Annotated in this window: 107 protein-coding genes and 1 riboswitch (1 of these 108 running past the window's edge); of the genes, 50 read left to right on the top strand and 57 right to left on the bottom strand. The window is 51.9% G+C overall.

Features of this window, described 5'->3' with window-relative positions; genetic code table 11:
- Positions 1-346, top strand: partial view of a cell wall hydrolase gene (locus tag PsWM33_RS00630; RefSeq protein WP_063298850.1) — the end only. Its footprint begins 812 nt before the window's first position; 346 of the gene's 1,158 nt are visible here — the last part of the coding sequence; its start codon lies beyond the left edge, outside the window; the stop codon is at positions 344-346.
- Between the two features lie 218 nt (positions 347-564).
- Here the strand turns inward: PsWM33_RS00630 and acuI are convergent, their stop codons facing one another.
- Complete coding sequence (acuI, locus tag PsWM33_RS00625; RefSeq protein WP_063298849.1) at positions 565-1,584, bottom strand: acrylyl-CoA reductase (NADPH); 1,020 nt, start codon at positions 1,582-1,584, stop codon at positions 565-567.
- A gap of 107 nt (positions 1,585-1,691) precedes the next feature.
- Entirely contained in the window at positions 1,692-2,954 is a 1,263-nt protein-coding gene (locus PsWM33_RS00620) for an MFS transporter (RefSeq protein WP_063298848.1), read from the bottom strand.
- Between the two features lie 318 nt (positions 2,955-3,272).
- On the opposite strand from PsWM33_RS00620, the gene PsWM33_RS00615 reads away from it, so the two are divergent.
- From PsWM33_RS00615 to nadC, 4 genes are all read left to right on the top strand, one after another.
- Complete coding sequence (locus PsWM33_RS00615; RefSeq protein WP_063298847.1) at positions 3,273-3,965, top strand: hypothetical protein; 693 nt, start codon at positions 3,273-3,275, stop codon at positions 3,963-3,965.
- Positions 3,966-4,278: 313 nt separating this feature from the next.
- Positions 4,279-5,400, top strand: a complete 1,122-nt coding sequence (gene nadA, locus PsWM33_RS00610) for a quinolinate synthase NadA (RefSeq protein WP_063287254.1) — start codon at positions 4,279-4,281, stop codon at positions 5,398-5,400.
- Between the two features lie 107 nt (positions 5,401-5,507).
- Positions 5,508-7,142, top strand: coding sequence for an L-aspartate oxidase (locus PsWM33_RS00605; protein ID WP_063298846.1), 1,635 nt, complete (start codon positions 5,508-5,510; stop codon positions 7,140-7,142).
- The gene (gene nadC / locus PsWM33_RS00600) at positions 7,139-8,005 is read left to right on the top strand and encodes a carboxylating nicotinate-nucleotide diphosphorylase (RefSeq protein ID WP_063298845.1); all 867 of its coding nucleotides are present in this window, start codon (positions 7,139-7,141) and stop codon (positions 8,003-8,005) included. The genes PsWM33_RS00605 and nadC overlap by 4 nt, the downstream gene beginning before the upstream one ends.
- Positions 8,006-8,509: 504 nt before the next feature.
- Here nadC and PsWM33_RS00590 read toward each other — a convergent pair.
- Positions 8,510-10,189 (bottom strand): electron transfer flavoprotein-ubiquinone oxidoreductase, encoded by a 1,680-nt coding sequence (locus tag PsWM33_RS00590; RefSeq protein ID WP_063298843.1) that lies wholly within the window; start codon positions 10,187-10,189, stop codon positions 8,510-8,512.
- 390 nt (positions 10,190-10,579) lie between these two features.
- On the opposite strand from PsWM33_RS00590, the gene PsWM33_RS00585 reads away from it, so the two are divergent.
- The 3 genes from PsWM33_RS00585 (at position 10,580) to PsWM33_RS00575 (ending at position 12,910) form a co-directional block, all read left to right on the top strand.
- On the top strand, positions 10,580-11,581 hold the full coding sequence (locus PsWM33_RS00585; RefSeq protein ID WP_208994324.1) for a uracil-DNA glycosylase: 1,002 nt from the start codon (positions 10,580-10,582) through the stop codon (positions 11,579-11,581).
- 195 nt (positions 11,582-11,776) lie between these two features.
- The gene (locus PsWM33_RS00580) at positions 11,777-12,637 is read left to right on the top strand and encodes a S49 family peptidase (RefSeq protein WP_063298867.1); all 861 of its coding nucleotides are present in this window, start codon (positions 11,777-11,779) and stop codon (positions 12,635-12,637) included.
- A 72-nt stretch (positions 12,638-12,709) separates the two neighbouring features.
- A complete protein-coding gene (locus tag PsWM33_RS00575; RefSeq protein WP_208860103.1) occupies positions 12,710-12,910 on the top strand; it encodes a hypothetical protein in 201 nt (66 codons plus the stop codon).
- Between the two features lie 86 nt (positions 12,911-12,996).
- Here the strand turns inward: PsWM33_RS00575 and PsWM33_RS00570 are convergent, their stop codons facing one another.
- Positions 12,997-14,622, bottom strand: coding sequence for an FAD-binding protein (locus PsWM33_RS00570; protein WP_063298841.1), 1,626 nt, complete (start codon positions 14,620-14,622; stop codon positions 12,997-12,999).
- Between the two features lie 291 nt (positions 14,623-14,913).
- Here PsWM33_RS00570 and PsWM33_RS00565 point away from each other — a divergent pair, with 291 nt between their 5' ends.
- The 3 genes from PsWM33_RS00565 (at position 14,914) to glyS (ending at position 20,840) form a co-directional block, all read left to right on the top strand.
- Entirely contained in the window at positions 14,914-15,870 is a 957-nt protein-coding gene (locus PsWM33_RS00565; protein WP_063298840.1) for a glycine--tRNA ligase subunit alpha, read from the top strand.
- Positions 15,871-16,120: 250 nt separating this feature from the next.
- The gene (locus PsWM33_RS00560) at positions 16,121-18,397 is read left to right on the top strand and encodes a beta-glucosidase (RefSeq protein ID WP_063298839.1); all 2,277 of its coding nucleotides are present in this window, start codon (positions 16,121-16,123) and stop codon (positions 18,395-18,397) included.
- Between the two features lie 205 nt (positions 18,398-18,602).
- Positions 18,603-20,840, top strand: coding sequence for a glycine--tRNA ligase subunit beta (gene glyS, locus PsWM33_RS00555; RefSeq protein ID WP_063298838.1), 2,238 nt, complete (start codon positions 18,603-18,605; stop codon positions 20,838-20,840).
- Between the two features lie 62 nt (positions 20,841-20,902).
- Here the strand turns inward: glyS and PsWM33_RS00550 are convergent, their stop codons facing one another.
- Entirely contained in the window at positions 20,903-21,814 is a 912-nt protein-coding gene (locus PsWM33_RS00550) for a LysR substrate-binding domain-containing protein (protein ID WP_057464858.1), read from the bottom strand.
- A 108-nt stretch (positions 21,815-21,922) separates the two neighbouring features.
- Here PsWM33_RS00550 and PsWM33_RS27265 point away from each other — a divergent pair, with 108 nt between their 5' ends.
- Positions 21,923-22,093, top strand: coding sequence for a hypothetical protein (locus tag PsWM33_RS27265; RefSeq protein ID WP_162531840.1), 171 nt, complete (start codon positions 21,923-21,925; stop codon positions 22,091-22,093).
- A 25-nt stretch (positions 22,094-22,118) separates the two neighbouring features.
- Here the strand turns inward: PsWM33_RS27265 and PsWM33_RS00545 are convergent, their stop codons facing one another.
- From PsWM33_RS00545 to PsWM33_RS00530, 4 genes are all read right to left on the bottom strand, one after another.
- Positions 22,119-22,613, bottom strand: coding sequence for an Mpo1 family 2-hydroxy fatty acid dioxygenase (locus PsWM33_RS00545; RefSeq protein ID WP_057464857.1), 495 nt, complete (start codon positions 22,611-22,613; stop codon positions 22,119-22,121).
- Positions 22,614-22,733: 120 nt separating this feature from the next.
- Positions 22,734-25,058 carry an NADP-dependent malic enzyme gene (locus PsWM33_RS00540; protein ID WP_063298837.1) on the bottom strand — a complete coding sequence of 775 codons (2,325 nt, stop codon included), beginning with the start codon at positions 25,056-25,058 and terminating at the stop codon, positions 22,734-22,736.
- 118 nt (positions 25,059-25,176) lie between these two features.
- Complete coding sequence (locus PsWM33_RS00535; RefSeq protein WP_063298836.1) at positions 25,177-25,857, bottom strand: ceramidase domain-containing protein; 681 nt, start codon at positions 25,855-25,857, stop codon at positions 25,177-25,179.
- 23 nt (positions 25,858-25,880) lie between these two features.
- Positions 25,881-26,474: a glycosyltransferase family 2 protein gene (locus PsWM33_RS00530; protein WP_063298835.1), complete on the bottom strand. Its 594-nt coding sequence runs from the start codon at positions 26,472-26,474 to the stop codon at positions 25,881-25,883.
- Between the two features lie 113 nt (positions 26,475-26,587).
- Between PsWM33_RS00530 and PsWM33_RS00525 the strand changes: the two genes are divergently transcribed.
- The 3 genes from PsWM33_RS00525 (at position 26,588) to PsWM33_RS27815 (ending at position 29,151) form a co-directional block, all read left to right on the top strand.
- Complete coding sequence (locus PsWM33_RS00525) at positions 26,588-27,715, top strand: PA0069 family radical SAM protein (protein ID WP_063293760.1); 1,128 nt, start codon at positions 26,588-26,590, stop codon at positions 27,713-27,715.
- Between the two features lie 53 nt (positions 27,716-27,768).
- Entirely contained in the window at positions 27,769-28,422 is a 654-nt protein-coding gene (locus PsWM33_RS00520) for a ribonuclease HII (protein ID WP_063298834.1), read from the top strand.
- A gap of 426 nt (positions 28,423-28,848) precedes the next feature.
- Entirely contained in the window at positions 28,849-29,151 is a 303-nt protein-coding gene (locus PsWM33_RS27815; protein WP_208994323.1) for a hypothetical protein, read from the top strand.
- A gap of 42 nt (positions 29,152-29,193) precedes the next feature.
- Here PsWM33_RS27815 and PsWM33_RS00510 read toward each other — a convergent pair whose 3' ends face one another.
- Complete coding sequence (locus tag PsWM33_RS00510) at positions 29,194-29,448, bottom strand: hypothetical protein (RefSeq protein WP_208994322.1); 255 nt, start codon at positions 29,446-29,448, stop codon at positions 29,194-29,196.
- 437 nt (positions 29,449-29,885) lie between these two features.
- Here PsWM33_RS00510 and PsWM33_RS27810 point away from each other — a divergent pair, with 437 nt between their 5' ends.
- Complete coding sequence (locus PsWM33_RS27810) at positions 29,886-30,236, top strand: hypothetical protein (RefSeq protein ID WP_208994321.1); 351 nt, start codon at positions 29,886-29,888, stop codon at positions 30,234-30,236.
- A 10-nt stretch (positions 30,237-30,246) separates the two neighbouring features.
- Entirely contained in the window at positions 30,247-30,861 is a 615-nt protein-coding gene (locus PsWM33_RS00505; RefSeq protein ID WP_208994320.1) for a hypothetical protein, read from the top strand.
- A gap of 100 nt (positions 30,862-30,961) precedes the next feature.
- Here the strand turns inward: PsWM33_RS00505 and PsWM33_RS00500 are convergent, their stop codons facing one another.
- The 7 genes from PsWM33_RS00500 to PsWM33_RS00470 form a co-directional block, all read right to left on the bottom strand.
- On the bottom strand, positions 30,962-31,447 hold the full coding sequence (locus PsWM33_RS00500; protein ID WP_063298833.1) for a F0F1 ATP synthase subunit B family protein: 486 nt from the start codon (positions 31,445-31,447) through the stop codon (positions 30,962-30,964).
- An 11-nt stretch (positions 31,448-31,458) separates the two neighbouring features.
- Positions 31,459-32,010 carry a F0F1 ATP synthase subunit B gene (locus tag PsWM33_RS00495; RefSeq protein ID WP_063298832.1) on the bottom strand — a complete coding sequence of 184 codons (552 nt, stop codon included), beginning with the start codon at positions 32,008-32,010 and terminating at the stop codon, positions 31,459-31,461.
- 100 nt (positions 32,011-32,110) lie between these two features.
- On the bottom strand, positions 32,111-32,338 hold the full coding sequence (locus PsWM33_RS00490) for a F0F1 ATP synthase subunit C (RefSeq protein WP_063295525.1): 228 nt from the start codon (positions 32,336-32,338) through the stop codon (positions 32,111-32,113).
- A 73-nt stretch (positions 32,339-32,411) separates the two neighbouring features.
- Entirely contained in the window at positions 32,412-33,179 is a 768-nt protein-coding gene (locus PsWM33_RS00485) for a F0F1 ATP synthase subunit A (protein WP_057462888.1), read from the bottom strand.
- Positions 33,180-33,231: 52 nt separating this feature from the next.
- On the bottom strand, positions 33,232-33,606 hold the full coding sequence (locus tag PsWM33_RS00480; protein WP_108817844.1) for an AtpZ/AtpI family protein: 375 nt from the start codon (positions 33,604-33,606) through the stop codon (positions 33,232-33,234).
- A 196-nt stretch (positions 33,607-33,802) separates the two neighbouring features.
- Positions 33,803-37,261 (bottom strand): chromosome segregation protein SMC, encoded by a 3,459-nt coding sequence (gene smc, locus PsWM33_RS00475; RefSeq protein WP_063298831.1) that lies wholly within the window; start codon positions 37,259-37,261, stop codon positions 33,803-33,805.
- A 93-nt stretch (positions 37,262-37,354) separates the two neighbouring features.
- Complete coding sequence (locus PsWM33_RS00470) at positions 37,355-37,996, bottom strand: DsbA family protein (RefSeq protein ID WP_063298830.1); 642 nt, start codon at positions 37,994-37,996, stop codon at positions 37,355-37,357.
- 509 nt (positions 37,997-38,505) lie between these two features.
- On the opposite strand from PsWM33_RS00470, the gene PsWM33_RS00465 reads away from it, so the two are divergent.
- Entirely contained in the window at positions 38,506-38,997 is a 492-nt protein-coding gene (locus PsWM33_RS00465) for a hypothetical protein (RefSeq protein WP_153039879.1), read from the top strand.
- 35 nt (positions 38,998-39,032) lie between these two features.
- On the opposite strand, the gene PsWM33_RS00460 is transcribed toward PsWM33_RS00465, so the two are convergent.
- Positions 39,033-39,560, bottom strand: a complete 528-nt coding sequence (locus PsWM33_RS00460) for a DUF721 domain-containing protein (protein ID WP_208985563.1) — start codon at positions 39,558-39,560, stop codon at positions 39,033-39,035.
- Positions 39,561-39,706: 146 nt separating this feature from the next.
- On the opposite strand from PsWM33_RS00460, the gene mutY reads away from it, so the two are divergent.
- On the top strand, positions 39,707-40,759 hold the full coding sequence (gene mutY, locus PsWM33_RS00455; RefSeq protein ID WP_063298828.1) for an A/G-specific adenine glycosylase: 1,053 nt from the start codon (positions 39,707-39,709) through the stop codon (positions 40,757-40,759).
- A 63-nt stretch (positions 40,760-40,822) separates the two neighbouring features.
- Here mutY and PsWM33_RS00450 read toward each other — a convergent pair whose 3' ends face one another.
- Positions 40,823-42,301: an AMP nucleosidase gene (locus PsWM33_RS00450; protein WP_063293848.1), complete on the bottom strand. Its 1,479-nt coding sequence runs from the start codon at positions 42,299-42,301 to the stop codon at positions 40,823-40,825.
- Positions 42,302-42,605: 304 nt separating this feature from the next.
- Between PsWM33_RS00450 and PsWM33_RS00445 the strand changes: the two genes are divergently transcribed.
- The 4 genes from PsWM33_RS00445 (at position 42,606) to PsWM33_RS00430 (ending at position 46,970) form a co-directional block, all read left to right on the top strand.
- Complete coding sequence (locus PsWM33_RS00445) at positions 42,606-43,826, top strand: glycerophosphodiester phosphodiesterase family protein (RefSeq protein WP_063298827.1); 1,221 nt, start codon at positions 42,606-42,608, stop codon at positions 43,824-43,826.
- 424 nt (positions 43,827-44,250) lie between these two features.
- Complete coding sequence (locus tag PsWM33_RS00440; RefSeq protein ID WP_063298826.1) at positions 44,251-45,348, top strand: site-specific DNA-methyltransferase; 1,098 nt, start codon at positions 44,251-44,253, stop codon at positions 45,346-45,348.
- Positions 45,349-45,553: 205 nt separating this feature from the next.
- Positions 45,554-46,324 carry a hypothetical protein gene (locus PsWM33_RS00435; protein WP_153039878.1) on the top strand — a complete coding sequence of 257 codons (771 nt, stop codon included), beginning with the start codon at positions 45,554-45,556 and terminating at the stop codon, positions 46,322-46,324.
- A 238-nt stretch (positions 46,325-46,562) separates the two neighbouring features.
- Positions 46,563-46,970 (top strand): cytidine deaminase, encoded by a 408-nt coding sequence (locus tag PsWM33_RS00430; protein WP_063298824.1) that lies wholly within the window; start codon positions 46,563-46,565, stop codon positions 46,968-46,970.
- Between the two features lie 48 nt (positions 46,971-47,018).
- On the opposite strand, the gene tyrS is transcribed toward PsWM33_RS00430, so the two are convergent.
- Both tyrS and PsWM33_RS00420 read right to left on the bottom strand, forming a co-directional pair.
- Positions 47,019-48,290 (bottom strand): tyrosine--tRNA ligase, encoded by a 1,272-nt coding sequence (gene tyrS / locus PsWM33_RS00425; RefSeq protein ID WP_063298823.1) that lies wholly within the window; start codon positions 48,288-48,290, stop codon positions 47,019-47,021.
- Between the two features lie 233 nt (positions 48,291-48,523).
- On the bottom strand, positions 48,524-49,222 hold the full coding sequence (locus PsWM33_RS00420; RefSeq protein ID WP_063298822.1) for an HAD family hydrolase: 699 nt from the start codon (positions 49,220-49,222) through the stop codon (positions 48,524-48,526).
- Between the two features lie 211 nt (positions 49,223-49,433).
- Here PsWM33_RS00420 and PsWM33_RS00415 point away from each other — a divergent pair, with 211 nt between their 5' ends.
- Complete coding sequence (locus PsWM33_RS00415) at positions 49,434-50,363, top strand: alpha-1,2-fucosyltransferase (RefSeq protein ID WP_063298821.1); 930 nt, start codon at positions 49,434-49,436, stop codon at positions 50,361-50,363.
- A gap of 22 nt (positions 50,364-50,385) precedes the next feature.
- Here PsWM33_RS00415 and PsWM33_RS00410 read toward each other — a convergent pair whose 3' ends face one another.
- The 6 genes from PsWM33_RS00410 to PsWM33_RS00385 all read right to left on the bottom strand — a co-directional run bounded on the left by PsWM33_RS00410 (position 50,386) and on the right by PsWM33_RS00385 (position 57,447).
- Entirely contained in the window at positions 50,386-51,570 is a 1,185-nt protein-coding gene (locus tag PsWM33_RS00410) for a glycosyltransferase family 61 protein (protein ID WP_063298820.1), read from the bottom strand.
- Positions 51,571-51,758: 188 nt separating this feature from the next.
- Complete coding sequence (gene gcvPB, locus PsWM33_RS00405; protein WP_063295515.1) at positions 51,759-53,348, bottom strand: aminomethyl-transferring glycine dehydrogenase subunit GcvPB; 1,590 nt, start codon at positions 53,346-53,348, stop codon at positions 51,759-51,761.
- A complete protein-coding gene (gene gcvPA, locus PsWM33_RS00400) occupies positions 53,345-54,694 on the bottom strand; it encodes an aminomethyl-transferring glycine dehydrogenase subunit GcvPA (RefSeq protein WP_063293744.1) in 1,350 nt (449 codons plus the stop codon). The genes gcvPB and gcvPA overlap by 4 nt, the downstream gene beginning before the upstream one ends.
- Before the next feature lie 167 nt (positions 54,695-54,861).
- Positions 54,862-55,233, bottom strand: coding sequence for a glycine cleavage system protein GcvH (gene gcvH, locus PsWM33_RS00395; protein WP_057462902.1), 372 nt, complete (start codon positions 55,231-55,233; stop codon positions 54,862-54,864).
- Positions 55,234-55,302: 69 nt separating this feature from the next.
- A complete protein-coding gene (gcvT, locus tag PsWM33_RS00390) occupies positions 55,303-56,445 on the bottom strand; it encodes a glycine cleavage system aminomethyltransferase GcvT (protein ID WP_063298819.1) in 1,143 nt (380 codons plus the stop codon).
- A 199-nt stretch (positions 56,446-56,644) separates the two neighbouring features.
- A riboswitch (glycine riboswitch) is annotated at positions 56,645-56,739 on the bottom strand.
- 120 nt (positions 56,740-56,859) lie between these two features.
- On the bottom strand, positions 56,860-57,447 hold the full coding sequence (locus PsWM33_RS00385) for a hypothetical protein (RefSeq protein WP_063298865.1): 588 nt from the start codon (positions 57,445-57,447) through the stop codon (positions 56,860-56,862).
- A 210-nt stretch (positions 57,448-57,657) separates the two neighbouring features.
- Between PsWM33_RS00385 and ispH the strand changes: the two genes are divergently transcribed.
- The 5 genes from ispH to PsWM33_RS26610 all read left to right on the top strand — a co-directional run bounded on the left by ispH (position 57,658) and on the right by PsWM33_RS26610 (position 61,572).
- A complete protein-coding gene (gene ispH, locus PsWM33_RS00380; RefSeq protein ID WP_193757735.1) occupies positions 57,658-58,653 on the top strand; it encodes a 4-hydroxy-3-methylbut-2-enyl diphosphate reductase in 996 nt (331 codons plus the stop codon).
- Between the two features lie 2 nt (positions 58,654-58,655).
- Positions 58,656-59,621 carry a homoserine kinase gene (locus PsWM33_RS00375; protein WP_063298818.1) on the top strand — a complete coding sequence of 322 codons (966 nt, stop codon included), beginning with the start codon at positions 58,656-58,658 and terminating at the stop codon, positions 59,619-59,621.
- On the top strand, positions 59,618-60,070 hold the full coding sequence (gene rnhA / locus PsWM33_RS00370; RefSeq protein ID WP_057462906.1) for a ribonuclease HI: 453 nt from the start codon (positions 59,618-59,620) through the stop codon (positions 60,068-60,070). Before PsWM33_RS00375 ends, rnhA begins: the two co-directional genes overlap by 4 nt.
- Positions 60,071-60,093: 23 nt before the next feature.
- Positions 60,094-61,023 (top strand): diacylglycerol/lipid kinase family protein, encoded by a 930-nt coding sequence (locus tag PsWM33_RS00365; RefSeq protein ID WP_063298817.1) that lies wholly within the window; start codon positions 60,094-60,096, stop codon positions 61,021-61,023.
- Between the two features lie 264 nt (positions 61,024-61,287).
- On the top strand, positions 61,288-61,572 hold the full coding sequence (locus tag PsWM33_RS26610; RefSeq protein WP_082826818.1) for a PilZ domain-containing protein: 285 nt from the start codon (positions 61,288-61,290) through the stop codon (positions 61,570-61,572).
- Positions 61,573-61,595: 23 nt separating this feature from the next.
- Here the strand turns inward: PsWM33_RS26610 and PsWM33_RS00355 are convergent, their stop codons facing one another.
- The 6 genes from PsWM33_RS00355 to PsWM33_RS00330 all read right to left on the bottom strand — a co-directional run bounded on the left by PsWM33_RS00355 (position 61,596) and on the right by PsWM33_RS00330 (position 70,017).
- Complete coding sequence (locus tag PsWM33_RS00355) at positions 61,596-62,612, bottom strand: D-alanyl-D-alanine carboxypeptidase family protein (protein WP_208994319.1); 1,017 nt, start codon at positions 62,610-62,612, stop codon at positions 61,596-61,598.
- A 240-nt stretch (positions 62,613-62,852) separates the two neighbouring features.
- Positions 62,853-65,741, bottom strand: coding sequence for an EAL domain-containing protein (locus tag PsWM33_RS00350; RefSeq protein ID WP_063298814.1), 2,889 nt, complete (start codon positions 65,739-65,741; stop codon positions 62,853-62,855).
- A gap of 102 nt (positions 65,742-65,843) precedes the next feature.
- Complete coding sequence (locus PsWM33_RS00345; RefSeq protein WP_063298813.1) at positions 65,844-66,491, bottom strand: GNAT family N-acetyltransferase; 648 nt, start codon at positions 66,489-66,491, stop codon at positions 65,844-65,846.
- A 64-nt stretch (positions 66,492-66,555) separates the two neighbouring features.
- Positions 66,556-67,827: a M16 family metallopeptidase gene (locus tag PsWM33_RS00340; protein WP_063293739.1), complete on the bottom strand. Its 1,272-nt coding sequence runs from the start codon at positions 67,825-67,827 to the stop codon at positions 66,556-66,558.
- Positions 67,827-69,233 (bottom strand): threonine synthase, encoded by a 1,407-nt coding sequence (gene thrC, locus PsWM33_RS00335; protein WP_063298812.1) that lies wholly within the window; start codon positions 69,231-69,233, stop codon positions 67,827-67,829. Before thrC ends, PsWM33_RS00340 begins: the two co-directional genes overlap by 1 nt.
- A 190-nt stretch (positions 69,234-69,423) precedes the next feature.
- Positions 69,424-70,017 carry a YqgE/AlgH family protein gene (locus PsWM33_RS00330; protein ID WP_063298811.1) on the bottom strand — a complete coding sequence of 198 codons (594 nt, stop codon included), beginning with the start codon at positions 70,015-70,017 and terminating at the stop codon, positions 69,424-69,426.
- A gap of 192 nt (positions 70,018-70,209) precedes the next feature.
- On the opposite strand from PsWM33_RS00330, the gene PsWM33_RS00325 reads away from it, so the two are divergent.
- Together PsWM33_RS00325 and PsWM33_RS00320 are read left to right on the top strand one after the other, a co-directional pair.
- Entirely contained in the window at positions 70,210-71,067 is an 858-nt protein-coding gene (locus PsWM33_RS00325; RefSeq protein WP_063298810.1) for a protein-disulfide reductase DsbD domain-containing protein, read from the top strand.
- Positions 71,068-71,207: 140 nt separating this feature from the next.
- Positions 71,208-71,693 (top strand): peroxiredoxin, encoded by a 486-nt coding sequence (locus PsWM33_RS00320; protein ID WP_063298809.1) that lies wholly within the window; start codon positions 71,208-71,210, stop codon positions 71,691-71,693.
- Positions 71,694-71,745: 52 nt separating this feature from the next.
- On the opposite strand, the gene PsWM33_RS00315 is transcribed toward PsWM33_RS00320, so the two are convergent.
- From PsWM33_RS00315 to coxB, 8 genes are all read right to left on the bottom strand, one after another.
- Complete coding sequence (locus PsWM33_RS00315; RefSeq protein WP_063298808.1) at positions 71,746-72,831, bottom strand: SURF1 family protein; 1,086 nt, start codon at positions 72,829-72,831, stop codon at positions 71,746-71,748.
- Positions 72,821-73,216, bottom strand: a complete 396-nt coding sequence (locus PsWM33_RS00310; protein ID WP_208980499.1) for a DUF983 domain-containing protein — start codon at positions 73,214-73,216, stop codon at positions 72,821-72,823. Before PsWM33_RS00310 ends, PsWM33_RS00315 begins: the two co-directional genes overlap by 11 nt.
- 143 nt (positions 73,217-73,359) lie before the next feature.
- Positions 73,360-74,238: a cytochrome c oxidase subunit 3 gene (locus tag PsWM33_RS00305; RefSeq protein WP_063293734.1), complete on the bottom strand. Its 879-nt coding sequence runs from the start codon at positions 74,236-74,238 to the stop codon at positions 73,360-73,362.
- A 58-nt stretch (positions 74,239-74,296) separates the two neighbouring features.
- Complete coding sequence (locus PsWM33_RS00300) at positions 74,297-74,920, bottom strand: cytochrome c oxidase assembly protein (RefSeq protein ID WP_063298807.1); 624 nt, start codon at positions 74,918-74,920, stop codon at positions 74,297-74,299.
- Positions 74,921-74,929: 9 nt separating this feature from the next.
- Positions 74,930-75,085 (bottom strand): hypothetical protein, encoded by a 156-nt coding sequence (locus tag PsWM33_RS27260; protein ID WP_167550270.1) that lies wholly within the window; start codon positions 75,083-75,085, stop codon positions 74,930-74,932.
- Positions 75,086-75,108: 23 nt separating this feature from the next.
- Positions 75,109-76,041 carry a heme o synthase gene (locus PsWM33_RS00295; protein ID WP_063295501.1) on the bottom strand — a complete coding sequence of 311 codons (933 nt, stop codon included), beginning with the start codon at positions 76,039-76,041 and terminating at the stop codon, positions 75,109-75,111.
- A gap of 141 nt (positions 76,042-76,182) precedes the next feature.
- A complete protein-coding gene (gene ctaD, locus PsWM33_RS00290; RefSeq protein WP_063295500.1) occupies positions 76,183-77,775 on the bottom strand; it encodes a cytochrome c oxidase subunit I in 1,593 nt (530 codons plus the stop codon).
- A gap of 82 nt (positions 77,776-77,857) precedes the next feature.
- Complete coding sequence (coxB, locus tag PsWM33_RS00285; RefSeq protein ID WP_063295499.1) at positions 77,858-78,790, bottom strand: cytochrome c oxidase subunit II; 933 nt, start codon at positions 78,788-78,790, stop codon at positions 77,858-77,860.
- Positions 78,791-79,338: 548 nt separating this feature from the next.
- Here coxB and PsWM33_RS00280 point away from each other — a divergent pair.
- Positions 79,339-79,866 carry an invasion associated locus B family protein gene (locus PsWM33_RS00280; protein ID WP_082826817.1) on the top strand — a complete coding sequence of 176 codons (528 nt, stop codon included), beginning with the start codon at positions 79,339-79,341 and terminating at the stop codon, positions 79,864-79,866.
- A 104-nt stretch (positions 79,867-79,970) separates the two neighbouring features.
- Here the strand turns inward: PsWM33_RS00280 and PsWM33_RS00275 are convergent, their stop codons facing one another.
- On the bottom strand, positions 79,971-80,537 hold the full coding sequence (locus tag PsWM33_RS00275; protein WP_063298806.1) for a DinB family protein: 567 nt from the start codon (positions 80,535-80,537) through the stop codon (positions 79,971-79,973).
- Positions 80,538-80,733: 196 nt separating this feature from the next.
- Between PsWM33_RS00275 and PsWM33_RS00270 the strand changes: the two genes are divergently transcribed.
- From PsWM33_RS00270 to tldD, 4 genes are all read left to right on the top strand, one after another.
- Positions 80,734-81,351, top strand: a complete 618-nt coding sequence (locus PsWM33_RS00270) for a LysE family translocator (protein ID WP_208991740.1) — start codon at positions 80,734-80,736, stop codon at positions 81,349-81,351.
- Positions 81,352-81,490: 139 nt separating this feature from the next.
- Positions 81,491-81,928: a LysE family translocator gene (locus PsWM33_RS00265; protein ID WP_208994318.1), complete on the top strand. Its 438-nt coding sequence runs from the start codon at positions 81,491-81,493 to the stop codon at positions 81,926-81,928.
- Between the two features lie 5 nt (positions 81,929-81,933).
- Positions 81,934-82,095, top strand: coding sequence for a hypothetical protein (locus PsWM33_RS27805; RefSeq protein ID WP_208994317.1), 162 nt, complete (start codon positions 81,934-81,936; stop codon positions 82,093-82,095).
- A gap of 115 nt (positions 82,096-82,210) precedes the next feature.
- Positions 82,211-83,635: a metalloprotease TldD gene (tldD, locus tag PsWM33_RS00260; RefSeq protein ID WP_063298805.1), complete on the top strand. Its 1,425-nt coding sequence runs from the start codon at positions 82,211-82,213 to the stop codon at positions 83,633-83,635.
- A 67-nt stretch (positions 83,636-83,702) separates the two neighbouring features.
- On the opposite strand, the gene PsWM33_RS00255 is transcribed toward tldD, so the two are convergent.
- Positions 83,703-84,452, bottom strand: a complete 750-nt coding sequence (locus PsWM33_RS00255) for a transglutaminase-like domain-containing protein (RefSeq protein ID WP_063295496.1) — start codon at positions 84,450-84,452, stop codon at positions 83,703-83,705.
- 217 nt (positions 84,453-84,669) lie between these two features.
- On the opposite strand from PsWM33_RS00255, the gene PsWM33_RS00250 reads away from it, so the two are divergent.
- The 5 genes from PsWM33_RS00250 to PsWM33_RS00230 all read left to right on the top strand — a co-directional run bounded on the left by PsWM33_RS00250 (position 84,670) and on the right by PsWM33_RS00230 (position 90,733).
- Positions 84,670-86,574 carry a monovalent cation:proton antiporter-2 (CPA2) family protein gene (locus PsWM33_RS00250; RefSeq protein ID WP_063298863.1) on the top strand — a complete coding sequence of 635 codons (1,905 nt, stop codon included), beginning with the start codon at positions 84,670-84,672 and terminating at the stop codon, positions 86,572-86,574.
- A gap of 114 nt (positions 86,575-86,688) precedes the next feature.
- The gene (locus tag PsWM33_RS00245) at positions 86,689-88,467 is read left to right on the top strand and encodes a monovalent cation:proton antiporter-2 (CPA2) family protein (protein ID WP_063298862.1); all 1,779 of its coding nucleotides are present in this window, start codon (positions 86,689-86,691) and stop codon (positions 88,465-88,467) included.
- 146 nt (positions 88,468-88,613) lie between these two features.
- Positions 88,614-89,036: a MerR family transcriptional regulator gene (locus PsWM33_RS00240; protein ID WP_063298804.1), complete on the top strand. Its 423-nt coding sequence runs from the start codon at positions 88,614-88,616 to the stop codon at positions 89,034-89,036.
- 6 nt (positions 89,037-89,042) lie between these two features.
- Positions 89,043-90,407 (top strand): MATE family efflux transporter, encoded by a 1,365-nt coding sequence (locus PsWM33_RS00235; RefSeq protein WP_063298803.1) that lies wholly within the window; start codon positions 89,043-89,045, stop codon positions 90,405-90,407.
- A 104-nt stretch (positions 90,408-90,511) separates the two neighbouring features.
- Positions 90,512-90,733, top strand: coding sequence for a DUF2093 domain-containing protein (locus PsWM33_RS00230; protein ID WP_093517470.1), 222 nt, complete (start codon positions 90,512-90,514; stop codon positions 90,731-90,733).
- Here PsWM33_RS00230 and lpxK read toward each other — a convergent pair.
- Genes lpxK through PsWM33_RS00200 form a run of 6 tightly spaced genes read right to left on the bottom strand, consistent with a single transcriptional unit; the run spans position 90,730 to position 96,222 of the window.
- Positions 90,730-91,743, bottom strand: a complete 1,014-nt coding sequence (gene lpxK / locus PsWM33_RS00225; protein ID WP_063298802.1) for a tetraacyldisaccharide 4'-kinase — start codon at positions 91,741-91,743, stop codon at positions 90,730-90,732. The genes PsWM33_RS00230 and lpxK overlap by 4 nt on opposite strands.
- A 3-nt stretch (positions 91,744-91,746) precedes the next feature.
- Complete coding sequence (locus PsWM33_RS00220; protein WP_063298801.1) at positions 91,747-93,036, bottom strand: 3-deoxy-D-manno-octulosonic acid transferase; 1,290 nt, start codon at positions 93,034-93,036, stop codon at positions 91,747-91,749.
- A gap of 24 nt (positions 93,037-93,060) precedes the next feature.
- On the bottom strand, positions 93,061-93,756 hold the full coding sequence (locus PsWM33_RS00215) for a lysophospholipid acyltransferase family protein (protein ID WP_063287193.1): 696 nt from the start codon (positions 93,754-93,756) through the stop codon (positions 93,061-93,063).
- A gap of 48 nt (positions 93,757-93,804) precedes the next feature.
- Complete coding sequence (locus PsWM33_RS00210) at positions 93,805-94,047, bottom strand: DUF4170 domain-containing protein (RefSeq protein WP_057462263.1); 243 nt, start codon at positions 94,045-94,047, stop codon at positions 93,805-93,807.
- A 50-nt stretch (positions 94,048-94,097) separates the two neighbouring features.
- Entirely contained in the window at positions 94,098-94,892 is a 795-nt protein-coding gene (locus PsWM33_RS00205; RefSeq protein ID WP_063298800.1) for a 3'(2'),5'-bisphosphate nucleotidase CysQ, read from the bottom strand.
- Positions 94,879-96,222 carry a TldD/PmbA family protein gene (locus PsWM33_RS00200; RefSeq protein WP_063298799.1) on the bottom strand — a complete coding sequence of 448 codons (1,344 nt, stop codon included), beginning with the start codon at positions 96,220-96,222 and terminating at the stop codon, positions 94,879-94,881. The genes PsWM33_RS00205 and PsWM33_RS00200 overlap by 14 nt, the downstream gene beginning before the upstream one ends.
- A gap of 317 nt (positions 96,223-96,539) precedes the next feature.
- Between PsWM33_RS00200 and PsWM33_RS00195 the strand changes: the two genes are divergently transcribed.
- Positions 96,540-97,139, top strand: a complete 600-nt coding sequence (locus tag PsWM33_RS00195) for a DUF6101 family protein (RefSeq protein ID WP_063298798.1) — start codon at positions 96,540-96,542, stop codon at positions 97,137-97,139.
- A 108-nt stretch (positions 97,140-97,247) separates the two neighbouring features.
- On the opposite strand, the gene ubiA is transcribed toward PsWM33_RS00195, so the two are convergent.
- A complete protein-coding gene (gene ubiA, locus PsWM33_RS00190; RefSeq protein WP_063298797.1) occupies positions 97,248-98,192 on the bottom strand; it encodes a 4-hydroxybenzoate octaprenyltransferase in 945 nt (314 codons plus the stop codon).
- 70 nt (positions 98,193-98,262) lie between these two features.
- The gene (locus PsWM33_RS00185; RefSeq protein WP_063295488.1) at positions 98,263-98,751 is read right to left on the bottom strand and encodes a hypothetical protein; all 489 of its coding nucleotides are present in this window, start codon (positions 98,749-98,751) and stop codon (positions 98,263-98,265) included.
- Between the two features lie 120 nt (positions 98,752-98,871).
- On the opposite strand from PsWM33_RS00185, the gene purD reads away from it, so the two are divergent.
- Complete coding sequence (purD, locus tag PsWM33_RS00180) at positions 98,872-100,152, top strand: phosphoribosylamine--glycine ligase (protein ID WP_063298796.1); 1,281 nt, start codon at positions 98,872-98,874, stop codon at positions 100,150-100,152.
- A gap of 329 nt (positions 100,153-100,481) precedes the next feature.
- Here the strand turns inward: purD and PsWM33_RS00175 are convergent, their stop codons facing one another.
- A complete protein-coding gene (locus PsWM33_RS00175; protein ID WP_208994316.1) occupies positions 100,482-101,249 on the bottom strand; it encodes a helix-turn-helix transcriptional regulator in 768 nt (255 codons plus the stop codon).
- Between the two features lie 215 nt (positions 101,250-101,464).
- On the opposite strand from PsWM33_RS00175, the gene PsWM33_RS00170 reads away from it, so the two are divergent.
- Genes PsWM33_RS00170 through PsWM33_RS00160 form a run of 3 tightly spaced genes read left to right on the top strand, consistent with a single transcriptional unit; the run spans position 101,465 to position 105,434 of the window.
- Complete coding sequence (locus PsWM33_RS00170; RefSeq protein WP_063298795.1) at positions 101,465-102,310, top strand: patatin-like phospholipase family protein; 846 nt, start codon at positions 101,465-101,467, stop codon at positions 102,308-102,310.
- A 30-nt stretch (positions 102,311-102,340) separates the two neighbouring features.
- On the top strand, positions 102,341-103,093 hold the full coding sequence (gene fdhD, locus PsWM33_RS00165; RefSeq protein WP_063298860.1) for a formate dehydrogenase accessory sulfurtransferase FdhD: 753 nt from the start codon (positions 102,341-102,343) through the stop codon (positions 103,091-103,093).
- A gap of 46 nt (positions 103,094-103,139) precedes the next feature.
- On the top strand, positions 103,140-105,434 hold the full coding sequence (locus PsWM33_RS00160) for an FdhF/YdeP family oxidoreductase (protein ID WP_063295485.1): 2,295 nt from the start codon (positions 103,140-103,142) through the stop codon (positions 105,432-105,434).
- A gap of 94 nt (positions 105,435-105,528) precedes the next feature.
- On the opposite strand, the gene PsWM33_RS00155 is transcribed toward PsWM33_RS00160, so the two are convergent.
- Complete coding sequence (locus PsWM33_RS00155) at positions 105,529-105,957, bottom strand: Fur family transcriptional regulator (RefSeq protein WP_063298794.1); 429 nt, start codon at positions 105,955-105,957, stop codon at positions 105,529-105,531.
- Between the two features lie 511 nt (positions 105,958-106,468).
- Here PsWM33_RS00155 and PsWM33_RS00150 point away from each other — a divergent pair.
- Both PsWM33_RS00150 and PsWM33_RS00145 read left to right on the top strand, forming a co-directional pair.
- On the top strand, positions 106,469-106,861 hold the full coding sequence (locus tag PsWM33_RS00150; protein ID WP_063295483.1) for a DUF302 domain-containing protein: 393 nt from the start codon (positions 106,469-106,471) through the stop codon (positions 106,859-106,861).
- A 673-nt stretch (positions 106,862-107,534) separates the two neighbouring features.
- Complete coding sequence (locus tag PsWM33_RS00145) at positions 107,535-107,855, top strand: VOC family protein (RefSeq protein WP_208991738.1); 321 nt, start codon at positions 107,535-107,537, stop codon at positions 107,853-107,855.
- Between the two features lie 88 nt (positions 107,856-107,943).
- On the opposite strand, the gene PsWM33_RS00140 is transcribed toward PsWM33_RS00145, so the two are convergent.
- Positions 107,944-109,053, bottom strand: a complete 1,110-nt coding sequence (locus tag PsWM33_RS00140) for a PLP-dependent cysteine synthase family protein (RefSeq protein WP_206598962.1) — start codon at positions 109,051-109,053, stop codon at positions 107,944-107,946.
- 172 nt (positions 109,054-109,225) lie between these two features.
- Entirely contained in the window at positions 109,226-109,975 is a 750-nt protein-coding gene (locus tag PsWM33_RS00135; protein WP_153039876.1) for a helix-turn-helix domain-containing protein, read from the bottom strand.
- Positions 109,976-110,183: 208 nt separating this feature from the next.
- Between PsWM33_RS00135 and yddG the strand changes: the two genes are divergently transcribed.
- On the top strand, positions 110,184-111,074 hold the full coding sequence (gene yddG / locus PsWM33_RS00130) for an aromatic amino acid exporter YddG (protein WP_063298792.1): 891 nt from the start codon (positions 110,184-110,186) through the stop codon (positions 111,072-111,074).
- 22 nt (positions 111,075-111,096) lie between these two features.
- On the opposite strand, the gene PsWM33_RS00125 is transcribed toward yddG, so the two are convergent.
- Both PsWM33_RS00125 and PsWM33_RS00120 read right to left on the bottom strand, forming a co-directional pair.
- Positions 111,097-112,410, bottom strand: a complete 1,314-nt coding sequence (locus PsWM33_RS00125; RefSeq protein WP_063298791.1) for a tetratricopeptide repeat protein — start codon at positions 112,408-112,410, stop codon at positions 111,097-111,099.
- A 65-nt stretch (positions 112,411-112,475) separates the two neighbouring features.
- Positions 112,476-112,907: a nucleoside deaminase gene (locus PsWM33_RS00120; RefSeq protein WP_063298790.1), complete on the bottom strand. Its 432-nt coding sequence runs from the start codon at positions 112,905-112,907 to the stop codon at positions 112,476-112,478.
- Between the two features lie 611 nt (positions 112,908-113,518).
- Here PsWM33_RS00120 and PsWM33_RS00115 point away from each other — a divergent pair.
- A partial coding sequence (locus tag PsWM33_RS00115; RefSeq protein WP_063298789.1) for a pseudouridine synthase occupies positions 113,519-115,343 on the top strand: 1,825 nt, incomplete at its 3' end.

Raw genomic sequence — 115,343 nt, 5'->3', positions numbered from 1 at the left:
CGGGCAGATTGCCGTTGCGCAGGTTGTTCTCAACCGTCTGAAGAACCCAGCTTATCCGAACACAGTGTGTGGTGTGGTTTATCAGAACAAAGGCATGAAGAACGCCTGCCAGTTCTCGTTCGCGTGTGATGGCATTCCTGAGCGTGTGACTGAAGCTGGTCCCTGGGCCAAAGCGAAGAAGATCGCGCAGCAGATTGTAAAGGGTGAAGTGAGCATTCCGGCTGTTGATGCCTCTACTCATTACCATGCAACTTACGTTCGCCCGAACTGGGCACCGACCATGCAGCGTAAAAAGCGCATTGGTAAGCACATCTTCTACAAGACCTACCGAGGTGGCTGGAGCTAATCCACGACCTCATATGTGAGAAGAATTTGGTGGCCTGACCGCTCCAATTTTAACCCCGCACCGGCGACTGGCTGATGCGGGGTTTCTTTTTGCCTTAAGAGCACGACGTGTTCATTTACATTTACAGAGAACGCGCGCTCACATCCTTGCTGGAGCGAATTCGTGCCGCTGGATTAGATCCAATCAAACGGAATGCGCTCTAGAAGAGTGTGCCTGCTTTACTCGACTTCCACGATTGTGCGTCCGCGCACCTGCCCTTTTAGAAGCTTGGCGGCACGTTCTTCGACATCTGCCAGTTTGATGGTCTCTGACAGGGTGTCCAGCTTGGCGAGGTCAAGATCTTGCACAAGACGGCGATAAGCCTGTTCGCGAAGAGCCATTGGCGCCATTACGGAATCCACGCCGAGCAGAGCAACACCGCGTAGGATGAACGGCATGACGGATGCTGGAAGATCCATGCCCTGAGCAAGACCACACGCAGCAACAGCGCCGCCGTAGTTGGCCTGTGCCAGCAGGTTCGCGAGTGTATGACTGCCCGCAACATCAACCGCGCCAGCCCAGCGTTCTTTGCCAAGTGGTTTGCCTTTTTCAACCAGCTCAGCTCGATCGAGCACTTCTGTTGCGCCGAGGCCTTTGAGGAAGTCAGCTTCCTCGGTGCGCCCTGTGAAGGCGATGGTTTCGAAGCCGAGTTTAGAGAGCAGGCTGATTGCAACTGATCCAACACCACCGGATGCACCAGAGACCGCGATCGGACCGTGATCCGGTGTCAGGCCGTATTTCTCCAGCGCCATCACACAGAGCATGGCTGTGTAACCTGCGGTGCCAATGGCGGCTGCACGGGCGGCTGAGATTTCTTCCGGGCGATGCAGAAGGCATTCAGACTTCAAGCGGGCGACTTGCGCGTAGGCGCCGGTGTGAACTTCACCGACACCGTAGCCGTTGAGGAGAACCTGATCGCCCGGTTTGAAGCCGTCGCTTTGACTGGTGAGCACTTCGCCAACCACATCAATACCCGGCACCATGGGGAACTTGCGGGTGATGCCCGGTGCGCCTGCGAGGGCCATCCCATCTTTGTAGTTGATGGTGGTGTGCGTGACTTTGACCGTCACGTCTCCTGCAGAGAGCTGATCAACGGTCACCTTGTTCCATTTGGCAGGCAGTGGCTTACGGCCGCTTTCATCTGCTTCAATCCAAAGGGCATCAAACTCGCTCATGGCCAATCCTTCTCGCCAATTCATGTTGCATGAAAGCTGGCAGAAGGAAGGCCATAAGGCAAGAAAATAACGCTAGGCAATATTCCGGTGTAACACACTGACAAACCTAGCTAGTTCACCCAATAGGCGTCTTACGCAGGCTTAGCTACCAGACGCCCTGCTGTGGCAGACTGTTCACGGATTGGCCAGTGCACGATGGCCGCGAAAATACCGAGTGCGATTCCGAGCCACCAGATGGCATCGTAGTTGCCGCTGCGCTCATAAAGCACACCGCCCAGATACACTCCCAGGAAGGAGCCAATCTGGTGAGAGAAGAACACGATGCCGAACAGCGTTCCCATATAACGCGGGCCAAACATGACAGCGACGAGCCCTGAAGTTGGCGGAACGGTGGAGAGCCACAGAATGCCCATGGTGGCTGCGAAGATCAGTGTCGACATCTCTGAGATTGGTAGTGTGATGTAAAGCGTGATTGCGATGGCGCGGGCCAGATAGATGAAGGAGAGCAGATACTGCTTCGGCACACGAGACCCCAACACACCGGAGGACATGGACCCAACAATGTTGAACAGGCCGATCAAAGCCAGCGCCCAGGCACCGACGGAGACATCAAAGCCCTGATCCACAATGAAGGTCGGCATGTGCACGGTGATGAAAGCCACGTGGAAGCCGCAGACGAAAAAGCCGAAGACCAGCAGGATGTAGTCTCTGGTTTTGAAGGCCAGACCCAATGTCTGAGACAGGGTCATGTTGTCCTGCGGGTTGGCAGAGCTGCCAGCAGCTGGAGCTGCGGAACGGCCACGCAGGATATAAGCGAACAGGGGCACGATGGCGACGACAGCTGCCATATAGATCAGTGCGCTGGACCAGCCATAGTTTTCGATCAGGCCCAGGCCCAGCGGTGCAAAGAGAAACTGGCCGAAGGAGCTGGCAGCTGTGCCCATGCCGAAGGCGATGCCGTGGTATTGGGGCTGAACAGACCGCGCGAAGGCAGCCAAAACAAGCGAGAAGGATGTGAAGGCGACACCCAGACCGATCAAAACACCTGCGGAGACCTGCAGTAAGAGTGGCGTGTCTGACAGGCTCATAAGATAGAGGCCGATGGCGTAGATGATCGCGCCGAGCACCAGAGTTCTTCCTGTGCCGAATTTATCTGCCATCATCCCAGCGAAAGGCTGTGCAGCACCCCAAACAAGGTTTTGAAGTGCCAGCGCAAAAGCAAACACATCCCTGCCCCAGCCAAACTCTGAGGACATGGGCGTCAGGAACAATCCAAGGGTTGCCCGTGGTCCAAACGAGAGAATGCCGATGATACATCCGCTGATGATTATGAGCGGGACGTTGGGGCCGCGCCGGACAGAGGATTGGTTCTCGACCTGGGTCGCTTGAGACATGCAATTTCCTTTCCTGCATCCGGCAGAGAGTTTCGGCCAGACGCTGGACCAATGGTGTCCGTTTTTCGCTGAGCAGCGGGGAATAATCAGGTTTAATCTAATTTTCCGTTCTGCAATAATTGAAATTACTTAGGTCATCCATCAGCAATTGGAATGAGTCTTTATCCCTAAGGCATTTTGCTAGAAAGCTATCTCTGATCAAATGCAGGCATATGTGAGAATACTAATATATTTCAAATTGCTAGCGAAACTAGCGGGGTCGCTTGACTTTGATTTGGGTCCTGACCTAATTCCCCCGTCAACATTTAGGGGCCGACCATGACCTACTCATTTTCTTTCGGAAAAACACTCGCTGCAGGCCTGCTTGCCTTTGCTGTAAGCGCACCTTTGGCAGCTTCTGCACAAGACGATGTGCAGAGCCAGGCTGAGCTGACTGCACGCGTTGAAAAGCATGCACCTGCCAAAGAGCTTTACATCAAGGACCGTCCAATCCTCGGCTGGAAGATTACTGGCGACACACTGGCAGACCTGCCAGAAGCGATCCGTGGCCCACTAGGTTCTGTAGATTCCACCAGCTACGATGATGCTTACATCGCCAAGAACGTTGGCTCTGTGGTTGCGTTACAAATGAGCAAGACCGGCCCTGATTTTTACGTGATTGGCAAAGAGACGTTCACCTCCAAGTACGAGATGGTTGGTCTGGAAGAAGTCGCAGCCAAAAACACCCGCCTTGTAAAGCGTCTGGATATGGCTCCGGAAGTTCTTGCGCTGTTTAATGCAAAAGACGCAGGCCTGACGGGAGCACTGAAGACCGTTCCCGTTGAGATGGTTCGCATGTCTGCCATCGGTTATGCCCCAGCTGCTGAAGTGATCATTCAATCTCCATGGGGCACACAGACCAAGCCTGCTGATCAGGATGGTTTCCTCGTGTTCGACAGCGGTGAGAACCAGTACTACATGGTCAATCAGGGCGCTGATGGTAACCCATCCAGCTACGTCCCAGCCAAGTAAAAGCCCTTTTCTGCTCTCAAGTGATGTGAGCCCGGCATTTCCTCTGATTAAGCGGAAATGTCGGGCTTTTCTCATTTGTACCCTGCAAATTTAGGAAATTAAGTGATTACTCAGTAAGGCTAAATCGAGCTTAAACGCAGCAATCATATGCATCCGGCAAAAGAATAGGTTGTCGACGCGAGGGAAGAGGTCTATAAAAACTCAAAATGAGCATAAGGGTTGGCATCGGCATTGTGGCCGTGTTTTTTTATATACCCCTTATACTCACATTGAGTATAATCCGGTTCCAGGCCGGCAGAATAAGGGATAGCGCATGTCCGCCACGACTACATTCGCTGAAGCAGACAGCCTTGCTGTCAATGACATTACTGCCGGCATTGAGGGTGCTGCTGTTCAAGCTGGCGCACCAGCGCCCAAACAGTATACCCCTTTGGAGCGTCCAGACCTTGCCTACACGCCTGAGGTCGCAGAAGCGACAGCAGAGGCCTATGAGAAGGTAAAGGACTTCATTCCTGCGATTGAATGGGCTGCTCTTGCCCCGTTGATTTTTGCGATCAACAAAGTGAAGAAAGAGCGCGACGCCGTTATTCTGGCGCACAATTATATGACCCCGGATATCTTCCACGGTGTGGCTGATATTGTTGGCGACAGCCTGCAGCTGGCGAAAGAAGCTGCGAAGACTGAATCTCAGGTTATCGTTCAGTGCGGTGTGCACTTCATGGCTGAGACTTCCAAGATCCTGTCTCCGGAAAAGACCGTTTTGATCCCGGATATGGATGCAGGTTGCTCCCTTGCAGAATCCATCACAGGTGCAGATGTACGAAAGCTGCGCGAAGCCAATCCGGGCGTTCCGATCATCACTTATGTCAACACCTCCGCCGATGTGAAGGCTGAGTGCGATATTTGCTGCACCTCTTCCAACGCGGTTCAGGTTGTTGAAGCCATGGGCACTGACAAGGTGCTGCTGATCCCTGATCAGTACCTTGCAGCCAACGTGAACAACCAGACTGATGTTGATGTGTTGACCTATGCCGGCTCATGCGAAGTGCATGAGCGCTTTACGGCGGAAGAGCTGCGCGACTACCGAGCCATTGACCCTGATGTGAAGATCATTGCGCACCCAGAGTGCCCGCCGGAAGTTGTTGCAGAAGCTGACTTTGCTGGCTCAACCTCTCATATGATTGACTGGGTGAAGGACAACAGCCCTGAGAAGGTGATGATGATCACCGAGTGCTCCATGGCGGACAATGTTGCCTCCTCCACACCTGGCGTGAACTACATTCGCCCTTGCAACCTGTGCCCACACATGAAGCGCATCACCCTCACCAAAATTTTGGACTGTTTGCTCGATATGTCTGGTGAAGTGATTGTTGATGAAAGTGTGGCGGATCGCGCTCGTGCCTCCGTAGAACGCATGATCAACTTGAAGAACTAGAGGCTTTCGTGTAGCTGGCATATTGAAAAGTCTTCAGTGCACCCTGCTGCCTTTAACGGCAGCGGGCCTTTTAGATCAGGTCCCCATAGTCTGGAATAATCTCTGAAATGTCTCAGTTCGGTTCTTCTCTCGCCCCTGCTGTTGCTCTGAACGGCGTGGATGATGTTGTTATCTTAGGTGGTGGCCTTGCTGGCCTGTTTTGCGCGCTCAAGCTTGCTCCGCGGCCAGTGACCATTGTGACCAACGCGCCCATTGGCGGTGGCACCTCTTCTGCATGGGCACAAGGTGGCATTGCTGCTGCTGTGGCCGAGGGTGATCACCACTCCGCCCATACGCAGGATACGCTGACGGCAGGCGACGGCATTTGCGAAGAAGCCATTGTTGAAGGTATGACCCGTGAAGCGTCTGACCGCATTCACGATCTGCTGGGTTATGGCGTGCCCTTTGACAAAGACCTTGCTGGCAAGCTGGCTCTTTCCCGCGAAGCTGCCCATTCCAGCCACCGTGTTGTGCGTGTGCGTGGTGACATGGCTGGTGAAGCCATTATGCAGGCGCTTGTTGATGCGGCCTACAAGACACCGTCTATCCGCATCATCGAAGGATACATTGGCTGTCAGCTGATCGCAGAAGGCCGGTATGTCACCGGCATTACTGCGCGTCGCCGCGGCGGGACACAGCGCATTACCATTCCTGCAAAAGCTGTTGTGCTGGCCTCCGGTGGTGTTGGCCATCTTTATTCAACAACCACCAATCCGGGTGAAGCAAACGGACATGGCCTTGCGATGGCTGCCCGTGCAGGTGCGCTGGTTTCTGATGCCGAGTTTGTTCAGTTCCATCCAACAGCTCTCAATGTTGAGCAGGACCCTGCCCCGCTTGCAAGTGAAGCAATCCGCGGTGATGGTGCGATCCTCGTTAACAATGACGGTCATCGCTTTATGGATGGCATCCATCCTGATCTTGAGCTGGCCCCTCGTGATATTGTTGCGCGCGCGATCCATACAGAACTTGCGGCTGGCCGTGGTGCTTTCCTTGATTGCCGAGAGGCCATTGGGGCAAGCTTCCCTGAGCACTTTACCCGCGTTTATGCAGCCTGCGAGAAGGCTGGTATTGACCCGATCAATGGCCTGATCCCAGTTGCTCCGGCGGCGCATTATCACATGGGCGGTGTTCTGACTGATGCTTCTGGCCGGACCTCTGTCGACAACCTTTGGGCGGCAGGTGAAGTTGCGGCGACAGGGGCACATGGTGCCAACCGTCTGGCATCCAACTCCTTGCTTGAAGCTGTTGTGTTTGCAGGTCGCATTGCAGAAGACATTCAGGCCCTCATGCCGCATCACCGGGTGCATCATTGGGCTGAAATCGATGATGTTGATGATCAGGCCTCCACACGCAATCCGCAGGAACGTGCCGTTGTTTCCATGGTTCGTTCTGCTATGTCCCGCCATGTTGGTGTGGTTCGTGATGCAGAAGGGCTGACAAGGACGCTTGCACGATTGCAGAACGCTGAGACGCTGTGCCGCCGCGACTCCATTCTCAACATGGTGATTGCAGCCAAGCTGATTACAGGGTCTGCTCTGCTTCGCGAAGAAAGCCGTGGCGGTCATTTCCGTTCTGACTTCCCGCAGAAGGCGGAGGCTGCCAAGCGCTCCTTTGTGAAGCTTGCACAAATTGAGAAGCTGGCAAACGAGGCTGCTGCCAGCGATGTTGGCCAGCAGGCTGTTGAAGAGGAAGATATGCTATGAGCCGCCCGTCTTCATTGCCTGAGCTTTCGTTGATCATGGTCGACGATGCTGTCAAAGCTGCCCTGCTTGAGGACTTTGGCCGCGCAGGTGACATCACCTCGCAAGCGACCATTCCGGCTGATGCTGTTGCAACGGGTGTGATTGCGGCTCGTAAGGATGGCGTGCTGGCTGGCATTGATCTGGCTCTATCCGCATTTCGTCAGGTTGATCCTACTCTCGATGTTATCGTGCTGGCGCAGGACGGGGATAAGTTGGAGCCGGGTACCATTATCGCCCGCATTCACGGTCCCGCTCGTGCACTGCTGGAGGCGGAGCGTGTGGCCCTGAACTTTTTAAGCCACCTTTCAGGCATTGCGAGCGCTACGAACGCATTTCAACGCAAAATTTCACATACCAACGCAAAAGTGGTTTGCACCCGAAAAACCACTCCGGGACTGCGTAGTTTCGAGAAGTATGCGGTGCGCTGTGGCGGCGGTATGAACCACCGGTTTGGTCTGGATGATGCAATCCTGATTAAGGACAACCACATCGCCGTTGCCGGTGGAGTTGTCCCCGCGATTGAGAGTGCCCGCGCTTTTGCCGGACACCTTGTGCGCATTGAGGTTGAGGTGGATACACTCGATCAGCTGAAGGAAGCCCTCACGGCCAAACCTGATGTGGTGATGCTGGACAATATGGGGCCTGATCTTTTGAGGCAGGCGGTTGAGATCAACAAGGGGCAAGCTGTGCTGGAAGCCTCTGGCACGATTACGCTTTCGACCATTCAGGCGATTGCGGAAGCTGGCGTTGATATCATCTCCTCCGGCTGGATCACGCACTCCGCACCTATTCTGGATCTGGGGCTTGATATTGAGATCGGCTAGACGTTAGAGCGTTTGGCCTCTACAAAGTCAACTGCTCACTAGAGGCCCAACGTTTGCGATAAAAAACCGACCAAACAAAATTATTGCTGCGCATATTGCGAGATTAACTGCAGCTTTATTGGTGGCAGTATTCTTAATATTCAAATGATAGCAAATCTTATCCGTAAAAAACTGAAGAAAATTATATAACTTGTTATCTTCTTCTTTCTTTTTAGAAATATTCTGAATATTCGCACCAAATGAGCACATAAAATAAAAGAATATAGCCATTAAAATGCTCACTACATAGAGAACAATGTAATTCATAATTTCTCTGCTTTGCTCTAGGCATTCTCACATCAGCGACAAAAGAAAAGGTACTTCTTATCAAGAAGTATCCATCTTAGTCTCTCTTACGAGCTTAATGCTAATCATCAAGATAGGATTTTCTTCTACCTATTCACCATTAAAAATGGCCCGATCTGATGACCGGGCCTATTTCTTATTCTGATCTTATCCAACACCTTACATATTTGGATAGTTCGGTCCGCCTGTGCCTTCCGGAACGGTCCAGGTGATGTTGCCGTTCGGGTCTTTGATGTCACAGGTCTTACAGTGAACGCAGTTTTGAGCGTTGATCTGGAAGCGTGGTGGTTCGCCGTTTTCTTCTACCCACTCATACACACCAGCGGGACAATAACGGTTCGACGGACCAGCGTAGACATCGTGCTCGGAAAGCTTCTGCAAAGTCTCGTCGCGCAGCTTCAGATGGATCGGCTGGTCTTCCTCGTGGTTGGTGTTGGAGAGGAAGACAGAGGACAGCTTGTCGAAGGAGATCTTCCCGTCTGGTTTCGGGTAATTGATCTTCTTGCAATCCTTCGCCGGCTTGAGGCTCGCAGCATCGGTTTTGCCGTGCTTCATGGTGCCGAAGAAAGAGAAGCCCATCAGCTCATTGGTCCACATGTCGAGGCCACCGAAGACCATGCCCAGCAAGCTGCCGAACTTTGTCTGCAATGGTTTTACATTGCGTACCTTCCAGAGATCCTTGCCGATTTCGGAATTGCGCCATGCGCCGTCGAACTGGTCCAGCTCTTCGTGTGCTTCACCACGGCCCAGCGATTCAACGACCATATCCGCAGCCAGAATGCCGGAGAGAACAGCGTTGTGAGAGCCTTTGATGCGCGGCACATTAACGAAGCCAGCGGAACACCCGATGAGAAGACCACCTGGGAAAGACAGCTTCGGTACGGACTGATATCCTCCTTCGGAGATGGCACGAGCACCGTACGAAATGCGCTTACCGCCTTCAAAGACGTCCTTCACACCCGCATGAGTTTTGAAACGCTGGAACTCATCAAACGGAGAGATATACGGGTTCTGGTAGTTGAGGTTCACAACAAACCCAACAGCAACCTGATTGTCTTCCAGATGGTAGAGGAAAGAACCGCCCTGAGTTTTACCGTCCAGCGGCCAACCCATGGAGTGCTGAACCAGACCCGGTTTATGCTTGGATGGGTCTACTTCCCACAGCTCTTTGATACCAATACCGAATTTCGGATGATCACTGTCGCGATCAAGGTCAAATTTGTCTACCAGCGTCTTTGCAAGCGAGCCACGGACACCTTCGGCGATCAACGTGTACTTGCCGAGCAGCGCCATGCCGCGCATGTAGCCATCTTTATGAGACCCATCACGCGCAACGCCCATATCACCCGTTGCAACGCCGATCACCTTGCCGGAATCGTCGTAAAGCACTTCAGCTGCTGCGAAGCCTGGATAGATTTCCACGCCGAGCGCTTCTGCTCTTTCTGCGAGCCAGCGACAGACATTGCCCAGAGACACAATGTAATTGCCGTGGTTGTTCATGAGCTTCGGCATCAGGAAGTTTGGCAGACGAAGGGAACCTGCAGGGCCAAGCAGATTGAAATGGTCTGCTGTGACAGGTGTCTTGATCGGAGCACTCTCGTCTTCACGCCAGTCAGGGATCAGGCGATCAATGCCAATTGGATCAATCACGGCACCAGACAGAATATGAGCGCCAACTTCAGAGCCCTTTTCGAGCACGACGACGGAAATTTCCTCTCCCTTCTTCGCAGCCTGCTGCTTAATCCGGATTGCCGCTGATAGACCTGCAGGACCACCACCTACAATCACAACGTCGAATTCCATGGATTCGCGCTCTGCCAGAGTTTCCCCTTCAGACATATTATTCTCCCTCTACACTTTATCCACTTCATTTCGCGTCAAATGATGTGGCAGCGCATTATTTTCCAGCACCTCAAGTGTCAAAACTTTATTTAGTCTCTGTGTAATTGAGCGGATACTATAGCGCAATGCGTTTTAAGGTGCATTCCGTCAGGTACCCCATCAAAAAATCTATCTACACCTTAAGGAATTATTGTAATTTCCCCAAGTTAACGTGAACCACTTTACACTGTTCCCCATTGAGTTAGCCCATTCTCGTTTTTCTATTGGACAGTTGCGCTTTCATAATGAATATAGGGCGGACCGGGCTGCTGCCCATCCATGGTGCATTGCAAAAGAGTTATTCCCTTTCGCCTGTGCCGACCTGTGTGCCACAACTAGTAAATGGCTATGTCTGAAGTTCCTGTCGCAAATGCCGCCGAGCTGGAGGCTTATCTGGAGTTTTTAAGCGCCGTCGGCGTCGACTGTGCGTTGGAAGATGCTCCAGTGGACCGCTTTGCGCAAACTCAGAGCCAGATGGAAAAGCAGGTGCAGAGCCGCCCTGCTCCGCAGCAGAACATCGCTCCAGTCAGCTCGTTCAGCGCACCAGAGCCAGCGCCATCACAGTCCAAAAATCTCAGTGTTTCACCTGCTGAAATGGCACGTAACCTGCGCGAGAATGGCGTCTCCGCAGATGCCAAGCAGGAAGCGAAGAAGATTCTGGAACGGCAGCGCGCTGCCAAGGAAGCGGCTATTACGACGTCTACACCAACTGCGGTGACAGACGCGAATGCTGTTATTCCGAATGCGGAAACAGTTGATTCGGCCAGAACTGCCGCAGGTTCGGCGCAGTCACTTGATGAGCTTCGGAAAATCCTTGCAGGGTTTGAGGGCTGTAATCTGCGACTGACAGCAAAGAACCTTGTGTTTGGGGATGGAAGTTCCAAAGCACGCATCATGCTTGTTGGGGAAGCTCCGGGACGCGAAGAGGACATTCAGGGCGTGCCGTTCGTGGGGCGTTCGGGTCATCTGCTGGACCGGATTTTGAAAGCTGCCGGACTTGACCGGTCAATGGTCTACATAGCCAATGTGGTTCCATGGCGCCCACCGGGAAACCGCACCCCTACCCCGCATGAAACTGAGATTTGCCGTCCGTTTATTCAGCGGCAGATTGAGCTGGTTGATCCGGAGATTGTTGTTTTCCTCGGGGCGGCCTCTGCCAAGACACTCAGCGGTGCCCGTGACGGTATTCGCAAGCTGCGTGGGAAATGGCTGAGCTATGGCGGCGAGGGTACTCAGCGTAAGGCGATCGCGACTTATCACCCTGCTTATCTTCTGCGCAGTCCTGCTGAGAAAAGATATGCCTGGCGAGACATGCTCCAGATTCGTGCCGAGCTTGAAACAACTGAGTAATCCCCGCTGTTTTGATGAGGCTCTCTGAGTTCTCAAGGTGTAGATTTGTTATGAGGATCACACTGTTGCGTTTTATTGCGTAAATTGCCATTTCTTTTGGCAAAAGCTCTTCTCTCCTGATGATTGCTGCCTATATTGGATGAAGTTGGTTACCCCAACGACATACAAGTTATCGACGCAAAGGAGAATTTTGAGTTGTTGAACAAGCTGCGCAGCTACCTTCCGGGCAAATTGGGCAAAGTAAGACCTATCGTACCCGTCGTCCGTTTGCATGGTGCTATTGGTGCTGCATCTCCATTGAAATCAGGTTTGAACCTGAGCAGTGTTGAAGACGCGCTAGAAATAGCTTTCAGCTTTAAAGAAGCTCCGGCTGTTGCCTTGTCCATCAACTCACCTGGCGGTTCGCCGGTTCAATCTCATCTCATCTTCAAACGCATTCGTCAGCTGGCTGATGAAAACAACAAGCAAATTCTTGTTTTTGTAGAAGACGTTGCTGCATCTGGCGGCTACATGATTGCACTGGCTGGTGATGACATCATTGTTGATCCGTCCTCTATTGTTGGATCCATTGGTGTCGTATCTGCCGGGTTTGGCTTTACAGAGCTTCTGGAGAAAACCGGCGTTCAGCGCCGTGTTTATGCCAGCGGAGACAAGAAGGTCACGCTGGACCCGTTCTCACCGGAAGTTAAAGAGGACATTGAGCACCTCAAAACATTGCAGCACGAAATCCATGAGATGTTCATCGACATGGTGAAGAGCCGCCGCGGTGACGTGCTGAGCGATGACGAAAACCTATTTTCCGGCTTGTTTTGGACTGGAGCCAAAGCGCGTGATCTGGGCCTCGTAGATGGTCTGGGCGATCTTCACTCCACGATCCATGAACGGTACGGCAAAGAAACCAAAGTGAAATTTGTTGGCACCAAAAAGCGCTTTCTTAGCCGCTTTATTCCCGGTGCGAACCTTCAGGGAGGTCTGAATGAGGCTGCTGGTACATTGCCTGCTGCTGCACTTACAACCCTGGAAGAAAAAAGCCTTTGGGCAAAGTTTGGTCTTTAAGTAATCTCCATAGGATTGCCTAAATTGCCAGAAATAACAATGCTTCACATAAGTGATGGAAGGAAAATGCAGATGACTGAGGTATTAGGAACTGTTGCTTTGATTGCAGGTGGATATGCTCTTTACAAAGCCGTAAAGAAAGAAATTTCCAATATGGCATTCAAGAAACAGCCTGCCTATGCAACTGCTCGCAAGCGTCCGGTTGACCCAGCATATACGCGTCTGGTTGAAGATCCGGCCACTGGCAAATACCGCCCTGTAAGCAACTACTAAGAGCCCTGCTCTAGTCTTTGACTGACAGGTGCCCGCATGACGTTTGGTCTGCGGGCCTGGTGACGTGGTAATGTTGCACGTATTCCTTATTTAACAGGAATAGACTGCGCGCTAGCAAACCAGTTTTGCGGATTCCAGTTTGATTTTATTGCTCGCAGGTTTCGATCTGCCGGACTTGTATCGTAATTTTCCAGAAAATAGAGATACATGGCATGATCTATGCCGGGTGAGTTCTCCCCATTTACTCCCAAACATGAATCTGGATAGTTGAAGTAACAACCGTCAACAATGTCGTCTGGATCGTTTCGTGGATCAGGAAATCCGCCATACTTGGCGTAAACGTCAGCATACATTTCGTTGATCCAGCCAACATGGGCTTCCTCAAGCTGCTTGTTATCCTGTCCGATTGCCGCATCATTGTCCCAATAGGTTTGGTATTGCAGTTTCATGATTGAGCTGCGTTGTGCGATTGGCGTTGCTGTGCTGGAGACCTGATTTATTGCACAGCCGTAACTGTCAATCTGGCACAGGCTCTGGCTCATATCGCTCAATGACACTCCATCCGGGACCTTCTGCAGATGTTCATGAAGCGCGGCGACCATGTCGTCAGTGAAGCCTTTTTTCATGTAAGCTGATTTGTATTTTCCAAACTGATTTGGACCGGAACCATTTGTGTTTTGAACGCCTTCCAGAAACGTGAAGCAGCGAAGCTGGGCCGTTGCACTCACCGGACTGATAGCCTTTGCAGTGCCGTGCCATGGATGCCCGTTTATGGGCCCCGGCTCGGTTGATAGTCTTGTTATCTCACCCAGTGTTTTCTTCTGGTCCTTGATCCTGTCATTCAGATAGGCCTCATACTCCTGTCCTTGAACCCCGAGTGATGGGGCATCAAAATAATAGGATGCGAAAACCATTTTCCCAGCAGCAAGATGGTTCGCATGGAATATGCCAAAGCTGGGCCACTTGGATTTGTCTCCGTCCTGTCCTTCCTGTGAGAACTGGGTGAAGATGTCCAGTAGTTGCCTGAGGACAGGTTCTGTGATGAGCAGGTTGCCATTTTCATCCTGCCAATCAAATGAAAACGCGGTGGTGTACAGATATTGTGGTGCTTTCGGAGTGTCCCGGAAATAGTAGCGGGTGATAATGCCGAAGTTTCCTCCGCCACCGCCACAGACTGCCCAGAACAGATCCGGGTGGTTCACAGGAGAGACTTTCTCATAGAGTTCAGGCGTTGGAGCCCCTTGAGGCATGATCACCACGTCCACTGCAGACAGGTAATCAACGGTCAATCCAAATGCGCGGGAAAAGAGACCATACCCTCCGCCAGTGATGTGCCCGCCTAGTCCGACTGAATAGCAGCTGCCCGCTGGCAATGTGGTATCAAACATGTTGTTGAACATGCGATACATATCCCAGTTTCCAAAGCCGACATCGATGTAATACCCGTAGTTTGGATCACTGCCCACACCGCGTAGCCCGGTCAGATCGATGATGTATTTTGTGCCCGCATTGTAGACGAAGTTCTCATAGCAGTGGCGACCACAGGTGATTTGCAGTTCGCCTGCCTTTGCTCCTGACGCAATCACCTCTCTCCAAGCGGCTGTTACTTCTGCAGCTGAGGCAGGGGCGTAGACGCGTTTCAGACTTGGCGCATACCAGCGGCGGTCAAATCCTTGACGATCACTCAGAACAGGCAGGCGGGACATCACCATCGGTACGCTCTCCAGCTTTTATGCAGACTACAATGACCCCGCCACTAAATAAGCTTTTTCCCGGGCTCAATATCCTTGATATTGTGGGGTACGAGGCTGAGCCGAAGCGCGACTGCGATTACAGCGCTGACCACGAGAAGAGTATTCCGCCTTACTCCCCGTCTTTTTCACAAAATATCTTTGATTTTTCAGGAATGCTTGACCTTCCCTGTTTGACGTGGCACCTGTGCCCCAACTAGGATTTTGCGCCGTTTCGGTGCAGTACATTTTGGATTTTCAGGAAACACTCCCATGTCTAGTGAAGCCGTTCCGGCACATATGCAGCCGACCAAGTCCTTTCAGGGTCTTCTGATGACCCTCCAGAGATTCTGGGCCGATCAGGGCTGCGTTATCGTGCAGCCTTATGACATGGAAGTCGGCGCGGGTACGTCCCATCCCTCAACAACACTGCGTTCGCTTGGGCCTCGTCCATGGAAAGTGGCGTATGTGCAGCCATCTCGTCGTCCTACCGATGGTCGCTATGGCGAAAACCCAATGCGCTTGCAGCACTACTATCAGTTTCAGGTTATGCTGAAGCCGTCTCCTGAGAACCTTCAGGAACTGTATCTGGCTTCCCTGCGCGCAATTGGCATCGACACAGACATCCACGACATCCGCTTTGTTGAGGATGATTGGGAAAACCCGACACTGGGCGCATGGGGCCTTGGTTGGGAATGCTGGTGTGACGGCATGGAAGTTTCTCAGTTCACCTATTTCCAGCAAGTCGCCGGTTTTGAATGTAAGCCTGTTGCTGGTGAGTTGACTTATGGCCTTGAGCGCATTGCCATGTATGTTCAGGGTGTCGACAATGTTTACGACCTGAACTTCAATGGCCTTGAAGGCGACGAGAAGGTTACTTACGGCGATGTGTTTTTGCAGGCCGAGCAGGAATATTCCCGTCATAACTTCGAACATTCCGATACTGAAATGCTGTTCCGCCACTTTGCGGACCATGAGCGCGAGTGTAAGCGTCTGCTGGCAGTAAGCGCAGAAGCAATGGAGAAAGCTGGCGATGGCCTCCAGAAGGTTGTTATGCCTGCTTATGACCAAGCGCTAAAATGCTCCCACGTGTTCAACCTGCTTGATGCACGCGGTGTCATTTCCGTAACTGAGCGGCAGAGCTATATTCTGCGTGTGCGTGAACTTTCCAAAGCTTGTGGTGCAGCCTTCCTGCAGACCGAAGCTGGTGGTGTGGGCTACAAAGGCTAGTCCCAACCAATATGATGAATTTTAAGTGCCGGGACAGAAATGCCTCGGCATTTTTTGTTGTCACTTCTCTCTGCACTTCGACTCCGTGAAAGATGCCTGCTGATAATCAGTAGGTTTTCAGGACTGCAATCAAACGGATATTTTTAAAGCGATATCCTGTTTGATTTGCCAATCACTCCCCCTGTTGCCAGCTGCCTGCGTATCTATGCGCTGATCCAAATTGGGGTGCATTCGCGGAGTTCTCTGTTCCATGACTGTCGAAAGTACCGAAGCGCATGAAAATGGCACTGCAGCAGCCTCTTCCGTTCCTCAACCTGAGATGACTGCTCAACCTTCCTCCACGCAAAACCTGAGTGATGAGCAGATCGCCAATGCGATTGTTTCGCGGTTGAGCCGTGATGATAAGCTGATCATGCGAGACGGTGATCAAGCCTTCTGGCCAGGCGTTCGGGAGATGATGAAGAGTGGCTCTCAATCCGGTCCGTGGGCAGCGGGGGCGTTGCCAGAGCATCATTTGCCGGGTGTTCATTACACAGAAGGCTCACGCGGGATCGTGCTGAAGGGCGCCACAACGTTTCCTGCAGTGATTGCAAGAGCGGCAACATTTGACCCTGAGCTGGAAGAACGGATTGGCGCAATCATTGGATATGAGATGCGCGCCTTTGGTGGCACGTTGTTTGGGGGGGTGCCACTTAACCTGATGCGCCATCCGGCATGGGGACGAGCACAGGAATCTTATGGTGAAGACAGCTTCCTGATCGGCGCAATGGGATCAGCTCTCGTTCGCGGTGTTCAACAACATGGCATGGCATGCATCAAAAACTTTGCTCTGGCATCCATGGAACACTCCAAGCTTTCCCTCAATGTTACAGTGAGCCAGCGGGCACTTTATGAGATGTATCTTCCTCACTTCAGGAAGGCCGTTGAGGCAGGTGCAGCGGCTGTCATGACGTCCTACAGTTCCATCAATGGCGAGCTTTGCGGACACAACAAAGAGCTTCTCACCCAACTGCTGAAAACAGATTGGGGGTTTAAGGGTTTTGTACTGAGTGACTTCCTGTTCGGCATTCGCAATGCGAGAGAGGCTGCCCTTGCCGGCATGGATCTGGAGATGCCGTTCCAACTGCACTTTCACCAGCACCTGTCAGAGCTGATCGATGATGGAGAGATCTCCGAGGCAGCATTGGATGACGCCTGTTACAGGCTTATTCTGCAACAGCTCAGAGTGCTGCGGAAAGGCCGTTACGAGAAGACCCGCGTTGGCTGCGCGGAGTTTCGATCTGTTGCGCAGGAAGCCGCTGAGAAGTCGACCGTGCTCCTGAAGAACGAAGGTGGGTTTCTGCCTCTTAAGGACATTCAAAGCATTGGTGTTATTGGTCGTTTGGCGAGTGTCGCCAATACAGGCGACAAAGGAACGAGTGATACACAGCCGACACATATAACCACGCCGCTCGCAGGCCTTCGTTCCTACTACAAACACAAGATCGACATCTGGCAGGACAGAGGCCAGAACATCAATCGCGCCCTCCAGATCGCAAAACGAGCAGATGCCGTTGTGCTGGTGGTCGGGAATGACCACAGCCGTGAAGGTGAATGGGTCTCCGCTGATCTGGCAGCACGCTTTCATGAGGTTCTTCCTCAACCTCGGAACCGTGAAGAAGCGAAGATTGCCTCTCAGTTTTTACGCGCATTTGGTGGTGGAGGTTCTGCAGGAAAACCTCAGGAGTCCGAAGGGGCTGCAGACGGTTATGGCTCCGGCGACAGGCAGAGCCTTCGTCTGCCTCCGCACGATGTTGAATTGATTAAGCAGGTCTGTGCCGCAAATTCCAACTGTGTCGTGGTTGTTATGGGTGGCGGCACTATTTTGATGAACGAATGGCAAGATAAACCTGCTGCCATCTTGCTGCATTGGTATCCAGGGATGGAGGGAGGAACTGCACTTGCCCGAATTCTATCCGGCGAAGTCTCCCCCAGTGGCAAGCTGCCGTTTGTCATCCCACGACGAGAAAGTGACCTGCCTGACTTTGATCGCAATGCGCGTAAAGTGATCTATGACCTTTGGCATGGATACAGAAAACTGGACAAAGATGATGTCACACCGGCGTATCCTTTTGGGTTTGGTCTGAGCTACTCTCAATTCCATTATTCGGAACTTGTTGTTACTCCGCCTGATGAGCTCCTTACTAGTAGCATTGACGTTCAGTTCTCCATCGCCAATATCGGGCAAGTTGAAGGGGAAGAAGTTTCGCAAGTTTATATTGCTCCTAAGGGGTCCGCAGTAGATCGCGCTAAACAGGAGCTGAAGGGCTTCCAGCGTCTTCGTATTCCAGCAGGTGAAAGCAGGCAGGTTACTGTCTCCATCCCGATTGAGGAGCTTGCGATATTTGATAGTGAGCGCAACCAGATGGTGGTTGAGCGCATCGTCTACGAAGTGGTTGTGGGCAGCTCCAGTCAGGATCCCAACAGCCTGCAATTGGAACTCAACCTGTTTGGTGAACTCAATGAAACTACTGAGGAACCTGCGTAAACGGTCTTAGATTATCTCAGCACTACAAAGTCTGATGCAAGGCAGCTGTTCACACCCCTGTTGATTGGTTGTGCCCGGCTGATGTTTTTTGCTCAATTACGGTTCCGCGCTGCCTATTGGGGGTGACAATCCCCTTGAGTATTGCTAGGCACTATCCACCTTAGAAATTCGCGATTGATTGACCAGTTAAAGGCGTCGTTCACCAATGCCAGATCTTCTCCTCGAACTCTTTAGCGAGGAAATTCCTGCCCGCATGCAGCGTCGTGCGGCTGAGGATTTGAAATCCCTCCTGACCAATGCTCTTGTCGATGCAGGTATAACCTATGAAGGCGCGAAGGCTTATGCCACTCCACGCCGCCTGACACTGCACATTGCTGGCTTGCTTGCAGGCTCCAAAGCAACCCGTGAAGAGCGGAAGGGCCCGCGCGTTGGCTCGCCTGAGAAAGCATTGGCCGGATTCCTGCGTGGCGCAGGCCTTTCTTCTATTGACGATGCTGAAGTTCAAAATGACCCGAAAAAGGGTGATTTTTACGTCGCTGTTATCGAAAAGCCAGGTCGGAAGACCGAGGATATTGTTGCTGACATGATGCCAGACATCATTCGCAACTTCCCTTGGCCGAAATCTCAGCGCTGGGGTTCTGGCAGCTTGCGCTGGGTTCGCCCACTGCACTCAATCGTTTGTACCTTCGGTCCTGAGACCGAAGAGCCAGAAGTTATTCCGTTTGAAGTTGATGGCATCAAATCCGGCCAGACCACCTATGGTCACCGCTTTATGGCGCCTGAAGCAATCGAAGTGCGCCGCCTGGAAGACTATATGTCCAAGCTGGAAGCTGCCAAGGTTGTGCTTGATGCGGACCGCCGCAAAGACATCATCGATGTAGATGCGAAAAACGCAGCTATGGCGCTTGGTCTTGAACTGGTTGAAGATGCTGGCCTTCTTGACGAAGTGTCTGGCCTCAACGAGTGGCCGACCGTGCTTATCGGTTCCTACGACGAGAGCTTCCTTCAGCTGCCTGACGAAGTCATTCAGCTCACCATTAAGGTGAACCAGAAGAACTTCGTACTGAGTGATCCTGCAACATCCCGTCTGTCCAACAAATTTGCATTGACTACAAATATCGTTGCAAAAGATGGTGGTACCAAGATCATTGCTGGTAACGAAAAGGTTGTTTCTGCACGCCTTTCCGACGCCAAGTTCTTTTGGGAAACGGACCTTAAGACGAAGCTGGAGAGCAACGTCTCCAAGCTGCAGGACATCGTGTTCCACGAGAAGCTGGGCACTGTAGCTGCCCGTGTTGATCGCCTTGAGCGTCTTGCTGCGGAAATCGCTCCATTTGTTGGTGCTGATATCGAGCAGACCAAGCGTGCTGCACGTCTTGCGAAAGCTGACCTTGTTTCTGCAATGGTATTCGAGTTCCCTGAGCTGCAGGGCCTGATGGGTCGCTACTATGCAGAAGCACAGGGCGAAGATGCTGCTGTTTCTCAGGCGATTGAAGATCACTACAAGCCAGCTGGCGCGTCTGATGATGTACCAGTATCACCTGTTTCCATCGCTGTTGCTTTGGCAGACAAACTGGACATTCTTGCTGGCTTCTGGGCAATCGACGAGAAGCCAACCGGGTCCAAAGATCCATTTGCGCTGCGCCGTGCTGCTTTGGGTGTTATCCGCCTTGTGCTGGAAAACGACCTGCGCCTGCCACTGCGTGATGTTCTGGTTCAGAGCCTGCGCCGCAACCTTGCAGACATTGCTGCTGCACGCGGCGAAAGTGCACTGTCCGATCTTCCATTCATCGGCAAAGGCAAAACCGGCGAAGGCGTTGTTAAAGACATCTTCTCCATGGTTTCCAAAGCTGCTGACGTGGTGCTGGCAAACGTTTCCGACAAGATCCCTGAGACCTCTCTGGAATCTGGCCTGATTGATGACCTGCTCAGCTTCTTCGCAGACCGCATGAAGGTGGTTCTGAAAGACAAAGGCGTGCGTCATGATCTGGTTGACGCTGTTCTGGCTCGTGGTGGTCAGGATGATATCAATCTGATCGTGAAACAGGCCGAAGCTCTTGCTGGATTGCTGGGCAGCGAAGACGGTGTCAACCTGCTAGCAGGTTACAAGCGTGCTGCAAACATTCTGCGTGCGGAAGAGAAGAAGGACGGCAAGGCCTTTACAGGCAAGCCTGATACTGCTCTGCTGGAAGAACAGGCAGAAAAAGACCTGGTTGCTGCGCTGGATAGCGTTCTGGTTGAAATCAAGCCACTACTTGATGCTGCTGACTTCTCCGCTGCAATGGCTGCTCTTGCCAAACTGCGCGGTCCTGTTGACGGCTTCTTTGACGACATTCACGTGAATGCTGAAAAGCCAGAGGTTCGTGAGAACCGTCTGAAGATCCTGTCAGAAATTCGTGCAGCCGTTCATCAGGTCGCTGATTTCTCAAAAATCGCTGGCTAAGCTGACATCATAAGATATTTTAAAGCCCGGGACTCGCTTGAGTTACCGGGCTTTTTATTTGATTAGACTTTGACAGCTTTTTCGTACTCAACCGCTGTTTGTGCGATTTCTTCTTTCAGCCAATCCCGCAGCTTGCGAACACTGGGACTGCGCAAGGCCCCTTCCCTGCAGATGAACCAGTAGGACCGCCCTGTTGAACAGCGGTGACCGAACGGGATCTTCAACTGACCTTGCTTCACAGCATTGGCGACCAGCGTATCCCAGCCCAAGAACACGCCGTGGCCTGCAATTGCAGCGTCCATGCAGAGAGATGCGTTGGAGAAGCCGTGACCTCTTGGAAGCTGGCTTTCTTTGAGACCAAACGGGGCCAACCAGTCGCTCCAACGGTAATAGGAGTTATAGTCGCGGATGATCACTTCATTCAGAAGATCCCGCGGCTCTTTGAGGCGCTCCGCGATTTCAGGAGAGCAGACCGGATAGATGAAGTGCTCACACAAGCGCTCTGAGTAAACGTCATCAGGCGCTCGTTTATGGACGCGGACACAGGCGTCTACGTCGGAGTGATTGAGGTTTACCAACTGGTCGTTGGCATCCAGCCTGAGATTGATGTCCGGATTGGCTTTCATGAAGCTGCTCAGGCGCCAGACCAGCCATTTCTCAGCCAGCAGCGGAGCTACAGATAGAAAGAGGCTTTCTTCTCTGTCCCGGTCTGCCAATGCGACAGCCTCTGAGATTTGCTTCAGGCCCGATGTGAGCTCGTGACAAATCTCGGCACCAAGGCTTGTCAGCTTCAATCCGCCTGTCTCTCGAGTGAACAGCGGGCGGCCCAACTGATGCTCGGTTTTGTGCAGTTGCTGGCTAACGGCGCCGGACGTAATGCCCAACTCTTCAGCCGCATTTTTCAGGGAGCCCAGGCGCCCGACAGCTTCAACAACGCGAAGGCCAGCGAGGCTGACTTGATTGAGATTTTTCATCGAGGACAGTTCCGAGCAGTAAATCTAAACCGGGGTTTAGTTATTCCAGATAGCACTTGCAATGCAATTGACGCATTGTCGCTCCATCAAGTCACAAAGGAAATGACAATGAAAAATCTTTTTAAAGATCTGTTGCGCGGCAAATCCCCCCGAAAGACCAAAGCAGCTGCAGGCTCAAAGCCTTATTGTGCTGACCCACTTTCACACCCTGCTCTTCAGCGAATGGATACCCGCGAAATTGGTGATGTTTACATCAACCCAGAAAAAACGCTGCCTTAAGAGCAGCGTTTTTTAATTTTGTCCCTCAATACGGGATGCCAATCTTTTTAAAAATGAAATGCATAAGCCAGGCAGGTCCAACCAACAGGAACTGCAGATCTTTAAAGAAAGACGGCTTTTTCCCCTCAATATGATGGCCGATAAACTGGCCGACCCAAGCAATCACAAACACTGCCAATGCTGTCTGCCAGAGTGGGATGCCAAGCCCAAACTGCTGATAAGTCATGTTAATCCAGATCATCAATGCTGAGAAAACAGCCATGCCGATCGCCAGCGTGATGGACAATGACAGGTAGTAGATGATCGATAGCCCCAGCCCGATCGTGCACCAGTTCAGCCACGGTGAGATGTTCGACAACCCGATCGGTGTTGGAACAGACCACAGCAGTGCGGTTACCGTCCAGAAAATGACCGGCACACAGATCCAGTGAATGGCTTTGTTTTTGTGATTTTGGTGGCTTTCGCCGTACTCGCCCAGCAGGCGATCAATGCGACGCCCGGTTGCTTCTGAAAAGCTCATACTACCCTCCCCGTAATATCAAGCGGTATCAATGCAATCAGCATGCCGTAAGGGGAAGGTATTTTCAAGCTGACAAAACTTCGGCGGGCATATTAACCAGTGCCCGCCGAAGGAGTTGTTTTAGCTATGTGGTGCCAGGCAAACGCCTGCATTCTGCTTACGACATTGTGCATCAACAGCTGAAAGTGCTGTCATATTTACGATGCCGCGTGAGGTCACGGATGGCGTGATGATGTGAGCGGTTTTCTTCGCGCCCAGCAAAATTGGACCAACATGAAGCGCGTCTGTCATTGCCTTGATGAGGTTCAACGCGATGTTGGAGGCATCCAGAGTTGGGAACACCAGCAGGTTCGCAGGACCGGAGATATGCGCATCTGGCATGTAGCGTTTCAGGATTTCCGGCTTCAACGCAGCATCACCATGCATTTCACCTTCAGCTTCAAGCTCTGGCAGCTGTTTCCAAACCATCTGCAGGGCTTCCCGCATCTTGTTGGAGGTCGCAGATGGGCGGGAGCCAAAGTTGGAGTGAGACAGCAACGCAACGCGGGGTGTAATGCCGAAGCGTTTGATCTGCTCTGATGCAAGATGAGTGATCTCGGCAATCTCTTCAGCAGATGGACACTCAGTGACATATGTATCTGCAAGGAAATACGCGCCGCTGGAGTTGATCAGCAGTGAGAGCGTTGAGAAATCCGTTACACCTTCAGAGCATCCGATGATGTTGTTGATGTCACGCAGGTGCTTATCAAAGCGGCCTTCGAGGCCTGTGATCAGCGCGTCAGCTTCTTCTCTATGCAACGCCAGTGCACCAATGACAGTGGAGTTTGTACGCACCATCGTTCTGGCAGCTTCCGGCGTTACGCCTTTACGGCCAACCAGTTGCACCAGTGTGTCAACATAGGAACGGTAGCGTGGATCGTCTTCCGGGTTCACGAACTCAAAATCTGTACCCGGGCGAATGCGCAGGCCGAAGCGCTCACAACGGTTTTCCAGAACCTGTGGACGACCAATGAGGATTGGTGTCGCGAGGCCCTCTTCCAGCACCACCTGAGCGGCGCGCAGCACGCGTTCGTCTTCACCGTCAGCATAGATAACGCGCTGCTTATCTGCCTTTGCCTGCGCGATGATTGGCTTCATCACCATACCGGAGCGGAACACGAAACGGTTCAGCTTATCCATGTAGGCGTCGAAGTCTTCGATCGGGCGAGTTGCGACGCCAGTTTCCATGGCAGCTTTTGCAACAGCAGGAGCAATGCGCAGGATCAAGCGGTTATCGAACGGGGATGGAATGAGGTAGTTCGGGCCGAATGTGTGGGTGACACCGCCATAGGCTTTGGCTACAACATCGGTTGGTTCTTCCCGTGCCAGAGCGGCAATTGCCTCAACGGCGGCCAGCTTCATTTCTTCGTTGATGGCAGTTGCTCCAACATCTAGAGCACCGCGGAAGATGTATGGGAAGCAGAGGACGTTATTCACCTGGTTCGGGTAATCCGAACGACCTGTACACATGACCACATCGTCACGAACAGCCAGTGCATCTTCAGGCATAATTTCCGGGTTCGGGTTGGCAAGGCCCATCACCAGAGGACGTTTTGCCATCTTGGCGACCATCTCTGGCTTCAGCACACCAGCTGCTGACAAGCCGATGAAGACGTCAGCGCCTTCGATGATATCATCCAGCGTGCGCTTGTCGGTTTTCTGCGCGAATACGGATTTCCATTCATCCATAAGGGCTTCGCGGCCCTCATAAACAACGCCCTCAATGTCAGAAACCCAGATGTTCTCGCGCTTTACACCGGAGGACACCAACAGGTTAAGACAGGCCAGCGCTGCAGCGCCCGCACCGGAAGCAACGACTTTAATCTCATCCAGCTTTTTACCGGAGAGCTCCATGCCATTGCGCACCGCAGCTGACACGATGATCGCGGTACCGTGCTGATCATCATGGAAAACCGGGATATTCATTCTTTCGCGCAGGCGTTTCTCGATCTGGAAACACTCTGGCGCTTTAATGTCTTCCAGGTTGATTCCGCCGAAGGTTGGCTCCAAAACACCAACTGCATCAACGAACTTATCAACGTTGGTCTCGTCAACTTCGATGTCGAATACATCAATGCCAGCGAACTTTTTGAAGAGGACAGCCTTACCTTCCATCACCGGCTTGGATGCCAGAGGACCAATCGCGCCTAAACCCAGAACCGCGGTACCATTGGAGATGACACCAACAAGGTTTTGACGTGCGGTATAGTCAGCCGCTTTTGACTCATCCTTATGGATTGCCAAACACGGAGCAGCCACACCCGGAGAATAGGCAAGCGCCAAATCTCGCTGGTTTCCCAATGGCTTAGTTGCCTGAATTTCCAATTTACCCGCGCGCGGATACTCATGGTAAAAGAGCGCTTGTTCATCGAGTTCGCCGGAGGTAGGGCGTTTTTTGTCCGTCATCGTCTATTCTTGCCTGACCGAGTGAATGAGCGGCTCGCCACCGGGAATCACTATGACTTCCGGTTCAGATGTCGCAGTTTTGCAAAACCTAGACCATCGCCTAGGATTTTGCAGTATCTCAATACGTCTTAAAGCGTATAAATGCGCGAATTAGAATAAGCAAAACAATTGCATTCAAAATATGCCACAAGGAATGTGTTCCAACTGGCAAAATCGAGCAAATTGGTTCGTCTAAAATCCGGAAACTCATCGAAAGTGCGAAGACTACGCCTGCGGCTAACAGAGCGTTGGATGTTTGCCTGTTTTTGCTGCGGGTCAGGCCTGCAAAAAGCAGGATTGCGAGGAGTGCCGGGAAGTAGCCAGCGGTGGATCCAAGTATCCCCTCAAACAACCTTGGGCCAAATGCCATTGCCCCAAAGAACAGCAGCGTTGCGCCCAGTGATATCAAGAGGTTGGCACCCATGTATCGACGCGTGGCAAGGTAGAAGTAAACCAGCATGAAGATCGCGATCGGGATGACATCAGCCAGCATTGACCAGAGGGTTGCGAAGGTGTGGAACAGGAATGAGCCAATCCCGATTGTGGCCAGCAGAGCGATCAGGACCAGCGCTGCGTTATCTTGTGCGTTGGTTTGCGTTGAATGCGCTTTTTTTGCGTTGCTACGTGCGTTCAGCCAGAATTGAAGAGCAATCAGCGCGGCAATGATAAAAGCAGCGTTGCTCACTGCATTGAGTGGCTCAGACCAGAATGCAGCGGAGGTGCGCTCGCAGTATTGGTTCAGGTGTTGATTCCAATCCATGAGCCCTCCAAGCTGGTACCGCGTTATCTCGTCGTATTTTGAAAGATCACTGTACCGTTCAACCAATGGACCCGGCTAGCCCTCAAAACCTTCTGGAGCTGAGCCTGCCGGTTCATTCCTGACGCGTTCGCCAGAGCTTGTTGCAGGTGGTCTTTGTGGATCAGCATGGGGAGCTGGTGGCATGATGCTTTCAGCAAGCGATGCGTGAGGGTGATAAGTTTCTGCTTGAGTTGTGCCACAGCGCCGAATTCTTCTGTACGGCTGGGAAACACAGCAACCAGATTCCGTTCGGTTCCGACCCGCTCCGCGCGCTCTATGAAGGATGCTGCTTCTGCTTGCCAGCCTACTTGCAATATAGCGCCGGGTTGGATGAGCAAAACCCAGTTGGAACGGGTGCACCGTTTGAGCCCTTCGGCCAGAGCGAAACCAGATTTTGAGGTGGTGCTGACAAAATCCGCACCGCTGGCATCCGCGACAATCTCGGTCCCATCAGATGAGCCTTCGTCGGTTATAATGACTTCTTTCAGGATGCCTTCTGCGGAAGCCGGGACCAGAGCGGACAGGGTAAGCACCAGCCGGTGCTCGCTGTTATAGGTGGGAATAAGTGCGCTAATCATTCCAACAGCTTACAGTGATTTGCCTTAGCTTTGGAAAGTAAAGGCTTGCAAATCCAGATATTTTGAGCAATGTTCCACTTATGTTCTCATAAGAAGATGAAAGTGCATGCCCCATGTCAACTGCACAAAATCACAGGGCCGAAACTGAGGCCGCTGATCCTTTGGGATCTTCGCTTCCGGTCAACATGACAGGTCGGGGCCGTGCGGCACATTCCAACAAGGCTGGCCGGTTTGAGGCGGAAAGCCGGGAACTGATGGATGACGGCTGGGGAACAATTGATGAACTTCCGCCAATCAAGACAGAAGTGCAGATTGAAACTGCACGGCATGTGATAACCAAGAACAGCTCTCCTGACCTGCCTTTTGATCGCTCAATCAATCCGTATCGGGGCTGTGAGCATGGCTGCATCTACTGCTTTGCGCGGCCAACCCATGCGTATATGGGCCTGTCGCCAGGGCTGGATTTTGAAAGCCGCTTGTTTGCCAAGCCCAATGCAGCACAGGTGCTGGAGCGGGAGCTGGGTGCATCCTCTTATCAACCCAAACCCATTGCGATTGGCACCAACACTGATCCCTATCAGCCGATTGAACGCACGCACAAAATCATGCGCGATGTTCTGGAGGTGTTGAACAAGACGGGCCATCCGGTGACCATTGTCACCAAGTCAGCACTGGTCATGCGGGATATCGATATTCTTAGCGAAATGGCAGAGCGTAATCTGGCAAAGGTGGCAATTTCTGTGACCACGCTGGACCGGAAGATCGCGCGGAGCCTTGAACCGCGCGCATCAACGCCGCCTCGCCGTTTGCAAGCGATCAAGGCACTGTCTGATGCGGGTATTCCAACCGCTGTGCTGGCAGCTCCGATCATTCCTGGACTGACGGATCATGAACTTGAGAGCATTCTTGAGGTTTGTAAGGAGCATGGCGCAACAGAGGCCAGTTACATTTTGCTGCGTCTTCCTCGAGAGGTTTCTGAACTCTTCAAGGAATGGCTTTTGCGGGAAGCTCCGGGCAGTTACCGGCGTGTGCTGAGCCTTTTGCGTTCCATGCGTGATGGAAAAGACTATGACGCTCAGTGGACGCAGCGCTTCAAGGGTAAAGGTCCTTACGCTGACCAGCTGGCAAAGCGCTTTCAGCTGGCGTGCAAGAGCAAGGGTTTATCCTCGCGATCAATGAAGTTGTCCTGTGACCATTTCATCAAGCCGACCTGCGGCGGTGTGCAGCTTTCATTGCTGTAGACGAGGCGTGTTGTGATGCTTGAAAGCTGCCGGGCTGCATGGCAAAGAGGGGCATGTCGTATTTTGCAAACTCCCTCTTTGATATCGCCTTCCCTGATGCTCCGGATCTGCGCTTTGAGCGCTCCGTCGAGCAAGATCTGCAAGGGCGATTTGCCGGTATTGATGAAGCTGGGCGTGGACCATGGGCTGGCCCTGTGGTGGTTGCTGCAGCCAGCCTTGACTACGACAACCTGCCAGAGGGGCTGAACGATTCCAAGAAGTTGACAGAGGCCAAGCGCGAGGAGCTCTTTGAGCAGATCCTTGAGATGGCTGATGTGAGTGTGTGCGTGCAAAGTGCGCAGACCGTTGACCGGATCAACATTCGCGAAGCAACCTTGCAGGGCATGCGCACCTGCGCCCGCTCGCTCAGCGTTCCGGTGAAACGGCTCTTCATTGATGGCAAGGATGTGCCCCATCACTTGCCACAGGAAGGGCAAGCCCTGATCAAGGGTGATGGCCGCTGCCTAGCCATCTCAGCCGCTTCAATCGTTGCCAAGGTGACCCGTGACCGCCTGATGGTGAAGATGGACAGGTACTTCCCAGAATACGGCTTCGCCAAACACAAAGGCTACGGCACCAAACAACATCAGGAAGCACTGGCAGCACACGGCGTAACACCGCTCCACCGCTGCTCCTTCCGACCTATTCGGGAGATGATTGAGGGGTAGTTCGGTCAGCTTGAAGACAAGGGATGCTTTCTGAGTAATATTATGACATCCGACGATTTAAACCAGTTATTTACAAACAGACTCGCGCGCTGTTTCTTTTTATATTTTGCCCTATCTCTATTCCTGAGCTTTCTGTTTCATGGAGTTGCTTATTTCCATGGTGGGGACAAACTTACACATGTCGAACTTCCACTCGTGGAACATACTGAACTGTCAGTTGATGGTGATTTTGTTGTAACCTATGTGCCCTATTAGAATCGCATACAGATTTACCATCGAGAGCATGGATTTCTTTCTGGTTTCTTTTTAGGAAAGACGGCAGTCACCGGAGTATTCAGGATCTTTCCGGATACTCGTGTCATTGATTGCACGCACAAGCGCGCTTCAAGTCCGAGCTACCAGCTGTATTCATTCAGCGGATCACTATTGGGCGAAACTCAATCGCCAAAAGTCGTCGAGAAATGCTTCGGCCACTACCTTCCAGCATCCACTCAGGAAGCAGAACACCTTGGTGTCTATTTCCAGTTTGATGGGTTTGGTTACTCTCTTCAGACTAAAGACGATCCGCAGTTAAAGACTTTGAATCAGAGAAACATTTTTGCAGATCTAATCGCTATGTCTCTGTTCCCTTTCACCATATTCAAAGTCTACATCTTTCTGCTTGGGGTTCAGACGATCTGGTTCTTCGTAAAAGCAACGCGACCAACCCAGCACAGAAAGCGTCTCTGAGTTGGTTTCAACCTCTTAGACGGTGACAATCGTGCCTGTAGATCATCCAAAGTGCTTTTGCCAAATTTCCTGCGTTTGCAAAAGTAAACGCTGCATATCAATCATCTCCGCCGATGATCCGCTCGTGTCTAGCTTGATTGGTGTGCCTTTGGTGTAGAACTTGTCCGACTCCACATTTGCCAACTCAATAAAACTGCGCGTTTCTTCTGCGTTGATTGGCCTTACTTCATCATCCTCAATGCGAACAGCATTGAGAGAAGCAAGTGGTTTGGTGAGTGAAAAATTAGCGTGGCTCATCATTTGATCAAAACTCATAATTTAAGCAAAATTCAGAATTCAATCACGCAAGACTTATGCCACTAGGAAGCGCAGGAAACCGTTGTTCTTGAGGTACTCGTTTGGCCTAGGACGGCAGAACTTTCCCCAATTCGTGTGAGGTCGGCACTTATTTTAGGGACGCCACTATTGGTGTTCATGTGATCGATTAGAATTGTGAATGGAAATGTGCGTTTCGCACTGACAGCAATGATTTCGACTAGCGGTTAGAGCGAACTCAAAAGAGGCATTGCTGCTTTGGACTCAAGCACTCAGACTTTCCCAATGCTCTCGCATCATAACGCAGAGTTGAATGACCTGGCGGCACTTACTCGCCTTTGAGTGCATTTTTACACAACCCAGAGGCGTAACAGCTCACACCATGGCGGCATTGCAACTCTAAATTCAGGAGCATTGAAATGCCAGCTATCACAGGTGCCGTGCGGAACGAGACCCTCCCAGTCCAACCACAAGCGGTTCAAAACACTGCCAAGCCTGCTGATCACCAAGAGACGTATAAGGAACGTCATCTTGGTGATCTTGGTATCAACGTAAAATACAATCCTGCTATTCCGGAGCGGCATGTGGATTCCAGTCTTGCTGCAGTTTCTGTTCATCGCGTGGTGAATGACAAACTCGGAATGACGACAAATGCGCTTCACAACGTCGTGGAGGGCGGCAAAGATGCAGTGTTGCCTGCCAAAGCCCCGTTCCTAACCAGCTCAGGAAACAGCTGGTACACACTAGTCAGTTGCTACCTCCCCTGCTGATATCGCGAATTTGCCTGATGGGTCTTATCTGCAAACGCAAGGCAGATGGTTGGATGCATCAACCGTACAGGTTCCTGCACCCGGAAACGTGTTTGGGGCAAGCGGACTGTTTGCCTCCGCTGAGACAAGCCTCGACATTCCTCTTGTGACGCCAATCAGTCCTAACCGAGATAACATAGCGGCGGCCTTCGGGGTCAAAATCTTCGATGACGGACAGACAGTCCCGCTGAAGTTTGATGGCAATCTGAATGCTGTTGAGTATGAGTTTGGCAAGGCCTATCCGCAGTACCGGCTGGATGTGGCGAACGGTTTCTTTATTGAAACGCATGACTTCCCGCATGTGTTCATGCCAGCTTCTGAACAGAGTGAGATTGTGATCACTGTAGGGACGCAGCTTGAAGAAGATCAGTTTGCTCTCACCAACTTCCTTGTTCCACATGGCAGCGGTATTCTGGTGCCCGGGAACACCATTCACGCTGATGCGTTCAGCTCAGGCAGCATCATAGCGTTGTTGACGCACTGCACAGAAGCGGATGTTGTTTTGATGCATCAGCCGGATGACAGCCCATTGCCAATTAAAATCGACACCTCAGAACGGTTGGGACTTGCTGAATGGCATGTCTAGTTCGCTATCAGGACGCTGAAGCCAAGTAATGTTTAGACAAAGAAAAAGGCTCCCGAAACTCGGGAGCCTTTTTTGATATTCTTGTCAGAAATTCTGAGGATCAATTCAGGTTTTCAGAAACCTGTTTGATGCTCTGCTTGAGCACTTTATCCTGAATTTCTTCTTTGGCAGTGCTGGAAGCGACGATGGTTTCAGCTGCCTGAACTGCAACATCTGCAGCACGGGAGCGAACCTGTGCAATCGCATTTGCTTCAGCCTGAGCGATTTTCGCTTCGGCTGCTTTGGTGCGACGTGCAATCATCTCTTCGAGAGCTGCCTTGGCTTCTTCAGCCAGACGATCAGCTTCAACTTTTGCGTCAGCAACGATCTGATCTGCTTCCGCTTCAGCCTCTTTACGCTTGCGCTGGTACTCGGCCATCAGAGCCTGAGCTTCTTCACGCAGCTTACGGGCGCCTTCAAGCTCTTGCTTGATGTTGTCCGCTTGCTGGTCAAGCATTGCACCAACCTTGCCAGGTACTTTCAGGTACCACAGCAGGACAAAGAAGAGGATGAGACCAACGAGTGCCCAAAGGCTTGCATCGAACATTCTGTCACCCCTTACTTAAGTGCAGCATCAACGGCTTTGGCAACTTCAGCTTTCGCTGGAGCACGGCCACCGATAAGTGCCTTCACAAGCTCGCCTGCAGTCTCTGTAGCGATTTCGCCAACATGAGACAGGCTTTCAGCTGTGATCTTGGAAATGCTCTGTTCAGATTCGGAAAGCTTAGCTGCCAGCTGCTCTTCAGCCGCTGCGCGGGCGCTTTCTGTCTCTGCTTTTACCTTAGAGCGTGCATCATGAGCCATGGTAGTGGCTTTTTTGCGCGCTTCGGCTAGAGCACTTTCGTAGGATGCAATGGCTTCATCTGTCTCTTGTTTGAGACGGGATGCTTCTGCCATATCTCCTGCGATGCGATCGCGACGATCTTCAAGGATACCGCCGATGCGTGGAAGGACCACTTTCGACATTACCCAGTAGAAAACGCCGAAGGAAAGAACCAACCACAACAGCTGAGACGGGTAAGTCGTGCTGTCGAACGGAGGAAAGCTACCGCTATCCTCTACAATGCCAACTTCGGCAGTTGTATTCAGGTTGCCTTGAGTATTCGACATCAACTTCTCCGTGAACGCTCTTCGTAACGTTTTATGATTTTAGAGACGGTCCCTACCAAGAGGAACCGTCACCATAAAACGCTCTAATCGTTGTCGTCGATTATACTGCGAACAGCAGCAGAAGTGCGACGAGAAGGGAGAAGATGCCGAGAGCTTCGGTCACAGCAAAGCCGAGGATGAGGCGGCCAAACTGTCCATCTGCTGCAGATGGGTTGCGCAGTGCGCCGGCAAGGAAGCTGCCGAAGATGTTTCCAAGACCGAGAGCTGCACCACCCATACCAAGGCAGGCGATACCGGCACCAATGTATTTTGCTGCTTCTGCATCCATGACAAGTGCTCCTAAACTAGCAATAGCGTCTATGACTTTGTTTTGGGTTTGAAACCCGGATTCTACACGTTACTTAGTGGCTCGGATGGAGCGCATCTGCAAGATACATGCAGGTAAGAACGGTAAAGACGTAGGCCTGAAGGAATGCCACGAGGAACTCAAGAGCCGTGATGGCAACTGTGAGTATCAGAGGCAGGATCGCAGATGCGATGCCAACTGCACCGAAGCCGGTGAGCATGACAACAAAACCTGCGAAAACCTTCAGAGTGATGTGACCAGCAAGCATGTTTGCGAACAAACGAACGGACAAGCTAACTGGACGTGAAAGGAAAGAGATAACTTCAATCGTGGACACCAGAGGAATAACCCCAACTGGAACACCACTTGGGACGAACAGCTTAAGGAAGCCTGCACCGTGCTTGAAGAAACCGTAGATCGTTACAGTGCCAATCACGAGAATTGCGAGTGCAAATGTCACGATGATCTGACTTGTAACGGTGAAGAAGTATGGGAACATCCCGAGCATGTTTGCAACGAATACGAACATGAACAGGGAGAAGACGAGCGGGAAGAACCGCATTCCGTCATTGCCTGCTGATCCTCGCAATGTGGCAGCAACAAACTCGTAGGACATTTCCGCCATGAGTTGAGCGCGGCTTGGGACCAGACCACGTCTGTTGGTAGACAGAACGAGGAACAAGGTCGCTACAGCGACGGTGACAACCATGAACAAGGAAGCGTTGGTAAAGGAGAAATCAACACCGCCAATCTCCACAGGAAAGATCTTGGAGATATGAAACTGGTGGATCGGATCGATCGCGTTGCCTGAATTTCCAGCCACAGGTAGTACCCCTGAAGTGCCAATTTACGAGCGCAAGAGCGCGATGAATTAGTTAGTCCTGCTTCTTGCCGGAATTCATCCGTCTTTCAGGACCGGCGACTTTGCCCGCCTCCCGAAGGACGTTTAATATTCCCGCAACAAAGCCAAGCATAAGGAGAATTATCATCCCCCACGGCTTGGTCCCGATCCAGCTATCCGCCATCCAGCCGAGTGCCCCCCCGACAAAGATAGCGGCAATAAACTCGGAAGACATCTTCCAAGCCTGTGACAAGCCTGACATCGCGCTGGTCTTGTTCGGTTCCTCTTTAGCAGAGGCTTCGTCCAAGCGTGTATCCAACGTTTTGCCGAGCTTTTCTAGCCGCTCAGACAGGTGACGATCAGTTTCTTTCATGTCTTTTTCACTCTGCTTATTCTCATCGGGAGACATGTTCATTCTTCCTAGATACCGGCAGATAGTTCAAAGACATGGATGCCCCTGAAAGTCGGGGGCACCATAATGCTCGTGATCTGCACTGTCAAGGTTAGAGCTACTTAAGCTAAATAACTGATATCTAAAGAGTTTCCAGAGTTTCTAACAGAGAATACGTATAAAGGATACTTTCAAGCCCGTATTGTACCCTATTTTAGGCCGGTTCCGTGAATCGTTCAGCCGTCTCAAGATCTACTGATACGAGCTGAGAGACCCCTCTTTCAGCCATGGTTACGCCGAACAATCTGGACATGCGTGCCATGGTAATCGGGTTGTGCGTGATGACGGTGAAACGTGTTGCCGTGTTCTGCGCCATATCTTCCAACAAAGCACAATAACGCTCAACATTGGCATCATCCAACGGAGCGTCAACCTCGTCCAGAACACAGATTGGGGCAGGGTTTGTAAGGAAAACTGCGAATATGAGCGCCATGGCAGTGAGAGCCTGCTCACCACCTGACAGCAGTGTCATGGTCTGCGGCTTCTTGCCCGGAGGGCGTGCGAAGATCTCCAAACCCGCGTCGAGCGGGTCTTCCGCATCCACCAGTTTCAGCTCTGCTGTTCCACCGCCGAACAAGTGTGTGAATAAACGCTTGAAGTGGTCGTTGACCTGATCAAAAGAGCTCAAGAGACGCTCTCTCGCTTCCTTGTTCAGGTTCATGATTCCTGTGCGCAACTTCCTGATGGCCTCAATCAGGTCGTCTCTTTCGGTGATCAGCGTGTCTCGCTGCTCTGTAATTTCGTGCATTTCCTCATCAGCACGCAGGTTTACGCCTCCCAGACGTTCCCGCTCAGCCTTCAAACGATCAAGCTTACGTTCGGCGCCTTCGGCATCCGGCAAAGGCGCGTCTTGTGACAGCCCGGCCATCTCATGCAGACGAGAGACATTGACCTCCAACACCTCATCCACGCGGCGTTCAATTTCCAGGCGGCGCTCTTTGGCTGCTTCAAGGCGCTCTTCGGCACGGACTTTGCGCTCGCGAGCACCAGATAAGCCTTCCATGGCTTCACGGGCCTTCTGGTCGGCGATCAGCTGGCGCTTTTCACCTTCCGCGAGTTTGTCATCAGCTGCCTTGCGTGCACTCTCTGCAGATGTGAGGCCATTCATCAGGTCCTGACGTTTGAGGTCGATCTCCTCCGGGCTCTCCAACAGGATTAGACGCTCTTCCGCAGCATCATCCCGGCGCTGGCGCAGGACGGAGATTTGCTTGTCTGCGTTTTGCGCGCGCTGAACCCAATTCTGTCTGTCGCGTTCAATGGTTTCAAGGCGCCGCGCACGCAGCTCCCCCTCCCGCTTCAGCGCATCGGTGGCCCCTTTGGCCTCTGCCAGTTTGCTACGACAGGCGGAAACATCTTTGGAGGCGCTTTCCAACTCAGCTGTTACGCCTGCAATATCCGGTAGTTCTTCCAGAGCGCTCTCGGCTTCTTCGAGCGAAGCTGCAGTCTCTTCATAATCTTCATTTGCGCGGCGCAGCTGTTCTTCAAGCGTTGTTTTACGCACCGACAACTCTGTTAAGGCACGCTCAGCAGTCGCGAGTTCTTCCCGCAAGGCGACAATGCGAGATTGTTCCAAGCGCAGTTTTTGACGCATGTCCTGTTCAGCAACTTCTGCCTGACGCCTGTGCTCGGTCGCGGTTTCCAGCGCTTCTTTCTTTTCTTCCACCAAATCCCTCGTCTGTTCGACGAGGTCTTCCAGTTCCGCCAAGCGGTTTCTTTGTGCAAGACGTTGTGCAGCTGGTGTTGGTGCATCTGCTGCGATGATCAAACCATCCCAGCGCCACAGATCTCCTTGCTTGCTGACCAGTCGCTGGCCGACTTTCAGCTCTTTGCACAAAGCTGAGCCGTGTTCAGCCTCAATCAACCCAACCTGAGCGAGACGACGTGCCAGCTCATTGGGCGCCTGCACATATTCGGAAAGTGGTGTCGCACCTGCTGGAAGGGCAGGATCACTGCCTACCCCCGCATTCAGGCTCCAATGGACCGGCGCATCTTCTTCCATTGCAGCATCAAGGTCTTCGCCCAAGGCGGCACCCAGCGCTGTTTCCAAACCCGGGTTTACGCTCATGCGGTCTACAGCAGGTGTCCAATCTCCGCTTTGGCCAGCAGAAAGGACGGCCTGCAGTGTCTTGGCTTCTGTCTCATATCTGGAAAGAGCTGAATGTGCTTCATTCAATGGAGTGCGGCAGTTGTTTTCCGTTTCGCGTGCCGTTGCCAGAGTTTCTTCTGCTTCGACTGCGGTTTCTTCTGCTTCAGCCAGTTCTTCCAGAGCCATTTCCAGCTCTTCGCGTTTATCGCTTGGGCCACTGGCGGCTTTGATATCTGCCTCGACTGCTTCAAGCTGGCCTTTGAAGCGGTCTGCTTCTTCTTTGAAGCGGGTGCTCTTCTGGCGAATGCCTGAGATCTGGTTGTCGAGCTGGGTGTGCTTGGCGAGGAGGCTGGCGTGATCCTGTGTGATCCGCGAGTGTTTCATCTCGCTGGCATCGAGATTGTCTTCCGCGATCAACACCAGTTCTTCAGCTTCAGCCGCCCGCTCGTCCAAAGTCTCGGCAGCTTCGAGGAGTTCTTGTTTTTCCTCCTCCAGCTCTTCCAGATGACTGGTGTTTTCGCTGGCAAGCTGTGCTTCACGCTCGATGTCCTGCTCCATCTGAGCAAGACGCGCCTGAAGGTCCATCAGCTTTTCCCTGATCCGGCGGTCTTCTGATTCAAGATCGTTTTTCGCGATAATCAGATGCTGGAGTGCAGCAGCAGCGCCACCTGCGGCTTCTCTGAGCTTTGGGATTTCATGGGCAGCGAGTGCCTGCTCTTTCGCTGTAGACGCCTGCAGACCCGCAATGTCCCGCATTCCGATCTCAGCATCCGCATACTGCTTGCGGGCGGCATCCAGCGCGGCTGTTGCTTCCTGCCAGCGCAGATATAGGATCGTCGCTTCGGCCTTGCGAATTTCTGAGGAGAGGTTGCGGTAGCGGGTGGCTTGTCTTGCCTGCCGCTTCAGGCCGTCGAGTTGCCCCTCAATCTGAACAACCACATCTTCCAGTCGCTCCAGATTGGTTTCAGCAGCCCGCAGACGGATTTCTGCTTCTTTCCGGCGGCTGTGCAGGCCGGAGATGCCTGCGGCTTCCTCCAGGATCTTTCTACGCGATGTTGGTTTGGACGAAATCAGCTCGCCGATTTGCCCCTGCCGCACCATTGCCGGTGAGCGCGCACCGGTGGAGGCGTCGGCAAACAGCAGCTGTACGTCTCTTGCACGAGCGTCTTTGCCGTTGATCTTATAGACAGAGCCAGCTTCGCGCTCGATACGGCGGGTGACTTCCAGCGTGTCACTGTCGTTATATCCAGTGGGTGCTGTTCGATCTTGGTTGTCGAGAAAGAGCGTCACTTCGGCTGTGTTACGCGCCGGGCGGTTGAGGCTGCCCGAGAAAATTACATCATCCATTCCGGAGGCGCGCATGTTCTTATAGGAGCTCTCTCCCATAACCCAGCGCAGCGCTTCTACAAGATTGGACTTTCCGCAGCCATTGGGCCCGACAACGCCTGTCAGGCCGTCTTCAATGACAAACTCCATAGGCTCAACAAAGGATTTGAACCCAAGGACACGGAGGCGCTGAAACTTCATAGAGCGCCCCCTACTCTTACAACAGGGTGTAAGCGATCATACGCGCATAGATCTGCGAGCAGGAGATTCAGCCCTGAGGGCTGCCCGCTTGTCTTACAGATTCTTATCCACGTACTTGCTGAACTCCTCAAGAGAGAGTGCTCCGCTTACTTTTTCACCGTTGATAAAGAAGGTCGGTGTTGAATCTACACCCAGAGTGTCTGAGCCGTAGTCACGAACTTCGGTTACTCCGTCTAGTATTTCCTGATTCGTCAAGCAAGCCTTTACAGCTTCTTCAGTGAAACCGAGCTGCTTGCCCATATTCAACAGGGCGCTGTATGGATCATTGGTGAATGCCCAGCTGCGCTGCTGTTCGAACATCAGAGACATAATGTCGAAGTATTTGTCTTCCGGTGCGCAGCGCGCAAGCATAAAGCCAGCTGCGGCGACTGTATCCAGCGGGAATTCACGGAAGATGAAACGCACTTTGCCGGTGTCGATGTATTTCTTCTTCAGCTCTTTATATGTGGTGTTGTGGAAGTTGGCGCAGTGACCACATGTCAAAGAGGCATATTCAATGACAGTGACAGGAGCGTCTGCCTTGCCGATAACCTTATCACCCAACGGGCCAACCTTATTCAGGTCTGCCTCGGAATAGGTCTGTGCAGAGGCAACAGTTGGCATAGCGGCAAAGGCAAGAGAAGCGGCTGTAAGAGCACTGGTGCGCTCAAGAAACTTACGGCGAGAGAGTGTCACGTTTTTCTATCCCAAGTTAAAATGTGTTGCCCTGTTGGCTGACCCGGCGCGTTTATCGCCATAAAGACAGCCAGCATCTGGTCTGGAGTATAACCACTCCAACCCAAGAGCCATTGATCACAAACTGGTGAACATCCGCAGAATACAGCCATGCCCACAGCTCGCTTTCCAGCAACAATTGGTTTTCAGGAAACTATGGCAAATACTTGTCGGATGCTACCGAATATCCTGAGTAGTCATATTAAATTTTGGTAAGGCAGCCGGATTGACGCATACGTTAGGCGAGAAAACGATTTTCTTCGTTTAAAACAAAGAGCTTCTGCCATTTCGCGGTAAACGGGCAGAGAGCGTTCCAAGATATCCGCTGTGATTAAATTTGCACTGCTAATACATACCCACAGAATTTATGCATGGAAAACAACAATAATTTCTCGTGTTGTTTTGTTTTTGCCTCATTAATGAGTTATTAAATATTTATAGAACTCTCTAACAAGATATACGGATACATTATGAAGCGCTTGACTACCTTAATGCTTCTCAGCACACCACTGATTGCCTGCCAAGCCTCTGTATCTGAAGATTTCGTCGAAGCTATACCTACAACTACTCAAGAAACAACGATTGAAACGACCGCTATACCTGCGACATCCAATGCAATTTATACTGGCACGGCAGATTTGGGCGCACTTACCTCTACGAACTGGGTCGTCAGCGAGGGCAGCGGAAACAGCTCAGCTCCTTGTCGGGTCCAGTTTAGCAAGACCCCGTCAGGCGCCGCTGTTGTGACACCAGCTGTGACCAGCAGTTTTCCAAACGGGCATGCAGCAACAAGCGGCTGCACCAATGAAGAGCTGAGCAGCGTGACGGCGTGGGCGGTGAATGGTGATACCATTGAGCTGCGGAATGCGCAGGAAACAACGACAGCCTATCTTTTGATGGAGCGCCCTGACCTTTTGCTGGGATATACCGCAAAGGGTCATGATCTGGTGGTCAGCCAGTAATCACTCATTCAGCACTGCAGGTCTTTAAGGATGGATCAGGAGTTGCTTGCAGGTGTGCGGGCAATGAGGTTCTTGCCGAGCTTTTCCAGCGCATTCTTCAGCCGCTCATCAGAGACTGACGCAACCTTTTGCTCGATGCGGCGGTTTTCAATTTCTGACAGCTCACGAAGCGGTTTTGGTGTGATCTTTTTGGTTCTGAGCGCCGGACGCTGCACAACCTTGATGCGGCCAACCGCATTCCAGCCTAAAAAGGCGTTTATCCGATCTCGCAGTTGTGGAGCTTCATGCGTAAAGAACAAAGCAGTGGAGCCATCCGCATGAACAAGAAGTGTTGCAGGTTCTGCAACCGGCTCTCCCTCAGAGCTTTTGGCTCTTGGCCAAACAAGCCTACCGGGCTGTACTTTTCCGTGATACTTCTTGCCGACAAGTTCTGGCCAGGCGGTGAGAAGGTCGGCACTGGCAAATCCGCGCTTGCGCGCGACAGGGTGCATGGTCTTACCAATCAGCTCGTTTAGCTGATGGCTTGATCTCCTGGAAACCCGATTTTGCGCAGTTGCTTTCATCGTCTTCATCACGCCATTAGATTAAGGCACATATATGACCATTGCTTTATATTAGTCTTAATTCAGTCCCGTTTTCCGCGGTACCATGAATTACCAAGGGAACCCCAATTATTTAGGGATCAAAACCAAGGTTAACCCACAAAACCATGCAAGATAATCTAGTTGTTCTTTACTGGTATGACAGAAATTCTCGCCAACTGCCATGGCGAACAGCTCCTGCTGATATACTTTCCGGTGTAAAACCAGACCCTTACCATGTCTGGCTCTCAGAAATCATGCTTCAGCAGACTACTGTTGCGGCAGTGAAAAACTACTTCAATCTCTTCATAAAGACATGGCCAACACTTGCTGATATGGCCAATGCGGAGGAAGAAGACATCCTAAAAGCGTGGGCTGGGCTTGGTTATTATTCCCGTGCAAGAAATCTGTATAAGTGTGCAAAATTTGTCCAATTGCATCACAATGGGCGTTTTCCTGAGGAAGAAGAGCGGCTTTTAAAGCTCCCCGGCATCGGTCCTTACACGGCTGCTGCAATCTCCACGATAGCCTTTGGGCGCCATGCAGCTGTGGTTGATGGCAATGTGGAGAGGGTTCTGTCCCGCCGTCACGCATTGCTGACCGAGCTCCCTGCCCTCAAAGCTGAAGTGAAGCCCTTGATGGCTGAAGTGACACCGCATGACCGTCCCGGCGACTTTGCGCAGGCCATCATGGACCTTGGCGCCACAATCTGTACACCGAAGTCTCCGGCCTGTGGCATCTGCCCATGGATGGATGTTTGTGAGGGTCGCAAGCAAGGCATTGCAGACACTCTGCCACGCAAAGCCCCCAAGAAGGTGAAACCGACACGACGTGGCATGGCCTTTCTGCTCAGCGACGCACGTGGTCGCATTCTTTTGCGCAAACGCCAAGATAAAGGACTACTTGCAGGCATGAGTGAGCCAATCACCACCCACTGGGCGGATGATGCAGCGATGGAAGACCTCTCACATGCTCCGATTACTGCGGATTGGGTGCGTACGCCGAAGGATGTGAAGCACACCTTCACGCACTTCCATCTGGAAATGAGCGTCTGGCAGGCACAGGCACCCGCTCATTACGATGAGCCTGACGGATATTGGTGGTCCGCGCCAGATGAGTTGGAAGGTGAAGCCCTGCCAACAGTGATGATGAAAGCACTTAAGGCCGGCAGCGTGATTTAAGTGCGCAGCAAAAAGCCGGGTCTGGGCCCGGCTTTTCTTATTCTTGCAGATGCTGATTGGTGCTTATTGGAATGCTGTTTCCATGAAACTGCGGAGTTTGCGAGAGTGGAGCCGTTCCAACGGCATTTCCCTCAGGACCTCCATGGTCTTCACACCAATTTCCAGATGCTGATTCACTTGCGTCCGGTAGAAGTCTGTCGCCATGCCGGGCAGCTTCAACTCCCCATGCAGCGGTTTGTCTGACACGCAGAGCAAGGTTCCATAGGGAACGCGGAAGCGGAAACCGTTGGCGGCGATGGTTGCGGATTCCATATCCAGCGCGATCGCACGGGACTGAGAGAAACGCTGCACCGGCTCGCGGTGGTCGCGCAGTTCCCAGTTGCGGTTATCGATGGAGGCTACGGTTCCTGTGCGCATTACACGCTTCAGATCATAGCCGCTGTAACCGGTGGTCTTTTCAACGGCATCTTCCAGCGCGACCTGTACTTCTGCCAGAGGCGGGATTGGAACCCATGTTGGCAGGTCAGCATCCAGCACCTTATCTTCACGCACATAACCATGAGCCAGTACGTAATCACCGAGCTGCTGGCTGCTTCTGAGCCCAGCGCAGTGGCCAAGCATCAACCATGCATGTGGGCGAAGCACTGCAATGTGGTCGGTGATGGTTTTTGCGTTGGACGGGCCAACACCGATGTTCACCATGGTGATGCCGGAGTTGTCCTCCCGCAGCAGGTGATAGGCTGGCATTTGTGGCAGGCGCGGCGGGGCCACACCTTCGCGCGGTTCTTTATCACCTGCATAGGTGATGAGATTGCCCGGCTCGACAAAGGCCACATATCCGCTCTCCGGATCATTGATCAGCTCTTTTGCCATCTGCGCAAAGCCATCAATGTAGAACTGATAGTTTGTGAAGAGCACGAAGTTCTGGAAATAGCGCGGCGCGGTTGCGGTGTAGTGCTGCAAGCGATGCAGGGAATAATCCACGCGCGGAGCCGTAAACGGCGCCAGCGGCTCAAAGCCATCTTTTGAACGGTAGGTGCCATTGGAGATGGCATCATCCATGACGGCAAGATCCGGCACATCAAACACATCACGCAGCGGGCGCTCTTCGCTGGATGGCAAAGCGCCTTCCACGTGTGCGCCATCATAAAAGGCAAAGTGCAGCGGGATCGGCTGATCACTTTCAGCGATCACCACTTCAAGGCCATGGTTCTTGATCAAAAGATCAATCTGATGTTCCAGGTAGTTCTTAAAAAGATCTGGCCGAGTGACTGTGGTCTTATATTTGCCAGGCCTTGCCACAAAGCCATAGGACAGGCGCGTATCAACGCGGATGTGGCTGGATACTTCAAATCGCAGTTCCGGGTAAAATGCTCTGACCCGGGTTTCCGACATGCTGCCCTGTGCAGCCTCTTTAAAATTCTCACGTAGAAAGTCAGTCGCCCGATCAAACAGATAGATCAGGTGCGCAACAGCTTCACTGGCATCTTTAAAGGATTGTGGGGGAATTGTCTCAGGCGTACGGATGGAACGGCTTTCCATCACAACGTCGCTATCGGATATAGTCGACACGTTCGGTTTCTCCTCTTTCGTGTCACTATATATCTGAGGGATGTTTACGACAGGGTCAAGACAAACTGCGGACAAATATGGTTTATTTTTTAGTGAGTGAGGATATTTTCACGCAGCGTCAGATTCAGCTCTGCACACAGAATTGAGATTCATAGCTACATATTTACCCTTATCTCCTTCAGTTTATTCTGTAAAACTATCCCGAAAATTGCATGGGCGAGTTCTAGAGGCACTTTGTAGGACTACGCTTCAGATGATCGGGAGGGATCTTTTTATGCACTTTGTTCGTACTGCTGCGCTTGGTTTGGTGGCTGGCACCTGCCTTACTGTGAGCGCACAAGCTGCCCAGTTGGGGCCGCGGCCTACTTTTCTCGTTGCACAGATGCAAGAGAGCCCATTGAAGGATAAGTTGCGTGCCTGTATCGGCAATCCTGCAAAGGCTTCCAGTTTCACGATCGGGCACCGTGGGGCTCCCCTGCAGTTTCCTGAGCATACGTTAGAGTCTTATCAAGCTGCGGCTGTGATGGGTGCGGGTGTGCAGGAATGCGATGTTACCTTCACCAAAGATAAGGAGCTGGTCTGCCGTCATTCTCAAAATGATCTGGCGACCACCACAGATATCCTCGCGACCGATCTGGCCAGCACGTGTGTTGCTCCGTTTACTGCTGCTGCCAATGGCGAGAAAGCAGCGGCGGAGTGCAGAACCTCTGAGATCACATTGGCGGAGTTCCAAGGTCTCACCGGCAAGATGGACGCCTCTAATCCAGCTGCAACAACGGTTGAGGACTTCCTGAAAGGCACAGCTGACTGGCGCACAGACCTTTATGCGGCAGCTGGTGCTGGTGGCACTTTGATGACCCATGCTCAGTCCATTGAGCTCTTCAAAGAACAGGGCGTTAAGTTTACGCCGGAGTTGAAGCGCCCGAGCGTGAAGATGCCGTTTGACGGGTTCTCTCAGGAAGATTTCGCTCAGAAGCTGATTGAAGAGTATAAAGCAGCAGGTATTCCAGCTTCTGACGTTTATCCGCAGTCCTTCTTTTTGGATGATGTGCTGTACTGGATCAAGAATGAGCCTGAGTTTGGCAAGCAGGCCGTGTTCCTTGATGGCCGTTTCCGTATGCAGGGCTTTGACACATCTGATCCAACCAGCTTCAAGCCGTCCATGGCTGAGCTGAAAGAGATGGGTGTGAACTATATCTCCCCTCCTCTTTGGATGCTTGTCACTCTGGATAACGGGAAGATCGTGCCGTCGGCTTATGCAAAGGCTGCGAATGAGGCTGGCATCAAGATCTTCACCTGGACGCTGGAGCGCTCTGGCCTGCTCTCTCACAACAAAGGCGGCTGGTACTATCGCAGCATCAATAATGCGATCACCAGCGAAGGCAGCGTTTATGAGCTGCTGGATGTGCTGGCACAGGACGTGAAGGTCAGCGGTGTGTTTTCTGACTGGCCAGCAACAGTGACATTTTACGCCAACTGCATGGGGATTGAGTAAGCCCCTCTCCTGCACTGATTTGCATTTTGGAAGCGCGCCTTACATGGCGCGCTTTTTTTTGCGCTGTCCGCAGCGTAAGCCCTGCCACACTCGTTAACCGATTTGCCCGCTGTCCCCGCAGTGCGTTTACCTTGTTCTTTTTAGCCAGCAAAAAAGCTTGACTCTCAAAAAAATATTTCAGTTCTCTATTTTCGCCATTTTAACTCCTCATAAACATCTACCCCAAGGGAATCCGCGGTCGAATATTAATGGGAGTTAACTTCGAGACGAATATTCGAATCTGTAAATAAAGCGTTGATTCCAAAAGAATAAAAGATATCCACTATTAACCTCTGGTTTACCATAGTGGGTAACCATAGCACTCATGAATTGCGTGAGGTGTTGCGTCGCAATGAGAGTACAGCGTAAAGAAGGGGTGTCCTTGATGGCACCCCACATTTCCACCAAGCCAGACTGGCTTGATACAATTATTAAGGGCGACTGTGTTGAGGCTTTGAACAAGCTTCCGGACAACAGCGTGGATGTGGTTTTCGCCGATCCCCCTTATAACCTACAGCTGGGCGGAGATCTGCACAGGCCTGATCATTCAAAGGTAGATGCCTGCGATGATCACTGGGATCAGTTCTCCAGCTTTAAAGCTTATGATGAGTTCACTCGTGCTTGGCTGCAGGCGGTTCGCCGCGTGTTGAAGCCAAACGGGTCCATCTGGGTTATTGGCTCTTATCACAACATTTTCCGCGTTGGTGCGGTGATGCAGGACCTTGGGTTCTGGATCAACAATGATGTGGTTTGGCTGAAAACAAACCCGATGCCGAACTTCCGTGGCAAACGTTTTACTAATGCTCATGAGACGCTCATCTGGGCCTGCCCTTCACAAGAGAGCAAGCCGACCTTTAACTACGATGCGATGAAGACGTTTAACGACGATCTTCAGATGCGGTCTGACTGGGTGCTGCCTATCTGCACTGGTCATGAACGCCTGAAGGACGACAACGGCGACAAAGTGCATCCAACTCAGAAGCCGGAGAGCTTGCTTTACCGCGTGCTGCTCTCCACTTCAAACCAGGGCGATGTGGTCCTTGATCCATTCTTTGGCACAGGCACCACCGGTGCTGTTGCCAAGAAGCTTGGCCGCCACTTTGTGGGATGTGAGCGTGAAGACTCTTACATCAAAGCCGCTTCCGAACGGATTGACCGGGTTACACCTGCCAACGATGATTTTCTGGCGATGACACAAGGCAAGCGCTCCCTTCCACGGGTTCCGTTTGGCAATTTGTTGGAGACAGGATTATTGACACCGGGCGCGGAACTGACCGATGCCCGTGGACGCTTCAAGGCTACGGTTCGCGCCGATGGTTCTTTGATCTGCGGCGAGCATTCAGGATCCATTCATAAGGTGGGTGCGCTCGTTCAGGGTCAGCAAGCCTGTAATGGCTGGACCTTCTGGCACATCAAACGTGGCAAGGCTCTTGAGCCGGTTGACGCCCTTCGGGAAGTCGTCCGCTCGCAAATGCCTAAGTAGCGTCTTACACAGTTCGTGTGGCGACCTCGCCCCACGGTTTACAGGGTTTGTCCCTGCTTCATATCCATATGACTTGGCCCCTGCCTTTATAGGCGGGGGCTTTTTTTATGGTTTGGTAAGGATAGCAGCAACTTGCATGACCCGGCGTTTCACGAAGCATGTGGCACTTCAGTCTTCTTCTTTGTAAAAACAAGGAGAAAACACTGTGTCTCAACCAGTTCCAATTACATTCATCAAGAAAACCAATATGGTTTTTGGTTCTGTCGATACAACTCAGAACTATCGACTTGCAGAAGACCAAATTCCGAGCTGCTATTACATGACTGATGACGGCTCATTTGCACGATTTCGTCCGCTTCATGTAGATGGGTTCGCCATAGAGCAAAGTCATACACGTGTCGTTGGGATGTATGCCGGCAATTGGGATCATGCAAGTACCTTCGCACACAACCAGCAAAATAATAATAACATCAAATTTCATTTGCTAGGATCGACGAAACGCGAGATTCTTGATCGGGTGGATCAGCTACATGGCCAGAACAAGATCTCAACAAACCGAATTCAGCAGATGAATGCTAATCCCCCCGGAAACCGCGACAATCTGCTCTACTATGTAAATGATGGGCCACTACATGGAATATTCTTCCAGCAAGTCGCAGGTGGCCAACAATACCAAGAAATACATGTCGTCGATGCTCCTCGCGAAATCGATCTAGCTCATACCGGGCATGTTTTTATGAAAAACATATACCTGCGAAAATATTACGAAAACACACTACCAGACTTAATGTCCAAGCTTGAGTTATGTGGTACCTCACCACAAACTCTGCCGAATGTCGCGGACTTTACGCAATTGAATACGGCTCCAAAACAGCCACTTATTTCTAATAGGGAATACTTCGCTGTCGGCGCATTTGGCAATTCACGACCAAACCAATCGGCCTTCATTCAAGCATGTATCAGGACGTTTCAGTAGGAAAATAAAAACCATTTTCCTTAGACTTATTCCGAATAGCAATGAGCTTCAATATAACGCGAAGTGGCCAGCTGTTGGGCTGGTCACCAGTACCCCATCATAAAACCTATTAAACGGGAGCAACAACCACATCCTGATCCCACACCGCAACCTCGCAATTCACTGAGGGTATAAGGATCCAACCAGGTTCTATAGAACACAGTTTGATTGATACGCTCAGAAGCTTTAGCGTGGCAGAATGACTATTGAGCAAACTCTATTTGAAGAAGCTAAGCTGCTGATTGAGCGCCGCTATCCTACCGGGTGGGGTGGTGCTGCTTCTATTAGAACCGAGAGCGGCAAAATCCTGACCAGTATTGCACCAGATACCAAGAATGATGGCCTATCCCTTTGCATGGAAGTAGGTGCAATTCTGGAAGCGCATAAGCTGGATGAAGTTGTAACCCATTCCCTGTGTATCTGCCGGGATGATGAGAACAGCCCCTTTGTTATATTAACACCCTGCGGTATTTGTCAGGAGCGGTTGGTGCATTGGGGTGGGGATGTGAAGGCAGCAGTTTCCAATAGTGATAACAAGCTGATCTTTAAGAACCTACGAGAACTTCAACCTCATCACTGGTCAATCGTGAACGGTGAGGCCTTGTAGTCTACAAAGAGGCGGCCAGCTCTACGCTGACCGCCTTCCTCTTTTCGATTACACAAACTCCACCAATGCCTTACGGCGCTTACCAACCGCTAGGGTCAGCCTTTCACCCGGCTTCAGATCACCCTCAGAAATCATCCGGGTTTCTTCCAGAGCGATGGATGTGTTGAGGCGGACGCCGCCGCCGCGGATGAGGCGGCGGGCTTCGTTGTTGGTGGTGGCGAAGCCGGTTTTAACCAGCAGGTCCAGCAGGCCAAGTGGTTTGGCGAGGAGGGATAGAGGTAGCTCGTGGGTTGGCTGAGAGAGGTCTTCCTGACCGCTGAACAGGGCTTCTCCCTGCTGAAGGGCTGCTTCTGCTGCGGCCAGACCGTGGACGATGCCGGTGACTTGTGTTGCCAGGATCTTCTTGGCCTCATTCAGCTCCTGCCCCTGAAGGGAGGACAGGCGATCAATTTCACCCAGTGGCAAGTCGGTGAAGAGTTTCAACAGACGCGGCACATCCGCATCATCTGCATTGCGCCAGAATTGCCAGAAGCCGAAACTGGATAGGCGGGATGGGTTGAGCCAGACCGCACCCTCTGCGGTTTTGCCCATTTTGCTGCCGGAGGCTGTTGTCAGCAGTGGCAGGGTGAAACCAAAGAGCTGGCTGCCGGAGCGACGACCGAGGTCCACACCATTGACGATGTTGCCCCATTGATCAGAACCGCCAATCTGCAATGTGCAGTCGAAGCGCTGGTTGAGCTCAACGAAGTCAACGGCTTGGAGCATCATGTAGCAGAACTCGAGCACGGAGAGTGGTTGTTGTGCCTCAAGGCGGGAGCGGACGCTGTCGAAGGTCATCATGCGGTTGACGGTGAAGTGCGTGCCGAAGTCCCGCAGGAACTCGAGGAAGCGGAATTCATCCAACCATTCAGCGTTGTTGACGATTTGGCCCTGCCCTTCAGACAAATCGAAGAGGCGTTCTACGGTTGCGCGGATACCTGCGAGATTGTGTTCTATCTTGGTATCATCCAGCAGCGGACGGCTTTCACTGCGGAAACTTGGGTCGCCTACGCGCGTGGTACCGCCGCCCACCAACAGGATTGGTTTGTGTCCGGTTTTCTGCAACCAGCGCATGGCCATTAATGGCAGCAGGTGGCCGACATGCAAGCTGTCAGCGGTTGCATCAAACCCAGCGTATGCTGTGATGGGGCCAGCTTGGAGTTTTTCGTCCAGCGCTTCCAAATCCGTGCATTGATGTAGGAAACCGCGATCGATCAGCAGTTGAAGGGCTTCAGATTTTGGGCGGAAGCAGCGGGTGGTGTCTACAACGGTATGTTTCATAATGCTCTCCTTCGCCGCGCAGGAGAGCTAAAACACGAAAGCCGCCTACGCGGCGGCTTTTGGTTCTGACCTCAATTTTACATGAGTTTATAGGAACGCTGCCGCCGATATGTCGGGCGCATAATAATAAACCGCAGAAATGATGGTCAGGTTCTTGCTCATGTCCAAGTATATGACCGCAACGGCACTGCCCTGTCAAGAAAGTTTTGGCAGTTTGTGCTGCTCGGCGCTCCTCAAGCTGTACTTTTGAGCATATTCAGCTTTTTGATGAGATTGGCTAACTCTTTCATATCATTAAAGATTGCCATTGGGTTTTGCTGTTCAAGACGGCTGTGTAAATCTGCATTGCCGTGGGAGGCTCCGGTGAAGCCGAGGGCCGTCATGCCTGCTGCCCGGGCAGCTTGCAAGCCGAGGTGGCTGTCTTCAACAACAACGCATTTTTCGGGAGCGACGCCCATCTCGCTTGCTGCTTTCAGGAACACATCTGGCGCTGGCTTGCCCTTTTCAACCAGATCAGCCGAGAAATATTTATTCTCAAACCGATCATATAGATTTGTGAGCTTGAGGGTATGTTCCAGACGGTCCATGGAACTGCCAGAGGCGATGCACATTTGCAAATTCGGGAATGAGTTGTCCAACTCATGCAATGCTTCATGGATGCCAGCGATTGGCTTGAGATGCTGCTCAAAGGCTGCCTTTAGCGCCTCATCCTGATTTACGATCGCCTCGTGGTGGCGAATGTTGACGCCAATTTCCGCTTCAACCTGGCTGAATACTTCTGCAGATGACACACCGCAGAAGCGGGCGATCATTTCTTCCGTGCTGATCGGGTATCCAGCTTTGGTGAAGCCTTCGGCCTCGACCTGACAGCCAATCCACTCGCTGTCAATCAAACAGCCGTCGCAATCCCAAATGAGTAAATCGTAGTTCATAAGCAAATCCAATTGGTTATATCAGGCACAGTGTTGTCAGCAAGAATGGCATTTTCATGATACCGCGGGGGTTCATTACAACTTATCCTCGCAGACCTAGCACAGTTTCAGCTCGACCTAGGAGATTTACTCCCAAAAACCTAGTAGTGAGCCTTTGCCAAAGCTCCGGTAGGCTGAGGGGTAAACACGCTGATTTGTGTACGGGGGACGTATGTCAGTTGCTTCTCAGGTGCGAAAGTCTGGTGCTGCGCGACGGCGCAAGCTCAAAACAACATTGATTGTCCGTATCCGCGGCGGCATTGGCAATCAGCTTTTTCAGTATGCTTTCGGGCGGAAAATCGCGCTTGAAACGGGGATGAAACTTCGTTTCGACCACAGTGAGTACGCGCAGTATTTCAACCGCTCCTATTGCCTCAACCTTTTCAAAACGCAGGGCTTATCTGCTACTGAATCTGAAATGTCCGCAGTGCTTTGGCCTGCGCAGGCCTTTGGGCAAACCGTCAAGATATGCCGCAAGTTCTATCCCTTTTATCAGCGTCGCTACATCCGCGAGGACGAGTTGCTGCGAGATGGAGATACTCCCGCCTTCAAGCAAAGCGCTTATCTGGATGGGTACTGGCAGAAGTGGGAGGCTCCCTTCTCCATTATGGAGCAGTTGCGAGAAGAGATCACGCTTAAGAAACCGATGGTGCTTGAGCGGCTGAAACTGCTGCAACGGATTAACTCAGGTCCGTCTGCTGCCCTCCACGTACGTTATGGCGATTATAGTCAGGCGCACAATTTGCAGAATTTTGGACTGTGCTCTGCTGGCTACTACAAGGGTGCGATGGACTTCCTTTCAGAGCGCATTCCCGGCCTGACCTTCTATGTCTTCTCCGACAGCCCTGAACGAGCACGTGAGGTGGTTCCTCAGCAAGACAGCGTGTTTTTTGCGGATCCGATGCAGGATGGGAAAGACTATGAAGATCTGATGGTTATGTCATCTTGCGATCACATCGTCACCGCCAACAGCACCTTCAGCTGGTGGGCTGCTTTCTTAAACGGGAATGAAGAGAAACACGTGATAGCGCCGCTTAAGTGGTTCAAGAACCCCAATCTGGATGACAGCTTGATTGTTCCGCCACACTGGCAACGATTATAGTGCCTGCAATGCCCAAGTCGGTTTAAGCGAGTTCCAAAGCATCAACTTCGTGCAGGATCTGTCCGATTGCGTTTTGAGACAGTGAGAAGTGTTGGTGCGCGCCGCTCTTTTCTCCAATAACAGGTGCGTATCTTAGCCCGCGCACATGTGCGAGCCATGCATAAGCGCTCTGGACGTAATCTGCGGGGAAGATCTCAATCAGCTTGCCACCTGCTTGTGTAAACAGCAGATTTGTCAGGCCAGCGCCGTGGGTTCCAACGATGATCCTGGCGTTGTTGAAGAGTTCAACCTGCTCTTTGTGGCTTAGTTTGCCGGGAATGACGCTTTGAAAACCCCGTGCCTCCAACTGCTCTTTGAGTGACTTCTCGTTCACTATTCGGCGTGTTTTTGCATCATCCCGCGCGATATAAAGCCTTGTGGCTGGCGTCTTGTGCATATCAAGCTGGTATGCGGCCAGATAATGTGTCGCGACCATAGATGCTGCCTGCTCGCTGGCTGGGGCTCTGTATTCACAGTTCATTGCTGGCGTGCAGTGAAACAACGTCTTGCAATGGATACGTTCGTTCGCTTTGCACTCTTCCAGACTGAGAAGCGGTGTCTCTTGGGTCAAATGCGCGTAAAACTCTTTCTGAAACTCAGGAAGGTCTTCCCGAAGCAGTATTTTCAGCGGGAATGTCAGCGGCTCCAGTTGCTCCAACAGAAACAGAAGCGGGAAGGCCACATCACACAGAAAGTGATAATAGTGGCGATGACCAGCGGCCATGCCCAGCATGTTGATGGCTGCAGTCTGGATCGTCCTGTCCTTTAACCGCGCAAACCGCATGGTGTTAGGCGCTGCAGCTTCTATCTGGCGATGCTGCGCCTTTAAGACGGTTGCTCCGGTGCTGCCGAGGACCAGTGCATCAACGAACTTATACAGCCTGAGCTGCGTGTGACCGGCTGGTGTGATTGGCAAAGGATAACGGCTTTGCTCCAATGCGCCGTGTTCTTCAAAAAACGCCTGCACCTCTTGCGGCAGCGCACGAGAGCTGCGCTCATCAACGGTTAGCAAGTGCTCATTTGGTGCGAGCCTTGGGTTTGCATTGTCTGGAAAGAAGTTGTTTCGATCACCGATTGTCGGGAAGGTTCTGGCAAGGGTTGATTGCACCCGGAACCGAAGTTGCCGACTTGTTGGCAGCCAACTGCGCCATTTAGGTGACTTACGCATCCTCCACCTCACCCGTATTACCAGAAAACACGAATGACCGTATACCGGGCAGGACATTGCCAGTATCCGCATATTCTGATCAATCAATATCCATTGGCATCGGTATGGATATGGATTGGGCACGCACAGAAAAAAGCCCGGCGTCTTTTTCAAGAGCCGGGCTATAAGTTTTTACAGAAAGCTCGTTGTTACGCGAGTTCTGGTTCCACCTTGGTTGGTTCTGGAGCCACCCATTTTAGGATTGGTTTACGCGCTGCCGCTGTTTCATCCAGACGACGGCGCGGAGCCAGGAACGGAGCACCTTCGAAGCGATCTTTTTCGCCTGCTTTTGCACTCATCACCAGATCGCGCATGGTAGCGACGAACAGGTCGAGAGATGCGCGGCTTTCGCTTTCGGTTGGTTCGATCAACATTGCACCACTTACGACCAGTGGGAAGTACATGGTCATTGGGTGGTAGCCTTCGTCGATCATCGCTTTTGCGAAGTCGAGCGTGGAAACACCAGTGTCATTCAGGAAGCTGTCATCAAACAGAACTTCGTGCATGCATGGCTTCACGCCGAATGGCAGGGTCATCAGGTCCTGCAGGCCAACACGGACGTAGTTGGCGTTCAGCACAGCATCTTCAGATGCCTGCTTGAGGCCATCAGAGCCGTGAGACTGCATGTAAGACAGCGCGCGTACATACATGCCCATCTGACCGAAGAATGCGGTCATACGGCCAAATGGCTGTTCACCGTCCTTCAGCTGATCGGTTGTCTCAACAATCTCCAGTTCATCGCCATTTTTGCGGATGAATGGAAGCGGAGCGTATGGTGCCAGACGATCAGACAGAACAACCGGACCAGAACCTGGGCCACCACCGCCGTGCGGCGTGGAGAAGGTTTTATGCAGGTTGATGTGCATGGCGTCGATGCCAAGATCGCCCGGTTTTGCCTTACCAACAATCGCGTTGAAGTTAGCGCCATCGCAGTAGAAGTAGCCACCAGCTTCATGGATTGCATTTGCAATCTCAATCACGTCTGGCTCAAACAGACCACAGGTGTTCGGGTTGGTGAGCATAAGTGCTGCCACCTGACCTGCGTGGGCTTCGATCTTTTCGATCACAGCTTCCACGGCCACTGTGCCGTCTTCACGTGCCGGGATAGACACAACCTTGTAGCCAACCAGTGCAGCGGTTGCCGGGTTGGTGCCGTGAGCACTTTCCGGAACCAGAACGATGGAGCGTTCTTCACCTTTGGCTGCAATTGCGTGCTTGATAGACATCATGCCGCACTGCTCACCGTGAGCACCAGCTTTCGGGCTCATGGCCACAGCGTTGGTACCGGTGAGTTCCATCAGCCAGTCAGCCAGTTCAGAGATCAGCTCGAATGCGCCTGGAACTGTGGAGATTGGCTGCAGTGGGTGAATGTCAGCAAAACCCGGCAGACGCGCCATCTTCTCGTTAAGACGCGGGTTATGCTTCATGGTGCAGGAACCCAGTGGGTACAGGCCTGAATCAATCGCATAGTTGTTGCGGGACATGCGGACGTAGTGGCGCATGGTTTCCGGCTCGGACAGAGCTGGAAGCTCTACCGGCTCAGAACGCATGTGGTTGCCGAGGTGTGGAACGAAGTCCATTGGCTCGTCAAGGTCCACACCACAGTTGTCCATGTGGCCGATCTCAAAGATGAGCGGCTCTTCCATGTCCAATGCTTTGTTGCCCGTAAAGGTCTGGTGCGGCATTGGGGAGCCAGCTTCACCAGCGCGTGTTGGACGTCCCTTATGGCTCATAGTCATGCCAGCACCTCCTTCAGAGCTTGCGCATAGGCTGCACGGTCCTCATCGGTATTCACTTCTGTGCTTGCAACAACGATCAGGTTGTCGATATCACCACCGGATTTGTCCAGACGGCAAACAGGAACACCGCCCAGAACGCCCTTTGCAGCAAGAGCTTCAATCACGTCGTGTGCATTCTTTGGCGTGCGAATTGTGAACTCGTTGAAGTACGCGGAGTTCAGCACTTCAACACCCTCAACCGCAGAAAGAGCATCTGCCAGTGCAACTGCGCTCATGTGGTTGATGCGGGCAAGGCGTGCGAGGCCTTTGCCGCCCAACAAGGTCATGTGGATGGTGAACGCCAAGGAACACAGACCAGAGTTGGTGCAGATGTTGGAAGTCGCTTTGTCACGACGGATGTGCTGCTCACGGGTGGAAAGGGTCAACACGAAACCGCGCTTGCCTTCAGCATCCGTTGTTTCACCACAAACACGACCCGGCATGTTGCGGATGTACTTCTGGCGGGTTGCAAACAGACCAACGTAAGGACCACCGAAGGTGAGCGGGTTTCCGATGGACTGGCCTTCGCCAACCACGATGTCCGCACCCTGAGCACCCGGGCTTTCCAGAAGGCCGAGGGAAACAACTTCAGTGAACACTGCGATCAACAGAGCTTTGTGCTTGTGCGCTTTTTCTGCAATCGGCTTCAGATCGATCAGCTGGCCATAGAAGGACGGAGACTGAACCACCACACAGGAGGTTTCGTCGTCGATCTGTGCCAGAATATCTTCTGTACCAGTTGGGTCTGCCGGGAGGGCCGCAACAGAAGCACCAGGCAACTTTGCAGAAACACCTTCAACCACTTCACGATACTGCGGATGCAGACCACCGGAAAGAACCGCTTTTTTCTTGCGGGTTACACGGTGCGCCATCAACACAGCTTCAGCTGTGCCGGTAGATCCATCGTACATGGACGCGTTGGCGACTTCCATTCCGGTCAGGTTTGCCACCTGTGTCTGGAACTCGAAGAGTGCCTGAAGCGTGCCCTGTGTGATTTCTGGCTGATACGGGGTGTAGCTTGTCAGAAATTCAGAACGCTGGATCAGATGATCAACCGTTGCTGGCACGTGGTGTTTGTACGCCCCTGCCCCAACGAAGAACGGTAGAGATCCGGCACTGACATTCTTGTTCGCCATTGCGCTGAGCTGGCGCTCAACTTGCATTTCGGTCTTGCGACGCGGCAAGGTTGTCAGTTCTTCAAGGCGAACGGCCTCTGGGATATCGGCAAACAGCTCATCAATTGAGTCTACGCCGATACGCGCCAGCATGTCGGCGCGGTCGTTGTCTGAAAGCGGAAGATACCGCATGTTCTCTCTCCATCAGATTGTCTGATGCACATTGCAGCAAAAGCGAACAGGGCTTCTGCCAGTTCCTGCCATGCGGCTGTCGTGCATGGCAGGTGATGAACGGCTTTTGGCTTATTGCGTATTCTTATTCCGAAAACCGGTCGGGCTTTTCGGGAGTACGCTTTGCCTTAAAGCGTTTCTACAAATGCTTTGTAGTCAGCTTCGCTCATCAGGGCTTCTAGCTGTGCAGCATTCCCGAGCTTCATTTTGAAGAACCATGCAGCGCCTTCTGGGTCTTCATTCACTTTTGCAGGCTCATCAACGAGCAGTTCGTTGCCTTCAACGATCTCACCATCGAGCGGCGCATATACTTCAGATGCAGCTTTCACGGATTCCACAACAGCAACTTCATCGTCCTGATCGACGGTTTTGCCGTTTTCTGGCAGTTCGACGAACACAACATCGCCCAGCTGGCTCTGTGCGAACTCAGTGATACCGACGGTTACTACGTCTCCCTCAACCTTCAGCCACTCGTGGTCTTTTGTGAAATATGTGCTCATTTAAGCGTTCCCTACACTGTCGTTTGTCGATTGAAATGTGATTGGGGCAGCCCGCTGCCCTCACCGGAATTATTTTGGTTTGCGGTAGTAGCGCTGCGCTACAAACGGCATCTCAGCAACCTTGGCAGGAAGTGCGCGGCCACGGACCACAAGCTCTAATTCTGTGCCAATTTCTGCCAGATTAGACGGGACATAGCCCATCGCAACTGGTGCGCCGAGAGTTGGCCCATATCCGCCAGATGTGACGCGGCCAACAATTTCTTCTGTACCCGGGACGCGGATTTCCGCGCCTTCACGTGCTGGAGCACGGCCTTCAAGCAGCAAGCCCACACGGAGATTTTCGGTGCCTTCAGCCAGTTGCTTCAGCACACGTTCACCACCTGGGAAATCACCTGCTTCTTTGCGGCGCTTCTGCATGCAGAAGGTAATGTTGCCTTCAACAGGTGTGGTGTTTTCGTCGATGTCGTGACCATAAAGGCAAAGACCTGCTTCAAGACGCAGGCTGTCACGAGCGCCAAGCCCGATGGATTCAACGCGTTCATCTGCGAGCAACGCTTTTGCAACTGCTTCAGCAGCGCCAGCAGGAATGGAAATCTCATAGCCGTCTTCGCCAGTGTAACCTGAGCGGGAGGCGATAACGGAGATCCCGTCAAATTCCAGAGGACGCGCTTCCATGAAGCCCATTTCTGCAGCTTCTGGTGCGTGCAGCGCCATTACTTCAGCAGCTTTTGGACCTTGGATTGCGATCAAAGCGCGATCTTCAACGATCTCAAGCTTTACGTTTTCCGGAAGAGCTGCTGCAATGATTTTATAATCGTTGTCTTTACATGCAGCATTTACGACAAGCATGAGGCGACCATCATCTTCGCTCGCCAGAGGACGAGAGACCATGAGATCATCAATGATGCAGCCGTTGTCGTTGAGCAGAACGGTGTAACGCTGTTTGCCCGGCTTCAGTTCTTTCATGTTGGAAGGAACAAGTGTTTCCAGAGCAGCAGCAGTGGTTGCGTGATCTGGGCCTACGAGCCAAGCCTGCCCCATGTGAGACACATCAAAGAGGCCTGCGCTTTCACGTGTGAAGAGGTGTTCTTTCATCACGCCAAGCGGGAACTGCACTGGCATATCATAACCAGCGAACGGCACCATTTTAGCGCCAAGCTCTACATGAAGATCGAAAAGCGGTGTTTTTAGCAGGTCTACAGCTTCAGCCATATGGTCCCCTCAGACAGTGGCGTACACATCAACGACCATTCCAAATTCGCGGAATGATCGAGTACGCCCCCTCTGTCTCGAGAACCTGAGAGATTTCCCACGCTGGTAGCTACAAATACCAGAGCGGTTACTCCTTCGGTGAGAGCCTTAACATGCGATCCAACAGGATTGCGTGTTCGGCACTGCTTTCCAGAGTGTTGCTTACTGTGCGGTCCTTTTGCCTGAGAGTTTCCGGGGCGGTTGCTCCTTCGGCGATAACCCAATGGGTGGCTTATTCTCTCCCGCACAGCTCTATCACGCGCCAGCCCTCCTCAGACCGGCGAATGTATTCCCCCTGAATGACTGCAACGTGTCATTCAAGAAGGCTGGCGCGACACTATGACGCCAAGCTGTAATCACTTACTAACCTATTTTTTACTTTTCGTCGAATCCAAAGACAACATTTTGTCCCGGTTCATTCGGAAGGATAATATTTTCTTCCACAAATGCCCATGTCGCAGACGGCGATCCGGCCCCTAAAGTGACAGGAACGCTGAAGAGTTTGGAGTAGATTGTTTTTTCTCCTCCATCCACACCTTGTGTGACTGCTACACGCACAGGAAGCAAAATTTCGCCGCCTTTCCAGGTTGGACCGGGTGTAATGTTGCCAGCGATGCCCAATTTCATCGCGGAATTCTGACCGGACTTTTTACAAGTACGCGCCCAATCCCTGATGATGGCCTGATAGCTCAGATTCTCAGGCGTCTTTTCTTTTCCGCGCGGGTATACCGTCAGGATGGTTGTTCCTGAAAGCTCCTGCAAGGCGGCGCATAAGGCTGGCGCCTGAAGAACGGACAGATCAAAGGTCTTCTCAGTTGCAGGCGGGTTTGCAGAGGATGCTTCTAGCTCGTTGTCCGATGACATAAAGCTGCCGCAACCTGCCAGTGAAGCACCAAGTGCTGCCAGAAGAATTGCCCGGCCTGTGTTTTTGAGCAGTGATTTTGCCAATAAATTGCCCACCATACGAATCCCAAATTTACCTGCAGTTTTTGTTTCTATATCAGCCACAAACGCAAATGGCGAGATACATCAGGCACCTGAAACACAGTAGAGGAAGCTGACAGGCTGAATATTGGAGAAAATCAGCCCTTGATGCCCGATTAAAAACTCTTTTTCTTGACAGAGGCAGTCAACATCCTTCAATTGCTCAAAGTCAAAACTCAGGAATACATCATGCAGGTTACGCCGACCACAAAGGCACCGATCAAAATTCTTCTTTGCGCTCCACGTGGCTTTTGTGCCGGTGTTGATCGCGCGATCCAGATCGTCGACCTTGCTCTCGAGAAATACGGTGCTCCTGTTTATGTGCGCCACGAGATCGTTCACAATAAGTATGTGGTTGAATCTCTTCGCAACAAAGGTGCTGTTTTTGTTGAGGAATTAGATGAGATACCGGTAGACGACCGTCCTGTTATTTTTTCTGCACACGGTGTACCGAAATCTGTGCCAGAGGCTGCGCGACTGCGTAATCTGTTCTTCCTTGATGCCACCTGTCCGCTGGTTTCCAAGGTGCACAAAGAAGCTATTTTGCATGACAGGCGCGAGCGCGAAATTCTGCTGATCGGTCATAAAGGCCATCCAGAAGTTGTTGGCACCATGGGTCAGCTGCCGCGTGGACGTGTCTCCCTTATTGAGACAGCAGAGGATGCTCGCCAGTTTAAACCGAAGACCGACCGGCAATTGGCGTGGATTTCTCAAACGACTCTTTCTGTTGATGACACAGAAGAGATTGTCAAAATTCTTGAAGAACGCTTCCCAACCATTGCGAAGCCGCACAAGGATGACATCTGCTATGCAACAACCAATCGCCAGCATGCTGTGAAGGAAATTGCACCGAAGTGCGATGCCATGATTGTTGTTGGTGCACCAAACTCCTCCAACTCCAAGCGCCTGCGCGAAGTTGGTGAGAGAGCAGGTTGTGACAAGGCTTTCCTCATTCAGCGAGCCTCCGAGATCTTCTGGGATGATTTTGAAGGTGCGAAAACAATCGGCATCACCGCCGGTGCGTCTGCCCCTGAAATCCTTGTTGAAGAAATTGTTGAATCCTTCCGTGAGCATTATGATGTGACACTGGAAACCGTTACAACTGCTGAAGAAGACATTTCATTCAATCTACCGAAAGAGTTACGGACCGCTGCCGCGCCTAGCGGAACAAGTCCGGCTGAATAGTTATGGCTGTATATACCGATGTTTCCGATGAAGAGCTGGGCGCTTTCATCGACCGTTTCAACATTGGCAATTTGCTCTCTTACAAGGGCATTGCTGAAGGTGTCGAGAACTCCAACTATCTGGTTCATACGGAGACGGGTTATTACATCCTGACGCTCTACGAAAAACGCGTTAATCCTGATGATTTGCCGTTTTTTCTGGGGCTGATGCAGCATCTTGCCAATAATGATCTGAACTGCCCTACTCCGCTTATTGACCGTGACGGGCAGATGCTTGGCGAGCTTGCGGGACGTCCTGCGGCCATGGTTACATTCCTTGATGGTATGTGGGTTCGTAAGCCTCAACTGGTGCATTGCGCGGAGCTGGGTAAAGGCATGGCGCGGATGCATCTGGCAGGCGCTGACTTTGAGATCAAGCGGCCAAACTCTCTGAGTGTTGATGGTTGGGCACCTTTGCTGGATGCCAGCCGTGAGCGTGCGCATGAAGTGAAGGTTGGCCTTGCAGAAGAGCTGACTGCAGAACTGGATGAGCTACAGGCACTGTGGCCGAAAGAACTGCCAAACGGTGTTATTCATGCTGACCTATTCCCGGACAATGTGTTTTATCTGGGCAAAGAACTTTCCGGTCTGATCGACTTCTACTTTGCTTGTAATGATGCCTTTGCCTATGACGTGGCAATCTGCATCAACGCCTGGTGCTTTGAACCGGATGGCATGTTCAACGTCACGAAAGCGCGGGCATTGCTGGAAGGTTATCGCAGTGTGCGCCCGTTCAGCGAGCTTGAATTCGACAACCTACCTTTGCTGTGTCGTGGTGCAGCGCTGCGCTTCCTGCTGACCCGTCTTTACGATTGGCTGTCTGTGCCGGAAGGTGCGCTTGTTGTTCCGAAAGATCCACTTGAATACCTGCACAAACTCAGGTTCCATCGTGGCGTATCCAATGCTAGTGCATACGGGCTGGATAAATGACCGATACCAAACGTGTTGAGACATGGACTGATGGAGCTTGCTCCGGCAACCCCGGACCTGGCGGCTGGGGCGTGCTGCTGCGCTTTGGCGAGCATGAAAAAGAATTGTGCGGTGGCGAGCCTGATACAACCAACAACCGCATGGAGTTGATGGCAGCCATTCAGGCTCTTGATTCCCTGAAGCGCTCTTGTGCCGTCGATCTTTATACCGACAGTTCCTATGTGAAAAACGGCATTACGCAGTGGATGCATAACTGGAAGCGCAAGGGCTGGCGGACTGCTTCCAACTCACCCGTTAAAAACGCTGATTTATGGCAACTTTTGGATACGGCAGCACAACGGCATGATGTTGCGTGGCACTGGATCAAAGGTCATGCCGGGCACGAAGAAAACGAACGTGCTGATGAGCTTGCCCGCAAGGGTATGAAACCCTTTCAGAAATCCAAGTAAGTCGGGAAGGCAAGGTCAGGTTTATGGAAAACCAGCTTCCCCACTCTCGGCCGGAAGAGGCGAAAAAGAAATCACGCAAAGCCAAGCGTGTGCTTATTCTTGCCAATCCGACTGCGACATCTTTCCGTTTTCAAAACATCACAGAGATTGTGCAATGCCTTGAAGACGCCGGGATGAAGGTGGAGCTAAAACTCACCAGCCGTGCCAGCGAAATCGCTGAGACTTGCACGGGCCCTGACCTAAGCACGGATATTCTGGCTGTTGCTGGTGGGGATGCCTCTGTGAGTGAGGCCGCTTCTGCTTTGTTGGGGCGCGGAATGAAACCGCATTTGGCGATTATTCCGTTGGGCACCGCAAATGTGCTTGCTCATGAACTGGGTGTGCCGAGTACGCCGCAAGAGATTGCCAAGACCATCATCGCAGGCAAGACGAAGAAACTGCACAATGGTTTTGCTAATGGGCGCCCGTTCTTCCTTTCCACGTCAACCGGCTTTGATGCAGAAGTGGTGCATGTTGTACCACTACGTCTGAAGCGACGTTACGGTCGGTTTGCTTATCTCTTCATTGCGGCCCAACTAGCATTTTCGCGCCGCAAAGGCAGCTTTAAAGTGCGGGCAGACGATGAAGAGCTGCAGTGCGCGATGGCTTTGATCACCAATGGCCGCTACTACGCTGGTAAACACCTCGTGGTGCCTGATGCGTCCATTCTGGAGAAGAAACTGCATCTACTGGTCTTTAAAGAGGACGGGGTGTGGGCGCTCTTCAAATACGCATGCCGCTTACTTACTGGCAGCGTCGCAAAATCCCGTAATGTTGAGTGCAAGGCAATCAGAACTGCCCGCATAAATGCTTATCGTGCGGCAGCTGTTCAAATCGACGGAGAGCCATTTGGCGGTACACCGCTTGAGGTTTCTGTTGGCGACTGTGAATTGACGATTATTTCTGGAAAATAGAACAGCCCTTCCCTTTCACAATCCACTTGATGGTTACGGCCTCAAATTTACGTAGTGCTTCCCACAGGTTACAGTCAACCTGTACGCTCAGCATATTTAGAGCCGAAACTTTCTCAATTTCCTTCATGATATGAATAGCTTAGACTGAGGCGATAGGCCGCTCGTACGTTAACATCTGCGCAATATATAATTGATAATGCATATATCAATTTTCCAAACTAATGATTCTAGTTATCGCATATTGATGTAAGGGCGGACGGTCTCATGATACCTCGTCCGAAACTTTTAGAAATAGAAAACCGGGACTATAAACGGCATGCCTGTCATTGGCCTGCTGTTCTGCTTACGGATAATTTCAACCGATCCTGCGTGATTGAGGACATCAGCAACGGTGGTTGTCGGCTGCTGATCAATACCGGAAAGCTCGTGTCCGGTGACATGGTGAAAATTCAGGTGCCAGCCCGCAAACTTTCCTTCAGCGGCAAGGTCGTCTGGCTGCATTGCGAAGAAGCCGGTATCAAGTTCACTTCCAAGCCTGCCAAACTCTGACATGTGGCAGGCATTGCAACAAGTTACTTTGGCTTTGGGTAGGGTAGCGGGCCGCTAAAACCAACAGTAGCCTTCCAAGTGCGGATGCTATGGCTTTTGTGCTTCACCGCCGCCTTCAGGTAACTCTTGTTTCTGCCGATCCCCATCGGATAGCGCTTGTTTTGCTGCGCTTCATAGGCTGCACTTTGGCTGCTACACACCCGTTTGCGCATATTTTCAGGTTGACGATGCAGATCGTTAGCAATTTCATTCAGTTGCAAACCATTGGGTGTCAGTTCACCAGTCATTGCCTCAGTCAGGAGTTTAGCTGCTCTTTCGCTGCGCTCCCGCCCCGTCGTCGCACCAAGAACGACGGCCATAAAGCGTTGCCCGCCACGATCTGTAAGTGCAACGATATTGCGGCCAGATGAACAGACAAAACCTGTCTTCATGCCGACTGTGCCCGGCAGTCGTGTCAGCAACTCATTGTAAGATTTGATTTCGGCACCATCAATGAACACTTTTGATGTGGCGAACACATCCCGGTATTGAGGGTAGCGCAGATAGACTTCGCTCGCCAAAATGGCCAGATCACGTGCGGATGTTTGCTGAGTAGGTTTGAACAAGCCGTTGGCATTAACAAAGTGGCTTGCGGTCATCCCAAGACGTTGCGCGGTGGCATTCATGCGTTGCGCGAATGCATCTTCACTCCCCGCAACACTTTCAGCCAGTGCCACTGCGACATCATTGGCTGATCCAACGAGCACTGCATATAGCGCATCCTGCAGTGTCATGACGCTTCCAACCTTCAGGCCAGACTTCAATGAGTCCTGCCTCATCGCCCAAGGGGACATCACCACTGACGTTTCAAGGTCGACCTCTCTGTTGGCAAGAGCCTCAAAGGTTACGAGTGCGGTCATCAACTTGGTTGTTGAAGCGGGATACCATGGATCGCCTGCATCTTCAGCGTACAGGACTTTTTGAGTATCGAGGTTCAACACCAGCGATGGCGTGGCACTTGCCGGTGTTAGGGTACTGGATGTAACCAGAATCAAGCCCAAAGCGACGTGTAGTCTTCGACACGCATTACCAAAACAAAACATGCAGCTAATAATCTCAGATAGGGAAAAGAGAGCCCGAATAGATGCTCTTAGAAAATTGCTTCGAGTATGTCACCGCAGGAGTTATTCAGAGGAAACTTGGCGGAGATAGATCAATTTTTCTCCAGCTCTGCTGCGAAGGCCACATGCTTACAATTTTCCATTGCAACCATGCAGAGCCTTTCTAACTTACCTGCCGTATCAGCTTTGGTTGTTGCGGCCCTGCTGGGCGAACTGTTCTTTGAGCATACGGCCTGCTTCAGCAGCACGCATTGGTTGACCGAAGTGGAAGCCCTGCACGTATTCGCAGCCAAGCTGGAACAGCTCCAGTGCATCTGACTCAGTCTCAGCGCCTTCCGCAACCACTTCCATACCAAGGTCATGCCCCAGCGCTACGATGGTACGCAGGATGACCGGACGAGCGCTTTGGCCGTTAGGACGGACGAAGGACTGATCGATCTTGATGGTGTCGAACTGGAAGCGCTGGAGGTAGCTCAGGGATGAGTAGCCTGTACCGAAATCATCCAGAGACAGACCAGCGCCCAGACCTTTGAGGCGCTCAAGAACCTGCACAGAAAATTCCGGATTCTGCATGACCAGAGATTCAGTCAGCTCCAGTTTCAAAGAGCCCGGTGTCAGCGCTGTGCGTGCCAGTACTGCTTTCACATCGTTAATGAGGTCCGGCTTCAACAGCTGACGAGAAGAGATGTTGACGGAAACAAACAGCGGTAGTGCGTGTTTGAACTCGCGCTGCCATTGTGCAAGCTGACGAGCCCCCTTCTCCATCACACGCAGGCCAAGCTCGTTGATCAGACCGCTTTGTTCAGCGACTGGGATGAATTCAGATGGTGGGATCAGGCCGCGGCTTGGATGTTCCCAGCGCGCCAGTGCTTCGAAGCCCGCTGTCGTCTTGTCCGACAGACGTACGATTGGCTGGAAGAAAACCTTGATCTCGTCTTTTTCAAGAGCGGAACGTAGATCATTGTCCAGCGCGAGCGTGTTGCTGGCAACTGGCTTCAGCGTTGGGCGGAAGATCTCAATACGATCACCGCCGAGGCGTTTGGCGTGGTTGAGTGCAATCTCCGCGTCGCGCATCAGGTCAGTAGCCTTTTCAGGACCGCCATCAAAGATGGAGGCGCCGATGGATGCTGTCAGGAACACTTCCTGATCACCGAAGGTGACTGGTGTGCGCAGAGATTTGCGTAGCTCATCTGCAAAGGACGCGATGCGTGTTGCGTCCTGCTCGGAGATCATCAGCACTGCGAAGGTATCTGCTGAAATGCGAGACAGAGAGTCCTGCGGTTTGATCAAACGAGAGAGGCGGCGTGCAGCGGTGAGCAGCATGGAATCACCAGCCGTCTGACCGATGCTGTCGTTGACTTGCTTGAAGCGGTCGAGATCAATCAGGATAACAGTCGGGTTGCCATTGCCTTCTGCTCTGGAGCGAGCGAGCGCAGCAACAAGGCGGTCCATAAACAGTTCACGGTTTGGCAGGCCAGTCAGGTTGTCGTGCACAGCATCATGCATCAGGCGCTCTTCAGCGGTTTTCTGAGAGGTGATGTCGAGCAGCGTACCAACGCAGCGGATCACTTCACCATCAGAGCCGAGCACCGGACGGGCGCGCATTTTGAACCAGCGATAATGACCATCTTCACCACGGAGGCGGAACGCCTGATTAACGCGGCCACGGCGGTGGTCAATCACGGCGTCCAATGTGCCACGGAACAGGTCACGGTCTTGCGGGTGCAGAATTTCGAGCCAGAGGCGAGCTGGTCCATCCAGAAGACCTGGCTTGATGCCCAGAGCTTCTTCAAGACCACCGCTGGTGTGGATCTTGTCGCGGTCGACGTCCCAGTCCCAGATGATGTCGCCGGAGCCTGTCAGAGCCAGAGCCCGGCGTTCGACATCGCTCATCACACTGTGGGAGAGACCAGACCCTGCAAAGGCGTGCTGCATGACGGTAAAACCAAGCAGCAGAACGAAGAGAACAAGACCGCCTGCCAGCGCTGGCTGCACCAGATCACTTTGCAACATGCCTGTGGTTGCCATCCACGCAGCGAACAGCCACGCTAGGAACAGGAACCATGTCGGCAGCAGCATAATCGCGCGTTCGAACCCACGAACGGTGAGCATCAGGATGACACCGAAGCCAGCGATTGCCACACCACCCATCAGGATACGGGAGATACCAGCTGCAATGGTTGGATCCCAAAGCGCCAAGCCAAACAAGCTGAGCACAGTGATGAACAAGCCGATTGCAAGGTGCGTATAATGGATGTGCCAGCGGCTGAGGCCGAGATAGGCGTAAAGGAAGACCACAAGTGCGGCTGTGAGACTGATTTCCGCCGCCGCTCGATAGAGCTGATCATCCCCCAGCGTTCGCCCGAAGACGAGATTCCAAAAGCCGAAGTCGATACATAAATAAACAAGAACAGCCCACGCCAGAGCCGCAGTTGCCGGGAAGAGAACAGTTCCCTTCACCACGAACAGGATAGTGAGAAACAGCGCCAAGAGGCCTGCAATGCCAAGCACGATGCCGCGATAGAGCGTGTAGGCGTTGATGTTGTCTTTGTAAGCTTCTGGTTTCCAGAGGCGGAGTTCCGGCAGGCTTGGGGTGTTGACTTCCGCGATGAAGGTCACATTCGCACCCGGATCCAGCGTGATGCGGTAAATATCCGCTTCTGTGCTGCGCTCGCGAATTGGTGGGATGCCCTGACTAGGTGTCAAAGACACGATGCGGCGCTGACCAAGGTCCGGTACCAGAACGCCGCCGCCTGTCATCTTGTAGTAAGGTGCAACAAGCAAGCGGTCGATCTGCTCCTCCCCCGGATTGGAGAGCGCGAACACGGCCCAAGAGCTGGCGGTATCGTCAATGGAACGCACTTCGATGCGTCTGACGATACCATCCGAGTCTGGAGCGGTGGAGACCTGAATGCTTTTGCTGGTGTTGGGGTAGATATCGACGGAGCTGGTCAGATCGAGTGCATCAACGTCCTTGGGGACGACAATCGCCTCCAAAGCCAAGGCTTGTGACGCAACCAAAATGAGCAGGAGAACGCTTAACAGAACAGCCTGAATAACGTTCTGCATGCGCTGACAATAAGTCCCTGACACCGGCTTCTCCACGATAACGAAAAATTAACTGAATTCCTTGCCAAGATCATTACATCGTCAAGGCGCCAGTTTCATGGTTCAAGCATGTGTTACAGGCAATTTATCCCCATCTGCCTCTGATTGTGGCAGGACTTTGGCTGGTATAGGCGCAGAATCCCGGATTTTGCCAAACAAAATATGGTCTTGCCACATTCCGTTTATGAATAAATACGAGGGTGCAAAGCCCAGTTCAGAGAATCCAACCTTCATTAAGAGCGCTCTGGAGACCTCATTTGAAGGCAGACAGGCTGCTTCGATGCGGTGCAAGTGTAAATCATTGAAGCAGAAACAACAGACGCGCTGAACGGCCTCTTTCATAAAGCCATTGCCGGCAAAGGAGGCTCCCATCCAGTACCCAAGCGAGGTTGCCTGTGCGACACCACGACGGACGTTGGAAAGGTTCAAACCACCCATCAACTCGTCGGTATCCCGGTTGAACAGAAAAAACGGGTAGTGAGAGCCTTCGCGGATGTTGCGATTGTAACGCCGGATTCGTTTTCGGAAGGCAGCTTTTGTCAGATCATCAGCTGGCCACGTGGGTTCCCACGGCTGCAGGAAGGCTCTGCTTTGAGCTCGCAGATCAGACCACTGCGCAAAGTCCGCCATGGATGGCGCACGTAAATACAGACGGCCTGTGGTTAATGTCGCAAGAGATTGGGGAGATGTGCTTGTTTTGAAAAATGACACAGCTTCTCTCCCCTCTTAATCAGAGCTCCATTATGCAAAAAGCATTACCTGAATTGCAATAGGCTTATGCTTTGATCCCTGCCAAACGCTCTTTTAGCTCAGCATAATTTAGCATAGGTGCCTTTGGTCCAACCTTCACATATGTAGGGTTGTCAGAGGCAAACAGCCTTTCTGCCAAGATCTGCACACGGTCAGCGGACACAACATTGAGGCGGCGTTCCAGTTCTTCCAGCGCGACGGGATGACCGTAGATCATCACCTGACGGGCGATCTGGCCCGCACGTGCTGCCGGGCTTTCCAATGCCATCAGCAATCCGGATCGCAGCTGCGCTTTGGCGCGGGACACTTCCTTTTCGGTCACGCCCTTGGCAATTTCTTTCAGCTGTTCCACCAGCACTTCGGTCAGTTCTGCGGCATCTTCCGGTCCGGTTGCGGCATGAACACCAAAGAAGCCGGTATCCGCGAAAGCCCAATGGAAGGCATAGACAGAATAGCATAGACCGCGCTTTTCGCGCACTTCCTGGAAGAGGCGCGATGACATGCCGCCGCCGAGGATGGAGGCAAGCACCTGCACAGCATAGTAGTCTTCATGTTCGTATGGCAGGCCTTCAAAACCGAGGATGACCTGCAATTCCTGCAGTTCACGCTCAATGGAACCTTCACCGCCGACATACTGCGCTACATAATCTTCATCTGGTGCAGCATTTGACAGCTTTGAGAAGCTGGCTTCAGCCAATTCTACGAGCGCTTCATGATCGACTGCACCAGCTGCAGCAAGCACCATATCGGATGCTGTGTACTTGCGCGCGACGTACTGACGGATGGCATCCGCAGAAAAGCCGGTGACGGTTTCAGGCGTACCAAGAATTGGACGACCGAGTGGCTGGTCCGGCCATGCGGTTTCCAGAAGCACATCAAATACCTGGTCATCAGGCATGTCTTGTGCTGCGCCAATTTCTTGAAGGATTACGTGTTTTTCGCGAGCAAGCTCTTCAGGGTCAATGATTGAATCCTGAAGGATGTCGGAGAGAATATCCAACCCCAAAGGCGCATCATCTGCCAAGGTGCGCACATAGTAATTTGTATGCTCAACACTTGTGGAGGCATTCATCTCGCCGCCAACGGCTTCGATTTCCTCTGCAATCTCACGGGCATTGCGCTTGCTGGTGCCCTTGAATGCCATGTGCTCCAGAAGGTGGGTGATGCCGTTTTCATGCTCGCCTTCAGAGCGAGAACCAGCTTTTACCCATACCCCAAGAGCTGTTGTCTTGAGGTATTCCATTTGATCAGTAACTACAGTCAGGCCATTTTCTAATTTTGTTAGTTTGACCGCCATTAAACGCCTGCTTTCACGGCACGTGCATTGCCTTCAACGAATTTCGCAATTTCCTGCGCATCTGCTGGCAGAACGGAAAACTTCTCTTCACGTTCCATCAGGTCAGCAAGATGAGCTGGCAGGTCAGGATGAATACCTGATGCACTTTCTACTGCCGCTGGGAATTTTGCCGGGTGTGCTGTCGACAGCACGATCATCGGGGTAACACCATCATTGTGCTCTTTGGAGACATGGATCGCGACCGCAGTATGCGGGTCAAGCAGATAACCACTTTCCTTAAGAGTATCAGTGATGGTCTGAGCTGTTTCTTCTTCGCTTGCGCGACCTGCTGAGAACTTCTCTTTGATAAAACCTAGGGCTTTTTCTGAGAGAGTGAAGCCACCGGACTGTTTGAGGCTGTCCATCTGAGCTTTAACAGTTGCACTGTCTTCGCCATTTGCAGCAAACAGCAGACGCTCGAAGTTGGACGACACCTGAATGTCCATGGACGGTGCAGTGGTGGCCACAACGCCGCGCATTTCATAGCGGCCTGTGTCCAGAGTACGGGCCAGAATATCGTTGGTGTTGGTCGCGATCACTAGCTTCTCAATTGGCAGACCCATCTGAGCTGCCACATAACCTGCAAACACGTCACCAAAGTTGCCAGTCGGCACTGTGAAGGACACTTTGCGATGTGGAGCACCCAGAGACACTGCGGAGGTGAAGTAATACACCACCTGAGCCACAATGCGTGCCCAGTTAATGGAGTTTACACCAGACAAGCCCACGCGCTCGCGGAAGGAGAAGTCGTTGAAGAGGTCTTTCAGGATGCCCTGACAATCATCAAAGTTGCCTTTGACTGCGAGAGCATGAATGTTGTCTTCCTTGGAGGTGGTCATCTGGCGTTGTTGAACAGGAGAGACACGCCCCTCAGGGAATAGAATAAAGACGTCTGTGCGCTCACGACCACGGAATGCTTCAATTGCCGCACCGCCCGTGTCACCTGAAGTGGCGCCAACGATGGTTGCACGCGCACCTTTTTGAGCCAGCACATAATCCATCAAGCGACCAAGCAGCTGCATTGCAACATCTTTGAACGCTAGGGTCGGGCCGTGGAAGAGTTCCAGTACGTAAGTGTTGGGAGCAGTTTGGACGAGCGGCGTGACAGCCTTATGCGAGAAGCTGGCATAGGCTTCATCGATCATTTTTTTCAGGTCGTCATGCGGAATGGAGTCGCCAACGAATGGGGCGATGACCTTGAGAGCGACTTCGCTGTAAGGCTTTCCAGCAAATCCTGAAATTTCCTCAGTAGATAATTGCGGGAACTCTTTTGGTAGATACAAACCGCCGTCGCGTGCCAACCCCGTGAGCAGCACCTCAGAAAAGTTGAGTTCTGGTGCATCGCCGCGCGTACTTACATATCTCACCGTTACATCCCTTCTCGCTCAACCTGAATCAGGGCATTTTAGTGCCATACCCCATTGGTATTTCTCAGGTTTTTAGCTGGAATCTGAAATTAGATTCCCAAAACTGTCGCATTTGCGTTTCAAGTGCGCACAGGGAAATAGCAGAATTTGTAGGAAGTTGCACGGCGAAATCTCGTTTAGGCACGTAAGATCATGCGTGGCCAATGTCGCTGGACAACATCCCGGGATCAATACCAAGAATATCAAGCGCGTTGTGCCACTTTTGATCGCCCTCTCCCTCGAAGATCAATGAGGGATCTGTTTGACACGTCAGCCAACCATTTGCCTGTAATTCCGTTTCAAGCTGTCCTGGCGCCCAGCCAGCATAACCCAATGCCAACAATGACTTCTTAGGGCCTTTGCCTGCTGCGATGGCGCGCAAAACTTCGACCGTGGCGGTTAGAACAACGCCGTCCTCAATCTTGAGGCTCGTCTCCTCCAGAAAATAGTCGTCTGAATGAAGGACAAAACCGCGACCGGCATCAACTGGCCCACCGCGATAGACTTTGCGTTCAGAAATATCGATTGCCAGCGGATCTTCATTTTCCTCTTCGACGATATTCAGTTGACCCAAAAGTTGCCCAAATGTGATGTTAGGGGCCGGCTGATTGAGCACAATCCCCATCGCTCCCTCTTCAGAGTGAGCACACACGTAGATGACGGAATGGGCAAAACGGCCATCCTCCATAGTGGGCATGGCAATGAGATATTGTCCGTCAATGTAACCCGGTTTTTCACCAGACATGTTGGGGGCGCTCTCCTCATGCTTCAAACGGATTGCCTCAGTTCAGTGTAGAGGCAATTATATTATAGGTACTCACGGATTTTTCCGGTGATCAATGATCAGTGGAAAAAAGGTGAGATTGTTCACGGATCATTGATTGTCTGAGAGGCAATCTTAATGGGAATTTGAAAAGGGACCGTTTAAATAGACTCTATGATTTCTAGATTCTTCAAATCGACCCTCATCGCTGCTGCGGTGCTCTCCGCCTCTGTTTCAAGCGCCTTGTCATCAAGTGTGTCTGAATGGGTTATTGTTCAAGGCGGTGCAGTTCGCCTTTTACGTGCGAGCGAGCCTAACACCGATGGCCTCTATCGCGGCGGGATTGAATTTCGCCTTGAAGAAGGCTGGCACACATACTGGAGATATCCAGGTGAAGCCGGTATTCCAACAGAAGCCAGCTTTGTTAATTCAGTCAATATAGCTAGCGCGGAGCTGATGTTCCCTGCGCCGAAGGCTTACTCTGATGGATTTTCCACATCTCTGATCTATTCAGATAAGGTGGTGCTGCCTTTGCTGATTAAGCGCATGGATGACGGACGCCCGGCCATTTTGAATGCAAATCTGACCTTTGGCATCTGCAAAGACATTTGTATCCCAGGACAGGCCGAGGTCTCTCTCGTCTTTCCTGCGGCCACGATGAAAGATGATGTTGCCGACAAACTGGTCAATGATGCCTTTGCGCAGGTTCCAATTACGCAAGGCGACATGCCGAGCTTGTTTCCAGAGATAAAAATCACCGGAGAAGGCAAGGACCGCACTGTAAACATCAGCGCGAAAGTCTCGTCCAAGGACAAATCGCCGGAGCTCTTCATTGAAGGCCCTGCAGGTTCTTATCATGGAGTGCCCAAGCTGGCCTCTGTGAAAAAAGGTAGGGCGCACTGGACTATGTCCTATATTGGACTGCCAGAAGATGTGAGCGACATTGAGCTCCGCCTTACACTGGTGACCAAGGATGGTGCTTATGAGGAAACGCAAAGCGTTTCAGTTCCTCAGGCCAGCGCTTCGAAATAAGCTTGTTTACGGGCTTTAGTTGTATTTGCGAAATAGAGAGCTCGCAGCTACAACTGAAGCCCGTTTCTTTTTAGATGCAGACCTCTGATTGAGATGTCTGTTATGTTGTGATCAGCAAAAGCAAATTGGGGGAACTTTCCATGGTCATTCAAGTAGGCGAAAAACTGCCAAGCGTTACATTCAAAACCATGAGTGCAGACGGGCCAGTGGATGCGACCAGTGAAGAGCTGTTTGCCGGCAAAACCGTAGTTCTGTTCGCAGTTCCTGGCGCTTTCACGCCAACCTGCCACCTGAACCACCTGCCGGGTTTCATCGACAATGCAGAAGCTATCAAGGCAAAAGGCGTTGAAACAATTGCTGTTGTTTCGGTGAACGACGCGTTTGTCATGGGGGCCTGGGCACGTGACACGCGCGCTGATGACAAGATCCTCTTCCTCGCTGATGGCAGCGCTGATTTCACCAAAGCAGTTGGCCTTGAGCTTGACGCAAGCGCCTTTGGAATGGGCATCCGCTCCAAGCGCTATTGCATGATCGTGAAAGATGGTGTGCTGGCTTCTCTGAATATTGAAGAAGCTCCGGGAGAAGCAACGATCTCCTCTGCTGAGAACATTCTTTCTCAGCTATAAGGCAAGTTGCCCAAGAACGTTTAAGGGGAGCCATGCTCCCCTTTTTTGTAGTCTATCGCTGAAATTTATTTCGCTTGCGCCGAGCCGCGTCAGATATCATGCGGAAGCGATCAGCCTTCCGTTTTTCCTCTTCCGCATCAAAATCATCGTCGTCTTCATCATCGTCCTCTTCGTTTTCAGAAGAGACCTTGCCTCGATCCAGCCATGCCTTGATCAGGAAGGCAAAGTAGACGCCGACCAGAGTGAGCGCCAGACCTGCCCATGTGAAGGCATACTGCAGGTGATTGTTCGAGAACGTCATACGGGTCTCACCCGCTTGCGGCAGGTCACCAGCAACGCTCACTGTCTCCTGAAGGTCAATCGTGTAGGGCGCGGTCTGGTCCGGCAGCAATCCCATAGCTTCAGCCATAGCCTTCGGTTCGCGCACATACCACACATTGGTTTTCTGGTTTGGTTCCGCAGAGAACATGCTCGCCACTTCGGCTCTGCGGGCAAGGCCGGTTATGGTTATTTGTCCGCGCGGTGGAGCTGAACCCAAACGTGTGCTGAACTCTTTGCGATCAATTGGAACAAAGCCGCGGTTGACCAAAACGTTCCAGCCGTCATTCGTGATGAAGGGTGCGTAGACAAAATACCCCTGCCCGCCCAGTGGGCCTTTCGGCTTGGTCAGGGTATCAAAGTAGTACAGCTCGCCGATAATAAACTGGCCGGACAGCTCAACAGGCATATAGTCAATTTCATCGCTCGACATATCTTCCCAGGTTGTCGGGCCGGGCGCTGCAACAGCAGGTTCAGTCGCCCGCACTTCAGCGCGCGCAATCAACGCCACCTTTTCATCCAGACGATTGAACTGCCACAAACTCAGATTGGCTAGAATAGCTAGCCCAACTGCAGCACACAGGTGCAAGATCCAGTAGCGCTTGAGAAATGCAACTAGCCCAGGCTTTGCTACTGCTTCCTCAGCATCAGTGTCGTCATGTTCCATTTGATCATCAGTCACGGTGTTATCTTTGTTTTTTTTCGTGTTGCGATGAGTGTGTTCAGGAACCGGTTCAGGTTCCTCATGCCAGGCGACATCGTTTTTTCGCGCAGGCTTTGAATCAGATGAAGCATCGCCAGTCTCCCTTTCAGCGATCATCAAGCTTTCCTTCCGCTGCATTGTTCTTGTACTGCAATGCAATCAACAGGCCTTTGAGTATGCGCAGAAGCGTCACACTCAACACCACAGTCACGGGTGCCCAGATAATCAAATGCAGCCAGAGTGGAGGTTCGTACGCAAACTCAACGAACAAAACACCACCAACAAGAATAAACCCCAGGATGAGAATGACAAAGACTGCAGGTCCGTCGCCAGAATCAGCAAAGTCATAGGAAAGACCGCATCTGGAACAAGACGCACGTAGGTTTAGCAGGCCCTGAAACAATGGCCCCTCCCCGCACCGTGGACATTTTCCGCGAAGACCTGCGGAAAATGGGTTGGCAGGAAGGCCAAGATAGGTCTTTGTCTTCTTCCTCTCACTCATGTGAAGCCTCGGATACACAGGTGACTTTGAACGCTGGCAAGGCACCTAGGTCATATACATATAGAAAAGGCGGCTTGCGCCGCCCTTATCTTTTTTCGTTTTTCGTCTGAATTCCAGACCCACTCTTGGCTAATGCCGCAAGCTTAGCCGCCCCAGATGTAAACGGATGCAAACAGGAACAGCCAAACCACATCCACAAAGTGCCAGTACCAGGCTGCTGCCTCGAAGCCGAAGTGCTTGGTGGTGGAGAAGTGACCAGCCAATGCGCGGAACAAACACACAGCAAGGAAGATGGTGCCCACGATTACGTGGAAGCCATGGAACCCTGTCGCCATGAAGAAGGTTGCGCCGTAGATGTTCTCGGAGAAGCCGAAGGCTGCATGAGAGTATTCGTAGGCCTGACAGATGGTGAAGATCACACCCAGAACGACAGTCGCGATCAGACCCCATTTCAGGCCATCACGGTCCCCATGAACCAGCGCGTGGTGTGCCCAGGTGACTGTTGTACCAGACAGAAGCAGGATCAATGTGTTCAACAGTGGCAGGTGCCACGGATCGAAGGTTTCGATGCCTTGTGGCGGCCAAACACCGCCAGTGTGCTCAACACGACCAAACTGCGCAGCTTCACCCGCGAACAGGGATGCATCAAAGAATGCCCAGAACCATGCTACGAAGAACATGACTTCGGACAGGATGAACAGCAGCATGCCGTAGCGCAGGTGCAAGGATACAACGCGTGTATGGTGCCCTTCGCGAGATTCCTTAACCGTGTCACGCCACCACATAAACATGGTGTAAAGAACGATACCAAGACCAATTGCAAACAGGCCCCAACCGTTCAGCGTAAAGCCAACGGTTGTTTCGCCATCAGCGTTGCTCAGAAATGAGAAGCTTACGCCGCCCTCACTCATGCGCATGAATACAATCGCGCCGATTGCCATAACCAGCGCCCCAACTGACCCAACAAATGGCCAAGGGCTTGGCTCGATAATGTGATAATCGTGGTTTTTAACACCAGCCATATCTTTCTCCCCATTTCAAAAAAGGTCGCTTCTGCAAAAGGCAGATCCGTCTCGCAACCTAAAGCTTGTCAGTGGCCGCGTCGCTTGGAGAAGCCACTGCAGCTGTTTCTTCCTCGCCGTCTTTCGGCAATTCAAAGAATGTGTAGGACAAGGTGATTTCCTTGATATTCTTCAGGCTCTCGTCCTTGTCCAGTTCCGGATCGATGAAAAACACGACCGGCATATCGATCGATTCTCCTGCTTCAAGCGGTTGCTCGGTAAAGCAGAAGCAATCAATTTTGTTGAAGTAGCCCCCGACTTCAAAAGGCGCCACGTTAAACGTGGAAGTTCCGGTAGAAACCTGCTGCGCGAGGCTTTGGGCCTCGTACATAATCTCGGTCATCTGACCCAGCTTCACGCGGATTTTCTTTTGTTTTGGTTTGAAATCCCAATCCAGACCCGGAGCGACGTTGGCGTCAAAGCTCACGATGATCTCACGATCCAGGATCGTATCGGATGCCTCTTCTGCACGCTGTGTTGTTCCACCATAGCCTGTCACCTGACAGAAGAGCTGATAAAGCGGGACAGCTGCAAAGGACAAACCAACCATTCCAAAGAATATACCACCGCAAATCACAGCAACGGTTGCATTGCTGCGATTTACTTTGGCTTGTTCTGCTGTTTTTTGTTTTTGATCAGTCATTTGCGTCTCTTACAGTGGACGATCCATGATGCCCGGACCGAGCTTCACGATGGTGATCACATAAAACATAGCAACAAGAACGCCGAGTGTGACTGCAAGAGCCACTGAACGCCCGCGGCGGGTCTTGATTTGCTCTTCAGAAAGAACTGCTTTTTGCTTGCTCATTTTCTTCTCTTTCCAGTTATGCGTTAGACCAGACTAATCATGTTCTCAGCGAGCAACCCAGCAAAAATCAGCATGAGATAGAACAAAGAGAACTTAAAGAGAGACATTGCTGTTTTCTTGGCTGCATCACCCTCGCGCACTCTCCAGACACGGATCGCATAACCGAGGAATACCAAACCAAGCATGGCAGAACCAACACCATAAAATACGGAGGCAAAGCCTAGGAAGTATGGTGCCATACCAACCGGTAGCAACAACAAAGAATACAAAACGATTTGGTGACGGGTCGCGGTTTCGCCTGCGACGACCGGCAACATTGGGACGCCAGCAGCCTGATAGTCGCCGTTTTTAACCAGCGCCAAAGCCCAGAAGTGTGGAGGTGTCCAAGTGAAGGTGATCATGAACAGTGCAATGCTGACCAGCGTAACGTCACCTGTAACAGCTGCCCAGCCGACCATTGGCGGAAGCGCGCCAGCTGCACCACCGATAACGATGTTCTGCGGCGTGCTGCGCTTGAGCCACATTGTGTAGATGACCACGTAAAAGAAGATCGTGAATGCCAGCAGGCCAGCGGCCATCCAGTTTGCCACCAGACCTAGGGTCAGGACCGAACCGAAGGACAAAATCATGCCAAAAGCAAAGGCTTCCTGACGGGTGATTTTGCCTGCCGGGATCGGGCGCTTTTTAGTGCGGGACATGATAGCATCAATGTCTGCATCCCACCACATGTTCAACGCACCAGATGCACCACCACCAATGGCGATGCAAAGAATAGAAATGAAGCTGAGGACTGGGTGCTGATTGCCTGGAGCCATGACCAGACCAACAGCTGCTGTGAACACAACAAGAGACATTACCCGCGGCTTGAGCAGCGCGATGTAATCAGAAACACTTCCACGACCACCAAGGTCGGTTGCATCCTCATGAAGTCCTTGTGTCTGTTCCAGCATTGTCATGCCTGTACCTCTGTCGCGATATTGAAGCCTGTGCCGTTTTTCAGCGTTCTAGTCTTCATCCCCGGAACATTGGAGCACTTCCGGGCTTGTGCTTTAGCTAGAACCGAGGGCGCTTACACGCCCCCGGCAATTTCGATGCAGTTACTTGATCTTTGGAAGAATCTCGAACTGGTGGAATGGAGGAGGTGAAGACAGTGTCCATTCCAGAGTAGTCGCGCCTTTGCCCCATGGGTTATCGCCAGCCACACGCTTTTTGATGAATGCGTCAAGGACACACCACAAGAAGATGAGCACTGCAAAACCGGTGAGGTAGGAACCGTAGGAGGAAACCATGTTCCAGCCAGCATATGCGTCCGGGTAGTCGGCATAACGGCGTGGCATACCAGCAAGACCAAGGAAGTGCTGCGGGAAGAACACGAGGTTCACACCGATGAACATAAGTGTGAAGTGCAGGTTTCCGAGGAACTCGGAGTACATGTAACCGGAGATCTTAGGGAACCAGTAGTACCAGGCTGCAAAGATCGCGAACACAGCACCCAGAGACAGAACGTAGTGGAAGTGAGCCACAACGTAGTAGGTGTCATGCAGTGCGCGGTCGAGACCTGCGTTTGCCAGCTGAACGCCGGTTACACCGCCAACGGTGAACAGGAACACAAAGCCGATCGCCCAGATCATTGGCGTGCGGAACTCGATAGAACCGCCCCACATGGTCGCAATCCATGAGAAGATCTTAATGCCAGTCGGCACTGCAATCACCATGGTGGCGAACAGGAAGTACGCCTGCGTATCTGCGGACAGACCAACGGTGAACATGTGGTGCGCCCAAACGACAAAGCCAACAACACCAATTGCAACCATCGCGTAGGCCATGCCGATGTAACCGAACACTGGCTTGTGCGAGAAGGTGGAGATGATATGGGAGATGATGCCGAATGCAGGCAAGATCAGGATGTACACTTCAGGGTGACCGAAGAACCAGAACAAGTGCTGGAACAATATCGGGTCACCACCACCAGCAGCTGTGAAGAAGGTGGTGTCGAAGTTACGGTCTGTCAGCAACATGGTGATCGCGCCAGCCAGAACCGGCAGAGAAATCAACAGCAGGAAGACTGTTACAAGCACGGACCATACGAACAGCGGCATCTTGTGCATGGTCATGCCAGGCGCGCGCATGTTGAAGATGGTGGTGATGAAGTTGATGGCACCCAGAATGGAAGATGCACCGGCAACGTGAAGCGCCAGAATTGCAAAGTCCATCGCAGGACCAGGAGATGACGATGTCGACAACGGCGGGTAGATAGTCCACCCTCCGCCAACACCATACTCACCTGCGGCTCCAGGAACGAACAAAGACAGCAATAGCAAGATAAATGCTGGTGGCAGAAGCCAGAAGGAAATGTTGTTCATGCGTGGGAACGCCATGTCAGGCGCACCGATCATGATCGGAACAAAATAGTTCGCAAAGCCACCGATAAGCGCTGGCATTACCATGAAGAAGATCATGATCAGCGCATGCGCTGTGGTGAACACATTGAACATGCCAGCATTCGGGAAAAACTGCATTCCCGGTTCCTGCAGTTCCATACGCATTGCGATGGACAGAAGACCGCCGACGATGCCAGCCATGATCGCGAAGATCAGATAAAGGATACCGATATCCTTGTGGTTGGTGGAGTAGACCCACCGCACCCATCCAGTTGGATGGTCATGTGCATGCGTTTCAGACGCAGACATAATTGTGCTCCCTCGTAAAGTTCTTGCTCGTATGCACAGCAGTCCTTAACGCGCGCATACTCGGCTCAATCAGTGGTCCCGATTAACGGGACACAACCTTCACGTCAGTGGCTGCGACAGCAGCAACCTTCTTCTCATCAGCAATCAGTTTTGCGAGGAGTGTGTTTGCTTCGTCGACGTCCGACCGAGCAGCTTCGGCCCAGGCCTGATACTGTTCTTTGGTCACAACCTGTACGGCAATTGGCATGAAAGCATGACGTGTTCCGCATAGCTCGGAACATTGGCCGTAGAACATGCCGGTGTTATCAGCACGGAACCAGGTTTCATTGAGGCGGTATGGAACAGCGTCGATCTTGATACCGAAGGCAGGAACAGCAAATGAGTGGATCACGTCTGCTGCGGTTACCTGAACACGCACTGTGGTATTGACTGGGACAACAATGTTGTAGTCGGCAGCCAGTAGACGTGGTTCATTTGGCTTGAGAGCTTCGCGAGATTGATCATAGTTGTCTTTTGCTAATTCAGAAGCATCTTCAAGCATATAAGCATCGAATGAAACATCTTCCATGCCTTCATCTGCATACTCATAACCCCAATACCACTGGTAACCAGTTGCCTTGATGGTCATTTCGTATTCAGGGATATCAAGCTGTTTGAAGAGCAAACGGAAAGACGGAACTGAGATCATCACCAGAATGAGGATTGGAACAACTGTCCAAACGACCTCGATCATGGTGTTGTGTGAAGTGCGAGATGGCGTTGGGTTCGCCTTCTTGCGAAATCTGAATATCACGATGAGCAACAGAAGTGCTACGAACACTGTAATTGCTGAGATAATGATCAGCGTAAAATCGTTAAACCAGCGAATATCTTTCATCACTGTTGTCGCCGCAGGCTGCATACCCATCTGCCACGGCGTTGGCTGTGCTGCATTGACTGCACTAGCCATAAAACCCGTCAATCCGATTGCCATAGTTGCGGCAATGGTCGCCAGGTGATGCTTCAAGAGCTTCATCACGTCTTGCGCTCCCTGTCCCTCTTAATGCCGTCGAAACGACAATCCTCTTCTTGTCCACACATGTGAGGTGCCCACGTTGGCCCGTCCGACCAGTCCTCACACCTGCGTGAATGTCTGCGACATAATAACCCAATAAGGGTTTCTACGCGATTCCCCTAAGGTTATAGCGACTATAAGTCGCAGTATCATTTGACTTGAATCAATGAGTTGGACAAAAAACATAAGAAATCCGCAGATGCAATTGGATTTTGAATGATCTCCGCTGTTTTCACCTAGTTACTTTTCCCTATATAGATAATCGATCATTTCTATCCATGCGTCCAAATTCACTCACTAAATCGTCACTTTATCAGCAAAAAGGACCGTTACCTCGGCGTGAACAATGTGAGTCGGATCCCTCCTTCCTCGTCAGTTAAGTGGACAGCCAATAATGCCAGTTTGCGCTTTGACGTCAGGAGCGGTATTCCAATATTTTAGGGAAACACCCCACGCTGGCTGGCTGGGGAGACAGACACTGCACAGCCGGTGAACTGGAGGAAGGTTTTTTGAAGCAGTTTTTACGCACGCTGACTTTAACAGTTGCGATGACAGTGGCGGGCGCCGCAGGATTTTCCGGAGCAGGTCATGCTCAACAAGCGCTCGGCGAACTCAAAGGTGAGTTTGGTGATTGGCAGCAGCGTTGTGCCAAGTCCCCGGGGTCCAACGTTGAGCAGTGCGCTCTCATTCAAAGTGTGACAGATTCTGCACGTGATACTGTAGGCCTGACAGCGATTATTCTAAAGACGGCTGACCAACAGGCGACCGTTTTGCGCATTCTCGCTCCACTTGGCGTTTTGCTGCCGATGCAGCTTGGTCTGAACGTAGATGGTAAAGATGTGGGCCGGATGCCATTCATCCGCTGTTTGCCTGCGCCTAGCGGCTGCGTTTCTGAAGCGATGCTGGAGAAGGACCTGATCGACAAACTCACAACCGGTCAGACTGCAACCTTCATTATCTTTGAAACACCAGAAGAAGGTATCGGTATTCCGATTTCCCTGACTGGTCTGAAAGAAGCAATCGCGGCCCTGCCTTAAGCATGAGTGCTTCTCTTCGAATATGATCCAAAAGCCGGGACGATAAAAAGCGCCTCGGCTTTTGTCTTTTCAGTCGCGGGAAACGGTACTGCATAACTATCTAATCACCCGCGATCGGGCCAAATGTCTGCCTCACAGAACCCGAGTGCGGCAAAGTCATCCTTACGGGCCTTCTGCTCCATCTCATTACTGAGAAAGAACTCATCGAGCTGAGGTGGTGCGACTGAAGTTCCGCTCAACATGGCATGCACTTGCCCGCGATGGTGTGTCTGATGTTGGAAGAGATGCAGAAGAAGCCTGTCTGCTCGCTCATTCAAAGGCTTGTCATTTCTCAGCACATGTATTTTGGAGAGATCAGCGAGATCCATTGAACCTATGTGTGTAATCAATTTCTGATCTGAGTTTCTTTGAGCTTCGAAAAGAGATGGCAGTTGCTCAAAAGGGTACTCAGGATCAAATGCAGTAATCCCGAGCGGCGTTCCTTCCAGAGCGCTGACATAGAACCAATCCACAGTGACGATATGATTCAGTGTCATAAGGATTGAAGGGAAAAAACTTGTCCGTTTTGCAGCTAGCTCGTCTTCAGAGAGCTTCTTGCAACTGGAAAGTAGCCGATAATTCGCCCAAGCGTTGTTTTTGGCCTGCACTTGAAAATATTGAAGCACTGTCATTTCCGTCACTTAAAAATTTGAGATCAGTCTCTGCGGACTTCAAAGAGACCTCTTAGTTTTCCTAAAATGAGGCACGCAAAGCAAAGGGTTTTTGCACCTTAAATCCGGTGTGCTGTTTTCTATGGGAGCACATTCTGTTTGATTGCGGCAGCGTCAGCCTCCTGATGCAAACAGACCGGACCTTTGCAGGTGATCCGTGCCCATAGCAATGCATGTCTATATTGCGTTTGTTGTCACGACATTGATTATCATGTCGGTACCTGACGCCAGTAAAATGTTGATCCTTTCCAGATCCGCATCTGGAGGAACTTTTGCAGGTCTCTTTACACTCATCGGCGTCAAAGCAGCGGAAGCCATTCAGGTGGTGTTGGTTTCCTTTGGTCTTTCCTGGCTCATTGTCAGCTATCCTTATGTCTTTGAGGCCGTGACTGTTTTAGGGGCGGCTTACCTGATTTACCTCGGCCTTCGAAGATGGAGAGCCGCAAGCCGTAGGATTGCCGAACCCAGCAGTCAGGGCTCAGACTTTCTCACGGGTTTCATGATCAGCATTGCCAATCCGAAAACTCTCATTTTTCTAGCAGCTCTTTTCCCTCATTTCCTCAACCACGCGCATCCGGTAGATGCCCAGTTTGTCGTTCTCGGCACAACATTTCTATTAATTGCGACCTGTCTGGATCTGCCACTCGTACTTGGTGGCGGATTGGTTGAACGATTGTTCCGATCTCCACGAGTGGAAGACGTCCTGAAGCGGTTCAACAGTGGTGTCCTGCTCACTGCCGGGGTTTTCCTTATGGGATTGCTGGTTTTCAGATGAAACACGGAGCATGCATAAAACTCTTCGTGAAATCCCAAGAGTTTGATTGGGGAACTCATGCATGTTTGGGACCATACTCTACAATAGCTCGCACTCTGCTGCTTGCGTTCACCATTACAGATTTGGGTATCAAATCCAGATGATGAATATCAGTCTTTACCTTGGATTTATTGCAGCAACATTCGTTTTGCTGGCGATCCCCGGCCCTAACGTGATGATGATATTGGCCAAGTCCACTCGTGAAGGTACTTCAACAGGTTTGATTGTTATGGCTGGCATGACAATCGCGCAAGCTATTCAGATCCTTGCCGTTGTACTTGGCCTTTCCTGGGTGGTGCACACCTACCCTGACGCCTTCGAGATTATTCAGCTTGGGGGAGCAGCCTATCTGATCTTTCTGGGCATCTCCAGCTGGCTGCGAGCGGGGCGGCATGACAAGATAGAAAGCCGAGGCCGGAAGCATTTGAAAGTTGGCTTCTTTGTTGGTCTTTCAAACCCAAAATCACTGCTGTTCATGGCTGCTTTTTTCCGCAGTTCATTGATAAGGCATATCCGCCAGACCCACAGCTGGCGGTGATGGGTGTGACTTATCTTGTCATGGCGGTGCTCATTGATGGGTTAATTGCCGTGCTTGGCGGGTATTCCCGCAACTGGTTGTCAGCACCCACTGCAAAATTCAAGCTCGATCGGGTTTCTGGAGCTGTTCTGGTTTGTGCCGGATTGGTACTCGCCTTCTTGCATTGACCCTCAAATACTTGGGAGCGATGGCCTTCCCTCCTCCTTTATTGAATAGTAAGCCTTGAAAGTGCACGGATTGTTCGCCACAACAGAGCAAATCCATTATTTCGGAGTTTTACCCATGAGCGATAAACCGATTGATCTTCTCCAGACTTCTGGACTGGACGAGGAAACAGCGCGCCAGATTACTGCTGCAGCGCTGAAAGGCGCCGACGATGGGGAACTTTATCTGGAGTACAGCCAGAACGAGGGACTTGTGTTCGACAACGGACGCCTGAAGTCCTCCACCTTCAGCACTGGCCAGGGATTTGGCCTGCGCGCTGTTGTGGGTGAGGCTTCTGGTTATGCCCATTCCGACGACATTTCTGAGGCTGCTTTGAAACGCGCAGCTGATGCAGTGGCTTCTGTACAAAGCGGCCATTCCGGTACCTATGCAGCGCCGCCAGCTCGCACCAATCAGAAGCTCTACACAGATGAAAACCCGATTGGCAGCCCGAGCTTTGCTGAAAAAGTGCAGCTGCTGCAGGAAATTGACGCCTATGCACGCGCAAAAGATCCGCGTGTGCAGCAGGTAACTGTGTCTCTTGCTGGCAGCTGGAAAACAGTCGACATCCTGCGTGCTGACGGTCACCGTATTCGTGATGTACGCCCACTGGTGCGCCTCAACGTTTCCATTGTGGCTGGTGACGGCGACAAGCAGGAGACCGGCTCTTTTGGCTCTGGTGGCCGCGAAGGGTTTGGTGAGTTTGTTGCTGAGACCAGCTGGCAGCATGCCGTTGAAGAAGCTCTACGTCAGGCTCTGGTCAATCTGGAAGCGATCCCTGCTCCTGCAGGAACGTTTGACGTGGTGCTAGGTAATGGCTGGCCGGGCATTTTGCTGCATGAAGCCGTGGGGCATGGCCTTGAGGGTGACTTCAACCGCAAGAAAACATCTGCGTTTGCAGGCTTGATGGGACAGCAGGTTGCCGCAAAAGGTGTGACCATTGTTGATGACGGCACAATTTCCAAACGTCGCGGCTCTCTCTCTGTTGATGATGAAGGTACGCCGACTGGCCGGACCACACTCATCGAGGATGGTGTTCTTGTTGGATACATGCAGGACCGTCAGAACGCACGCCTGATGGGTGTTGAGCCAACTGGTAATGGCCGCCGCGAGTCCTTCTCACATCAACCTTTGCCGCGCATGACCAATACGATCATGGAGGCTGGCAATGATGACCCGCAGGAGATCATCGAGAGCCTTGAAGACGGCATTTATGCTGTATCCTTCGGTGGTGGTCAGGTGGATATCACTTCTGGCAAGTTCGTCTTCTCCTGCACGGAAGCTTATCGTGTTCAAAACGGCAAGATTGGCGCTCCAGTGAAAGGTGCAATGCTGATTGGTAATGGTCCAGATGCGCTCAAACGCGTGTCCATGATCGGCAACGACATGAAGCTGGATCCGGGTATCGGAACCTGCGGTAAGGCCGGCCAAGGCGTGCCGGTTGGTGTTGGACAACCTACCATGCGCATCAATGAAATGACGATTGGTGGCACGGCAACCTGATTGGTTCAGACAGGTGCTATGAGTTTGAAAGGGGCAGAGATGCCCCTTTTTCTTTGTGGTGATGCTTCTAATCCCGCAGAGGGATTATAGGCACCTTGCCCGCACGGATGCGGTTGGTTCTCCAGTTCATCACGTGACGAATACCGTTCTCATAAAGCACCTTCATCACTGGCGAAAACGCCTGCATGTGCTCGGCGTAGAAATCGTCTGGGCTCGTATATGTACCAAAGTCATTGTTGATGCCTGTTTTCTGGATGTAGGTGTCCTGCCCTACCCAATTGACTTGTGGCGCGCTGAGGCAGTTGGTGCCAACGCCATAACCACATAGAGATTGTCTGCTTGGTACGAACTTCTGCTGCAAGGCGAAGAGAAACACATCATCCAAAATGAAGCCTTCCAGATTGATCCAGCGGTCCTCCAGATAGATCTCAACCCACGAGTGGAGAATGTTATCCGGGGCGATCTTATAGACCAACTCCGGCACCACACCACGCTGTAGCTCTTTATGGATAGTGAAGCCGTGCAGACGGCAGGGAATTCCAACGGCTCGCATCAGTGCCATGAGGAGAGTGCCTTTGGTGTTGCACTGCCCTATTCCATCAGCCAGCACCTGACTTGCTGGAATATTGTCTGCTTTGTTGTAGCCAAACAGGATTTCATCGCGAACGAAGTCGTAGACTGTTCCAGCGCGATCAAAGAGAGGGAGGTCCTTCCATTTGCGCTGATCGACAAGCTTCCGGATTGCTGGCGCTCTAAAGTTGAGTAGTGGGGTTTCCTTGAGCAGGATGTCTGGTTGCGTGTTGGGTTTGTCTAGCATTTTGCGCCTCCAATCGAGAATGAATCGACTGTAAAGGCTCTAGTCACTGTAGGTTCAAGCACCAAATTGCACCTTGTTTCACTACAACCTGAGAGCTCAAACTGGCACTTCGTTAAGGGTCCTGAAGATTTACCTCAGCTTGTCTGCAATCCGTTCAAACCGAATTTACGCTGGGTCTGTAGCTTCTTGCAAAAATAATGATGAGCCGCACCCTTTCATGATCACACTCCACCAACTGGATTTTGTGACAGACATCATGCTGTTTCTAAGCATGGCGATTCTGGTGGTGCCGTTTGCCAAGTTGATCCGGGTCGGAACCATCGTCGGCTATCTGATTGCGGGTGTTATCTTAGGGCCTTGGGGAATTGGACAGTATCTCGGCAGTCCGTTTAGTGCCCCTGATGAATTACGGCCCATAGGCGAGCTTGGCGTGGTCATGCTGCTGTTTCTGATCGGGCTGGAGCTGAAGCCTGGGCGCTTATGGTCTCTGCGTAAGGAGATTTTTGGCTCAGGGTCTGCTCAGGTGAGTCTTTCTGCGCTTCTTATTGGACTTGTTATCTATTTCTCGGGACTAACCTGGCAAAAATCCCTCATTATAGGTCTTTCGCTCGCCCTTTCCTCAACAGCTCTTTCCCTGCGCATTTTACAAGATCGCGGTGATCGCACAACACCTATGGGGCAGACCTCTATCGCAATCTTGCTGTTTCAGGACATGATGATTGTTCCCATTCTGGCATTGATGGCGATTGTTGCACCTGTTTCCATCGATACAGGGCAAAGGCCGGGCTGGGAAACGGCGCTGATTATGGCCTCTACCGTCCTACTGTTGGTTGCTGTTGGCCGCTATTTGCTTACGCCATTGTTTCGGCTGTTTGCCCGTATTGGGGCCAGAGAGATGATGACAGCCTCTGCGCTACTTACCGTGCTCGGCGCAGCTGCGCTGATGAAGGCGGTGGGCCTTTCCAGTGCATTGGGTGCGTTTATTGCGGGTGTGATGCTGGCAGAAAGCTCTTTCCGGCATGAGCTTGAGGCTGATCTGGAGCCTTTTCGTGGGTTGTTGCTCGGATTCTTCTTCATCACGGTTGGTATGTCCATCGATCTAAACTTTGTCTATCAGAACTGGGTGATGGTGCTGGCCTGCAGTTTTGGTTTGATGGTCGTGAAGTGTCTGAGCATTTTTTCTATCACCCGCTTGTCCGGCCACACACCAGAAAACAGTTTGCAGATCGGTGGATTGCTGGCTCAAGCTGGAGAGTTTGGGTTTGTCATCTTCTCAGCATCTGTTGCCGTTGATTTGCTGAACCCGCATCAGAGCAGCCTGCTCTCCGCAATCATCTCTTTTACCATGGCACTTACTCTGCTGAGTGTTCGGCTCTCGCAATGGTTTGGCGTAAAGCTCAGACCGGAGCCCGTAAAGCCGGATATACCCAATACAACGGGAGATCGCACCGATGTTCTGGTGATCGGGTTTGGGCGCTTTGGCCAGCTTGCTTCTCAGATGTTGATTGCGCAGGGCTCAACTGTGACCGTTCTGGATACAGACGCACAGCATATCCGGGAGGCCTCTCGGTTTGGCTACCGTATCTACTACGGAGATGGGCGACGCTTGAATGTATTGCGGGCAGCAGGGGCGGAAAATGCCAGTGTGATTGCGGTTTGTACGGAACGGGCCGAGACAACGAGCCAGATTGTGCGCATGACGAAAACACAGTTCCCGCTCGCCAAAATCTTCGCCCGCGCGCATGACCGTCGTCACGCTATTCAACTTGTGACAGCGGGCGCAGACTATCAGCTGCGTGAGACCCTGGAGTCGGCCTTACAGTTCGGGAGGGAAATACTGGAAGAGTTGGGAGAGGATGAGGACCGCACCTATGAAATTCTTGCGGATGTGCGGCGCAGAGATGCTGAGCTTTTGGCGCTGCAGCAGGTGGGTGGGCTGTATGCGGGTTACAAGAAATTCAAACTGCCCGATGTGCCAGTGAAACCTTTGATCAAACCGAAATCAGAATCAACTGCCCTGAACGAACCTGCACGCCGCCTTGCGGAAGCTGAAAAGAAGGTCGAGAAGGAACAATCAGAGAATTCTGAAAAAACTTCACCACACAAGCCATCTTCAGACTAGCTTTATACGGAAAACTACATTTTCTCTTAGATACAATTAAGGTATTCCCCTCAAAATCGACTGAAATCAGAAAAGTCTGTTTTAGTAGTTTGAATTCCGCTTTTTAGGATGCCAATGGCAGAAGCTCACGTCCCTCCGTTCTTTATCGAAACCATTGTGGTTCTTTCCGCTGCAGTTATCGCTGTGCCCATCACCAAACGGCTTGGCCTTGGTGCTGTGGTCGGCTTCCTCGCAGCTGGGATGGCGATTGGCCCCTATGGCATCGGCTTCTTCAATGAGCCTGAGCGCATATTGGGCTTCGCTGAGCTTGGGGTCGTTCTGCTGTTGTTTGTGATCGGCTTGGAACTGGAACCTGCCCGATTATGGACCATGCGGCGAGACATTTTCGGGCTTGGGACGGCACAGGTTGCTATCTCAGGTTTAATACTGACCTTAGGCGCTATGGTGTTTGGCCTGTCCTGGCAGGTTGCCCTGATCGCCGGGCTTGGTCTTGCCTTGTCATCCACAGCCTTTGCCTTGCAAATGCTGCAGGAGCGTGGACACCTGAGCACCAAGTATGGCCAACGAGCCTTCGGCATCTTGCTGCTGCAGGACATGGCTATTGTACCTCTGCTTGCCATGGTCAGTATTCTGGCCCCTGCTGAAGCGGATGTGGAAGAAGCTTCCATTGCTATGCAGGTGGTCACAGTTGTCGCCGCTGTTGGCTTTGTAATCTTTGCGGGCCGCTTCCTGCTTTCTCCCCTCTTCCAGCTTTTGACGGCTTCTGGCGCTCGTGAGTTGATGATTGCCGCAGCACTGCTGGTTGCTCTGGGCAGTGCTGGTTTGATGAGCCTTGTTGGCCTCTCCATGGCATTGGGTGCTTTTCTTTCTGGTGTGATGCTGGCGGAATCCAGCTATCGGCATACGCTGGAAGCGGATATTGAGCCTTTCCGTACCATGCTCATGGGTCTGTTCTTCATGACTGTGGGGATGGCGCTGGAACTTGATTTGATCGTCGCAAACTGGCAGCGTGTCGTTTCTGCGGTCGTGTTGCTCATGCTCACCAAGGGTATTCTGCTCTGGGGCCTATCTCGATTGTTTGGCTCTTCCAACTCTGATGCTCTGCGCGTGGCAGTTACTCTACCACAAGGCGGGGAGTTTGCCTTTGTGCTGTTTTCAACGGCAACTGCTGCGGCAATCTTGCCAGAGGAATCTGCGAATATCCTCAGCGCTATTGTTATTTTGACCATGCTGCTCACACCGCTGGGTGCGGTAGGTCTGGATTTTGTTGCGGAGCGGATGAAGAAGCATGGCGACACAACCAATAAAATCGAGACCTTTGAGGATGCTTGTCCAAGCGTACTGATCGTTGGATTTGGGCGTTTTGGTATGATGGTTGCGCAGATGCTGACTTCTGAAGGGATTTCCGTCACAGCTCTCGACAACAAGCCGGACCGGATCAACTATGCTCGCCAATATGGCTATAGGGTTTATTATGGTGATGCGACGCGGCCAGACGTGCTCAAGGCAGCTGGTGGTGAGAATGCGACCCTGATTGCTCTCTGCATTGAGGATGACCGCGTCATGAAGCAGGCAATTTTGCAGATCAGATCCGCGTTCCCCAATGCAGCCCTTTATTGCCGTGCCACGGACCGAGCTCATGCGCTTGATCTCACCCGTCTGGGCGTTGACTATCAGATCCGTGAGACTTTTGAGTCCAGTCTGACCTTTGGTCGAAAAGCGCTTGAATTTCTTGGGTTGCCGGCAGACCGTATTGACGAAGTCGAAGATGATGTTCGCAAACGGGACGATGAACGCCTGACACTTCAGCTTGCCGGTGGTGATCTTGCTGGCTCTGACAAGTTGCATCAACGCACGCCACGCGACGACGGCAAATCAGAAAAACCTGACTGATTAAATCAAGTTATCAGAGCCCTGCTCTTGACGCTGGTTGATTTGAAGCACATTTATTGCGGGGGCGTGGTGCGCTCTCATTTCAACATTTCGTGATCTGCGGCACTGCTTTCTCGCAGAGACCACATTAATCCCTATGGTTCGATATGGCTGGTGAATACTCAATCGGAGATCTTGCGAAGAAGGCTGGCGTAAAGGTCCAGACCATTCGTTTTTACGAGCAAAAAAAGCTGCTTCCAGAACCTCCGCGCACTGAGGGCGGCCAGCGCCGTTATGGCGAAGACCACCTGAACCGACTTTCTTTCATCCGTCATGGCCGTGATCTCGGTTTCTCTTTGGAGATGATCGAGAGTCTTATGCTGCTTAAAGAACACCCGGAGGATGACTGCGAGGGCGCAGACGAGATTGCATGGGCTCACCTGACTGAGGTGGAAGACAAAATTATTCGTCTCCAAAGCCTACAAACCGAGCTGAAGAAGATGCTGAAACACTGTTCCAGCGGAAAGATACATGATTGCAGGGTCATTGAGGCCCTCTCTTGCGATTGCTATCAGCATCGCCAAAAGTGAGTTTTTATGTCCAGACCAACTTCATCCGGCACACGGGATGCAAAGTTCACCTATGGCTCGACTATGCGCCATGTTCTGGTGATGACATCCACCGGCTCAGTCGGATTGATTGCTATTTTTCTCGTTGATTTTGCAAACCTTTTTTACATTGCACAGCTGGGCATTGAAGAACTTGCGGCAGCAATTGGTTACGCTGGAACCATTATGTTCTTCAACTCTGCCATTGGCATCGGGCTTTCCATTGCCGCCAGTGCTTCTGTTGCGCGCCGTATCGGCCAAGGTGATGTTAAAGGCGCGTACCGCCTTGTGAGCATGTCGCTTATAATATCCACCCTAATATCACTTGCTGTCGTGGCTGGCAGTCTGGCGTTTCTGGATGATCTGGCGATGTTGCTCGGAGCGTCTGGACGTACGCTCGATTTCACACTGCTCTTCCTTTACATCGTCGTCCCATCCATGCCGTTCCTCGTTGGTGCCATGGTGCTTTCTGCCCTGCTGAGATCAGTTGGCGATGCGCGTGGCGCGATGTTCGTGACCTTATCAAGCGGCTTTGTGACGGCCATTCTCGATCCAATCCTCATCTTCGGATTCGATCTGGGTATTACTGGCGCAGCAATCGCTTCTGTTGTTTCTCGCCTGGTGATGGTTGGTGTTGGCCTTTACATCCTGATCATCAAGCACAACATGCTCGGCAAGCCTGAGATTTCGAAGACTTTCAGCGATACGGTCGATCTGTTCAAAGTGGCAACACCAGCAATGTTGACCAACATCGCAACACCAGCAGGCAATGCCTGGATTATTGCGGAAATGGCTCAGTTTGGCGATGGAGCAGTTGCAGGCTTCGCGATTGTTGGCCGAATTATTCCTGTTGCTTTCGGCGCGCTGTTCGCTCTTTCCGGTGCAGTTGGTCCTATTATTGGTCAGAATTTTGGGGCCATGGAATTCGACCGGCTTAGCAAGGTTGTGAAGGATTCTCTTTTACTGATCGTGATTTACACGCTGTCAGCCTGGGGTTTGCTGTTTATGTTACAGGAGCCACTGGTGCAGTTCTTCAATGCTGAAGGTGATAGCGCCTCGCTGGTCTTCTTCTTCTGCACATTTGCAGCAGCCGGTTTTTTATTTAATGCCGCTCTGTTTGTCACCAATGCAGTCTTTAACAATCTGGGCTTCCCAATCTACTCCATGCTGTTCAACTGGGGCAGAGCGACTCTTGGGACTATCCCGTTCACCATTGCTGGCGCTTACTTCTATCAGGCAAACGGTGTTCTGGCAGGACAAGCCATTGGCGGCGTTGTTTTCGCCTTTCTGGCCCAATATGTTTGCTGGCGAACGATCGACAAGATCCGCAAGGAGAAACTGGCAGCTGCTTAATTGCTGCCAGATTGATTTGCATAAGATGCTTGTTCTTACCGCTGGCCTTTTTAAGGTTTGAGCGGTAAGAAAGGAAAAACGCAACAACTCTGGATGCTGAAATAATGAACCGTTTTGAACAGCCACGCGTTCCAACAGAAGCACGTATCCAATACTTAGATGGTGATTATCAGGTGAAAGCACCAGGTAACTTTGTAAAGTGTGCAATCACTGGCAAAACGATCATGCTTGAAGAACTCAAGTACTGGAGTGTATCTCGCCAGGAAGCGTACATTGATGCGGATGCAGCCCTTAAAGCCTATGAGAGCAACGGCTTACAGGCCTAAGACTTTCCGCAGTCCAGCACAGGTTTCAGGCACTCAATGAGGGCGTCTGGATCAGCGATTTTCATCTCCACTTCCAGCACACTTGCCACGTTTGCAAGCCGCGCGATAGATGGCTCTTCACGGCCATCCAAACGCACGTAATCCTTTGTGGTCGTGATTGGCAGCAAGTCCTGCGCTTCAGCTTCACGCAGTATGAGGCGTGCGTCCTCTTTCGTGAAGTAGTGATGATCCGGGAAGGACATGGTCTCAATGACCTCTGCTCCGGCCTCCCGCAGGCTGGCATACAGCTTTTCAGGTCGACCAATTCCAGCAAATGCAAGCACGCGTTCCCCATCCAAGGCATCCGCAGATACAGGACGGATTGCGGCGTGCATCAAATCGATTCCAGCTTGCTGTGCCGCCATCTGCTGATCAATACTCGCATCGCCCTCACCCACAACCATCAGCAAACCGACCCGTTGCAGCTGTTTCGTGAACGGCATTCTCAATGGACCAGCCGGAATACATCTGGCATTGCCGATCCCAGTCTTCGCATCCAACAGAACGATGGAGAAGTCCTTATGTAAAGACGGGTTCTGGAATCCATCATCCATAATGATGACAGAAATATCCTGCTCTTCCAGAATCTTGGCACCAGCTGTACGATCAGCAGAGATCACAGTTGGGCCGCGGCGTGCCAGTAACAACGCTTCATCGCCGACTTCTGCGGCAGCATATTTTGACGGCTCTACAAGCAGCGGTCCTTTAATCGAACCACCGTAGCCACGCAGAAGAAAGCCGGGTTTGTGGCCAGCCTCTTTCAACAGAGCATTCAACGCCAGTGCGAATGGTGTTTTACCGGTACCGCCTGCTGTGAAGTTGCCAATACAGATGACAGGCTGACGGGCTTTGTATCTAGGATTGTACCTGAAACGACGTGTCGCCATGTAGCTGTAGAGCGCACCCAAAGGGCCCAAGAGTTTGGCTTGCCAGGTTCCGTTTTTTGTCCACCAAAAGTCAGGAGCGTTCATCGTCTACTCCTTCCCTGCTACTGGTTGCTTCACAGGCAGATACTGCTGCAGCTCAAGCTGGGTCGCTGCCAGAGCACCCCGTCCAGATTCGACCAGCGCTTTTGCTGTGTCAGCACGCTTTTGAACATCCGCAGGGTTGTGAAGCAGGTTTTCGATCTGATCGGCCAACTCACTGGTGTTGTGAACCAGAAGAACGCCTTCTTCCTTTGAGAAGTGGCGATAGATCCATGCGAAATTCTGAGTGTGCACACCAGATAGGATTGCGCAGCCTACTTGAGCCGGTTCAAGCAGGTTATGCCCACCGATTGGCCTCAGGGAACCGCCCATAAACACGATTGGCGCAACACGGTAGAACAAGCCAAGCTCGCCGAGCGTGTCAGCAATATAAATATCGGTCGCATTAGTAATGGCTTCGCCCCGAGAGCGCTGAGTGCATACAAGGCCCATCTGCTCCAGCTCGTCGCGAATTTCCTGTGCCCGGACCGGGTGTCTTGGAACGATAATCGTCATCAAGCGATCAAACTTGTGCTTGAGCTCTTGATGAGCCTTGGCGATTTCAACTTCTTCCTCTGGGTGCGTGCTGGCTGCAAGCCATCGTGGGCGACCTTCGAGCTGATCTTTAAAGTCAGCGAGTTCTACCGGGTCACACTCAGGGATATTGCCGTCAAACTTGATATTGCCCGTAGGCCTGACGCGGATTGCACCCAATTGCTTGAACCGGGCTGCATCGTCATCTGACTGGGCGAGCACGCAATCAACGGTTCCAAAGACTGAATGGGCAAAGGAGGGAACACGGTTCCAATTTGAAAAGGAGCCTTCTGACATGCGTCCGTTGACGATGATCAGAGGGATCTGACGCTTTTCAAGCTCGTGGAATGTTGCGGGCCAGATTTCTGATTCAACTGTGATTGCCAGACAAGGTGACCAGTGGTTCAGAAATCTCTTGATATTGCCGCGCGTATCATAAGGAACAAATTGATGGATCACGCCCTCTGGCGCGGAGGCTTCTACCACCTGTGCAGATGTCAGCGTCGCTGTTGTCAGCAAAACTTTAGAGCCACCGTCAACGACCTGCTTGGCAAGCGGCAGGACGGCGTTGGCCTCTCCAACACTTGCTGCATGGATCCAGATCAGGTTTCCAGATGGCCGCTCTTTGGAAGCGACACCAAACCGTTCCCCTTTGCGGTTCTGATCTTCTTTGCCCTGGCGGGCGCGCAACTTGTACAAGCCAACAAGGAGCGGCGCGGCCAGACGGCCAAGACCTTGATAGACTCTGAAGATCACTGAACTCATGGGACCCAGTTCTGCCAGTGTTTGTTATTTGCCTGATTTGGCGATTGCGTAAGCTTTGTCAGTTATTTCGTTCATGCTGTTTTCCAGACGCTGACGAATTTCCTCGACCTGTTCATCGCTTGCATCAGCCGGCACAGGAATAGGTTTACCAAAGCATAACCCAATATGGCTGAACGGCAAATTGATGGATGCCTTATCCCAAGTATCAAGGTCATAATGACGGCTGGTTGCCATTGCTACGGGCAGGATTGGCCGACCGGAGTGCTTGGCCAGCTGTACGATGCCTTTGCCTGCCTTACGCGCAGGACCTTTGGGCACGTCTGCCGTCATGGAGACTGTGGCGCCTGCTTTGAGTACGCGCACAGCTTCAATAAAGCCGCGCATGCCTCCACGTTTCTTAATTTGGTTAGAGCGCTGCGCACCAGCGGCCCGGATCGTACCGAGCCCCAGTTTTGATGCGCAAACCGCTTGCATCTCGCCGTCAGCACTGCGGGAAATCATAACCCTAATATCCCAATGCTTCGGACAAGCAAAGGGCAACATGAAATGCTGACCGTGCCACATGGACGCGATGAATGGTGCACCCTCCTCATGTTCCTCATAAACCTCTGGAGGATCAATGGTGAGTTTACTGCTCTTGTAGACAAAGAGCAGATAATACGCCATGGCAGTGCCCGCTAGCTTCATGACAAGCGGGTGTTTGCCTAGTTTTTTCAACATTTCACAGGCCCATTTGAGTTCGGGCAGAATTCCCGGGAGGCGCAGTACTTACTTGGTTTCTGCGCCCGGATCAAGCAGACGGTGCATGTGTACAATAAAGTAACGCATCAATGCGTTATCAACGGTACCTTGCGCCTTTGCTTTCCACGCGACGTGTGCCTCAGCATAGTTCGGGTAGATGCCTACAATATCCAGATCCTTAAGATCTTTAAAGCGAACATTGCTGATATCTTCTAATTCACCACCAAACACGAGGTGAAGTAGCTGTTGGTTTTCTTCTTGAGCACTCATAGTGTTCGCTCACCTTCTTCACAGAGAGTCCGACCGGAAACCGATAAGGATTAATCCTCTACGGATATTCCCTGAAGCCTTTTAAACAATTTGGCAGAAGATGCTACTAGTCCGGGGTGATTTGTTCTAGTTTTATTGTAGTAGAGGGTCGATCCAGACAAGTCTACTAACTGGCCGCCAGCTTCACTGATGATTAAATCCGCTGCGGCAAGGTCCCAATCGCGGGCTCTTGCACGCGCCAGACCTGCATCCAATTTCCCACAGGCAACCAGTGCAAAACGGTAGGCAAGTGAGCCCAGATACGGACTGAACCGAATCTGCTCACTCTTTACACCTTCTTTTTCAAGGAAACTGACTGGGCCTGCGATGTAGGCGCCGGTGACGGACGGGCGGTCTGAAACCGCAATCTTTTCCTGATTGAGATAGCTGCCTCCTCCCTCTACGGAGGTGTAAAGCTCATCACGCACCGGGCAAAAAATTACGCCAGCTGTAGGGCGACCATTTTTGACCACTGCCAGCGACAAGCACCACTCATCGCGCCCATTCAAAAACGCACGTGTTCCATCAATAGGGTCGATGATAAAAACTGTCTCATAGTCTTTACGGACGAGATCGTCTTCCGTTTCTTCCGAAAGCCAACCGTAGTCGGGGCGAGCTTCACGCAGTTTGGAGGCCAGAAACTGATCGACTTCGATGTCAGCGACAGACACCGGCGAGTCACCTTCTTTGGTCCAGTTTTTTGGTGAGTTCCCAAAATAAGAAAGGGCGATCTTGCCGCCCTCCAGGGCTGCTGAAACCAGCAGCTCCAAATCTTCCTGCAGACTATGTTTGTTAGCTTCCGGCAATCGTCAGTCCTTCGATAACCACTGTTGGCGTGGCCACTGCATATCGTTCGTCCAGGTCAGATGCCGGTGTCAGGTTCAGGAACATGTCCTTGAGGTTCCCTGCAATGGTGATTTCGCTCACTGGATAGGCGATTTCGCCATTTTCCACCCAGTAGCCAGAGGCTCCTCGGGAGTAGTCACCTGTTACACCGTTTGCACCGTGACCAATCAAATCCGTTACCAGCAAACCTTCGCCGATATCTCTTAAGATTTCTTCCGGTGTTTTCTCACCCGCCTGAAGCGTCAGGTTGGTTGCGCTTGGGGAGGTGGAGGACCCAGACCGGCGTGCTCGGCCATTTGAGGTCAGGCCAAGCTCACGCGCTGCGTATCCGTCAAGGAACCAATGACCCAGAATACCGTCCTCGATCATATTAAGGTATTCAGCTCCAGTGCCTTCTGCATCAAATGGAGCAGTCCCGCCACCGCGCGCCTTAAACGGATCATCGGAGATGGTGATGCCTTTACCGAAGACCTGTTGCCCCATTTTATCTTTCAGGAAGCTGGTTCCACGGGCGATGGCAGCTCCGTTGATCGCGCCTGCAAAGTGACCAAGCAGGGAGCGCGCTGTGCGTGGTTCATAAACCACCGGTGCTTTACGGGTTTCCAGCTGGCGTGGATTGAGGCGGCGCACGGTGCGCTCTGCTGCAATCCGGCCCACTTCTTCCGCAGACATCAGATCATCCCAATAGGTGCGGGAATCGAATTCGTAATCACGCTCCATGCCAGTGCCTTCGCCAGCAATGGCTGTCATGGAAAAGCCTGAGCGGGAACGCTGATATGCTCCAACAAAACCGTGGCTTGTCGCCAGCACAATGCCAGAAAGCCCCCAGCTTGCGCCAGCACCGCCTGATTTGGAGACGCCCTCAACTGCGAGAGCCGCAGCTTCAGCATCAAGTGCTGTTCTGGTCAGTTCCTCTGCATTCACCTCACGCGGATCTATCAGGTCCAGCTGAGGGATGTCTTTCAGGAGACGCTCAGGTTCAGCAAGGCCTGCGTATGGATCTTCCGGTGTGACCTTCGCCATTTCAACGGCACGGGCTGCAAGCTCAGCAGGATCGTCACTTGCATTGGAAGAAATGCTGGCAACCTGCTTGCCGACAAATACGCGGAGTGTAACGTCGTTGCCTTCTGCGCGGTCGGTGTTTTCAACCTTGCCTTCGCGCACGGAAACAGACAGTGACATGCCCGTAACTGCGATTGCGTCTGCTGCATCGGCGCCGGCTGCTTTTGCAGCTTCCACCAAGCTCACTGCCTGCTCTTCAAGCTTTGAATTGGCAATTGCGTCAGACATTCGCATGGACCTCCTGTTATCTTGCTCTTCGTGTTTAGGGCGTGCCTGTCTTAAGAGCAAGCACACCTGCTAATAATCGCGGGGCTGTACGCAGAAATTGCAGCAACTTGCCGAGCAAGGCTTGGCGCATAAATGAGCCCACTTAAAGATAGTTAGAATTTTATCAAATTCGGAAGAGGTTCGCTAAGCCTCTTTAAAAACAGAGTTTTTTAACCATTCGAGTTAAGAACTTACGCAGATTCTACCCTGTAATTTTCCTCTAGTTTGAAAAGAAGATGAATTGAAACCTCCACACCTGTGGAGGGAGGGGCAGTTCCGTGATCAACTACAAATCGCAGTTTTTGGGCCTTGCGAGCAACGACAACCACATTAATCGTGTGAGTGTCTCGCTGCCGTTTCGTATGCAAGCGGACCTCCCAGATGATCTTCTTGAAACACCGGGCGTTAACAGATCCGATATTCGCATTGATCCAGACAAGGTGCTTATACGCCGTGAGATGGGTGGTCTTCCGCTGACCTTAACGGTTCCGCTTGGGTCTTACTCTGGTGTTGGTGCCAGAGCGACAGTCAATGAGATTAGTGATGAGCTTGAGTATCAGGTCATTTTACTGCATCGCGATCATGCCTTGAGCATTCCGCTTTACACCAGCACAGATATGGAGCTGACGGCTGATTACTGGGAAGCCTGGTCAGATATTTTGGCACTGCCTCTGCTCATGATTGATAGCGATGGCACCTCAAAGTTGGCCCGTCTTGGACTTAACACTTGTTCTAAAGGTGAGGCGCTGCCACGCAGAAAGCTTCGAGCGCTGACTGGGCGGCGCCCGCGTTTTCTTGTTGGCCGCGAAACAGGCAAGCCAACACGTCTGCAGAAGATTTTCGCCAGCTCCCGCCGTTTCACATCTTTGCGGCGCTAAGACTCTTAGAGCCTGTTGTGTTCATTTGCATTCACATAACAGGCTCTAAGCCTTTATTTTCACGTGTGTTTTTATCTGAAAACCGAAACCACTTTTCAGGAATACGCTCTAAAGGTAATAGGTCGCGAGGCCGTCCAGCACCAATCCGATAAACAGGATCAAGCCGAAGGTTGAATTGGACTTGAAGAGCTGAAGGCACTGGTCGCCATCGTCAATGTCCAATACACGGATCTGGTTCAGCAGGTGAAACGCACCAAGCGCCAATCCGGCAAATGCAAGTGGGCCACTGCCTGCAGCAATGAAGGCGCCTGCAAACAGAACAACTGTTGCGCCATAAAGAATGACCAGAGCCTGACGGGTTTTTTCACCAAACAACCGCGCTGTTGAGCGTACGCCGACCAAAGCATCGTCCTCTTTATCCTGGTGGGCGTAGATGGTGTCGTAGCCGATTGTCCAGAGGATACCCCCGCAATACAACAGAACTGGCGCCAGTGACAGGCTGCCAAATACAGCTGCCCATCCCATCAGTGCCCCCCAAGAAAACGCCAGACCAAGCACGAACTGTGGCCAGTCGGTGATGCGTTTCATGAATGGGTAGGCGGCAACAATTGCCAGAGAGGATATGCCCAGGACTATGGTGAAGGTGTTGAACTGCAGCAATACCACCAACCCGGCGAGCGCCTGCAACGCCATAAAGATTTTGGCTTGCTTGCTGGAAACCTGACCAGAGGGGATTGGGCGAGAGCGTGTGCGTTCGACTTTATCGTCAATATCTTTATCGACGATGTCGTTGTAGGTGCACCCTGCCCCACGCATTGCCACTGCGCCGATAAACATCAGCACTGCGTACCAAATGTTTGGAATGGCAGCTCCTGCCGCATTGGATGCAAGGGCTAACGACCACAAACACGGCCACATAAGCAGGTACCAGCCGATTGGCCGCTCCCACCTTGCAAGACGGGCAAAGGGACGAAGGCCTGGTGGCAAGCGCGTATCAACCCAATGACGCTTTACTGCATCTGCAACTGGACCAGTGTCTTTGGTATTGAACATTGCCACCTCACCGTATTCTTAGAGTCTGTCTGCATTCTCTTGCATTTTTGCAGCCAGATCCAATTTGGCTCTAAAAGCTGAGAGGAAATTCCTCTTCGTAGTGAATTGTCTTTTCCAACAGATCAACACTTTGCGTCAAGAAGCCAAATTCCTCGAAGAACTGTTTTCTGGTCTTTCGCTCCGGTCTCTTCAGCGAAACTTCCATTTTAACGACAGACTTTTGTGCCAGATCATCCTCCAATGCTTGCAGCACAGGAGGTAACAGTCGCTCAATCCCTTCCATTGGAGCGAGCGCTACTTGCTCAATGAACCCGACTTTGCCGCCGGCCCGTACGCTATACCGATAGCTTACGAGCACAAACCCGAGGCTTTTTCCCGTGCTCCTGATCAACCATGCCTGCCCTGCACTTGGGTCTACCAGCAACCTGCGGGCAGTTTCTTCCAGCGAACGAACCGGCTCTGAAAGGGTGTCTTGCTCTCCCCATTTTGCCAGCAGCTCGAAGAATTCATTCATAAACAGTGGTGTAACCAGCAACAGTTCGACTGATGGACGGGGCATTTTGGTCTCTCCAGAGCTGTTGTTCGTTTACTGTGAGCCATACTCATGCTACAGGCTGCATCACATCCTAGACGCACAACTGGGGAACCTGTTCCCTTCTTATTTTCAGGGTCTACTTCAATGAATATTCTGCTGATCGGTTCTGGCGGGCGTGAACATGCGCTGGCATGGTCTCTGGCGAAATCTCCGGTGCTGAACGAACTGTTTGTTGCCCCGGGCAATGCAGGCATCGAGCAATTTGCCAAGTGTATTGCACTGGACCCGACTGATCATCGCAGTGTTATCGAGTTCTGCCGCCTCCACGACATCAATTTTGTTGTAATCGGCCCGGAAGCTCCACTGGTTGATGGCCTGTCTGACAGTCTTACCCATGCTGGTCTGCGTGTGTTTGGTCCTTCTTCTGCTGCTGCTCAGCTGGAAGGGTCAAAAGGCTTCACCAAGGACATGTGCTCCCGCGCAAACGTGCCAACCGCTGCTTATGGCCGATTTGACAATGCCGAGGCTGCCAAGTCCTACATTCGTGAGCAGGGCGCTCCGATCGTGGTGAAAGCAGATGGCCTTGCTGCTGGCAAGGGCGTCATCATGGCCATGAACGAGCAGGAAGCGATCGATGCAGTCGACAGCTGCTTTGACGGTGCCTTCGGTGATGCTGGTGCAGAAGTGGTTGTTGAAGAGTTTCTTGAAGGTGAAGAAGCCAGCTTCTTTGTTCTTTCAGACGGTAAGAATGCTCTCCCGCTGGCGACAGCACAGGATCATAAACGAGCCTTCGATGGCGATGAAGGTCCGAACACCGGCGGCATGGGTGCTTACTCCCCTGCCCCTGTGATGACCGAGGAGATGATGGACCGGGTGATGAGAGAAATCATTCACCCAACCATTGCAGACATGAAAGCGCAAGGTTGCCCGTTCAAAGGCGTGCTTTATGCGGGTCTGATGATCACCAAGGACGGTCCGAAGCTGATTGAGTATAACGTGCGCTTTGGCGACCCGGAATGTCAGGTTCTGATGATGCGCCTCAAGACCGATCTGTTGCCGATTCTGCTTGGCTGCGCTGAGGGGACACTGGATCTGGTAGATGCGGAATGGCACACAGATCCTGCGATCACTGTTGTGATGGCAACCAAGGGCTATCCGGGTTCCTATGAGAAACTGAGCGAGATTAAAGGCCTGACTGAAGCTGCAGCTGACCCGGACGTGGAGATTTTCCATGCGGGTACGGTTTCTGCTGATGACAAATTGCTGTCAAATGGCGGGCGTGTTCTGAACATCACAGCACGGGCGGCGACTGTTTCTCAAGCGCGTGAAAAAGCATATGCGGCCGTTGAGAACATCGACTGGCCGGGTGGGTTCTACCGCAAAGATATCGGCTGGCGCGCTGTTGAGCGTGAGCAGCAGGACTAAGCGGTTCTTTACCTAATAACCTGAGTTTACAGAGAGCGGCTTTTCGAGCCGCTCTTTTTTTCCGACTTTTTTGTGCCGACTGATGTCATTGCCAAAAAAAACCTCCGAAGCAAGCTTCGGAGGAGTTAAATTTATCTACACTTTCAGTTGGACAACGACAGCCTGTGCCCAACCAACAGATCAAATTGATAAACTACCACAAACAACTGCACGAGGCGAAAAGTTGCCATGCAGGAGCTAAAGTGCAACCTCTAGCAATTTTGATTATGCATAAATGCACAACTCATAACAATGGGGGATTTTCCCTTACCCCTTAAAGTTGCGACGACCTAGGGCGAAAGCAACTGAAAGGTCATAGCACGAGCAACGGCATGCGTACGGTTCGTCACTCGCAGCTTTTTGCAGGCCCGTTTGATGTGATGTTCTACGGTTTTCTCTGAGAGATCCAGGATGTGGGCAATCTCTTTATTTGCCCTCCCCGCCGTCAACCACAGCAGACATTCATGCTCCCTCGGCGTGAACCCGAAAAACTCACTCAGGGTTTCAGGTTCTTGCGCGTAGGTATGGAAAAGTTGCACCGCACCTTTCAGGATCGGATACTTTGCCGTCATCTGTGCATCAAAGCCGAGCTGTGTCCGTTCACAGGAGGCAAAGCTGGCACCGCCGACCAAATGCTTGTTGGAGCAGTCCACCGGGATGGTCACCCCAAACTTCAACCCCGCTGAGCGGACATCATGGAAGAAGTCTTCATCAATCTTCCCAGTTGGTCTGACGGTGTAATCCGTCCAGAGCTGATCCGCTTTCTTGCCGCTGAGCAGGTGATCCATACCGGGATCTTTGAAGTAGTAATGATGGCTGTTGTAATGATCGACCCAATCATCTGCGTGATTTGACAAGCAAATCGGCTGCCGGTCTTCTACACGGCCTTCGATTTTGGGAACGATGATGTAGGCGCCCTTTTCAAACCCCAGCTTTTCAGCAAAACTGGTAAGTTCTTCCCAGCGGCTTTGCAGGGACGAACAGTTCCATAGGTCTTGAGAAAATTGCAGTAGGTTTCGATCAAAGCCTGCCGGATAACCCATGGAATAGTTCATCATTTACACCGCAAGATTGGAGCCTTGCTTCATATCAACCAGCCAAGCTGTGTGCTTAACTGCCACCAAATCAATTGATATGTTTGCCCCAGTGCCCATCTATTGTTTATCTAGGTTCGTCATTCGTGATTATCACGGTATTTCTCTCGGTTTTCAATTGGAAAGCAAGCGAGAGCACCTATATTTTTAATGAGAGTTATTAAAGGATCAGGCTTTCAATGAGCACTCCCAAGATTGGCCTTGCCCTTGGTGGCGGAGGCGCCCGTGGTCTCTCCCATATCCCGGTTTTACAAGCTCTTGATGACATGGGCATCACACCTCATGCCATAACCGGTACCTCCATCGGCGCTTTGATTGGTGCAGGATATGCAGGTGGCGTGAGCGGAGACGAGCTTGAGGCGTATACTCTTGAGACACTTGGTGAGTGGAAGAAGGTGCTTAGCAAGTTGGTTGAAGTGAGCATGCCCAAGCGCTTTGCAGACCTGCTTGGTGGTAAGTCCAGCATTGGTCAGTTTGATTCCAAACGTGTGCTGGAAGTCTTTGTGGGGGATGTGCTCAAAACCGACTTCTCTGAGCTTTCCATCCCGTTTCAAGCAATTGCCGCGGATTACTACAAGGCAGAGGAAGTGCGGTTTTCAGAAGGTAATCTGGTGGATGCGGTCTCAGCCAGTATCGCTATTCCGTTTGTCTTCCGGCCTGTGCACCTAAACGATACCGTTCTCATTGATGGCGGTGTCGTAAACCCGCTGCCTTTTGATGCACTACCGAGCGATTGTGACATGGTGATTGCGGTGGATGTAGTCGGCACGCCCAAAAGAAGTAAAAAACGCGATTTTCCCAGTGCAACTGAAAGCGTGTTTGGGGCGACCCAGATCCTCATGCAGACCATTTCTCAGGAAAAGTTGAAGATACGCGCACCTGATCTTTCAATCTTCCCAAACATTAAACAATATCAAGTGCTTGATTTTTTGAAGGCGCGAGAAATATTGGAGGATAGCGCCGGGCTTCGTGATGAGGTAAAGGTTGAACTTGACCAAAAGATCGAGAACTACCTAATCTCTTGATAAGAAGAATAGAAAGAAGTGGAGTCTGGGTTGTCTATTCTGGACCCTGAGTGGCAGACACCGATTGCTGAAGGCAGAAAACTTCCTCCAGAAGTCCCGGTTGCGGTGACGCTGAATGGAGAAGGCTTTGCTGTGTTTATGGCCACGCCCAGAGATCTGGAAGACTTTGCCGTTGGCTTCGCTATCAGCGAGTCGATTGTATCCTCCATCAGTGATGTGCACTCGATCAACCTGAATGAACACGGCGAGGAAGGCATCAGCGTCAATCTGGATATTGAAGATGAGTTGTTCTTCACCGCTTTGAAGCGCAAGCGCCTGCTGACCGGAACGTCTGGCTGTGGCCTGTGCGGTCTTGATAGCATTCGTGCCGCCTTACGCGCCCTCACCCCGCTTGCCCAGCAACCTGCTCCAAAAACCGAGAGCATTGGGGCGATGTTTGAAGCGATGCAATCCAAGCAAACGCTCAATGGCATTTATGGCGGCGGCTTGCATGCGGCTGCGGTGTGTTGTGGTGATAAACTACTGGCGGTGCGTGAAGATATTGGCCGACATAACGCCATGGACAAAGCGCTTGGTGCTGGTGTGCGCAGTGGTGAACCGGTTGATCTGGTCATCACAACGAGCCGGTGCAGCTCTGATCTGGTGCAAAAAGCCGTCAGTGCCCGAGTGGGAACGCTTGCCGTGATGGCAACGCCCAGCGATCTGGCTGTCAAGCTAGCACAAGAGAATTGTTTAAATCTGTTTAGTTGCAACCGTGGATACAGCTTCACACGCTACAGCTAGCGACTCATCAAGTTCGTGGGCGTTTTAAGAGCCTGAGGAGTCCGGCGTGTCCGACACTATTATTGCAAAGAAATCAACAGCTCCCGCTGGTGGCTGGGGTGCCGTGTGGAGCTGTGGTCAGGCTCTGTTGCAAAACACGTCGCTTACTTCAGGAATCCAGACAGTTTTGAAAACCAACCAGCCTGAAGGTTTTATTGGTCCTGGCTGTGCGTGGGTTGACCCTGAAAAGACCTCGTCCATCGAGTTTTGTGAAAACGGCGTCAAAGCCGTGGCCACCGAGATGACAGATAAGAGGGTTACAGACTCTTTCTTTCAGGAATACACGGTTTCTGAACTGCAGACTTTTTCCGACATTGACCTTGAGGATCAGGGTCGTCTGACAGCGCCGCTGCGCTATAACAGAATAACGGACCGCTATAACGAGATCAGTTGGGCTGAAGCTTTCAAGGAGATTGGTGCAGAACTGCGGGGCATCAAAGATCCCAAAGAGGTCGTGTTTTACACCTCCGGTCATGCGAGCAACGAGGCCGCCTTCCTTTACCAGTTGTTTGGGCGTGTTTATGGCTCCACCAACTTCCCGTCCAGCTCCAACATGTGCCACGAAGCCAGCGGAATTGCGCTTGAAGAAGCGATAGGCAGCCGTTTAGCCACTGTTCGTCTGGAAGACTTCTCCAAAGCGGATGCCATCTTTGTTTTTGGCCACAATCCGGGCTCGACTGACCCGCGTATGTTGCCGGTGTTACGTGCAGCCACCCAGCGCGGCGCACATGTGATCTCCTTTAACCCGCTTAAAGAGCGCGGACTGGAGCGCTACGCAGACCCCAAGAACCAGTTGGAGATGATGCGGTTTGGTTCCGCACCTGTTGCGAGCCATTTCTTCACCCCGAAGCTGGGCGGTGACATGGCGGCTGTACGCGGCATGGTGAAGACCATTCTGGCGTGGGACTATGAGCGCATACTCACCCATAGCCATATTGACCGGGTGTTTATTGAAGAGAACTGCAACGGGTTTGAGAGCTATGAGAAAGCGCTTGAACTGACGCCTTGGAAAGAGATTGAAGACCAGTCTGGCCTCTCCCGCGACGAGATTGAAAGAGCAGCTGCGATTTATGTGCAGGCAGATCGCCCGATCATCACGTGGGGCACAGGGATCAGCCAGCACAAACACTCTGTTGCAACAATCCGCGAGATGATGAACCTGCTGTTTATTCGCGGAAACGTTGGCAAGCGGGGGGCTGGAGCTTGCCCTATGCCGGGCCATGCGAACACGCAGGGTATTCGCCGTATGGGCATTACCTCTGACCCTTCTGAGGAATTTCTCACCTCTTTGCAGCAAGCCTTTGAGTTTGAACCGCCGATGGATGCCGGTGTTGATGCTGTTGAATCCATCAAGATGATGAATGAGGGCAAGCTGCGGGTCTTTATGAGCCTTGGAGGCAATTTTACCCGCTCTGCGCCGGACACAAACCTGACAGAAGAAGCCATACGCAAATGTCGCCTGACGGTGAGCATAGCAACCAAGCTGAACCGCAGTCATCTGATGACAGGTGCCCTCTCCTATATTCTGCCTAGCCTGGGCCGCACTGAATACGACGACCAGCGTTCTGGTGAGCAGATGGTCACTGTGGAGGATTCACTCTCCAGAATCCATGGATCTACTGGAGTAAATCCGCCAGCCTCTGATCTTTTGATGTCAGAACCTGCGATTATTGCCGGACTGGCCAGAGCGACCGTTGGCAACAAGGTGGTCAACTGGACGCATTACATTGAGAATTACGATCGCATTCGGGAAAAGATTGAGGAAGTGCTGCCTGAGTTTGCCGGATTTAATGGTCAGGTGCGTACCCCAGGCGGATTTTATCTGAGTAACCCAATTGCTGATCGCAGATGGGCAACAAAGTCCGGCAAAGCGGAGTTCTCCGGCTACTCTCTTCCACTTGCGACTTCAGCACAGCAAACTTCCAGAGCCCCCAAACTCACGTTCACCTTACAGAGCCTGCGCTCCAACGATCAGTTCAATACCACCGTTTACACACTCAACGACCGTTACCGAGGAATCTCTGGTGGACGCAAAGTGGTGTTCATGAACCCGATCGACATGCGACGAGCGGGCGTTTCCAAGGGGGAAAAGGTTGATATCGGGACGGTGAGCGAAGATGGACGCAATCGGCGTGCCCTCGATTTTCAGGTGGTGCCCTATGACATGCCACAGGGCTGCATCGCCTCATACTTCCCGGAGGTGAATGTCCTCGTACCAGTTTACTCCGTAGGCGACCAATCCGGCACCCCGACTAGCAAGGCTATTCCCGTGTCACTGTCTAAGTCTCGCAGGCGTTCTTGATTTCGCTGTTTTGAGAGAGGCACGAGATGTCGGGTGGAGGAGTGATTTCATCTTGAAAGAAACTGCCTGACATCGGAGTTTGCTAGCACCAGCTTTAATTTTTGGGTGCCAGGTGTACAACTATGTCGATGCTCGTCACCTTATAGCCTTCTGGGGGATCGGCAAACTTTGCGAGTGATAGCTTCTGATCAGGACAATCCATGATGCGATTTTCAGTGGGAACATAGAAATGGCGATGATCGCCAATATCCGTGTCATACCACACCTTATCTGCAGAGACTGCAATGCGCCGGATGAGATTATGCTGCTCAAAATCGCGTAGTGCATTGTAGATTGTGGCAAGAGACAGGTGCTTGCCGTTTGCGAGAAGCTCTGCATACAGCATGGCAGCATCTATATGCCGATGGCCACCAGAAAATAAATGCTCTGCAATGAGGCACCTTTGCTTTGTGAAACGCAATCCAGCACTTCGAAATTTAGTAGGTAAGTCGATTGAGGTATCTGCAGCTGTATTTGTCGACATAAGATGCCTTCCTTGATGGTCTGCGCAAAGTCGGGCTTATTACGTCCTCAACAGTCGAAGTCTTCGAGCTGAGTTTCACTAGAAACAAACTTATTGCAATTAAGAAGCATTCGCAACTAGAAATCAAAACTTCAAATTCAACAAGTAGCGTCGAGGGACGAACGATCATAATCCCTCGCTTGGCGGTCCCATCAAGGACTGAGACAATTCGTTTAGATGATGCCGCTACTCGAATAAAATTTACTAGGTGGCTGTAAGCCTCATCCCGTAGCTTCCAGCCATAAAACACGATCATGTGAAAATAATTTATATGTAGTCAGAATATTTCCATAGTTAAATAAATAAACTCCGGTAGGGGAAAGGCTCTATTTCTTCAGCTTGGAGTTTATGTTGGGCTTCTGTTGCATTTAACTTTATGTCCCCCAAGTCGAATTAGTTTCACAAGAAGGATAATGATTTGCGTAGTTTGTTTCTGGCCTCAGCTCTAATACTTGGAAGTTTGTATCCCGCCATGGCTCAAGATATTATCAAGGTCAACACCAACAAGGCAGTGCAAGAGACTATGGACGCACTGGAGGCTACTGCTCAAAAGGCAGGGGCAACAATATTTGCTCGTGTTGATCATGCAGCGGGAGCCGAAAAAGTTGGCATGTCCATTCCAGCGAACCAGTTGCTGATTTTCGGTAATCCGGCTCTTGGCACACCTGCGATGGAGATCGATCCACGGGCAGGTCTATTCCTGCCACTCAAAGTGCAGGTCTATGAGGATTCCGAGGGGCAGGTCTGGTTGGCTTATGAAGATCCGAAGGAAACAATGAAGGATCTGGATAATGTCGATAAGTCTCCGGTAATCGAAAAAATGCGCGGTGTGTTAGCGAAGCTGACCTCCAAAGCTGCCAAATAGTCGAGACTTCACGTCAAAAACTTCAGTCTATTCCAGGGTCTGTAGAACGACCCTGGATATGTAAAAATGGCCATCTACGTCGAACCTATAGGTACTTGTTGACTCAGTGATTGCTGATAGCGAACACAATCAGAACCGACTGGTGTTTCTCCAAAGCAAACTGGCAAGAACCAGCTCCAGCTTACCCGAACTAAGCCTGCTTGTAGTTTAGGATGCCAATACCATCTCCCCCAATCATCTTCCTAATGGATGTTCAGATGACGCTCATCTCCGTCGCAAATGAGGACGGAGCCTCCCTGATCGCATTCCATCATCTTTTTGGCCAATGCCAGAGCTCCATAAAGGTTTGCACCTGTTGAGCCGCCACATTTGCGCAGGATTACACTTTTCAGCCATCACGACATCTCTAAAGATTGCATCCCCTCTTCCTTCCCAAAAAGGGGAACATGCTTGAGACCGTGACACTCTCAATATTCCGGGGCCAAAAGAGGTGATGTTGACAAATGGCTTTATGTACATAAAGTATAGTTATTATATTTAAGTCATAAAGGAAAAATTATGTCGTTTAATTCGCTGCAAAATATAATCTCGCAGGTTCGCATTGGTCTGTGTTGCCTCGTTGGCTTTCGCGAGTATTGTCTCGGCAGAGCCATTTCAACAGGTGACTATTGGCGTGCCTGTGCCTTCCTTGGCAGAAGCAGAGGCGTGGTATACGAACTTTCTTGGCCCAGACACTGAAGTAATCAGACCAGTTCCCGGCATCGTGGAGTTCAAGGTTGCGCCGGGAGTTTGGCTTCAAATCTTTGAAGCGGATGACGCACAATCAAGTGGCACCATCCTTCGCTTTCTAGTGGAGGAGATGGCAGCTGCTCAAAAAGTACGATCTGAGTTGAATATCGACACTGGTGAAGCAGTCGAAATACCAGAGGTCGTTACATATTCGGAGTTTGCCGATCCTTCTGGCAATGCATTAGGTTTCTATGATCTGCCTTGATGGTGCAGACGGCAACCATATTGTCGTCGGTTCGAGACCCACACAGTCTGTGACCAGTTGGAACAGACTGTCCTACCTGACAAGCACGCTAAATGCTGTCTATTTCGGCGAAGTCGATGAGCTTGTGCATGTAGGGTAAGAGATCCAGATTTTTACTGGCCACCCAATCGTCATTGTAAAGGGTGTCCAGATACCGCTCTCCGCTGTCGCAGATGAGAGTGACGATGGAGCCTTCCTGGTCGTTTTCCATCATCTCCTTGGCCAATGCGAGAGCTCCATACAGGTTTGTGCCTGTTGAGCCGCCGCACTTGCGCAGGATCACGCCTTCCAGCCATCTGATTGTCGCGATACTCGCCGCATCTGGTATGTCGATCATTCTGTCTATGACATCCGGCATGAAGGATGGTTCTACTCTCGGTCTGCCGATCCCCTCAATCAGCGAGGGTCTGTTCCTGACGATGCTTTTGTCTCTGTTTCGGTAATACTCATGAAACACCGAATTTTCAGGATCCACCACACAGAGCTGTGTTTTGGAGTAGTCCTCAGTATGGAGCCGGATGTATCGACCAAGGGTTGCCGTTGTCCCGCCTGTTCCAGCACTCATGACTATCCATTTGGGTGCCGGGAAGCGTTCCAGTTCCATTTGGGAGAACAGGCTTTGCGCGATATTGTTGTTACCGCGCCAATCGGTTGCGCGCTCCGCATAGGTGAATTGGTCCACATAATGGCCGCCCAGTTCTTTCGCCAGTCGCGCCGCTTCCTTATAGATCTGATAGGGCTCAACCAAATGCACCTCACCGCCCAGCGCTTCGATCTCTCTTATCTTGCCTGTTGCAGTTGCCTTGGGAGCGATTGCGACGAAAGGATTTCCGATCAGCCGTGCAAAATACGCTTCTGAGATCGCCGTTGAGCCTGAAGAGGATTCTACAATTGGTGTCCCTTCCCGGATCCAGCCGTTGCAGATGCCATATAAGAAGAGCGAGCGTGCCAACCTGTGTTTGAGACTTCCGCTTGGGTGGGTGCTTTCGTCTTTCAGGTAAAGATCAATCCCAGCCCTTGTGAGTTTGGGAATGTTTAGTTTGATCAGGTGCGTGTCAGCCGAGCGATTGTAGTCCGCCTCAATGTTCTGGATCGCCTGCAGCGCCCATGCTCTGCCTGAGGGGTTTCTGTGATTGGTGTGGCTGTTAAACTCCAGCATGGAACCACCTGATCTACCTTTACCACGGTGCCCTGCTTGTGACGCACCTCTTCTGCCCGATTATATCGGCTGCACGACTAATGGCATGGGCTGATCGTTGCCGTATGAAACAGAGAGTAAAGCCGCTGATGAAAATGAGAGAGTTTCAGAAAGAACTCACAGCTGCACGAATTTAGCCGTGGCTCGTCATGGAAGCACGGTACTGGGCTCTGTAGTCAGAGGGTGTCAGGCCGAAGTGTTTTTTGAAGAGGTTGGTGAAGGATGAGGCGTTCTCATAGCCAATCTGGAAGGCGATGGTTGCGATGGATTGGTCTGTTGATCTGAGCAGGGCCAGTGCTTTGTCCAGACGCATCTCCAGCTGGAGTTGTTTTGGGGATTTGCCGTAGGAGGCTTTGAGTTTCTTTTGCAGGCTGCTGACTGAATAGCCGCCCTCTTTCGCGATATCCGAGATCTTGTTGTGAGTGGGCAGCTGCTCTTTTACGCTCTGCAATCGCTGTGTGATTGCGTTTTGGTCGATGAAATCTGTGGTTCGGCCTGTTGCCAGTTCAAGGGCTGTGTTCAGGATGGAGGCAGCGCCGTTTGCATCTACTTCAAACGTATCCGTGAGCGAGGCGACGAAGTTGAGGTACTTCAGTGCGAGCGGTGAGAGCTCCTGATGGCTGTCGTTTGCGTTGCGGAAGAACTGAGAGATGGCCGCTCTGTCGCTGACATCGATGATCAGGAAGCGGCTGCCGGAGGTGGTTTCGCTGTCGTGCAGGGTTTCTGGCGCTATGAGGCCGACGGAACCGACTGTCAGTTGCTTGAAGTGGCCGCCAATTTCAATCTGCATTTCGCCCTTTAACGGAACAACAGCCTGCGCGAACGCGTGGTGGTGTCCGAGTTCCAGCCGGTCATATTCACGGATGACAGCTTGATAGGGCATGACTTCGTTCCAGATCTCCACTCTTGGTCCAAAAGCTTGTTTAAGAGGACTGCTTGCTCAGGGATACCGCGGTTTTTCGAAAATCTCAAAAAGAAAATCTATTTCCTGTTTTGCCTAATTCTAATATGCAGGAAATGAGGCAGGATCTGGTCGGTTTCGTTGGAACCTCCAGCGATGTGATGGCCTCAGTCTTCAAGCGGAATTTTAAATGCTACAGAACCAAACAGCTGGCAAGGTCAGCGCTGCGACTTCCATCGGGAGTATCTCCATTGTTTTGTGGGGCACGCTTGCTGTGCTGACCAAGCTGACCGGTGATCAGTTTCCGCCGTTCCAGCTGCTGGCCATGACGTTTACGGTAGCGACACTCACACTCTCCGGCAAGCTGTTGACGGGAAAGGCTAATGTGCGTTCTGCCTTCAAGCTGCCTCTGTCCGGCTGGTTGCTTGGTGTTGGCGGATTGTTTGGTTTCCATGCGCTGTACTTTGTTGCTTTGCAGAATGCGCCTGCTGTTGAAGCGGGACTGATCGCCTACATCTGGCCGCTGCTCATTGTATTGTTCTCTGCCCTGTTGCCGGGAGAAACCATTACAAGGTGGCATGTTGGCGGCGCTCTTGTCGCTCTTGCTGGGTATTGGGTTTTGCTTGGCTGGGACAATTCTGCAGGCAATCTGCAGTGGGAGTACGTTGTTGGCTATGTGGCGGCGGCGGGTTGTGCGTTGATCTGGTCCAGCTATTCTGTTTTGAGCCGACTGATCAAGACCACCTCTTCCGATGCGGTGATCGGCTATTGTGCTTTAACTGCCGTGTTTGGCTGGCTCGCGCATTTCCTCTGGGAGACCACAGCTGTCCCTCAGGACCTCACCCAAATTATCGCTGTGATTGGCCTGGGGTTGGGACCAGTGGGCATTGCCTTTTACACGTGGGACTTTGGCGTGAAGCACGGCAACGTACAACTGCTCGGCGTCCTCGCCTACGGTGCGCCTTTGATCTCAACGCTTCTGCTGATCGTGTTTGGCGAAGGCACCCTTGCCGCTAACATCGTAATCGCAGCACTGGCGATTGCAGGCGGGTCCTTGATCGCGGCGAAGAGAGTGGCTTAGGAGTAACAGTGAGGCAGAAGCCTCACTGATTTTTCATCTTGGCGAGGAACTCTGAAGCTTCTTGCTTTGCCTCATTAAACTCCTGCAACGTGAGGTGTTGCGCTATTTTGTTCATATTTTGCAAAGCTGCATCGCTCTCGCCTTCTGCCGCGATTAGGTACCACACATAAGCGCGCTGAAAATCCTGCGGCACTACTTCTCCTGCAACAAACAAAGTACCGAGATTATTTTGAGCTTTTGCATGGCCGCGCTCCGCAGCAAGCAACCACATTTTTTTTGCTTTTGCATCACTTTGAGAGACACCTTCGCCATCAGAAAATGAGTTCCCCAAATTGAAAAGCGCTTCGCTATGGCCTTGGTCAGCTGCAAGCAGGTACCATTCGTTTGCTTTGGAATGATCTTTAAGCACGCCATTCCCGTTATCATACATCATGCCAACATGAAATTGCGCTTCTGCAAAACCTTGATCTGCCGAAAGACGAAACCAATCAATCGCTTTAGCATAATCTTTAGCCTCCCCCTTGCCAGACAGATACTTATTGCCAAGGGCAAACTGGGCATTCATATTCCCTTGCTCAGCAGCAAGACGCCACCATTTTATAGCTTCGGCGTCACTTTGTGGCACACCTTCACCATGGTCATACATCGCGCCAAGGTTCACTTGCGCTTCAGCATACCCCTTGTTAGCAGCAAGAATGTACCATTTGATCGCTTCTTTATCGTCCTCAGATACCCCCTTACCATAATCGTAAAGCATCCCAAGATTGTATTGCGCAACAGTATCTCCTTGTTCCGCTGCTAGAGACCAAAACTCTTTTGCTAATGCTAGATCCTGTGAGACACCTTTTCCCGAATAGTACATAATTCCTAAGTTGTACTGGGCTAGTGCCTCGCCTGCGTCAGCCGCTAGGCGGTACCATTTTATTGCCTCACCATAATCTAACGGCACACCTTGACCGGCTTCATACAGGTTACCAAGATTGATCAGTGCAAAAGGATAGTCTTGTTTGGCAGCTAGTCGATACCATTCAATCGCTTGTCTATAATCTTGCAGCACACCTTGTCCATAATTGTACATAGCACCCAAGTTATACTGCGCACCTGCGTTGTCTTGAGCAGCGGCCAAACGATACCACTTTAGTGCTTCAGCATCGTCCTTTTGGACTCCCTCACCATTTACATAAATGTTGCCAAGTCTCAGCTGCGCTTTAGCATCACCTGCTTTTGCTAAATCCAAAATGGCTTCAAAATCGCTGGCAAACGCCAAAGAAGAGTAGATGCATCCGATAGCAAGGAGCCAAACTCGCATTGCAATTTTTAGATAACGAAATCGCATATTTCTAATTCTCAACTCTTCAATTGGCAGATCAAAACATTTCTCAGTTTAAGCGCCCCAACACCTCAATCCCGCTTCCCCTGAAAGAACGTCTTCAGCATGGCGGCGGAATCTGTTTCGGCGAGGCCGGAGTAGACGTCGGGGGTGTGGTGGCAGGTTGGGGAGGAGTAGAAGCGGACGCCGTGGTCTACGCCGCCGCCTTTGGCATCCCCTGCCCCATAATAGAGCCTGCGGATGCGAGCGAAGGAGATGGCCGCGGCACACATTGGGCATGGTTCCAGCGTGACGTAGAGGTCACAGCCTTCCAACCGCTGGGAGCTGAGCTGCTTTCCGGCTTCGCGAATGGCCAGCACTTCTGCGTGGGCGGTGGGGTCATTCAGCTCCAATGTGCGGTTGCCCGCAGAGGATAAGACACTTCCATCTTTTACAACAACACAGCCAATGGGGACTTCGCCGCGCATTTCTGCTGCGCGCGCTTCCTCCAATGCCAGATCCATAAAAGTAGAGTTCAATGTGGGCGTCTTCATGGGGGCCAAGCTAGTGCGTATTGCTAAAAAGTGGAAGCAGGTTTTGGATAAAGACACGCAAAAACAAGAGATAAAGCGGTTTAACAAGCGCCAGCCCTATGCAAAGCGCAAATGTCCAGATCACTCAAGCTGTCATCATTTATGAAAGTGTTAGGTGAGTCTGAGCCAACAAAATCAGAAAAAAATTCGAGAGTCTGCTTTTGCCCCTTTGCCAACTGGCGCCTCTTAGGTTATGACCGGAGCAGAGCACGCCCGCGTTTTGAATGCATCCACGCGTCGCGCTCCGTTTTCTTATTATGAGTGAATTCTTATCGTCTGGTTCTCTGCAATCAAACGGAATGCACTCTAGAGCACGTCGCGTTCATTAGCATTCACGCATCGTGCTCTGACATCTTTGGTGAGCGAATTCTTCTCGTTTGATTGGATCCAATCAAACGGAACGCGCTCTAACGACATTCGAATATTGTGTGGCATCTGGCAGACTGCTGGGCAGCCAAGGCGGTGACGCCTATGCGAGCTCATCCAGTGTATCTGATCAGAGTGTAGAAAGTTAAAGGCCCCGGTTCGCCGGGCAAGAGCCAATGAAAAACAGCGGTAAAAAACCATCTAGCTCCCCCCGCAAATCTGGCGAGCAGACCAAAAAATCCTCCGGCGACAAAAAACCAAATCAGACAGTCACCGTTGCAGGCGAACGTATTGCCAAGGCAATGGCACGTGCTGGTCTGTGCTCTCGCCGTGATGCAGAAACATGGATTGAAGCTGGCCGTGTCAGCGTCAACGGCACCGTGCTGGAAACACCAGCTTTTACCGTTACCCAAAAAGACAAGGTTGTCGTTGATGGCAAACCTCTGCCAACCCGTGAGCGGACGCGCCTCTGGCTGTTCCACAAACCACGTGGCACGGTAACCACGAATAAAGACCCTGAGGGTCGTAAAACTGTTTTTGACATCCTGCCTGCTGACATGCCACGCGTTGTGACTGTTGGCCGCCTGGACATCAACACCGAAGGTTTGCTGCTGCTGACCAATGATGGTGGCCTTTCCCGCGTGATTGAGTTGCCTGCAACTGGCTGGCTGCGCCGCTACCGCGTGCGCGCCTACGGCAAGGTGACTCAAGAGCAGCTGGATGCCCTGAAAGACGGTGTTGCCATTGACGGTGTTCTTTATGGCGCTATTGAAGCGACACTGGACACTGAAAAAGGCGACAACGTTTGGCTGACCATTGGCCTGCGTGAAGGCAAGAACCGCGAAGTTAAGCGGATTCTTGAGCACCTTGATCTTTCCGTGAACCGCTTGATCCGCATTTCCTTTGGTCCGTTCCAGCTGGGCGACCTTGGTGACAGTGAACTGCAGGAAATCCGTGGCCGTGTGCTTCAAGACCAGCTGGGCGAGCGCCTTGTTACTGAAGCTGACCTGGACTTTGACGCCCCTATCGTCAACCAGATGGATACCCGGACCAGCAAACAAGCCGAACTGAAGAAGAGAAAGAAATCTTCCGGTGGTGCCGGTGGTGGCTGGATCAGCGCAAAAGATGCTGCTGCTGTTCTTGCTAAGAACAAGAGTAAGCCACTGCGCCATGGCAGCGACCAGAAAGATAGTGGTGGTGAACGCTCTGAGCAGAACCCGTTTGGTGACCGTAAGCGCGTTGGTGTGAAACCAACCTTTGGTGACCGTAAGCCTTCTGAAGACCGTGGTGAGCGTAAATCCTTTGGCGATCGTGACCGTGGTGAGCGTAAGTCATTCGGCGACCGTGATCGTGACCGTGGCGACCGCAAGCCATTTGGTGATCGTGACCGCGGCGACCGCAAATCATTCGGTGATCGTGACCGTCAGGCTGGACCTTCCCGCTTTGGCAGCAACGAGCGTGGTGGTTACAGCAAGCCGCGCCGCGTGTTCAGCGCAGACGGCAGCGTAGATACATACACTCCAAGTTTTGACGAGGACGAAGGCAGAACCGCTGCGAAGCGTAAGCCGGAAGAGCGTCGTTTTGGCACCCGCACCAAACGTGGTGACTTCGATCTGGCTCATGGTGGCACAAAACGTTCAGCTGAGGCAGATGCTCCAAAACGTGACGGTGGTCGCGGTGGTGACTTTAACCCTGCAGACAATGCGCGTTATTCTGGCGATACCGGTCCAACACCGGGTGAGCGCCGCTTCTCCAACCGTCGCTCCCGCGATGATGCGCCTTCTGATGAAAAGCGTGGTGGTTTCAATAAGGGACCACGTGGCGATAAGCGCGAAGGCGGTCGTGACGGCGAAAAGCGTGGCTTTAGCAAAGGTCCTCGCGAAGGTGGCCGTGATGGCGAAAAGCGCGGCTTCAGCAAAGGCCCTCGTGAAGGTGGCCGTGATGGCGGTAAGCCTGGCTTCAGCAAAGGCCCTCGTGAAGGTGGCCGTGACGGCGGTAAGC

The sequence above is a fragment of the Pseudovibrio sp. WM33 genome (assembly GCF_001623165.1).
In the GTDB taxonomy this organism is placed as follows: domain Bacteria; phylum Pseudomonadota; class Alphaproteobacteria; order Rhizobiales; family Stappiaceae; genus Pseudovibrio.
Note: the sequence above shows the minus strand (reverse complement) of the source record. Positions and strands in the feature narration are given on the sequence as shown.

Excerpts from the sequence above, each read along its gene's own strand:
- acuI (WP_063298849.1), bottom strand. The coding sequence starts at position 1,584 with ATGAATTGGCGAGAAGGATTGGCCATGAGCGAGTTTGATGCCCTTTGG.
- PsWM33_RS00215 (WP_063287193.1), bottom strand. The coding sequence starts at position 93,756 with ATGTTGAAAAAACTAGGCAAACACCCGCTTGTCATGAAGCTAGCGGGC.
- PsWM33_RS00540 (WP_063298837.1), bottom strand. The coding sequence starts at position 25,058 with ATGACGGACAAAAAACGCCCTACCTCCGGCGAACTCGATGAACAAGCG.
- ctaD (WP_063295500.1), bottom strand. The coding sequence starts at position 77,775 with ATGTCTGCGTCTGAAACGCATGCACATGACCATCCAACTGGATGGGTG.
- PsWM33_RS00365 (WP_063298817.1), top strand. The coding sequence starts at position 60,094 with ATGGAAAACCAGCTTCCCCACTCTCGGCCGGAAGAGGCGAAAAAGAAA.
- PsWM33_RS00590 (WP_063298843.1), bottom strand. The coding sequence starts at position 10,189 with ATGTCTGAAGGGGAAACTCTGGCAGAGCGCGAATCCATGGAATTCGAC.
- lpxK (WP_063298802.1), bottom strand. The coding sequence starts at position 91,743 with ATGAACGCTCCTGACTTTTGGTGGACAAAAAACGGAACCTGGCAAGCC.
- tldD (WP_063298805.1), top strand. The coding sequence starts at position 82,211 with ATGAGCGATAAACCGATTGATCTTCTCCAGACTTCTGGACTGGACGAG.
- PsWM33_RS00230 (WP_093517470.1), top strand. The coding sequence starts at position 90,512 with ATGAACCGTTTTGAACAGCCACGCGTTCCAACAGAAGCACGTATCCAA.
- coxB (WP_063295499.1), bottom strand. The coding sequence starts at position 78,790 with ATGAAGCTCTTGAAGCATCACCTGGCGACCATTGCCGCAACTATGGCA.
- PsWM33_RS00410 (WP_063298820.1), bottom strand. The coding sequence starts at position 51,570 with ATGCGTAAGTCACCTAAATGGCGCAGTTGGCTGCCAACAAGTCGGCAA.
- PsWM33_RS00445 (WP_063298827.1), top strand. The coding sequence starts at position 42,606 with ATGCACTTTGTTCGTACTGCTGCGCTTGGTTTGGTGGCTGGCACCTGC.
- PsWM33_RS00460 (WP_208985563.1), bottom strand. The coding sequence starts at position 39,560 with ATGAAAGCAACTGCGCAAAATCGGGTTTCCAGGAGATCAAGCCATCAG.
- PsWM33_RS00520 (WP_063298834.1), top strand. The coding sequence starts at position 27,769 with ATGTCGTATTTTGCAAACTCCCTCTTTGATATCGCCTTCCCTGATGCT.
- PsWM33_RS00420 (WP_063298822.1), bottom strand. The coding sequence starts at position 49,222 with ATGAACTACGATTTACTCATTTGGGATTGCGACGGCTGTTTGATTGAC.
- tyrS (WP_063298823.1), bottom strand. The coding sequence starts at position 48,290 with ATGAAACATACCGTTGTAGACACCACCCGCTGCTTCCGCCCAAAATCT.
- PsWM33_RS00510 (WP_208994322.1), bottom strand. The coding sequence starts at position 29,448 with ATGAGCCACGCTAATTTTTCACTCACCAAACCACTTGCTTCTCTCAAT.
- gcvPB (WP_063295515.1), bottom strand. The coding sequence starts at position 53,348 with ATGACTATGAGCCATAAGGGACGTCCAACACGCGCTGGTGAAGCTGGC.
- ubiA (WP_063298797.1), bottom strand. The coding sequence starts at position 98,192 with ATGTTCAATACCAAAGACACTGGTCCAGTTGCAGATGCAGTAAAGCGT.
- PsWM33_RS00310 (WP_208980499.1), bottom strand. The coding sequence starts at position 73,216 with ATGAGTGAGAGGAAGAAGACAAAGACCTATCTTGGCCTTCCTGCCAAC.
- yddG (WP_063298792.1), top strand. The coding sequence starts at position 110,184 with ATGCTACAGAACCAAACAGCTGGCAAGGTCAGCGCTGCGACTTCCATC.
- PsWM33_RS00550 (WP_057464858.1), bottom strand. The coding sequence starts at position 21,814 with ATGAAAAATCTCAATCAAGTCAGCCTCGCTGGCCTTCGCGTTGTTGAA.
- PsWM33_RS00325 (WP_063298810.1), top strand. The coding sequence starts at position 70,210 with ATGATTTCTAGATTCTTCAAATCGACCCTCATCGCTGCTGCGGTGCTC.
- PsWM33_RS00330 (WP_063298811.1), bottom strand. The coding sequence starts at position 70,017 with ATGTCTGGTGAAAAACCGGGTTACATTGACGGACAATATCTCATTGCC.
- PsWM33_RS00120 (WP_063298790.1), bottom strand. The coding sequence starts at position 112,907 with ATGGATCTGGCATTGGAGGAAGCGCGCGCAGCAGAAATGCGCGGCGAA.
- PsWM33_RS00570 (WP_063298841.1), bottom strand. The coding sequence starts at position 14,622 with ATGGTGATGTCCCGCCTGCCTGTTCTGAGTGATCGTCAAGGATTTGAC.
- PsWM33_RS00560 (WP_063298839.1), top strand. The coding sequence starts at position 16,121 with ATGACTGTCGAAAGTACCGAAGCGCATGAAAATGGCACTGCAGCAGCC.
- PsWM33_RS00300 (WP_063298807.1), bottom strand. The coding sequence starts at position 74,920 with ATGACTGATCAAAAACAAAAAACAGCAGAACAAGCCAAAGTAAATCGC.
- PsWM33_RS00240 (WP_063298804.1), top strand. The coding sequence starts at position 88,614 with ATGGCTGGTGAATACTCAATCGGAGATCTTGCGAAGAAGGCTGGCGTA.
- PsWM33_RS00615 (WP_063298847.1), top strand. The coding sequence starts at position 3,273 with ATGACCTACTCATTTTCTTTCGGAAAAACACTCGCTGCAGGCCTGCTT.
- PsWM33_RS00135 (WP_153039876.1), bottom strand. The coding sequence starts at position 109,975 with ATGCCCTATCAAGCTGTCATCCGTGAATATGACCGGCTGGAACTCGGA.
- PsWM33_RS00235 (WP_063298803.1), top strand. The coding sequence starts at position 89,043 with ATGTCCAGACCAACTTCATCCGGCACACGGGATGCAAAGTTCACCTAT.
- PsWM33_RS00545 (WP_057464857.1), bottom strand. The coding sequence starts at position 22,613 with ATGAGCTTTTCAGAAGCAACCGGGCGTCGCATTGATCGCCTGCTGGGC.
- PsWM33_RS00525 (WP_063293760.1), top strand. The coding sequence starts at position 26,588 with ATGTCAACTGCACAAAATCACAGGGCCGAAACTGAGGCCGCTGATCCT.
- PsWM33_RS00295 (WP_063295501.1), bottom strand. The coding sequence starts at position 76,041 with ATGACAATGCTGGAACAGACACAAGGACTTCATGAGGATGCAACCGAC.
- PsWM33_RS00480 (WP_108817844.1), bottom strand. The coding sequence starts at position 33,606 with ATGTCTCCCGATGAGAATAAGCAGAGTGAAAAAGACATGAAAGAAACT.
- PsWM33_RS00315 (WP_063298808.1), bottom strand. The coding sequence starts at position 72,831 with ATGATCGCTGAAAGGGAGACTGGCGATGCTTCATCTGATTCAAAGCCT.
- nadA (WP_063287254.1), top strand. The coding sequence starts at position 4,279 with ATGTCCGCCACGACTACATTCGCTGAAGCAGACAGCCTTGCTGTCAAT.
- PsWM33_RS00185 (WP_063295488.1), bottom strand. The coding sequence starts at position 98,751 with ATGCCCCGTCCATCAGTCGAACTGTTGCTGGTTACACCACTGTTTATG.
- glyS (WP_063298838.1), top strand. The coding sequence starts at position 18,603 with ATGCCAGATCTTCTCCTCGAACTCTTTAGCGAGGAAATTCCTGCCCGC.
- gcvPA (WP_063293744.1), bottom strand. The coding sequence starts at position 54,694 with ATGCGGTATCTTCCGCTTTCAGACAACGACCGCGCCGACATGCTGGCG.
- PsWM33_RS00150 (WP_063295483.1), top strand. The coding sequence starts at position 106,469 with ATGGCTCAAGATATTATCAAGGTCAACACCAACAAGGCAGTGCAAGAG.
- PsWM33_RS00490 (WP_063295525.1), bottom strand. The coding sequence starts at position 32,338 with ATGGATGCAGAAGCAGCAAAATACATTGGTGCCGGTATCGCCTGCCTT.
- PsWM33_RS00275 (WP_063298806.1), bottom strand. The coding sequence starts at position 80,537 with ATGACAGTGCTTCAATATTTTCAAGTGCAGGCCAAAAACAACGCTTGG.
- PsWM33_RS00375 (WP_063298818.1), top strand. The coding sequence starts at position 58,656 with ATGGCTGTATATACCGATGTTTCCGATGAAGAGCTGGGCGCTTTCATC.
- PsWM33_RS00495 (WP_063298832.1), bottom strand. The coding sequence starts at position 32,010 with ATGTCGAATACTCAAGGCAACCTGAATACAACTGCCGAAGTTGGCATT.
- PsWM33_RS00440 (WP_063298826.1), top strand. The coding sequence starts at position 44,251 with ATGGCACCCCACATTTCCACCAAGCCAGACTGGCTTGATACAATTATT.
- PsWM33_RS00620 (WP_063298848.1), bottom strand. The coding sequence starts at position 2,954 with ATGTCTCAAGCGACCCAGGTCGAGAACCAATCCTCTGTCCGGCGCGGC.
- PsWM33_RS00250 (WP_063298863.1), top strand. The coding sequence starts at position 84,670 with ATGATCACACTCCACCAACTGGATTTTGTGACAGACATCATGCTGTTT.
- PsWM33_RS00140 (WP_206598962.1), bottom strand. The coding sequence starts at position 109,053 with ATGCTGGAGTTTAACAGCCACACCAATCACAGAAACCCCTCAGGCAGA.
- PsWM33_RS00305 (WP_063293734.1), bottom strand. The coding sequence starts at position 74,238 with ATGGCTGGTGTTAAAAACCACGATTATCACATTATCGAGCCAAGCCCT.
- PsWM33_RS00175 (WP_208994316.1), bottom strand. The coding sequence starts at position 101,249 with ATGATGAACTATTCCATGGGTTATCCGGCAGGCTTTGATCGAAACCTA.
- PsWM33_RS00155 (WP_063298794.1), bottom strand. The coding sequence starts at position 105,957 with ATGTCGACAAATACAGCTGCAGATACCTCAATCGACTTACCTACTAAA.
- PsWM33_RS00535 (WP_063298836.1), bottom strand. The coding sequence starts at position 25,857 with ATGGATTGGAATCAACACCTGAACCAATACTGCGAGCGCACCTCCGCT.
- PsWM33_RS00465 (WP_153039879.1), top strand. The coding sequence starts at position 38,506 with ATGAAGCGCTTGACTACCTTAATGCTTCTCAGCACACCACTGATTGCC.
- PsWM33_RS00210 (WP_057462263.1), bottom strand. The coding sequence starts at position 94,047 with ATGAGTGCTCAAGAAGAAAACCAACAGCTACTTCACCTCGTGTTTGGT.
- PsWM33_RS00385 (WP_063298865.1), bottom strand. The coding sequence starts at position 57,447 with ATGGTGGGCAATTTATTGGCAAAATCACTGCTCAAAAACACAGGCCGG.
- PsWM33_RS00125 (WP_063298791.1), bottom strand. The coding sequence starts at position 112,410 with ATGCGATTTCGTTATCTAAAAATTGCAATGCGAGTTTGGCTCCTTGCT.
- PsWM33_RS00170 (WP_063298795.1), top strand. The coding sequence starts at position 101,465 with ATGAGCACTCCCAAGATTGGCCTTGCCCTTGGTGGCGGAGGCGCCCGT.
- PsWM33_RS00585 (WP_208994324.1), top strand. The coding sequence starts at position 10,580 with ATGTCTGAAGTTCCTGTCGCAAATGCCGCCGAGCTGGAGGCTTATCTG.
- nadC (WP_063298845.1), top strand. The coding sequence starts at position 7,139 with ATGAGCCGCCCGTCTTCATTGCCTGAGCTTTCGTTGATCATGGTCGAC.
- PsWM33_RS27260 (WP_167550270.1), bottom strand. The coding sequence starts at position 75,085 with ATGAGCAAGCAAAAAGCAGTTCTTTCTGAAGAGCAAATCAAGACCCGC.
- PsWM33_RS00415 (WP_063298821.1), top strand. The coding sequence starts at position 49,434 with ATGTCAGTTGCTTCTCAGGTGCGAAAGTCTGGTGCTGCGCGACGGCGC.
- gcvT (WP_063298819.1), bottom strand. The coding sequence starts at position 56,445 with ATGGCTGAAGCTGTAGACCTGCTAAAAACACCGCTTTTCGATCTTCAT.
- ispH (WP_193757735.1), top strand. The coding sequence starts at position 57,658 with ATGCAGGTTACGCCGACCACAAAGGCACCGATCAAAATTCTTCTTTGC.
- smc (WP_063298831.1), bottom strand. The coding sequence starts at position 37,261 with ATGAAGTTTCAGCGCCTCCGTGTCCTTGGGTTCAAATCCTTTGTTGAG.
- gcvH (WP_057462902.1), bottom strand. The coding sequence starts at position 55,233 with ATGAGCACATATTTCACAAAAGACCACGAGTGGCTGAAGGTTGAGGGA.
- rnhA (WP_057462906.1), top strand. The coding sequence starts at position 59,618 with ATGACCGATACCAAACGTGTTGAGACATGGACTGATGGAGCTTGCTCC.
- PsWM33_RS00450 (WP_063293848.1), bottom strand. The coding sequence starts at position 42,301 with ATGGAAAGCCGTTCCATCCGTACGCCTGAGACAATTCCCCCACAATCC.
- PsWM33_RS00500 (WP_063298833.1), bottom strand. The coding sequence starts at position 31,447 with ATGTTCGATGCAAGCCTTTGGGCACTCGTTGGTCTCATCCTCTTCTTT.
- PsWM33_RS00200 (WP_063298799.1), bottom strand. The coding sequence starts at position 96,222 with ATGTCTGACGCAATTGCCAATTCAAAGCTTGAAGAGCAGGCAGTGAGC.
- PsWM33_RS27265 (WP_162531840.1), top strand. The coding sequence starts at position 21,923 with ATGAAAAATCTTTTTAAAGATCTGTTGCGCGGCAAATCCCCCCGAAAG.
- purD (WP_063298796.1), top strand. The coding sequence starts at position 98,872 with ATGAATATTCTGCTGATCGGTTCTGGCGGGCGTGAACATGCGCTGGCA.
- PsWM33_RS00320 (WP_063298809.1), top strand. The coding sequence starts at position 71,208 with ATGGTCATTCAAGTAGGCGAAAAACTGCCAAGCGTTACATTCAAAACC.
- PsWM33_RS00255 (WP_063295496.1), bottom strand. The coding sequence starts at position 84,452 with ATGCTAGACAAACCCAACACGCAACCAGACATCCTGCTCAAGGAAACC.
- PsWM33_RS00575 (WP_208860103.1), top strand. The coding sequence starts at position 12,710 with ATGACTGAGGTATTAGGAACTGTTGCTTTGATTGCAGGTGGATATGCT.
- PsWM33_RS00605 (WP_063298846.1), top strand. The coding sequence starts at position 5,508 with ATGTCTCAGTTCGGTTCTTCTCTCGCCCCTGCTGTTGCTCTGAACGGC.
- PsWM33_RS00265 (WP_208994318.1), top strand. The coding sequence starts at position 81,491 with ATGATGAATATCAGTCTTTACCTTGGATTTATTGCAGCAACATTCGTT.
- PsWM33_RS00220 (WP_063298801.1), bottom strand. The coding sequence starts at position 93,036 with ATGAGTTCAGTGATCTTCAGAGTCTATCAAGGTCTTGGCCGTCTGGCC.
- PsWM33_RS00530 (WP_063298835.1), bottom strand. The coding sequence starts at position 26,474 with ATGATTAGCGCACTTATTCCCACCTATAACAGCGAGCACCGGCTGGTG.
- mutY (WP_063298828.1), top strand. The coding sequence starts at position 39,707 with ATGCAAGATAATCTAGTTGTTCTTTACTGGTATGACAGAAATTCTCGC.
- PsWM33_RS00340 (WP_063293739.1), bottom strand. The coding sequence starts at position 67,827 with ATGGCGGTCAAACTAACAAAATTAGAAAATGGCCTGACTGTAGTTACT.
- PsWM33_RS27810 (WP_208994321.1), top strand. The coding sequence starts at position 29,886 with ATGCCAGCTATCACAGGTGCCGTGCGGAACGAGACCCTCCCAGTCCAA.
- PsWM33_RS00350 (WP_063298814.1), bottom strand. The coding sequence starts at position 65,741 with ATGCAGAACGTTATTCAGGCTGTTCTGTTAAGCGTTCTCCTGCTCATT.
- PsWM33_RS00565 (WP_063298840.1), top strand. The coding sequence starts at position 14,914 with ATGTCTAGTGAAGCCGTTCCGGCACATATGCAGCCGACCAAGTCCTTT.
- PsWM33_RS00430 (WP_063298824.1), top strand. The coding sequence starts at position 46,563 with ATGACTATTGAGCAAACTCTATTTGAAGAAGCTAAGCTGCTGATTGAG.
- PsWM33_RS26610 (WP_082826818.1), top strand. The coding sequence starts at position 61,288 with ATGATACCTCGTCCGAAACTTTTAGAAATAGAAAACCGGGACTATAAA.
- PsWM33_RS00245 (WP_063298862.1), top strand. The coding sequence starts at position 86,689 with ATGGCAGAAGCTCACGTCCCTCCGTTCTTTATCGAAACCATTGTGGTT.